The sequence below is a fragment of the Escherichia sp. E.sYA108 genome (genome assembly GCF_011754335.1).
GTDB lineage: Bacteria > Pseudomonadota > Gammaproteobacteria > Enterobacterales > Enterobacteriaceae > Escherichia > Escherichia coli.
Genome location: NZ_JAAQVZ010000001.1, coordinates 3,041,589 through 3,156,931 on the forward strand (window position 1 = coordinate 3,041,589; position 115,343 = coordinate 3,156,931).

The window sequence follows — 115,343 nt, forward strand, 5'->3', positions numbered from 1 at the left end:
GATCAAGAGTCAGGGGTAATTTTACCTTTTGCATAGGGCGCGCATATTAACTTCGTAACGTCGTATAGTCAAAGAAAAAGGCAGCCTGCGGTTGCCTTTTGCCAATAATTCGCACACATTGCGGGTTACAGCCTTATTTTCGTTCAGTGCTGGCAAAGTTGCCAGTCAGCAAAACGAAGCGCATAGTTTAAATTGGCTATCATCAATACGCTATATCTGATGGAAAAAAATATGCCTAAACTTATTTTAGCCTCCACCTCGCCCTGGCGTCGCGCTCTTCTGGAAAAACTGCAAATCTCTTTTGAATGTGCAGCACCCGAGGTCGACGAAACTCCACGCAGCGACGAATCACCGCGACAGTTGGTGCTTCGACTGGCACAAGAAAAAGCGCAATCTCTGGCGTCATGTTATCCGGATCATTTAATTATTGGTTCAGACCAGGTATGTGTTCTTGATGGCGAAATCACCGGTAAACCGTTAACGGAAGAAAATGCCCGTCTGCAATTACGCAAAGCCAGCGGCAATATCGTCACCTTCTATACTGGACTGGCGTTGTTTAATTCGGCGAATGGGCATCTACAAACAGAAGTGGAGCCTTTTGACGTCCATTTCCGTCACCTGAGCGAGGCGGAGATTGATAATTACGTGCGTAAAGAGCATCCCCTGCACTGCGCGGGTAGCTTTAAGAGTGAAGGATTTGGCATTACGCTGTTTGAGCGTTTAGAGGGGCGTGATCCTAACACGCTGGTTGGTTTACCGCTAATCGCGCTGTGTCAGATGTTACGTCGGGAAGGGAAAAACCCGCTGATGGGATAGTTTTTTGCGCCGGATGCGGTTACTTCGCATCCGGCAATCGGTGCTGGCGGCCTGATGCGGCGTAAACGCCTTATCAGGCCAACCGCCCATTATCAGGTTTATATGCTTGTATTAGCGCGCGTTACGCAGCTTTTGCAAACAACGCTTCAAACCTTCATCCATCGGCGCTTCAATACGCATCACCTCACCGGTCCCCGGATGAGTAAACTTCAACGCTGCGGCGTGCAGGAACAGGCGATTTAATCCCGTGCCTGCTTCAGTGAGCTGTCTGTCAAATTCACGGTCACCGTAGCGATCGTCAAAGGCAATCGGATGACCCGCATATTGTGTATGCACACGGATCTGATGAGTACGCCCTGTTACCGGGCTACAACGCACCAGGGTGGCAAATGCATAGCGTTCTTCCACTTTAAAGCGTGTTTCCGACGGTTTGCCTTCCTGACTCACACGCACGATACGTTCGCCGCTTTGCAGAATATTTTTCAGTAACGGCGCTTGAACGCTCTTCACATACGACTGCCACTGACCGCGCACCAGCGCCAGGTAATCTTTTTGCATCCCTTTTTCACGTAATTGCTCATGCAGAGAACGCAACGCCGAGCGTTTTTTCGCTACCAGCAACACACCTGAGGTGTCCCGGTCAAGACGATGAACCAGTTCAAGGAACCGCGCTTCCGGGCGCAACGCCCGCAAACCTTCAATAACGCCGAAGCTTAAACCACTGCCGCCATGTACCGCCGTACCGGAAGGTTTATTCAGCACCAGGATATGATCATCTTCATATAAGATGACGTCCGCCAGCGCCGCCACCTTTTGCAGATGTGGCGAAACCGCCTCTTCTTCCCGCTCAGCAACGCGAACCGGTGGGATACGCACCTCATCACCCGCTTCGAGTTTATATTCAGGCTTAATACGTTTTTTGTTCACCCGCACTTCGCCTTTACGCAAAATACGGTAAATCATACTTTTTGGTACGCCTTTCAATTGGGTACGCAAAAAGTTGTCGATACGTTGCCCCGCTTCGTCAGCGGTGATAGCAACAATTTTTACGGATGGAGTCTCTGTTTTCATGGTGGGCGATTCTAATTAGCCAACAGGATTCGCGCCACTCATTTTTCTATGCTTATATTTAGTTTTGCACCTTATTACTTCACTAGGTGATCACTTTATTGATGGTTATTAAACCAATCACCAGCAAGAAGTGAAAAAACTGTGAGTAAGCGGGTGATAAATGGTAAAAGTCATCTTGCTATAACAAGGCTTGCAGTGGAATAATGAGGCCGTTTCCGTGTCCATCCTTGTTAAAACAAGAAATTTTACGGAATAACCCATTTTGCCCGACCGATCATCCACGCAGCAATGGCGTAAGACGTATTGATCTTTCAGGCAGTTAGCGGGCTGCGGGTTGCAGTCCTTACCGGTAGATGGAAATATTTCTGGAGAGTAATACCCAGTCTGTTTCTCTGATAATTGCGCTGTTTTTCCGCATGAAAAACGGGCAACCGACACTCTGCGCCTCTTTGAGCTGACGATAACCGTGAGGTTGGCGACGCGACTAGACACGAGGCCATCGGTTCACACCCGGAAAGGCGTTACTTTGCCCGCAGCTTAGTCGTCAATGTAAGAATAATGAGTAAGTTACGATGAAAAGAATGTTAATCAACGCAACTCAGCAGGAAGAGTTGCGCGTTGCCCTTGTAGATGGGCAGCGTCTGTATGACCTGGATATCGAAAGTCCAGGGCACGAGCAGAAAAAGGCAAACATCTACAAAGGTAAAATCACCCGCATTGAACCGAGTCTGGAAGCTGCTTTTGTTGATTACGGCGCTGAACGTCACGGTTTCCTCCCACTAAAAGAAATTGCCCGCGAATATTTCCCTGCTAACTACAGTGCTCATGGTCGTCCCAACATTAAAGATGTGTTGCGTGAAGGTCAGGAAGTCATTGTTCAGATCGATAAAGAAGAGCGCGGCAACAAAGGCGCGGCATTAACCACCTTTATCAGTCTGGCGGGTAGCTATCTGGTTCTGATGCCGAACAACCCGCGCGCGGGCGGTATTTCTCGTCGTATCGAAGGCGACGACCGTACCGAATTAAAAGAAGCACTGGCAAGCCTTGAACTGCCGGAAGGCATGGGGCTTATCGTGCGCACCGCTGGCGTCGGCAAATCTGCTGAGGCGCTGCAATGGGATTTAAGCTTCCGTCTGAAACACTGGGAAGCCATCAAAAAAGCCGCTGAAAGCCGCCCGGCTCCGTTCCTGATTCATCAGGAGAGCAACGTAATCGTTCGCGCATTCCGCGATTACTTACGCCAGGACATCGGTGAAATCCTTATCGATAACCCGAAAGTGCTCGAACTGGCACGTCAGCATATCGCTGCATTAGGCCGCCCGGATTTCAGCAGCAAAATCAAACTGTACACCGGCGAGATCCCGCTGTTCAGCCACTACCAGATCGAGTCGCAGATCGAGTCCGCCTTCCAGCGTGAAGTTCGTCTGCCATCCGGTGGTTCGATTGTTATCGACAGCACCGAAGCGTTAACGGCCATCGACATCAACTCCGCACGCGCGACCCGCGGCGGCGATATCGAAGAAACCGCGTTTAACACTAACCTCGAAGCTGCCGATGAGATTGCTCGTCAGCTGCGCCTGCGTGACCTCGGCGGCCTGATTGTTATCGACTTCATCGACATGACGCCTGTACGCCACCAGCGTGCGGTAGAAAACCGTCTGCGTGAAGCGGTGCGTCAGGACCGTGCGCGTATTCAAATCAGCCATATTTCTCGCTTTGGCCTGTTGGAAATGTCCCGTCAGCGCCTGAGCCCATCACTGGGTGAATCCAGCCATCACGTCTGCCCGCGCTGCTCCGGTACCGGTACCGTTCGTGACAACGAATCGCTGTCGCTCTCTATTCTGCGTCTGATCGAAGAAGAAGCGCTGAAAGAGAACACCCAGGAAGTTCACGCCATTGTTCCTGTGCCAATTGCTTCTTACCTGCTGAATGAAAAACGTTCTGCGGTAAATGCGATTGAAACTCGTCAGGACGGCGTACGCTGTGTGATTGTGCCAAACGATCAGATGGAAACCCCGCACTACCATGTGCTGCGCGTGCGCAAAGGGGAAGAAACCCCAACCTTAAGCTACATGCTGCCGAAGCTGCATGAAGAAGCGATGGCGCTGCCGTCTGAAGAAGAGTTCGCTGAACGTAAGCGTCCGGAACAACCTGCGCTGGCAACCTTTGCCATGCCGGATGTGCCGCCAGCACCAACGCCAGCTGAACCTGCCGCGCCTGTCGTAGCCCCAGCACCTAAATCTGCACCGGCAACACCAGCCGCTCCTGCCCAACCTGGGCTGTTGAGCCGCTTCTTCGGCGCACTGAAAGCGCTGTTCAGCGGTGGTGAAGAAACCAAACCGTCCGAGCAACCAACACCGAAAGCAGAAGCGAAACCGGAACGTCAACAGGATCGTCGCAAGCCTCGTCAGAACAACCGCCGTGACCGTAATGAGCGCCGCGACCCTCGTAGTGAACGTACTGAAGGCAGCGATAATCGCGAAGAAAACCGTCGTAATCGTCGCCAGGCACAGCAGCAGACTGCCGAGACGCGTGAGAGCCGTCAGCAGGCAGAGGTAACGGAAAAAGCGCGTACCACCGACGAGCAGCAAACGCCGCGTCGTGAACGTAGCCGCCGCCGTAACGATGATAAACGTCAGGCGCAACAAGAAGTGAAGGCGCTGAATGTTGAAGAGCAATCTGTTCAGGAAACCGAACAGGAAGAACGTGTACGTCCGGTTCAGCCACGTCGTAAACAGCGTCAGCTCAATCAGAAAGTGCGTTACGAGCAAAGCGTAGCCGAAGAAGCGGTAGTCGCACCGGTGGTTGAAGAAACTGTCGCAGCCGAACCAATTGTTCAGGAAGCACCAGCCCCACGCACAGAACTGGTGAAAGTCCCGCTGCCAGTCGTAGCGCAAACTGCACCAGAACAGCCAGAAGAGAACAATGCTGATAACCGTGACAACGGTGGCATGCCGCGTCGTTCTCGCCGCTCGCCTCGTCACCTGCGCGTAAGTGGTCAGCGTCGTCGTCGCTATCGTGACGAGCGTTATCCAACCCAGTCGCCAATGCCGTTGACCGTAGCGTGCGCGTCTCCGGAACTGGCCTCTGGCAAAGTCTGGATCCGCTATCCAATTGTACGTCCGCAAGATGTACAGGTTGAAGAGCAGCGCGAACAGGAAGAAGTACAAGTGCAGCCGATGGTGACTGAGGTCCCTGTCGCCGCCGCTGCCGAACCTGTTGTTAGCGCGCCAGTTGTTGAAGAAGTGGCTGAAGTCGTAGAAGCCCCCGTTCAGGTTGCCGAACCGCAACCGGAAGTGGTTGAAACGACGCATCCTGAAGTGATTGCTGCCGCGGTAACTGAACAGCCGCAGGTGATTACCGAATCTGATGTTGCCGTAGCCCAGGAAGTTGCAGAACACGCAGAACCGGTGGTTGAACCGCAGGAAGAGACGGCAGATATTGAAGAAGTTGCCGAAACTGCTGAGGTTGTGGTTGCTGAACCTGAAGTTGTTGCTCAACCTGCCGCGCCAGTCGTCGCTGAAGTCACAGCAGAAGTTGAAACGGTAGCTGCGGTTGAACCTGAGGTCACCGTTGAGCATAACCACGCTACCGCGCCGATGACGCGCGCTCCGGCACCGGAATATGTTCCGGAAGCACCGCGTCACAGTGACTGGCAGCGCCCTACTTTTACCTTCGAAGGCAAAGGTGCCGCAGGTGGTCATACGGCAACGCATCATGCCTCCGCCGCTCCTGCGCGTCCGCAACCTGTTGAGTAATAATTAGCTCAAGCAATCAAGCCCTGGTAACTGCCAGGGCTTTTTTATTTCATCTTTGAGTCAACATATTAAAATTCATCAAATGGCATCCTTGCTAACCAACAATACAAAATAGGCAAAAAAATGCCCGCCCCGGCGATCCCAGAGCGGGCAGACAAAACATACCCAGTTTCATGATATGTTTTAAAGCGAGCTTATTTGTTGAGCTGGAAGAGCGACAATCCCTGCATATCGGTAAATGCTTTATACGATGCCTGCAATGCCGTTTGCTGCATGATGTAAGATGAAATAGTTGCATTCCAGTCCACATCAACCAGATCGCTCATCTGCTGCGTTTGCCCTAAAGCGCGATCGCTACCTAATGAATCCAGCGACTCCAGTTCGTTCAGTTGCGTGCCTAATTCCGCGCGAACAGTCAGCACATTGTTCAGCGAGTTTTTCAGTCCGCGGTTGGTTTTATCCAGTGCCGCAGCGGCGGTTTCTTTATCCGCTTCGCTATCCGCGACCGGCGTTTTCAGGGCTGCGATGGCGCTATCCAGCATGGCAAAAAGATTGGTTTCAGAAGCGCTACCGTCTGGTTCCGCTACCGCGTTGCTGGTAATACTGTCGAAAATTTTGTCGCCCGTATGTCCTATCACCATCGAACGCGAAGCATCGACCTGTTGTTTAATACTTTCTGTTCCGCCGACATAATCACCGTCAGCCTCACTAAACGGCGCAGTCTCTGTTTTATAACCGGCAAAAATGTAGCGCCCGTTACCGTCAGTGGTGTTCGCCAGATTCAGTAACTGGTCACGAAGCCCCTGAATATCCGTAGCCAGCGAGGCCCGGTCATCGTCACTCAAGGTGCCATTGCTGGCGTAGACAATTTTTTCCTGAGCATTCTGGATAGCAGTGGTGACCTGGCTAAGCACACTCTCTTCCAGTGACACTTTTTGAGTGGCGAAAGTACGCGCCAGCGTGTACTGGCTGTTTTGTGCCTGTGCCTGGGAGAGAACAACAGCTTGTGATGCAGCAATGGGATCATCTGAAGGGTTAACGACTCGCTTACCCGTCGACATCTGTTCGCCGTACTTCATCCATTCTGCCTGAGAATTGGTGATGCCACGCATGTTTTGCTGGTACATCATCTGGGTACTGAAACGCATTTTATCTCCCCTTAGCGAATGTTAATCAGCGCATCAAAAATCGCGTTTGCCGTCTGCAGAACCTGCGCATTCGCCAGGTAATACTGCTGAAAACGTTGCAGATTTCCGTACTCCTCATCGAGATTGACACCGGAAATCGACTGCTGCTGATTGGAAAGCTGCGTCACCACATTACCTTGCGTGGCGCTACTGGTTTTCAACGTCGCGGTTTTATTCCCGATATCACTCACTAATGAGGCATAAGCGTCGTTAAAGGATTTCGCACCGCCCACCGTTTTACTGTTGCTTTGCAGATCCAGCAGGGCCTGACCGTTGCGGTTGTCGCTATCACCCGCATCTTCTTCGCTCGCCATGGCGATTTTTGCTTCGTCGGTGATTAATACATCCATGTTGACGATGGCGTCACTTACCGGTTTCAGCGTGAAGCTGTCGTTAACGGCAGGCGTTCCTGTAAACGTCAACTCCAGACCATCAAATGCCACTTTACCGTTGGCATCCGGCGTCACCGTAAAAGTGGTATTGCTGGCAAGGCGGGTGACCTGCCACTGATTATTATCGAACGAGATTTTGTAATCTGTCGCCAGTACCGCGGAGGCATCAGTTACCGTGGCACCGATCGCAACGTCACCTTTGTTTTTCGTGTTTTGCAGTACCGCGGGCTTACCGATAGCAAAGAAATCTTCACCAGCATCGCCGTTAGCATCAAATCCGGCTTTGTGTTGGGTGTTGAAAGCCTCGGCAAATGCCAGCGCCAGTTGTCCAAGCGTATTACGCGTCTGGTCCAGATCCTGAGAACGGAATGTCAGAATGCCGCCCAGCGACCCGGTATTCAGTAATTTCTCCGGGATCTCAATATTGCCAGCCGTCCCATCAATATAAGCGACAGTCGTACGCGAAGGGTCGGCGGTGGAAGGAACTGCCGCCAGCTGCCGCGCCGTACTTCCCTGAACCAGTGAGTAGCCATTGGCCATCGTGATGTTATAAGTGCCACCATCCTGAACGCTAACTTCTACGCCAACAATCTGGTTTAATTCACTCACCAGTTGATCGCGTTGATCCAGCAGATTGTTAGGTGACGCCCCTGCCCCCACGCCTGTCAGACGCGAGATTTGATCGTTCAGGCTGGCGATTTGTTTAGCGTAATTGTTGATCTGATCAACGCTGGCACCTATCGCGATATTGACCTGTTTGTCCTGGTCGCGCAGATATTGATCGGTGGTTTTAAACTGATTCACCAACCCTTCTGATTTCCCAATCAGCGCCTGGCGCGCTGCCGGGTCTTCCGCGTTACTTACCAGCGTTTGCAGGCTGGTGAAGAAATCCTGCATCTGTGTTGCCAGCGAAGAGGTACTGGTGGAGAGCATATTGTCGATTTTCGACATCTGCTCATAGCGGGCAGTCAGGCCGCTACTTTGCGTCTGCGCCGCACGTAACTGGTTGGTAATAAACGCATCATACTCACGCTGCACACCAGAAACGTAGACGCCATTGCCAACCCAGCCGCCAGCGCCCAACGTGCTATTGGCCTGCGCCATAATAGTGGTTTGGCGGGTATATCCGGCAACGTTATAGCTGGAGATATTATTACTTGCCGTATTTAACGCCGCCTGGGCCGCGTTCAGTCCGCTCATGGCGTTATTGATCAAGCTGGACATGGAGGTTCCTTATAAGCCTTCAATTACAGAGTATTATCGGCAGCGACCCGCCGGACTTGAGTTATTCAGAACAGATTATCAATGTTCATACTGTAGGTTTTGCTCACTTTGTCGCTTATCGATTTCATCTGCTGAATCATGTTGGTGAGTTTGCGGGCATAGTGAGGATCGGTGGCATAGCCCGCGTCCTGTAGGGCCTGCGCCCCCTGCTCCGCACTCGCGGCGGTCGTCACGGCGGCGTAGCGCGGGTTACGCGTTAACAGCCCAACGTAATCCGACAATGCTTCCAGATACGAGCTGTAGACCCGAAATTTCGCTTTTACTTTCTTCGCTTCGCCGTTTTCATATTCAGTCGTGGTGATTTCAGTGACTGGCCCTTTCCAGTTGCCAGAGGCTTTGACGCCAAACAGGTTATAACTAGGCTCGCCGTTTTCGCGGCGGATTTGCCGTTGCCCCCAGCCAGATTCAAGCGCCGCCTGAGCGAGGATCAAATGATGTGGCACACCGCTTTGCTGGCTTGCCAGTTGGGCGGGCAGTGAGAGTTGCGCGAGGAATGCTTTACTGTTACCCGGCAACGAATCATCGTAGTTACGTGGTACGGCCTTTTGCACCAGCTGAGAAAGCGCCTGATTTTGATAACGCACCACAGTTTCGAGCGGGAATTTCATCGGTGCTGCTGGCGTGGGCTCCTCTGGCAATGGTTGTTCTGGCGTCATCTGTTTAACCATCATCTCTGCAAGCCCCAGACCTTTGCCCGCCGTCATCTGTTGGGCAATCTGCTGGTCATACATACTGGTATACAGGCGAGTGTGCTCGCTGCTGAACAGGCCATCTTTTGGTAAAGCGTCGCGCATGCTTTTCAACATCATCTGCACGAACATCCCTTCCACCTGGCGGGCCACCGGACGGATATTTGCCGCTGGATCTTCGCCCGCTTTCGCCTTTAGTTCGTTGAGTGATTGCGCATCCCAGGCCGCACTTGCCAGTAGTTTGCTGTCGCTGATCATCAGATGATTTCCAGTTTTGCCCGCAGACATCCCGCACTTTGCATTGATTGCAAAATAGACATCAGATCCATCGGCGTAGCGCCCAGCGCATTGAGCGCGCGCACCACGTTATTGAGGCTGGCGCTGGAACGTACGCTTTGCAGCGAACCGCCGCTCTGGCGTAAATCGATCTGCGTTTGTGGAGTAACCACAGTCTGTCCACCACCAAACGGTGTATCTGGCTGGCTGACATTGGCCTGACGATTGACCGTAACCGAGAGATTCCCCTGCGCTACTGCGCAGCTGTCGAGGGTCACTTCGCGATTCATCACCACCGAGCCAGTGCGCGAGTTAATCACTACTTTAGCGTCCTGCGGGGTGACATTAACCTGCATATTCTGGATATCGGCAAGGAAACGGACCTGGGAACTGTTGCCACTTGGTACGCGCACCTGAATAGTCCGCGCATCTAACGCGGTGGCGCTGCCATATCCACGCACGCGGTTGATGGTGTCAGCGATTTGCTGCGCCATGCTGAAATCTTCGTCGTTAAGTTGCAAATTAAGGGTATTCCCGACGCCAAACTGGCTGGGCAATTCACGTTCAATAACCGCACCATTGGTGATCCGTCCACCGTTCAGTTGGTTCACCTGAACACTGCTACCGCCAGCAGAGGCTCCTGCGCCGCCAACCAGAATATTGCCCTGCGCCAGAGCATACACCTGACTGTCAACGCCCTTAAGCGGTGTCATCAACAACGTACCGCCACGCAAGCTTTTGGCATTACCCATGGAAGAAACCACCACATCGATGGTTTGCCCCTGGCGTCCAAACGGCGGAAGTGACGCCGTCACCATTACCGCAGCGACGTTTTTTAGCTGCATATTGGTGCCCGTCGGAACGGTAATTCCCAGCTGTGAGAGCATGTTATTAAGCGTTTGTGTGGTAAACGGCGTCTGGGTTGTCTGGTCACCGGTTCCATCCAGCCCCACCACCAGGCCATAGCCAATCAGTGAGTTTTGCCTTACCCCCTGAACACTGGTGAGATCGCGAATACGCTCAGCCTGAACCGCCGTCGTAACCAGTAGAAGAATTAATGCAGAGAGAAATTTAATCACCACAGCCTCACTTACATTGGCGACAGATTAAGGAAGAAACGTTGCAACCAGCCCATATTTTGCGCTTCGTTAATGTAGCCATTGCCTACGTATTCAATGCGCGCATCCGCCACCTGAGTAGATGGTACGGTATTGCTGCCGCTGATAGTGCGTGGATTAACCACGCCAGAGAAGCGAATAAATTCGGTACCCTGATTAATGGCGATCTGTTTTTCACCCACCACATGCAGGTTGCCGTTGACCAGTACCTGGTCAACCGTCACCGTCAACGTACCGCTAAAGGTATTGCTGGCATTGGCCCCGCCTTTTCCGTTGAACGTGTTACCACCGGAGGCTTCGACATCGGCACGAGCGTTACCAAACACCCCCTGCAAATAGCGCGGCACAGTATCAAAGCCAAAATTAGTTTTACCGTCACGGCTGGCATTCGCAGAGGAGCTTTTGCTGGCGCTGACGTTCTCCTGCAACACGATGGTCAGCGTATCGCCAATATTGCGTGGTCGACGATCTTCAAACAGCGGTTGATAGCCATAGTTAATCGGCTGAGCAGACTGGAAAATAGACCCGTTGGCGACGGGCGTCGGACCGGGAACCGGTTGTGCACTGGTCGCCCCTTGTACCAGCGGCGTGGAGGGTATCCAGGCGCAGCCGGTTAGTGAAAGCACCAACAAGCTGGAAATGGCATAAGTATGCGCAGCGTTTTTTTGCATGGCTATCATCTTCAAAAATCAGTAAACCGGTGAACCTGCCACCGGTTAAGCCTTAGAGTTGCGTCAGTTTTTGCAGCATCTGATCGGTGGTGGACACCGCTTTACTGTTGATTTCGTAAGCGCGTTGCACCTGAATCATATTGACCAGTTCTTCCGCCACGTTGACGTTAGACGTTTCAACATACCCTTGATACAGCAGTCCCGCGCCGTTCAGGCCCGGCGTGCTTTCGTTCGGTGCACCGGAGGATTGCGTTTCGGTGTAGAGGTTTTCGCCAATGCTCTCCAGTCCGGTGTCATTCATAAAGGTGGTGAGATTGAGCTGCCCAACCTGAACCGGAGCTGCCTGGCCTTGTTGGGTTACGCTGACCACGCCATCACGACCGATGGTGATACTTAACGCATTCGCCGGAATGGTGATCGCTGGCTGCACCTGAAAACCACCGGCCGTCACCAGCTGCCCGTTCTGATCCACCTGGAAAGAGCCGTCACGGGTATAGGCTGATGAGCCATCTGGCAACATCACCTGGAAAAAGCCCTGCCCTTTAATCGCGACGTCTTTACTGTTATTGGTTTGCGACAGGTTGCCCTGGCTGTGTAAACGTTCCGTGGCGACCGGGCGTACCCCCGTACCGATTTGTAATCCGGAGGGTAAGGTGGTTTGTTCGGAAGACTGTGCCCCCGGCTGGCGAATGGTTTGATACAGCAGATCTTCAAACACCGCGCGCTGACGCTTAAAACCGTTGGTACTAACGTTTGCCAGGTTGTTGGCAATGACGTCCATATTGGTTTGCTGGGCGTCAAGGCCCGTTTTGGCGATCCATAATGAACTGATCATAAAATGTCCTGTAGTGGATTAGTGACAAAGTGCATATGTCTTCTTGCCGGATGCGGCGTAAACGCCTTATCCGGCCTACAAGAGCTCGCAAAATCGATAAATTGCGATTGCCCCCATAGACCCGATAAACTTGCGCATAGGGCAACTTATACTTGTCATGTATCCTTTCAATTAACTCATCGACAGCAGTTGGTTGGCACGGCCTGCGTTATCATCGACGCTGCTGATCACCTTCATCTGCATTTCAAAACGCCGTGCGCTGGCAATCATGTCGCTCATTGCCGCAACGGCATTGACGTTACTGCCTTCCAGAACCCCCGACATCACACGCAAGGTTGGATCTGCCTGCAGTACCGGCCCACGCGTAGCCTGGCTTTCTGCGCTTAAACGAAAAATGCCATCGTCACCGCGCTGGACTTCGCTGCCCGTGGCTTTCACCAGCTTCAGACGCCCCACTGGCGCAACCGTATTTGCCGGATCGCCCGGATTCAGCGCCGAGATTGTGCCATCGGCAGCAATAGTGATTTCCGCCCCTTCCGGCACAGCAATTGGCCCCGCCTCGCCTACCACCGGATGTCCCTGAATTGTCAGTTGCCCGGTGGGATCAACCTGAATGCTGCCATTACGCGTATACCCTTCACTGCCGTCAGCGGTCTGCACGGCCAGCCAACCATCCTGCTGCAACGCAACGTCCAGCGGGCGCGAGGTGTAATCCATCTTGCCGGGTGTCATGTCTGCACCCGGTGTTGACGCCGTTACCAGCGTGCGCGTGGGCAGTGAAAGCCCTTCCACCGGCACTGCGCGCAAGGCGTTTAACTGCGCGCGAAAACCGGGCGTAGAGGCATTGGCCAGATTACTGGCGGTTACCGCCTGTTGATTCAGCGTCTGGCTGGCTGCTCCCATCGCGGTATAAATTGCGTGATCCATTGAGCTATCCCGTCAGCGATTAGCGTAAGTTAACCAGCGTGTTGAGGATCTGGTCCTGGGTTTTGATGGTCTGGGCGTTAGACTGATAGTTACGCTGGGCAACGATCATATTGACCAGTTCTTTACTGAGATCGACGTTGGACGCTTCCAGCGCACCGTTGGTCAGTGTGCCAAAGTTGCCCGTCCCGGCTGTCCCCAACAGCGCCACGCCAGAAGATTGCGTAGCGGACCAGACGTTGTCGCCTTCGGATGCCAGACCTTCGTTGTTGGCAAAGTTCGCCAGTACAATCTGCCCCAGCAGTTGGGTTTGTTCGTTGGAATAGTTGCCGACAACCGTACCGTCATCATTGATTTGATAACTCACCAGATCGCCCGGTTTGTAGCCGTTCTGGGTGGTTGCCACAATGTTGTTAGCGCCGGTATTTTGCTGCATGGAGTTGAGGAAGCTCAGGCTAAACGTGGCGGGATCTGCGCCGTTAATTGCGCCGGTGGTAATATCCTTTGTTGGATCTGAGGTCAGAACGCCATTGGCATTAAACACCAGCGTCATTGCAGGCTCAGCTGTACCTGTTGGATCACTGCTATCCTGGGTGTAGACCTGCCACTTATTATCCCCGGTCTTCACAAAGTACACGCTCATATCATGAGCATTACCCTGACTATCGAAAACAGTCACCGAACCTTTTTTGTTATAGCTATCCGCATTGCTGGCATCAAATGCGTTAACAGAGGGAAGCGAATCACTGGAATTCAGGTTGATCTGCATCGACGCCGTGGTGGTAGTTTTCGCTGCCATCAGGGTATTCGGGATCGAAATATTGGTCGGATTCGCCCCTTGCTGAATAGTCGGCGGCGTACCGGTTGCCGGGTACCCCGTCAGCTGTAAACCTTGCATATTCACCAGGTTACGGTTTTCATCCAGCTTAAATTGTCCGTTACGGCTGTAGAATACCGAACCGTTGCTGTCTACCAGACGGAAAAAACCGTTCTGGCTGATAGCAACGTCCAGACCACGCCCGGTGTTGGTGGTCGTGCCATCGGTAAAGTCCTGAGTGATACCAGCAACTTTTACCCCCAGTCCCACTTTCGAACCGGCAAACATATCGGCAAAAGAGGCCGTGCCTGATTTAAAGCCGTAGGTGGCGGAGTTGGCGATATTGTTGCCAATAACATCGAGGTTGGTGGCGGCAGCGTTTAATCCGCTAACCGCTTGAGAAAAGGCCATGACTGACTCCTGAAATGTGAAGGCTTAAATTATCTGCCGTACTTCGTCGAGGATAGTGGTGCCGTAAGTGCCGAGATCCAGCGTATTACCGTTGTTGCCGCGGATCACCCCCTGCACCAGAGCAAACTGCAGCGGTTGGGCAACCAGTTGTGTACCACCGTTACTGGCGCTAATCGCTACATTGTAAGAACCGTTCGTCGCAGTGCTGCCGTCAGTCAACGTACCGTCCCAGGTGAAACTGTGGACTCCGGCAGTCAGTTCACCGATATCAATGGTACGGACGACCGCGCCGTTTTTATCGGTGATGGTGGCCGTCACTTTGTCTGCTGCCTGTTGCAACTCAACACCAAACGGCGTGGTCGTGGTCACAGCCCCTTCTTCACTGCCGGTTCCCGCAAGAACAGTGGTACCGGGGATCATCACGCCGTGACCAATCAGGTTACTGGCCTGTAACGACTGGCTGTTATCAATCTGTCCGGAAATAGATCCGAGCGTGGTATTGAGTTTTTCAATCCCACTGACCGTGCTGATTTGTGCCAATTGCGACGTCAGCTCGTTGTTTTCCATTGGATTGGTCGGGTCCTGGTTTTTCAGCTGCGCCACCAACAAAGTCAGAAAACTGCTTTGTAAATCTGCGGCGTTGCTGCCCGTGAGCGAACTACTGCTGGTGGTACTGACGCCGGTATTCGTCGGATCGGTGGTGGTTACCGCAATAGACATAGCTTTCTCCTTTATTGACCGAGCGTAAGGGTTTTCAGCATCATGCTTTTCACCGTGTTGAGCACTTCAACATTGGCCTGATAACTGCGTGACGCCGACATGGTGTTAACCATCTCCCCGACGACATCAACGTTTGGCATTTTCACGTAGCCCTTTGCATCCGCCAGCGGATTACCCGGTTCATAAACCAGTTTGTCCGGAGCCTGACTTTCTATAACATCGGCAACCTTTACGCCGCCTGTCGCAGCACCTGGCGCAGCGTTAACCTGGAATACCACCTGTTTTGCCCGATATGGCTGTCCATCGGGACCGGTCACGCTATCAGCATTCGCCAGATTACTGGCCGCCACGTTCAGGCGCTGGGACTGGGCAGTTAACGCCGACCCGGCGATATCAAAAATATTCAGCAGTGCCATCCGTTAATTTCCGCTCTGTAAAACGTTCATCATGCCTTTGATCTGCCCGCTCAACGCGCTAAGGCTCATCTGGTATTGCAGGCTGTTATCGGCAAACTGGGTGCGTTCGCGATCCATATCGACGGTATTACCGTCAAGCGAAGGCTGGTCCGGAATACGGTATTGCAGTTCTGCGGTAGGAGGCGTCAGCGCCTGCGCCGGAATGTGTTGCGTTGAGGTCATCGTCAGTGCAACCACACTTGTTGCATCCCGTCCACGTTGCATGACTTTTTTAAGTTCACTGGCAAAATCGATATCGCGAGCCTGATAACCAGGGGTATCGGCATTGGCGATGTTTGCTGCCAGCACTTCCTGACGCTGGGCGCGCAGATTGAGCGCCTCTTGTTGAAAACGTAAGGCGGCGTCGAGCTTATCGAGCATATCTCCTCCGCAGGTATCAAAATTCTGCCATCAGCTTAAATGCCTTTACGCGCGCGTTATCGGCGGAATAAACGCAAAATGGGTCGCTATTTATGCCGTTGATGGTCATTGCGGACAGGTACAATTCACGTTGTAGAAATGGCTGGGGGGCGAAAATGCTGGCAATAAAACGTCGCGTGGCGATCATCGCGATACTGTTCAGTCCGTTAAGTGCGGCGAGCAATCTCACATCGCAATTGCACACCTTTTTTAGCGCCCAGCTCGCGGGGGTAAGTGATGAGGTTCGTGTTTCTATTCGTACAGCGCCCAATCTACTGCCGCCGTGCGAGCAGCCATTGCTTTCGATGAGCAATAATTCCCGCCTGTGGGGCAATGTGAATGTGTTGGCACGCTGCGGTAACGACAAACGATATTTACAGGTTAATGTGCAGGCCACAGGAAATTATGTGGTTGCCGCAATGCCCATTGTGCGGGGAGAAAAGCTGGAAGCTGGCAATGTCAAACTGAAACGCGGACGGCTGGACACCCTGCCACCGCGTACGGTGCTGGATATCAATCAACTTGTTGATGCCGTTAGCCTGCGCGATCTATCACCCGATCAACCTATCCAGTTAACCCAGTTTCGCCAGGCATGGCGGGTAAAAGCGGGACAACGCGTCAACGTGATCGCCAGCGGTTATGGGGTTAGCGCCAACGCAGAAGGTCAGGCGCTGAACAATGCTGCCGTCGCACAGAATGCGCGGGTGCGCATGGTATCGGGACAGGTGGTCAGCGGCGTTGTTGATGCAGATGGGAATATTCTTATAAACCTGTAAGCTGTTAAAGATAACCCATCCCTTGCCGATAAATAAGCAACACATGATAAAAGCGCCCTCAATGAGGAATAAACCATGAGTATTGATCGCACTTCGCCTCTGAAGCCCGTAAGCACCGTTCAACCGCGCGAAACCACTGACGCGCCGGTAACAAACACCCGGGCGGCAAAAACAACCGCCTCCACCAGCACCAGTGTGACGTTAAGCGACGCGCAAGCAAAACTGATGCAACCCGGCAGCAGTGATATCAATCTTGAACGTGTCGAAGCGTTAAAGCTGGCGATTCGTAACGGTGAACTAAAAATGGACACCGGCAAAATTGCCGATGCGCTGATCAACGAAGCGCAGCAAGACTTGCAGAGTAACTGATCGTATGACGCGTCTTGCAGAGATCCTCGACCAGATGTCCGCTGTGCTTAACGATCTCAAAACGGTAATGGATCAAGAGCAGCAACATCTCTCTATGGGGCAGATCAACGGCAGCCAGTTGCAATGGATTACAGAACAAAAAAGCTCTCTGCTGGCGACGCTGGATTACCTCGAACAGTTACGCAGGAAAGAACCCAATTCAGCAAATAGCGTTGATATTAGTCAACGCTGGCAGGAAATTACTGTGAAAACGCAGCAACTACGCCAAATGAATCAACATAACGGCTGGTTACTGGAAGGACAGATTGAACGCAATCAACAGGCGCTGGAAATGTTGAAACCGCATCAGGAACCGACGCTGTATGGGGCGAACGGTCAGACCTCAACAACCCATCGCGGCAGTAAAAAGATTTCGATCTGAAGATTAACTCCGGCCTGCACTGCAGGCCGGAATGTATCGTTACACCGTCCGGCGGGCAAATTCTTTAACTTTGAAGCCCAGTACCGCCAGTGCAGCGAAGTACGCGGCAATCCCCGCCAGCACGACCGCCATTAAACGCAGTAAACGCCAGGGCATGGTACCCAATGACCACTCCGGCATGATATGTAACATACCTAAAAGCACGCCAGACATCACCAGTACCGCCACCACCAGACGCAACAGAAACGCCATCCAGCCGGGTTGCGGGGTAAAGATTTTCTGCTTACGCAACTGCCAGTAAAGCAGCGAAGCATTCAGACACGCCGCCAGACCAATAGAAAGTGACAGCCCGGCATGTTTCAACGGACCAATAAACGCCAGGTTCATCAATTGCGTTAAAATCAGCGTAACGATGGCAATTTTCACTGGCGTTTTAATGTCCTGGCGGGAATAAAAGCCAGGAGCCAACACTTTCACTACAATCAGGCCAATCAAACCCACCGAGTAGGCAATTAACGCCCGCTGGGTCATCAGCGCATCAAAGGCGGTAAATTTACCGTACTGGAACAGCGAAACGGTTAACGGACCGGAAAGAATGCCCAACGCAACCGCACTCGGCAGCGCCAACAGGAAACAAAGACGCAGCCCCCAGTCCATCAAACGGTTGTATTCATCATGATTGCCACTGGCAAAACTTTTCGACAGCGACGGTAGCAAAATGGTGCCAAGCGCCACGCCCAGCACACCGGACGGAAACTCCATTAAGCGGTCGGCGTAATACATCCACGACACCGAACCGGAAGCAAGAAACGAGGCAAAAATGGTGTTGATGATTAAGGAGATCTGGCTCACAGAGACGCCAAGGATTGCCGGTCCCATCTGTTTCACCACACGCATTGCTCCGGCATCGTGGAAGTTAATGCGTGGCAAAACCAGCATGCCGATCTTCTTCAGATGAGGTAGCTGATACACCAGCTGCAGGATGCCGCCGACCGTAACAGCCCACGCCAGCGCCAGCACCGGTGGGTTAAAGTACGGTGCGGCAAACAGCGCGAAACCAATCATGCTGATGTTAAGCAGTGTTGGAGCAAACGCCGGAATCGAGAAGCGGTTCCACGTATTCAGAATCGCTCCCACCAGCGACGCCAGGGAGATCAGCAAGATATAGGGAAAGGTAATCTTTAGTAGCTGGCTGGTCAGGGCAAATTTGTCAGCTGTGTCAGCGAAGCCTGGCGCGGTCACCATGATCACCCACGGTGCGGCGAGCATGCCAGCGACCGTCACAACCGCCAGCGCAAGTGTCAGCAGGCCAGAAACATAAGAGACAAAGACCCGCGTGGCGTCTTCACCCTGCTTACTTTTATATTCCGCCAGAATCGGTACAAATGCCTGGGAAAATGCCCCTTCGGCAAAGATACGGCGTAACAAGTTAGGAAGTTTAAAAGCGACGAAAAAGGCGTCGGTTGCCATCCCTGCGCCAAAGATTCTGGCGACAATTGCGTCACGTGCGAAGCCAAGCACACGCGAAAACATGGTCATCGAGCTGACGGCGGCCAGCGATTTTAATAAATTCATCGGTGTTCTAATCCAGACCCACGGGCAAAACGCCTGCAAGGCAGGCGCTGAAAGAGGCGAATAGTCTACCTGGATTATGGTGAATTGCTACCGCCAGATGTTACAGGGTTTATTCACTCATCGCATCGCGCCAGATCTTGTCAACGATACGTTGCGCCAGCACTGCCTGTTCGCCGGCGGTTTGCGGAACTGTCTGATTTTGCACGCATTCAATGAAGTGCCGCGCACAGCCGACAAATCCACGTTGCTCAAGCGTACTCTGCCAACCAGGAATCGGTTTATTCACTACACCCTGCCCACGCTCCTCACGCCATTCGCGCATATCCGTAATGTCGATGAGCGCACCGTCAGTCACGGCCTGCACGGTTTCACGCTGGCTTCCGGCACGGCGATGCATACAGGTGGTGATCTGCAAAGGACCGGCCGAAAAATGGTGCTCGGCAAACAGCATTTCGCCAGCGTCGTTAGTCAGTAGCGTACCGCCATCCAGAGAGGCTTTGCCGCCCGACAACCACAGCGCGGTATCCACCACATGCAGATAATCATCCAGCAACGTGAAATAAAGATCGTGTGGCCCGACGCTATTGCTACGATGTTTATCCATTCTTAGCGAGGCTGCGGTGGCGAGTTGCGTTTTTAACTCACCGTAGAGTGGTGCGAAACGACGGTTAAAACCGACCATCAACGTTAGTTTTTTCCGCGCCGCCAGTTCCACCAGCCGTTCAGCATCGCGCAGATTTTCTGCCAGCGGTTTATCGACACAGACATGTACCCCCGCATTGAGTAACGTACTGACCACGTCAAAGTGGCTGGCGGTGCTGGAATGCACAAAAACCGCATCGCAACTGGCGGCAAGGCTGGATAACGAATCAGCATAAGGAATGCGCCAGCTGTCACAAATTGGCAAGGCTTTGGCGCGCGTAGGCGACCACGCACCTTGTAACGTCCAGTCAGACGCTGCCGCCAGCACCGGTAACCACGCTTTTTGCGCGATGCCGCCTAACCCCACTACGCCGATACGTAATTTTTTCACTTTAATCTCCCAGATGGGCCAGCAACGAATCAAGACGCTGTTTCAGTTCTGCCACTTCGATTTCCAGGGCTTCGACGCGTGCCTGTAAATCACCGTCAACCGCGTTCGACATATCCATCACCGCCGGCTGATCTTCAACCTCACCACTGAAAAGATGCATGTAGCGGCTTTCACGTTTACCCGGTTCGCGGGCCAGACGCACCACAAAAGGACCATCTTCGCGATTTGCCAGTTGTTCCAGCGTCGACTCCACTTCCGCCATATCGCTGAATTCATACATTCGCGCGGCGCGGCTGCGCAGTTCACCCGGCGTCTGGGCACCACGCAATAACAACGTGGTGATTAACGCCACTTCTGCGGCGCTCAGTTTCAGATCGCCAAATTCTGAATTACAAAAACGTTGTTCATATTTGGTGACCCGATTACCAAAGCCACTCACCGTGCGCAGATAATGGCGTTTGACCAGATTATCCAGTTGCTCCTGCACCTCGGATTCACTCAGATTCATGACCGGTTCACGGTTCGTTTTCTGATTACAGGCCGTGACTACACCATTGACTGAGAGCGGGTATTGCTCCGGCGTGGTCACCTGTTTTTCCAGCAAGCAACCAATCACGCGAGCTTCCAGGGCAGTAAGTTGATATTTCATGAGATTCTCCTTAGCGGCCGGGCGTCCAGTCTGGGGTAGTTAATGCCGTCAGTACGTGATCGCGCCATTGTCCATCAATCAACAGATAGTCTTTCGCATAGCCTTCTTTTTCAAAACCCAGTCGCGCCAGTAAATCACCGCTGCGTTTATTGTGCGGCATATAATTAGCCATAATGCGATGAATATGTTGGGTGCGCTGCATATAACGAATGGCTGCGCTCAGAGCTTCAAACATGAGTCCTTTGCCCTGCCATTTTTGCCCAATCGAATAACCGAGATAGCAGGCATGAAAAGAGCCGCGAACAACATTGGAAAAATTGGCAACGCCAATAATCTCTTTTTCGTCCGGGTCGAATAAGCCAAAGTAGAAAGCTGAACCTTGTTTATGAAATTCGTTAATCATCCCTAGCCTGGCCTGCCAGCCTGATGGATAACAGTGGCTTTCGTCGCGCACTGGCTCCCAGGGCTTGAGGAAATGGCGATTCTCTGCGTAATAATCCGCCAGACGCCAGGCATCACGATCATGCACCAGACGCACGACCAGTCGGTCTGTGGTTAAGCGCACTTTTGGCACGTTACTGCGATAGCCAAACATTCTATACCTACTCCTTCCCGTAACGTCTTTAATACGCTGTAAGTATTACTATACCTGCGCAACCAGACCCTGTGAAAAGTCCAGAATGCCATTTTCTGCATTATTCACATATTTGATAAAAACTCTCTATCAAAGCGACGTTTTGATAAAAAAATATTGTCCCCGAAGTGATGGGAAAAGTCTTAGCGGCAATGCAGAATAGAAAGTGCTCATCTTTTATTTCCCGGGAGGGGAAATGTCCCGCGTGTCGCAGGCGAGGAACCTGGGTAAATATTTCCTGCTCATCGATAATATGCTGGTCGTGCTGGGGTTCTTTGTTGTCTTCCCGCTGATCTCTATCCGCTTCGTTGATCAAATGGGCTGGGCCGCCGTCATGGTCGGTATTGCCCTCGGTCTACGCCAGTTTATTCAGCAAGGTCTGGGTATTTTCGGCGGCGCAATTGCCGACCGCTTTGGTGCCAAACCGATGATTGTCACCGGTATGCTGATGCGTGCCGCCGGATTCGCCACAATGGGTATCGCCCACGAACCGTGGCTACTGTGGTTTTCATGCCTGCTTTCGGGACTCGGCGGCACGTTGTTTGATCCTCCGCGTTCGGCGCTGGTGGTGAAATTAATCCGTCCACAGCAGCGTGGTCGTTTTTTCTCGCTGTTGATGATGCAGGACAGTGCCGGTGCGGTCATTGGCGCATTGTTGGGGAGCTGGCTGTTGCAATACGACTTTCGCCTGGTCTGCGCCACAGGGGCAGTTTTGTTTGTGCTGTGTGCAGCGTTCAATGCGTGGTTGTTACCGGCATGGAAACTCTCCACCGTGCGCACGCCCGTTCGCGAAGGCATGACCCGCGTGATGCGCGACAAGCGTTTTGTCACCTATGTCCTGACGCTGGCGGGTTACTACATGCTGGCTGTACAAGTGATGCTGATGCTGCCAATTATGGTCAACGACGTGGCTGGCGCGCCCTCTGCCGTTAAATGGATGTATGCCATTGAAGCGTGTCTGTCGTTAACGTTGCTCTACCCTATCGCCCGCTGGAGTGAAAAGCATTTTCGTCTGGAACACCGGTTAATGGCTGGGCTGTTGATAATGTCATTAAGCATGATGCCAGTGGGCATGGTCAGCGGCCTGCAACAACTTTTCACCCTGATTTGTCTGTTTTATATCGGGTCGATCATTGCCGAGCCTGCGCGTGAAACCTTAAGTGCTTCGCTGGCAGACGCAAGAGCTCGCGGCAGCTATATGGGGTTTAGCCGTCTGGGTCTGGCGATTGGCGGCGCTATTGGTTATATCGGTGGCGGCTGGCTGTTTGATCTGGGCAAATCGGCGCACCAGCCAGAGCTTCCGTGGATGATGCTGGGCATTATTGGCATCTTCACTTTCCTTGCGCTGGGTTGGCAGTTTAGCCAGAAACGCGCCGCGCGTCGTTTGCTTGAACGCGACGCCTGATTTGATACTCCCCCCTGACTCCTCCATACTGAAAGTGAACTGATAGCCAAATGGAGGAGTCACGTGAAGCTATACATTTACGATCACTGCCCTTACTGCCTCAAAGCCCGCATGATTTTCGGCCTGAAAAATATCCCCGTCGAATTACATGTTCTGCTCAACGACGACGCAGAAACACCCACCCGGATGGTCGGTCAAAAACAGGTTCCCATTCTGCAAAAAGATGACAGCCGCTATATGCCAGAAAGCATGGACATCGTTCACTATGTCGATAAACTCGACGGCAAACCGTTACTGACCGGCAAACGTTCCCCTGCCATTGAAGAGTGGCTGCGCAAGGTCAATGGCTACGCCAACAAACTGCTGTTGCCGCGTTTTGCCAAATCGGCATTTGATGAGTTTTCTACTCCTGCCGCGCGCAAATATTTCGTCGACAAGAAAGAGGCCAGCGCGGGTAATTTTGCCGACCTGCTGGCCCACTCTGACGGTCTGATTAAGAATATCAGCGATGATTTACGTGCGCTGGACAAACTGATCGTCAAACCGAACGCCGTGAATGGCGAACTTTCGGAAGATGATATTCAGCTATTTCCGCTCCTGCGTAATCTGACGCTAGTAGCCGGAATCAACTGGCCAAGCCGCGTTGCTGATTACCGCGATAATATGGCGAAACAGACACAAATCAATTTGTTATCATCAATGGCGATTTAATCCTGACCCGCCGCGGCAGCCTGTATTCGCGGGTTGCCGCCGTTTTCAGTTTTTTCTGCTGGCGCGTTTATCGCTGGTGACACATGCTGCGTTGTGTCAGGATATTGACGCAGATTTCATGTCGAGGACTACCATGAACAAGTTTTTATTTGCCGCTGCATTGATCGTCAGTGGCCTGCTCGTTGGCTGTAATCAACTCACCCAATACACCATCACCGAACAAGAAATTAACCAGTCGCTTGCGAAACATAATAATTTCTCAAAAGATATCGGTTTACCCGGCGTGGCTGACGCCCATATTGTTCTGACAAACCTGACCAGCCAAATTGGTCGCGAAGAGCCGAATAAGGTTACCCTAACCGGAGACGCCAATCTGGACATGAACTCCCTGTTCGGTAGCCAGAAAGCGACCATGAAACTGAAGCTGAAAGCGCTGCCCGTGTTTGATAAAGAAAAAGGCGCGATCTTCCTGAAAGAGATGGAAGTGGTCGATGCGACGGTACAACCGGGAAAAATGCAAACGGTGATGCAAACGTTGCTTCCCTATTTAAACCAGGCATTACGCAATTACTTTAACCAGCAACCTGCTTACGTCCTGCGCGAAGATGGCAGCCAGGGCGAAGCAATGGCGAAGAAACTGGCGAAAGGCATTGAAGTGAAGCCAGGCGAAATTGTCATTCCGTTTACTGATTAATCACGAGGGCGCATTCGCGCCCTTTATTTTTCGTGCAAAGGAAAACGTTTCCGCTTATCCTTTGTGTCCGGCAAAAACATCCCTTCAGCCGGAGCATAGAGATTAATGACTGCACCATCCCAGGTATTAAAGATCCGCTGCCCAGACGACTGGCACCTTCACCTCCGCGATGGCGACATGTTAAAAACTGTCGTGCCGTATACCAGCGAAATTTATGGACGGGCTATCGTAATGCCCAATCTGGCTCCGCCCGTGACCACCGTTGAGGCTGCCGTGGCGTATCGCCAGCGCATTCTTGACGCCGTACCTGCCGGGCACGATTTCACCCCGCTGATGACCTGTTATTTAACAGATTCGCTGGATCCTAATGAGCTGGAGCGCGGATTTAACGAAGGCGTGTTCACCGCTGCAAAACTTTATCCGGCAAACGCAACCACTAACTCCAGCCACGGCGTTACGTCAGTTGACGCAATCATGCCGGTACTTGAGCGCATGGAAAAAATCGGTATGCCGCTACTGGTGCATGGTGAAGTAACACATGCAGATATCGACATTTTTGATCGTGAAGCGCGCTTTATAGAAAGCGTGATGGAACCGCTGCGCCAGCGCCTGACTGCACTGAAAGTCGTTTTTGAGCACATCACCACCAAAGACGCTGCCGACTATGTCCGTGACGGAAATGAACGGCTGGCTGCCACCATCACTCCGCAGCATCTGATGTTTAACCGCAACCATATGCTGGTTGGTGGCGTGCGTCCGCACCTGTATTGTCTACCCATCCTCAAACGCAATATCCACCAACAGGCATTGCGTGAACTGGTCGCCAGCGGTTTTAATCGTGTATTCCTCGGAACGGATTCTGCGCCACATGCACGTCATCGCAAAGAGAGCAGCTGCGGCTGCGCGGGCTGTTTCAACGCCCCAACCGCGCTGGGCAGTTACGCTACCGTCTTTGAAGAGATGAATGCTTTGCAGCACTTTGAAGCATTCTGTTCTGTAAACGGCCCGCAGTTCTATGGCTTGCCGGTCAACGACACATTCATCGAACTGGTACGTGAAGAGCAACAGGTTGCTGAAAGCATCGCACTGACTGATGACACGCTGGTGCCATTCCTCGCCGGAGAAACGGTACGCTGGTCCGTTAAACAATAAAAATCGTAGCTTCCTGTTGTCATTAGGTTATTTTACCTGTATAAATAACCAGTATATTCAACAGGGGGCTATTATGCGAATTGAAGTCACCATAGCGAAAACTTCTCCATTGCCAGCTGGGGCTATTGACGCCCTGGCTGGCGAACTTTCCCGCCGTATTCAGTATGCGTTTCCTGATAATGAAGGCCACGTATCGGTACGTTATGCCGCAGCAAATAATTTATCGGTTATTGGCGCGACAAAAGAAGATAAACAGCGCATTAGCGAAATTCTCCAGGAAACGTGGGAAAGCGCCGATGACTGGTTTGTCAGCGAATAATATGCAGTGATTTTTGTTTTTGCCGGGTCGCCCCGGCTTTTTTATTTTACTTGCGAATTGTGAGTACAAAATTTCTACACTTCCTCAAAATAATTGCACAATATGCTAAAAAAATATGAATGACATGCTGTTTTATTGTTCATATAAATCTTAAAAGCAGAAATTTATCTGCTCCCCCCTTTAAAAATTCGGTGAATACCCTTACTTATTGGTATACTGAAGTTGCTTCAGATAAAAACGCATTGAACCTCGAATAACGTTGTCTAGTAACACGAATTAGGGGGCCATGATGGAAAAAAATAATGAAGTCATTCAGACTCATCCGCTCGTAGGGTGGGACATCAGCACCGTTGATAGCTATGATGCGCTGATGTTGCGTTTGCACTACCAGACCCCAAATAAGTCCGAGCAGGAAGGGACTGAAGTTGGTCAGACGCTCTGGTTAACCACTGATGTTGCCAGACAATTTATTTCGATATTAGAAGCAGGAATCGCCAAAATTGAATCCGGTGATTTCCAGGTAAACGAGTATCGGCGTCATTAACATGACATGACCATCCACCCAAAAGGCACCTCACCGGTGCCTTTACCATTTCTGGGTTGTATATCTGCATTCAGTTAATTACTCTGCTTAAACCATGAGAGCAGAGAGAAAAAAAATGAAATACGATCTCATCATTATTGGCAGCGGTTCCGTAGGCGCTGCCGCCGGGTATTATGCAACCCGCGCCGGTTTAAACGTGCTAATGACCGACGCCCATATGCCACCGCATCAACACGGCAGCCACCACGGCGATACGCGATTAATTCGCCATGCTTATGGTGAAGGCGAAAAGTATGTCCCGCTGGTCCTCCGCGCGCAAATGCTGTGGGATGAACTTTCCCGCCACAACGAAGATGATCCCATTTTTGTACGCTCTGGTGTCATTAACCTCGGTCCGGCTGACTCCGCATTTCTCGCCAACGTCGCCCACAGCGCCGAACAGTGGCAACTCAACGTTGAAAAGCTCGACGCGCAAGGGATTATGGCCCGCTGGCCAGAAATACGCGTCCCGGACAACTACATCGGTTTATTTGAAACTGATTCCGGTTTTTTGCGCAGCGAACTGGCGATTAAAACCTGGATCCAACTGGCGAAGGAAGCGGGCTGTGCGCAGCTGTTCAACTGCCCGGTCACCGCAATTCGTCATGACGATGATGGCGTAACTATTGAAACGGCTGACGGTGAGTATCAGGCGAAAAAAGCGATTGTCTGCGCGGGAACATGGGTAAAAGACCTACTCCCGGAGCTGCCTGTCCAGCCCGTACGCAAAGTATTTGCCTGGTATCAGGCCGATGGTCGCTATAGCGTGAAGAATAAATTCCCGGCGTTTACCGGTGAACTGCCCAATGGCGATCAATATTATGGTTTTCCGGCAGAAAACGACGCGTTGAAGATTGGCAAACATAACGGAGGCCAGGTTATCCATTCAGCGGATGAACGTGTTCCGTTTGCGGAAGTGGTCAGCGATGGTTCGGAAGCCTTCCCGTTCTTGCGCAATGTGTTGCCGGGTATCGGCTGCTGCCTGTACGGCGCTGCCTGCACCTATGATAATTCGCCTGACGAGGATTTTATTATCGATACCTTACCCGCCCACGATAATACCCTGCTTATTACCGGCCTGAGTGGGCACGGTTTTAAATTTGCGTCAGTTTTAGGGGAAATAGCTGCCGATTTTGCGCAAGACAAAAAAAGCGATTTTGATTTGACGCCATTCAGGCTTTCCCGCTTCCAATAATCATCATTACGGCCTCCAGAATGAGGCCGTTTTTACAGGGGTATTTAATGCGTCGGTTGGTGAACTATCTCATTAATATTCGCGAGCATCTGATGCTTTATCTTTTTCTCTGGGGACTATTAGCAATTATGGACCTAATCTACGTGTTTTATTTTTAGTTTTTCCGCACTGACATAAACTGACAAATATTTAATCTCCCTTTCATTTAGCGTGAAAAATTGAATGAGATTCTTCCTGCCTCTACAGCACTCACTAGACCTTCCAGATGCTGAACCCACTAAACTTATGAAGATTCTTTCATTATTAATTCAAAATTATTGAAATAAAAATAAATATCATTCAATTTGTTATTTTTGTGTTGCAATTCATTCTCCGACACGCCATTTTCTTTCTCTCGCAAATTCGTTTTGGATGCACTTATGTCATTCACAAATACCCCTGAACGCTATGGTGTTATATCTGCGGCCTTACATTGGCTAAGCGCAATTATTGTCTATGGCATGTTTGCTTTAGGTCTGTGGATGGTCACGCTCAGTTATTACGATGGCTGGTATCACCAGGCACCGGAACTGCATAAAAGCATCGGCATTTTGTTAATGATGGGGCTGGTTATTCGCGTTCTGTGGCGTGTCATATCTCCACCGCCGGGTCCGCTGCCGAGTTATTCGCCCATGACTCGTCTTGCAGCAAAAGCTGGACATCTCGCATTGTACCTATTGCTGTTCGCCATCGGCATCAGCGGCTATCTGATCTCAACTGCCGATGGTAAACCGATCAGCGTTTTTGGCTGGTTTGACGTCCCCGCGATCCTCTCCGACGCTGGCGCACAGGCTGACTTTGCCGGTGCCCTGCATTTTTGGCTCGCGTGGAGCGTTGTAGTACTGTCCGTTATGCACGGATTTATGGCCCTGAAGCATCATTTCATCGATAAAGACGACACTCTGAAGCGCATGCTGGGAAAGTCGTCATCTGACTATGGAGTATAAAAAATGAAAAAAAGCCTGCTTGGTTTAACCTTCGCTTCCTTGATGTTCTCTGCCGGTTCAGCGGTTGCCGCCGATTACAAAATTGACAAAGAAGGTCAGCACGCCTTTGTTAACTTCCGCATCCAGCATCTTGGCTATAGCTGGTTATATGGCACCTTTAAAGATTTCGACGGTACTTTTACCTTTGATGAAAAAAATCCAGCTGCCGATAAAGTGAATGTGACAATTAACACCACCAGCGTCGATACTAATCACACCGAACGCGATAAACATCTTCGCAGTGCGGATTTCCTCAATACCGCAAAATATCCACAGGCAACATTCACCTCCACCAGCGTGAAGAAAGACGGTGACGAACTGGATATTACCGGCGATCTGACGCTGAATGGTGTAACCAAGCCCGTCACACTGGAAGCGAAATTAATTGGTCAGGGTGACGACCCGTGGGGCGGTAAACGTGCAGGCTTTGAGGCCGAAGGCAAAATTAAGCTCAAAGACTTCAATATCAAGACAGATTTAGGTCCAGCGTCTCAGGAAGTGGATCTGATTATTTCAGTGGAAGGCGTACAGCAGAAGTAAGAGTGAAATGTTGCCGGATGGCACGCATCCGGCAATGATATTTATTCTGTTGGATCAGGAATGCCCAGTGTTGTATTCAGACGTCCACGAGACTTATTAAAGATCTTATTGCCATTTTCACGTCCTGCCCGACGACGTCGCTGTTCATCTGGCGGTAACGCGCTTTCTTCGCAGCAAATCTCACTACAACAACCTTTGTATTTTTCCGCACATACTGGACACTGAATAAACAGCAGATGGCAGCCATCATTTTTACAGTTGGTATGGCTGTCGCACGGCGCACCGCACTGGTGGCAGTGCGCGATAATCTCATCAGATATACGTTCGCCCATCCGCTCGTCAAAAACAAAATTTTTGCCAATAAAACGCACCGGCAAGCCCTGATCGCGCGCCTTACGGGCGTATTCAATAATTCCGCCCTCGATATGCCAGACTTTGTTGAATCCGTTATGTTTCATCCAGGCACTGGCCTTTTCACAACGAATGCCGCCGGTGCAGTACATGACGATTTTTTTATCTTTATGTGCCTGCATCATCTCAACTGCTTTTGGCAGCTGCTCACGGAAGGTATCTGCCGGTATTTCCAGCGCGTTTTCAAAGTGCCCCACTTCATACTCATAGTGGTTACGCATGTCGATAAACAATGCATCGGGATCGTCAAGCATGGCGTTCACTTCCGCTGCTTGCAGATACTCACCAACATTGCTGGCATCAAAGTGAGGATCGTCAATACCGTCGGCAACAATGCGATCGCGTACCTTCATACGCAGTACCCAGAAGGATTTCCCGTCATCATCCAACGCGATATTCAGGCGTAAACCCTCTAAAGCCGGGTCGAAGGCATAGAGCTGCGCGCGAAATGTTTCAACATTGCTCGCAGGTACGCTGATTTGCGCGTTAATGCCCTCATGCGCCAGATACACTCGCCCAAAAACATTCAGCGCGGTAAACAGTTGATATAAAGCGTCACGGGTCACCTTAGGATCGGCAATGTGGAAATACTTATAAAACGAAATGGTGGTTCGCGGTTCGCTCTCAGCCAACATTTTGGCTTTTAACGCGTCGTTGGAAATGCGGTTGTGTAACACTGGCATGGTGTACGGTTCCTGCGAGATGGGAAAGTAAAAATCCGCGGCATGATATAGCAATTATCGATAATTAACATCCACACATTTTACGCTACATTTTAGCATTAAAAATTATTTGTTATTTACAAGCGCGGCAATTTCGCCCAGTCTTCAGTCACAAATTTTGGTTGCGGACGAAAAAATGCGACAATACATACAATTGCCCGTATAGGTTGAAAAACAGGATTGATATGACGAATCTACCCAAGTTCTCCACCGCACTGCTTCATCCGCGTTATTGGTTAACCTGGTTGGGTATTGGCGTACTTTGGTTGGTCGTGCAATTGCCCTACCCGGTTATCTACCGCCTCGGTTGTGGATTAGGAAAACTGGCGTTACGTTTTATGAAACGACGCGCAAAAATTGTGCATCGCAACCTGGAACTGTGCTTCCCGGAAATGAGCGAACAAGAACGCCGTAAAATGGTGGTGAAGAATTTCGAATCCGTTGGCATGGGCCTGATGGAAACCGGCATGGCGTGGTTCTGGCCGGACCGCCGAATCGCCCGCTGGACGGAAGTGATCGGCATGGAACACATTCGTGACGTGCAGGCGCAAAAACGCGGCATCCTGTTAGTTGGCATCCATTTTCTGACACTGGAGCTGGGTGCGCGGCAGTTTGGTATGCAGGAACCGGGGATTGGCGTTTACCGCCCGAACGATAATCCACTGATTGACTGGCTACAAACCTGGGGCCGTTTGCGCTCAAATAAATCGATGCTCGACCGCAAAGATTTAAAAGGCATGATTAAAGCCCTGAAAAAAGGCGAAGTGGTCTGGTACGCACCGGATCATGATTACGGCCCGCGCTCAAGCGTTTTCGTCCCGTTGTTTGCCGTTGAGCAGGCTGCGACCACGACCGGAACCTGGATGCTGGCACGGATGTCCGGCGCATGTCTGGTGCCCTTCGTTCCACGCCGTAAGCCAGATGGCAAAGGGTATCAGTTGATTATACTGCCGCCAGAGTGTTCTCCGCCGCTGGATGATGCCGAAACTACCGCCGCGTGGATGAACAAAGTGGTCGAAAAATGCATCATGATGGCACCAGAGCAGTATATGTGGTTACACCGTCGCTTTAAAACACGCCCGGAAGGCGTTCCTTCACGCTATTAAATCTTCCATGCTGGATGCTTCAGAATGGCATCCGGCATTACCACAGAAAATCCCCCTGATTTAGCGATAAAAGCTCTCTGGATTGCGCCCCCTGGAAGTCGGGCGCATAATTAGTGTGCTTATCTTTTCTTCTTATGTTCACCGCGCCTGGCGCACCAACAGCGGATTGCTATGTCACCCTGTGAAAATGACACCCCTATAAACTGGAAACGAAACCTGATCGTCGCCTGGCTAGGCTGTTTTCTTACCGGTGCCGCCTTCAGCCTGGTAATGCCCTTCTTACCCCTCTACGTTGAGCAGCTTGGCGTTACCGGCCACTCCGCCCTGAATATGTGGTCCGGTATTGTCTTCAGCATTACATTTTTATTTTCGGCCATCGCCTCACCGTTTTGGGGTGGACTCGCCGACCGTAAAGGCCGAAAAATCATGCTATTACGCTCTGCTCTCGGCATGGGCATCGTGATGGTGTTGATGGGACTGGCACAAAATATCTGGCAGTTTTTGATCCTGCGGGCGCTTCTTGGTTTACTTGGCGGATTTGTCCCCAACGCTAATGCTCTTATCGCCACACAAGTACCGCGTAATAAAAGCGGCTGGGCGCTGGGTACGCTCTCCACAGGCGGCGTTAGCGGCGCGTTGCTCGGCCCAATGGCTGGCGGTTTGCTCGCCGATAGCTACGGCTTACGTCCGGTATTCTTTATTACCGCCAGTGTGCTCATACTCTGCTTTTTCGTCACCCTGTTTTGCATCAGAGAAAAATTCCAGCCGGTCAGCAAAAAAGAGATGCTGCATATGCGGGAAGTGGTGACATCACTTAAAAACCCGAAACTGGTACTCAGCCTGTTTGTCACCACGTTAATCATCCAGGTGGCGACGGGCTCAATTGCCCCCATTCTGACGCTGTATGTCCGCGAACTGGCGGGTAACGTCAGTAACGTCGCCTTTATCAGTGGCATGATCGCCTCGGTGCCAGGCGTGGCGGCTCTGCTAAGTGCACCACGACTCGGCAAACTTGGCGATCGAATCGGCCCCGAAAAGATCCTGATTACGGCGCTGATCTTTTCTGTACTGCTGTTGATCCCAATGTCTTACGTTCAGACGCCATTACAACTTGGGATTTTACGTTTTTTGCTCGGTGCCGCCGATGGTGCACTACTCCCCGCCGTACAGACACTATTAGTTTATAACTCGAGCAACCAGATCGCCGGGCGTATCTTCAGCTATAACCAATCGTTTCGTGATATTGGCAACGTTACCGGACCATTGATGGGAGCAGCGATTTCAGCGAACTACGGTTTCAGGGCGGTATTTCTCGTCACCGCTGGCGTAGTGTTATTCAACGCAGTCTATTCATGGAACAGTCTACGTCGTCGTCGAATCCCCCAGATATCGAACTGATTTTTCGCCTTTCATACTTGCAAAAGCGGAGAATCAGCTATCCTTTTCCCTGAAACCTCATCAACTCAAAGGGAGAATCGTGATGACCATGTACGCAACGCTTGAAGAAGCCATTGACGCTGCACGCGAAGAATTTCTTGCAGACAACCCCGGCATCGACGCCGAAAACGCGAATGTGCAACAGTTCAATGCCCAAAAATACGTTTTGCAGGACGGCGACATCATGTGGCAAGTTGAGTTTTTTGCCGACGAAGGGGAAGAAGGTGAATGTTTACCCATGCTTAGCGGTGAAGCTGCGCAAAGTGTCTTTGACGGCGACTATGATGAGATTGAGATCCGCCAGGAGTGGCAAGATGAGAATACATTACATGAATGGGACGAGGGGGAATTTCAGCTTGAGCCACCGCTGGATACCGAGGAAGGACGCACTGCAGCTGATGAGTGGGATGAACGTTAATCACTCATACGGGCCATGATGTATGTCGATCGGCAGCAGTAAAGTATCGAAAACCAGGGAGAATGGCAGATCAAGGATCGTGACGTAACGCCAGGCGGAGTCACGCACGTCCCATTGCACACCGGGATAATATTGGTTGCCATGCCCCTGCCCCGGTAAAGTGCGACTAATGATGCTGCCACAGCCACTCAGCAAGGTCACCATTATGCTCATCACAATTAAACGCATTTGATACCTCTTCCGTAAAAAATACCGGCATAACGCCGGTATTTTTATTGGCTCGTTGTTTTTGCCGGATGCGGCGTGAACGCTTTACCCGACCTACAAAATCTTGCAAAATCAATAAATTGCAGGAACGATGTAGGCCTGATAAGCGTAGCGCATCAGGCAACTACGTTTTTATTGCGAAGCCGCATCCGGTTTACGTAATGCCAGTGGATTGAGCTTTATCCCTTCGTAATAACTCACCCATGAGGAATATCTCTCCGGGGAATTCCAGACGCGGAAATGCAGACGGGCCATCGTCACCGGATCGCTTAGCAGCACCAGGCGACGATCGCGATTCAGCTTCTCTGGCGTCTCGTTCAGCGCCTGTTCAACGTGGCGGTCACGGGCGATTTCCAGCACCTTGCTGGCGCGGTGACGCGCGGTCGCCATTGCGGTTGCCAGAGCGTTAAATGACGGGTTAAACACCGCGTGCATAAAACCATCATCAAGGGAGCGTTGACGATTCATCTCAAGGAACCGATCGGTATCAACCAGCACCTGCGGCGGTGAATACTCTTCCGGGATCAGGAACAGTTTCCAGCGTTTGGTTCGCAGACCAACGGTGGCACGGCTGGAAATCACCGAAACAAACGGTGACAGGATCAACGAGAAGACAATCGGTGCCAGCCAGAACAGAAAACGCAGATCCAACCACGCCATACCAACTGCCCACACTAACCCTAACAGCAGCTGTGAGCCGTGGCGTTTGAACGCTTCACCCCAGGAAGTGGAGTCATCATCACGCTGCGGTGAATTCCACACCACTTCCCAGCCAAGGAACGCGCTGACGACGAAGACCGTATGGAACAACATGCGTACGGGAGCCAGCAGCACGGAAAACAGCACTTCCAGCAGCAACGATAATGTAACGCGCCAGAAGCCGCCGTATTCTTTCGTTCCTTTGCACCAGATAAGCAAAATGCTCAATAGCTTCGGCAGGAACAACAGCACCATGGTCGAAGCAAAAAGTGCAATCGCCAGCTCAGGACGCCACTGCGGCCATACCGGGAACAACTGCCGTGGTTGCAGGAAGTATTGCGGTTCGGTCAACGCATGTACTACCTGCAATGCAGTAGAGAGCGCGAGGAACATAAACCACAGCGGAGCGGAGAGATAAGACATCACGCCCGTCAGGAACACCGCACGGTGAACCGGGTGCATACCCTTCACCAGGAACAGACGGAAGTTCATCAGGTTACCGTGGCACCAGCGGCGGTCACGTTTTAGCTCATCAAGCAAGTTAGGCGGCAATTCTTCATAAGAACCCGGGAGATCGTAAGCAATCCAGACCCCCCAACCTGCACGGCGCATCAACGCCGCTTCCACGAAGTCATGTGACAGGATTGAACCGGCAAAAGAACCTTCGCCCGGCAGCGGAGCCAGTGCACAGTGCTCGATAAACGGTTTCACGCGGATAATCGCGTTATGCCCCCAGTAGTGCGACTCGCCAAGTTGCCAGAAGTGCAAACCGGCTGTAAACAGTGGCCCATACACGCGGGTCGCGAACTGCTGGCAGCGCGCATACAGCGTATCCATGCCGGACGCTTTCGGTGACGACTGAATGATCCCGGCGTTCGGGTTGGCTTCCATCAGGCGCACCAGGCCGCACAAACAATCACCGGTCATTACCGAGTCAGCATCCAGCACCACCATGTAGCTGTACTGGCTGCCCCAACGACGGCAGAAGTCATCGATATTACCGCTTTTACGCTTCACGCGACGGCGGCGGCGGCGATAGAAAATCTGACCTTCGCCACCGACTTCAGCGATAAGCTCCATCCAGGCTTTTTGCTCTGCGACGCAGATATCCGGGTTATAACTGTCACTCAGAATGTAGACATCAAAGTGTTTGGCATTCCCGGTGGCTTTTACTGATTCCCACGTTGCACGCAAGCCAGCAAAAACACGGTTCACGTCTTCGTTACAGATAGGCATGATCAACGCCGTGCGATGCTCCGGGTTTAATGGTTCATCGCCAACTGTTGACGCAGATATACTGTATTTATCGCGACCAATAAGCAGTTGCAGGAAGCCCATCAACGCCGTCCAGAATCCGGCGGACACCCAACAGAACAGTACCGCAAAGAGGATCAGGATACCGGTTTGCAGCATATAAGGCAGAAGCTGCATAAAGGAAACCCACACATCCTGACCAACCATATCCATAGGATTAATCAGCGCCCACCCCTGATAAGGAAGAATGGTCTTCATATACCAGGTCGCGACAACAGTTTGCGCGAGCGTCAGGATCAACAGAATGTAACGGCGGATGGTACCGACAGTACGCCACTTTTGCTCGCTCTCCTGCTCTTCTTTGGTCAAACGAGCCAGATAGCGCGGCGTCACATCGCGTCCACGCAGGCGATCCCAGAAACGGCCTACCGGGTTGGTACGCCACGGGTCGGGAAACATCGAGGAGCGTTTTGCTTCTGGCATCGCCTTTAGCTGATCGCGCCCTTCGTCGTCTTTGATTAACTGTCCATCAGCAAGTGAATCTGGCCAGGCTTGTTCCAGACGCGCCTTTACCGAGCCTTGCGGGGAGTCATCCTCCCGCGCCCAGGTGCGGTGTTCGGCATCCAGCGCCTGATGAACGGCGCGGATATCAGTCTTCGGCAATGCCGCTTTCTCGCTTGCGGCGATGGGCATTGCGTCAATGTACTCAGTTGTCTTATTCATTGGCAGGTAACTGGTAGCTCCAGGTTTCACTCAACGTCTGATCGGCATTCACCAGCGCAGCACGCATTTCAGTGGTTTTCTTGGCATCTTTCACTTTCACACGCATCACCAGACGCCAACCTTTGGTAACCGGGTTATAGCGCACCGTGCTTTCAACTATCTCACCATTATCACCAATGCTGGTTTGCGCTGTGACCGGGGTATCCTCTGGCAGTTTTTTCATCTCAGCGCCGGTAAAATCGACCACAAAGGCGATAGTACCGTCAGGCTGGCGAATCAGGTTCGACTGCTTCACATCCCCCGTTGAACGACGCGTTTGTTGCACCCATGCGTTATCTGGCGCATGCAGTTTGTCTTCATCACGGCTGAAGGTGATGGTGTATTTAAAGTTCATCTCTTTACCCGGCTCCGGCAACTGATCCGGCGTCCAGTAAGCGACGATGTTATCGTTGGTTTCATCGTTGGTTGGAATTTCCACCAGCTCAACGCTGCCTTTGCCCCACTCCCCTTTCGGAGTCACCCATGCGCTTGGACGAAGATCGTAACGATCATCGAGATCTTCAAAGCGGGAGAAATCACGACCACGCTGCAATAGACCGAAGCCTTGCGGGTTTTCCATCGAGAAGCTGCTGACCGCTAAATGTTTCGGGTTATTCAACGGACGCCAGATCCATTCGCCATTACCAGCATGGATAGACAGACCGTTAGAGTCGTGCAACTCCGGACGATAGTTATTTGCAGGCGACGGTTGGTTCGGCCCAAACAGGAACATACTGGTTAACGGTGCAACCCCCAGTTTGCCGACTTTATCGCGCAGATAGATTTTCGACTGCACATCCACAACCGTGTCACGTCCTGGCATAACTACGAATTTGTAAGCACCTGTCGCGCGCGGCGAGTCAAGCAATGCATAAATGGTTAAACGTTTATCAGTCGGTTTTGGACGCTCGATCCAGAACTCTTTGAAGCGTGGAAATTCTTCACCCGATGGCAAGGCGGTATCAATTGCCAGGCCGCGTGCAGAAAGGCCATAAACCTGACCTGCACCAATCACGCGGAAATAGCTGGCCCCGAGCATGCTGACGATTTCATCGTTTTTATCTTTGCTGTTGATCGGGTAAAGCACTTTGAAACCGGCAAAACCAAGGTCTTTTACCGTGTCTTTGTCATGCTGAACATCGCCGAAAGTGAAATAATCCGGGCTGTATTTGATTCGTTTGACTGCGGTGGCAGTCACTTCATTTATTTTGACCGGGGTATCGAAGTACATACCCTGATGGTAGAACTCGAGTTTGAATGGGGTCTTCAGATTGTTCCAGTACGCTTTGTCATGATTAAACTGGATCTGCTGATAGTCCGCGTATTTCATATCGCGGAAAACGGAGGGCAAGTTGCTTTTGGGCGCCTCATAGCCTTTCCCGGCTAAGGATTGAGCTTGCTTTGCGACATCATCAATACTGAAAGCCCAGCTTGAAGATGTATACAGGGTTAACATTACTGCAGCACTCAACCAACGCATTTTCATCATTTGTAGTTTATGTTTCATAATTAGTAAGCACTTCCCCCTTTGTGTGCTTATATCGATCCGATCTATTTTAATGGATAACCAGCCATTCCGACAACAGAATCCCGGTATCGTTCAGCACACTGGCTCATGGATTAAGCACCTGATTGCAACCGTTTTCACTTTCCGTGCTTCTCCTAAAGACAGAAGCATCGACTTCGTGTAGGGTTTGCCAGCAAATTTATTTATCAACCGTCTTACAGACGCTTCCATTCTGGTTAGTGGTAGCGATGATGCTATGCATAAAAACCTTGAAGCCTGCGCCTGGCGCGGTCAGGTCGGTGTCGCTATGGCAACAAGCCTAAAGGCATAACCCGACAGGGATAAGACGAAAAATCCGAGATTAGTTAACCATATATGAATCCAGTACCCGCGCAACGTGAATATTTCCTCGACTCTATCCGCGCCTGGCTGATGTTGTTAGGGATCCCTTTTCATATTTCTTTAATCTATTCGAGCCATACATGGCATGTGAATAGCGCCGAACCGTCATTGTGGCTGACCCTTTTTAATGACTTCATCCACTCGTTCCGCATGCAGGTGTTTTTCGTTATATCCGGGTACTTTTCCTACATGCTTTTTTTACGCTATCCCTTGAAAAAATGGTGGAAAGTACGTGTCGAACGTGTAGGGATCCCGATGTTAACAGCCATCCCCTTACTGACATTGCCGCAATTTATTATGCTGCAATACGTCAAAGGGAAAGCGGAAAGTTGGCCTGGGCTGTCATTGTATGACAAATATAATACGTTGGCCTGGGAATTAATATCACACCTGTGGTTTTTACTGGTGTTAGTGGTCATGACGACGCTGTGCGTATGGATATTTAAACGCATCAGAAATAATTTAGAAAATTCTGATAAAACGAATAAAAAATTCTCGATGGTAAAATTATCGGTGATTTTTTTGTGCCTCGGCATCGGTTATGCGGTAATAAGAAGAACGATTTTTATTGTGTATCCACCCATTCTGAGTAACGGCATGTTCAATTTTATTGTCATGCAAACGTTATTTTATTTGCCGTTCTTTATCCTCGGCGCACTGGCTTTCATTTTCCCTCATCTTAAAGCCTTGTTTACCACGCCGTCTCGTGGCTGTACCCTTGCAGCAGCATTGGCGTTTGTCGCTTATTTACTCAACCAGCGCTATGGCAGTGGCGATGCCTGGATGTATGAAACCGAGTCGGTGATCACTATGGTCCTCGGTCTGTGGATGGTGAATGTGGTCTTCTCCTTTGGCCACCGTTTGCTTAACTTCCAGTCAGCGCGGGTGACTTATTTTGTTAACGCATCGCTGTTTATCTATCTGGTTCACCACCCGTTAACGCTGTTTTTCGGCGCATACATTACACCACACATCACCTCCAACTGGCTTGGTTTTCTCTGTGGCCTGATATTCGTAGTAGGGATTGCGATAATTCTGTATGAAATTCATTTACGCATCCCATTATTGAAGTTTTTGTTCTCTGGTAAACCGGTTGTTAAGCGTGAGAACGATAAAGCACCAGCCCGTTAAGCCGCGTTTACAATAACCATTCCACGGGCAATATCGACGCCAGTTTGACCATAACCCGCTTCCAGAAACTGGTGGCGGGTTCTTTTTTGAGAATAATCTCTTTCTTTGAATGACGATCAACCCAGTTGATCCGTCCCCACCTGTCCAGACGGAGCTGCCAGGCCGCATCATACTGGCTCTGAATAAAGCGTTTATCAATTAACTGTGCCAGCGTTTCGCTCTCTATCACGAAGCCCATTTCAGTATTGAGCAACGTTGAACGCGGATCGAAATTGAAAGAGCCGATAAACACCGTTTTACCATCGATACTAAAGGTTTTAGCATGCAGGCTGGCCCCTGAATTACCGGTTATGCCGCGATCGTGTAACGTACTACTTTGTTCACGCGTCGGCTTGAGTTCATATAATTCCACCCCATAGCGGAGCAATTTTTTGCGCCAGCGCGCGTATCCTGCATGGACGACAGCAACATCGTTAGCGGCAAGAGAATTGGTTAGGATCGCAATCTTTACCCCTTTTCTCACCATCCGTAAGAGTTGCGCCACACCTGCACGTGTCGGTACAAAATAGGAAGAGATAATATCGATGCGTTCACTGGGTGAGCCCATGATATCGAACAGGCGCTGCGGTAACAGTGAATGCCGTTTTGCCTTGCCCTCCCCTTTCGCCGGATCATCACTTAATAAACGTGTTTTCGCCCAGATAAGCGACAACGTTCCATCAACCAGATGATTTATAAACGGACTGGATTCCATTTTGCGTAAATAACGATGCGTCATGGCATCGTCATGCCAGGATGCCGGTAACTCGATGCGATCCGCCATTTCACCTTCCGGGACATCCAGCACCTGCTGTAAGGGGGAAACCGATTTGCAATACCAATAGCGGGCGAAATCATCGGCAACGTCCTCTACCACGGGTCCTATTGCCATGACATCTAAATCCGAAAAAAGTGGCTCTTCCCCTGCACCAAAATAGGCATCACCAATATTTCGTCCTCCCACCAGCGTCACCACGCCATCGACAGTGAAACTTTTATTGTGCATACGGCGATTGAGACGGGAAAAGTCGGTGATATAACCAAGCGGACGTAGCAAGCGAAACGAGAAAGGATTAAAAAGCCGGACTTCAATGCGTGGATGGCTGTCAAGCAAGCGTAAAATGTTATCAAGTCCGGGCGTATTGTTGTCGTCCAGCAACAAACGTACGCGAACGCCACGCTTTGCTGCGGCTAACAGGGCGGAAAACAGTAACCGACCCGACATATCGTCCTGCCAGATGTAATACTGAACATCCAGTGTATGCTCTGCCATTTCAGCCAGACGATACCGGGCGGCAAACGCATCCAGACTTTTCTCCAGAGGAAAAAGTCCACACTGACCGGGATGTTGCGAACACAGTGGCAGCACCGCGCTCGCCAGCTGAGGCAAATCATTCATCTCCTTGTTGGGTAAGGAGTCTTTCGTAGAGGTGGGCGTTTTCTTCATCATAACAGACAAAGTATACCTGTTCGGGTAAAGCGTGACGGGTAATAAATTCTGAAACGGTTTTTACTGCGATTTCAGCCGCTGCCGCACGGGGGTAACCATAAACCCCAGTACTGATTGCAGGAAAAGCCACTGACGTATAGCTGTTTGCCGCCACCAGTCGTAGGCTATTGAGATAGGCATCCTGCAAAAGCTGGTCTTCGTTTTGTTCACCACCACGCCAGACTGGCCCGACGGTGTGCACTACGGCTTTAGCGGGAAGATCGCCTGCAAGCGTAATAACGGCATGCCCCGTAGGGCAATCGCCCTGCTGCTGCCTGACTTTTAAACAGGCATCCAGCAGGGCCGGACCCGCTGCGCGATGAATGGCCCCATCGACGCCGCCGCCTCCCATTAATGACGGATTAGCCGCATTCACAATCACATCAACGGCCAGTTTAGTAATATCACCCTGCACAACATGAATACGCGTTTTCATAACGCCTCCTTACACCTTCTTGTTTCCTAAGTGTACAGCAGGCTTTTTGGTTAAATCGCATTTTTCTGCTCAGCAACGTGAGTTGTTCAGAAACTTAGTTATATTCGATGTTCATTACAGCCAGCTTTTTCTGTTTATCAAGATACTGCACTTTTACTGAGGCTATTTGCGCGTTTTTAACATTGCCGCTCATTAACGCTTTGCTGGAATAGGTTTTACGCGGAACAGAACCATTCTGTGGGCAGTTCATTTCTACGGGTGATGACTGGGTGCTGACGTCACATGCCGGTTCCACAATTTGGCCATAAAAATGGATCACGCCCCCTTGCGCGCTGCTTCCTGCAATGGCAATAAAAGGAAAAAACAAACTGCCGAGCATAAGAGAGTTTAAAAAAGGTCTGAACATTTATTCTATTTCCTCAATGATTAATCATCCTTGAGGGTTGTGTTATCCATACTTTCAGGTTGGCTGATTCGCAGCAGACCATTCTCTCCAGGTTCATCTTATGCTCGATATTTCAACAAATTAAGACTTTTCTGAAGAGGGCAGCCATTGTTGTGATAAATGAAGTGACTGTCCATCAGAAACAGTAACAACTATTTTCACCCGATCGTCCGGGGAAATATTTAAACTCAACTTCGTCAAAGCAATGGGTTGATTAGCAGGCAATGAGAGGGTCTTTTCTTGCTTCGTCTGACTTTGCCCTGAACTGCCTTCGCGCAGGGACAATATTTGTACTCTGCACAGACAAGATTGAGTAAGAGTGACTTCAGGAATAATGGTGTACATATCCCCTTGCTGGGTCGTATTAAAGGTTATCTGACTGGAAAGTGCCGCAAGGAGTAATAACGCATTCATATTCTTCTCCCGAAAAAAAACAGGGCTTGCGCCCTGTTTCTTTCATACTGATGATGTATTAGTACTGATGAGCGGTCGCGTTGTTACCAAAGCCAACCTGAGTGACGTTAACGCTGGAGTTAGATGCAGTCTGGTCAACAGCAGCACCGTTACCGCCACCGAACTGTTTAACAGTCATAGTAGAATCTTTACCATTCCACTGATCAAGAGTAGCGCTGTTGCCGAAACCACGCTGAGTCAGATCGATTGAGCTGTCATCAGAACCTTGGCCCACATCTGCGCCATTACCGCCGCCGTGCTGGGTAATGGTCAGATCAGAGTTACGGGCGTCAGCTTGCAGAGCAAGAGCAGAGTTACCGCCACCGTACTGGTAAATATTCAGCTCTGAATTCGGACCGCTGTTATTACCGCCACCACCGTGGTTGCCACCGCCGCCGCCGTACTGAGGAACAACACCTGCCAGAGCGCTACCGGAGAATACGATTGCTGCAATTGCTGCTACTTTTAAAAGTTTCATGTAAAACCCCCATCGGATTGATTTAAAAGTCGAATGGAAATTAACGTTGTGTCACGCGAATAGCCATTTGCGACTGTCTCTGCACTACAATTGCCGTTTTTTGAGTACCATACTGTGTAATATTTGCTTTATTACCAGAACCTTTCTGGATAATCATCGCAGTATTACCATAAGCACCTTGCGAAATACTGGCATCGTTGGCACTGCCCGCCTGATCAATATATGCAAGGTTATAATCTCCTGTCTGATCAATCTTTGCCCGGTTGCTACTACCTTCTTGCGCAACAACCGTCAAAAGTTTTGAGCCTCCCTGCCGTAACTGAGCACTATTATTAGTCCCAGCTTGACCAATTATGGCTGCCTGATTAAATGAAGACTTACTCAATTCATTTACCGCAAAGTTATATTCTGAATTAGCTAAATCATAACCTGCTGCGGCTGCAATCCCAGGCGCACCCAGTATTGTTAACATCATAAATAACAATTTGTTTTTCATGTTGTCACCCTGGACCTGGTCGTACATTTAAGAAATTAAATCATTTCAACTTGGTTGTTAACGCAACCTGTATTTTGTTAACGCTGCGTTACGATGGAAAGTATGTCTGCGGAAATATTTTTAATAACTCACCCGCACGTTGTATTTTTCTTTTTTTGTTCATACCAAAGTATTAAAACCCACGTAAATACGCTGTTATCTACGCAAAAATATTTTGTTTTCTTTTAAATCTCCGTTTTCCGCTATCAAAAATCACCAGACAGTCATTCTTCTTGCCCGTCGCTGATTGCTGCGATATGTCTTGCGCACAAGCCGTGACAAACCTCGTCTTTTTGCAGTAAAAAATTGTCCACGGTGGTATGGAGAAAAAACAAGAACGTTTTTCATGACGAAAGGACTACAGCGAAATATTTTTTATATGCATTATTAGTAAGTTAGCACCATTTGTATGATTTTTTAAAATTGTGCAATAAAAACCAAATGTACAACTTTTCTATCATTTATAAACTTAATAAAACCTTAAGGTTAACATTTTAATATAACGAGTTACATTTAGTTACATGTTTAACACTTGATTTAAGATTTGTAATGGCTAGATTGAAATCAGATGTAATCCATTAGTTTTATATTTTACCCATTTAGGGCTGATTTATTACTACACACAGCAGTGCAACATCTGTCAGTACTTCTGGTGCTTCTATTTTAGAGGCAGCTGTCAGGTGTGCGATCAATAAAAAAAGCGGGGTTTCATCATGTTTAATGAAGTCCATAGTATTCATGGTCATACATTATTGTTGATCACTAAACCTTCTTTGCAGGCGACAGCTCTCTTGCAGCACCTTAAACAATCGCTGGCAATTACAGGAAAATTACATAATATTCAACGTTCTCTGGACGATATATCTTCAGGCTCTATTATTCTTCTGGATATGATGGAAGCGGATAAAAAGCTTATCCATTATTGGCAGGATACTTTGAGCAGGAAAAACAACAATATCAAAATATTGTTGCTAAATACGCCTGAAGATTACCCGTACCGCGACATTGAAAACTGGCCTCATATCAACGGCGTTTTTTATGCCATGGAGGATCAAGAACGTGTTGTCAATGGGTTGCAAGGCGTCCTGCGCGGCGAATGCTACTTTACGCAAAAGCTTGCCAGTTACCTGATTACGCATTCAGGTAACTATCGTTATAACAGCACGGAATCAGCCCTCCTTACTCATCGGGAAAAAGAGATCCTGAATAAGCTGCGTATCGGCGCGTCTAATAACGAGATCGCTCGTTCGTTGTTCATCAGCGAAAATACGGTTAAAACGCATCTTTATAATCTTTTCAAGAAGATAGCCGTAAAAAACCGGACACAAGCGGTTTCCTGGGCAAACGATAACCTCAGGCGATAAAGCCATGAAACGTTATTTACGCTGGATTGTGGCGGCAGAATTTCTGTTCGCCGCAGGGAATCTTCACGCCGTTGAGGTAGAAGTCCCGGGATTGTTAACTGACCATACTGTTTCATCTATTGGCCATGATTTTTACCGAGCCTTTAGTGATAAATGGGAAAGTGACTATACGGGTAACTTAACGATTAATGAAAGGCCCAGTGCACGATGGGGAAGCTGGATCACAATAACGGTGAATCAGGACGTTATTTTCCAGACTTTTTTATTTCCGTTGAAAAGAGACTTCGAGAAAACTGTCGTCTTTGCACTGATTCAAACTGAAGAAGCACTAAATCGTCGCCAGATAAACCAGGCGTTATTAAGTACGGGCGATTTGGCGCATGATGAATTTTAAATAAAAAATTGTTCGGAGGCTGCAATGCGTGTCAAACATGCAGTAGTTCTACTCATGCTTATTTCGCCATTAAGTTGGGCTGGAACCATGACTTTCCAGTTCCGTAATCCAAACTTTGGTGGTAACCCAAATAATGGCGCTTTTTTGTTAAATAGCGCTCAGGCCCAAAACTCTTATAAAGATCCGAGCTATAACGATGACTTTGGTATTGAAACGCCCTCGGCGTTAGATAACTTTACTCAGGCCATCCAGTCACAAATTTTGGGTGGGCTACTGTCGAATATTAATACCGGTAAACCGGGCCGCATGGTGACCAACGATTATATTGTTGATATTGCTAACCGCGATGGTCAATTGCAGTTGAACGTGACAGATCGTAAAACCGGACAAACCTCGACCATCCAGGTTTCGGGTTTACAAAATAACTCAACCGATTTTTAAGCCCCAGCTTCATAAGGAAAATAATCATGCAGCGCTTATTTCTTTTGGTTGCCGTCATGTTACTGAGCGGATGCTTAACCGCCCCGCCTAAAGAAGCCGCCAGACCGACATTAATGCCTCGTGCTCAGAGCTACAAAGATTTGACCCATCTGCCAGCGCCGACGGGTAAGATCTTTGTTTCGGTATACAACATTCAGGACGAAACCGGGCAATTTAAACCCTACCCGGCAAGTAACTTCTCCACTGCTGTTCCGCAAAGCGCCACGGCAATGCTGGTCACGGCATTGAAAGATTCTCGCTGGTTTATACCGCTGGAGCGCCAGGGCTTACAAAATCTGCTTAACGAGCGCAAGATTATTCGTGCGGCACAAGAAAACGGCACGGTTGCCATTAATAACCGAATCCCGCTGCAATCTTTAACGGCGGCAAATATCATGGTTGAAGGTTCAATTATCGGTTATGAAAGCAACGTTAAATCGGGCGGTGTTGGGGCAAGATATTTTGGGATCGGTGCAGACACGCAATACCAGCTTGATCAGATTGCCGTGAACCTGCGTGTCGTCAATGTGAGTACCGGTGAGATCCTCTCCTCGGTGAACACCAGTAAGACGATACTTTCCTATGAAGTTCAGGCCGGGGTTTTCCGCTTTATTGACTACCAGCGCTTGCTGGAAGGGGAAGTGGGTTACACCTCGAACGAACCCGTTATGCTGTGCCTGATGTCGGCTATCGAAACAGGGGTCATTTTCCTGATTAATGATGGTATTGACCGTGGTCTGTGGGATTTGCAGAACAAAGCAGAACGGCAGAATGACATTCTGGTGAAATACCGCCATATGTCGGTTCCACCGGAATCCTGATAGATAAAAATGCCGGAATTAATAATCCGGCATTTTACTGTTTAAGCGAAAGCGTGAGTGCCCCTCACGCTTTATTTTTGATTTGCTGCTCACGGTGAGCGGTCTTCGTACTACGCGCCGCCAGCCACAGGCCGCTGTTTTTCATTGCGTAACCAAATATCAACCCGAGCGCCAGCGAAGGTAACACCAGTTTCCAGTCACCCTGCCCGGCAAACGTCGCGCATGCGCCTATAAACGTTCCCGGAACAAATGAAAGCAGCAGCTGTTTGGCCTGAATACACATCAGAAACGCGACAATACCGGTTATGACATAACCGAGAATTTCCAGATGTGGTGCCAGTGCACTACCGTAAATAATGACCATCGCCCACACCACGCCACTAAGCAGGGTTGCAGCGGAGATCGCCAGCCCTTTCAGCCCACCTTGCGGGCAGGCAAAGTAGGCCGTACAGCCCAGGAAGCCCGCCCAGCTTAGTAAGCCCAGGGAAACAGCCACCCATCCCCAGATACCGGAGAGAATGCCTGTTGTGATTGCAATAGAGAGAAGTATGTTCATGCCGCGCATGATAGCAGAAAACGCGGCCATGAATGAGATCGAGCACACATTTTATGCAACAACAAATTATCTGTTGCAGTTATGAGTGATGCAGATCACATTTACTCTTCAGAATCTTCTTCCAGCTCGTCCCACATTGCACTAATAGCATCGCGGGTTAGCGGTGCCATGGTGCGCCAGAAAGGCGTAGTTGCATGGGCCTCCACTTTGCCAAGGAACGCACCACACCAGGGTAACAGATACTCACTGAACAGTGTTTCCAGTGCTTCGCTCTCATCTTCCGTTGACTGATCTTCCAGCCAGGAAGCCGCGAGCAGCAATGTGCCGATGTGATCGGCTGGCGTATCCGCTAATGGCATCCCCCGTTCGGAAAGAAAAGCGCGCACTTCCGCTTCCGTCGCGCCCTCAACCCATGCGCTACGATATGGCGGCACAGCACATTCATCGCCGATAAACAACGCATTGTAATCGGCAGAGACTTGCGCCATATCACAGCTTTTCTGTAAACGCGTCAGTAACTCATCCTGCTCCAGTGGCCAGTTCGCAGCCAGTTTCCCCTCACGAATCAGGGTAAACAGCGGCACCAGTAAAGGATCTTGCGGTTGGCGGTAATAGAGCGAACCCAGCACACGACAGAGGATAGAAAACTCGTTCATTAATATATTTCCATTACTAGTAATTAAAGGTCTGCAAATTCCGCAATCGGTGCCATACCGCGAGATTCAAGGAAGTTCAGTAAGCGGCGCGGAGAAACATTCAAAATGCGCTCTGGCGGAAAATCTACCGCGTCGAGGATTTTAAGACACTCTTCAAATTCACCCATGGTAAACGCGGTGTGAGAATCCGAGCCTAATGCCACCCAACCTCCAGCGTCACGTACCGCTGCGGCTACCGCACGACAATTGTCTTCACTTCCCTTACGTGAGTGTAAAAAAGAGGAATTATTGATTTCCAGCGCCACCTGATGTTTCGCGGCTGCTTCAGCAACGGCTTTAACATCTATTTCATATTTCGGATTTCCGGGATGGCTTATTATATGCACATTGCCGCTGGCGATAGTGGCGATCATCGCTTGCGTATTGGTCGCTTTGTCATGCGGCGCAAACACCGGCTCATGAAAACCGGCAATAATCAGATCCAGCGAATCAAACATTTTGCCACTGCAGTCAATTTCACCGTCAACATTTTTAATGTTAGCTTCGATGCCGCGTAGGATCCCAACCCCATCAACCACTCGCGGCCAGATACGCATGTTAATGAAGTGCCAGTGATGCGGCGCATCTTCCATATCCGGGCCATGATCGGTGATCGCAAAAAGTTTAATGCCCTTTTGTTTGGCCTGGGCAATGTAATCACTCAATGTGCTATATGCATGCGTGCTGGCAACGGTATGCATATGAAGGTCGACGGGATACATAACTCTCTCCTGTATTCAATTCCCGCCAAGGATAGCAGGAAACCAGATGCTTTATTAGTAGCCGCGTGCGCGGTCGACTTGCCCGCAGAGCCTCTCCCCTTTTTCGAGCTGGGCAATGGTGCGAGAAATGTACTCCACAGCTTCAGCTGGACGGGTAATCGCGGCGACATGTGGTGTTATCGTCACGCGTGGATGTTGCCAGAGCAGACTTTCCGGCGGTAAGGGTTCACGATTAAAAACATCCAACATTGCGCCTTTAACTTTCCCGCTATCCAGCGCCGCGAGCAGGTCATCTTCCACGACATGAACACCACGCGCCAGGTTGAGGAGATACGCGCCATCCGGTAATTTTTCGATTAATTGTTGATTAATAATGCCGACGGTTTCAGGGGTATTCGGTAACAGATTAATCAATACCCGGCATTGGCTCAGAAATGCAGACAGTTCTTCTCGTCCGGCAAAGCTTTGCACGCCAGGCCACGATTTACGGGTTCGACTCCAGCAACGCAGCGGGAAGCGCCAGGTTTGCAGACTCTGTGCAACTTTACTGCCCAGTACGCCTGCGCCCAAAATGCCGATGGTAAAATCTTCCCGATGATATTCAGGAAGCGGTTGCCAATGCGAACTATTTTGCTGGATGCGGTAATCGTCAAAACGTCGAAACCAATGCAGCACCTGACTGACAGCATATTCCTGCATTTGCTCGCCCATACCGGTATCTTCCAGGCGAAAAAGTGGAACAGAAGGCTTCAGCATTTCAGGGTGTGCCTGTAGCTTGCTCAAAATAGAATCAACACCGGCCCCGAGTGCGAACACCGCTTTAAGATCGCGCCCTGCCAGCATTTCAACTGGAGGATGCCAGACTAAAGCATAATCAGCAGAGTCATTATCTCCGCTTTTCCATGCTCTGACTCTTGCCTGAGGAATAGCTTTGCGCAGTGCCTCAATCCACCATTGGGTATCGAACGTTGGGTGATAAAAGATGATGTCCATACTGACTCCCGAAAAGCGTTGCGCAAAATTTATTCGCACTTATCGTTATGATCTACAAAGGCCACCAGCATAACAAATCCGTGGTCGGTGGCAAAAAAAGCAGATTTCGCTTATTAAAACTGCATATTGATTGAAGTTTGAATAAACGCGCGATTTTTTAAAAAAGTTTGTTGACCTCAGGTCATGATTTCCCTAAATTAGCGCCCGTTCCAGCAAGACAGGAACAACAATTTGGTGAGGTGTCCGAGTGGCTGAAGGAGCACGCCTGGAAAGTGTGTATACGGCAACGTATCGGGGGTTCGAATCCCCCCCTCACCGCCAGATTACAAGCGCATGTTATTGTTTAACATGCGCTTTTTTATTTATCCTTCCAGACAGTATGCCACCGGGTATGCCATCTGAAACCGGTTTATATGCCCCACGATCATATCTTATCGGACAATTTCCGAGCTTTGAGCATACTGGCAAAGCTATACTGCCAGCATGTCAGGATAGTGTTCTTGCGATAATATCATTCAGTCTGTCAACCAGTTCTGGCTTCCTGAACGTGATGTGCGCAGAGCCCTTCTTAAAGTATTTAATAATGAACATCTCATCTTCATAGCATTCTTTTCCCTGAAGAGACCGGATGTGATCGTCCAGATGAATAGTTATGTTTTCCCTGTTGTCGGGGATCGGTTTGCCGCTGAACAGATGCAGCATTCTTTCCAGGTCGGCAAGTCTATCTGCCTGTTGCCCGGTGATAAGATGCAATCCCCACCGGTCCCACCTCACCAGATTGTTGACGATAATTTTATTGCCAAATTTACAGGGGCAATTGGTTTTGTAATTCCAGCTCAACCCTCTGAAGAGGTTGATCACTCCTCGCTCAAACACTTCATCCTTATTCTGGTGTAGCTGCTCAAACGTACTCAGAATATTCTCTTCACTGATTTCCGGAAAATTATCGTACTCCAGTGATCGGTACCATGTATCACGGGTCTGCGCATCCATTAATGACAGCATCCCGGAGCGTTGCATCAGGTCACGCCAGATTTCACGGTCAAGGTTGCGGGTAATGGCTTTCATTGCGGTTTCCGGTTTCTCAGTCAGCCAGCAACCACAGCGAAAATCCTGTTTCATGGCCCAGTCCAGTGCGGTTTTACCGCCAATACTTTCTGTCATTGATGAGATTTCAGCCAGTTGCCGGATAAGTGTGTCGATTTGCAGCAGTGTACTCTTTCGTACAGCCAGAATGTGGCGGATACTGGTTGAGCAGATAACGTCCGTATGCCCGTTGACCACTTCCGGACGGGAGACTGTGATTGCAGACATAATCGATATTCCTTTTCGCAGATAAATGAAAACGCCAGCCCTGTTCAGGCTGGCGTCAGTGGAATGAAGTATGGTGAGTGAGACTCACCGGTTTTGTTGCAGAAACTGCAGTTGGCGCAGGATACGGATATCCTCCCTAGCCTGTTCAATACAGGGCAACAGTGCTGCCGAATCCGTTTTATCCTCATCGTTGTCGAAGATAATCCCTGATTCGCAGTCAATATTGTCCTGCAGCCACGCAATCAGAATATCCAGCGCCGTTTCTGTGGTTAATAATTTCATCCAGTGTCTTTTGTCCTGATTACCAGTCGAAAGTGGGTAAACCCGGCAGACATTCTGCGCCGGCGTCCAGATGAATGAGACTGACGCCATAACGCCGGGTGAGAGTGACGACCAGACGACGGAACGTTCTTGACAGGCCCAGGCGTTTAAGCCGCAGAACCGGGTATGACCACGCATCGGTACGTAACAGATATCCGCTGCCTGTAAAATGAATCCATTCTGATTCGCCGGTGTCATTCGTCTGATGCGACAGCGAGTACAGCCAGGCGTTGTCTGTTTCCGTGATATGCGCGGTACTACAGCGTATACCGCTCAGGGCAGCAGAGGGGGGGGTGCTGTCTGTTGAGGTCCGGTCAGATTCATCAACAACACGAAGGGAGTAGCCATTATCGCAGACCACGTTAATCAGTTCGGCAAGCTCAACACCATCGACGTCAACGACAATTCGCCCCATGTTCAGTGCCTGTACGTTAACGCTGTCAGCTTCCAGCGTCAGGGCCAGTTTCATCGTTTTGCCTCCGGATGCTTGCCCTGGGTAATGTTATTTACCATTCTGTAATTGTTCCGGGTCATCAGGCCGGTCGCCCTGCGAGCCCGGAGAATATCAATGCTGTTGATTAACTGCGACGGGGCTCCTGCGCTGAATCCCGGCTGGTCGGTACGTACCAGCGCGTATTTTTCAACGAGAAAGTTCACCGCGTCACACAGTGAAATCCCTGCCTCAATATGCTGCTCAATCACACGTTCATCAGCGAACGGTGTGTCATTCAGCGTGAGGCCATAGTGCTGGTCCAGCAGTCGGGTGAGCAGTGTCTGCCAGATGGTGACGGGAGACGGGCAGCGCGATGCCGCCCGTACGTGTGTGTCGGGTAATGTTTTCATACTGAAGATTTTCCTGATATGCAGATATAAAAATGGAAAAGTGGCGTGGTGAAAACACCAGGCCGTAGCAGAAGGCTATTCTGGAGAGTTAATTTTTCATTTCGGGCGTCGGATAAACAGCCAGATAAACGTAATCACAGGAGCCCAGGGTATCGGCTTCGCAGGTCAGTCCTTTCGCATACAGTGTGACGGTATGCTGATGGCGGGGATTCAGTTCACCGCTGGTGAGCATGAGTTCCGGTTGTTTCATCAGCAGCGGAAAAGCCTGGTCCAGATGGTATGCATCCGCGTCGCTGAACTGCCCTCTGATACCGGCGCGGTCGGCAAGGTAATGCAACTGATTGCCCTCCTGCACCAGACGTGCCCCGAAACAGGGCGTCACGGTGCAGGGTAGCCCCCACCAGGGGCGGTCGTTGTTGTCGTCGGGATAATTTGTTTCATGGAGCGTGTCTGACACGATAAAGTCCTCACAGAAAATCGGTGAATGATAGTTTAACGATGACGGGTCAGCCGGTGCACAGACCGGCTTCGGTGAAGGTGTATTCGTTGATGAGCAGGGCCTCATCCACAGCGGCGTCTGAGGTCAGCCAGTCGTACTCGTTTTCCAGTTGACGGTACAGCCAGAAGGCCAGGTCGCGCAGGGCTTCGCTGACAGCGGCTTCCGCATCGGTTGTCATTGCCTGACCAGTCGGACTGTTCCGGGTGACGGTGATATCCATGCTGTACGGATGGCAGTAACGTCCCCGGTGACTGATTTCAGCCTGAAGCTGCCAGAAGTTACGTTTCTGCACCGCCTGCAGGGTATCCGCGATACGATGAAGCTCACGGTCCTGAGGGGCATATTCCCTGATTTTCCGGGGTGTCGCTGGCTGCCAGTGCCAGCGCCCTTCAAAACAGGCTCCGTCCCCCTGGCTGCAGAATCCGCTGAACCAGATGCACGGCTCTTCCATAAACCTGCCATTGCTGAGCCGGAAAACGCGCTGGCGGAGGTCAATCCCGAAAATGCCACAGACCTCCCTGAAGTCTTCATACACGTTTTCATACCAGTTGCTGTCAGCATGATGCTGACGGTACCAGTCGCGGGCTTTTCCCCGTGCCGGGCAGGAAAGTTCATCCAGCGTATACACTGTGATGGTGATAATGCTGCTCATCAGAATGCCTTTACTGACTCAGTTCAGAGTGACGCTCATCAGCCGGACATACGGGCCAAAACTGTCCTTACGACGTTCAGCAAACACGGCCAGCACACCGGGAATATCCTGCACTTCACGACCGGTATACGCTTCAGTGCTGCCGTGCCAGCGGTATTTGCCGGTACAGAACGGGAAAAGACGGGATGTCGGATGTTGTTGGTGAATACGCATGGCTTCACCACGAGTGATAATTTTCATAATGGGATACCTCTGAAGACAGAAGATAAAAGTGAAAACAGGTGTGATGTGGTTGTGACGGGTTAAAGCAGACCATGTTCGGCAAAGGAGAAAACCTGGTTGCCACCGACTATCAGATGGTCCGGCACCCGGATATCCACCAGGCCCAGTGCCTGTACCAGACGTTCGGTGATAAGCCGGTCTGCCTTACTGGGTGTGACTTCACCGGACGGGTGATTGTGCGCCAGTACCACGGCAGCGGCATTGTGATACAGGGCGCGTTTAATCACTTCCCGGGGATGGACTTCCGTGCGGTTGATGGTGCCGGTGAAGAGGGTTTCACCGGCAATCAGCTGATTCTGGTTATTCAGATACAGCACCCGGAACTCTTCACGCTCCAGTCCCGCCATGTTCAGAATCAGCCATTCCCGTGCCGCACGGGTGGAGGTGAAGGCCACGCCGGGTTCATGAAGATGGCGGTCCAGGGTTTTCAGGGCCCGCAGAATGAGGCTGCGCTCTCTGGTTGTCATTTCTCCGGGCAGAAAGGAAAGCTGCTGCATTGTCCCTGCCTCCATTCAGTCGATGATGCGCATAATGGCGCTGCATTCCGGATGCTGCAGGGCGTAATCCCGCAGACGGTAATAATGAACCGTCATGGCATAACACTCCGTACGGCAGGCGTGATGACTGTACGTCATCAGACAGGCGGCAATGCCGGCGGCTTCCGGGCTCATTTCAGCGCGGTTACCGTTCATGGCATTGAACAGTACCCATGTTTCGTCATCATCGTCATCCGGTTCAGGGGCCATAAATGCCCCGCCGTTGTTCAGGGTGTACAGATTCCAGATACCACCGCAGTAGTTTTCGCACAGACGGTCCATCCAGCCGAAGACACGGGGCTCCAGGGTCACCCACTGTGGAATGAGGCCAAAATGCTGCGGCCAGAAGCTGATGCGCTGTTCATCAGGGACTATGGTGGCAACCAGTTGTTGCAGGCCAGTCTCCGGTGCACAGGCCGAAGAGGTGGTGTTCTGAGACAATGTTTTCATGTATGAAATCCTTGTAATGTGAATAAATGAGAGGGAGTAAAGGCCGGGGGCTGACAACATCACGTTCATCACTGACCGTGAGACCCGGTAATGTCAGGGATGAATGATATTCGGCTGAAATTCCGGACAGCCGTACGCGTAACCGTTCCGGTCACAGACGGATGGCCAGATGCCATTGCCTGTACTCAGTCTGCACAGACTGAGCTCTCCGGGGCGTCGGGTGATTCTGGTGCCTGAATCACGCCTTCAGGGACAGATTGCATCAGCGCAGGCTCTCCAGCATCGTTTCTGCCATCACCCACAATGCACGGTTGAGCTTAATGTCGGTATCAATGCTGTGAATGGCCCGGGTATGGATACGTTTTCCTTTTGCACTGCGACCGGAAATCCCGCCTTTCAGCATATTCTCCTGGATGGTCTGATAAGCACTCCACAGGTCCTTACCGTAATCCTCCCGGCGTCGTGGCGTCAGAATGTCGGCGGTGGTGACGGGCTGATGTTCGTCACCATAACGGTAAGTCAGTGCCGCCTGTGCCAGCGCCTGGCGTGCCGGTGGCGGCAGGACCAGCGACTGCATGGCATCACGCTTCTCCTCTATCCGGTCAAACACGCCCACCACCTCGTAAGCCCCTTCAATAACTTTCTCCACTACGTCTCCCCGGTGTGGAACACGCACTTCCCCCAGAGACTGACCACAGACGCAGCCGTTCTGGCAGACGAACCTGAAGTAACCCGGCAGCATCTGGTAGCTGGAGGTACCGTCATGAGAGTTGAGCAGAATAATTTCAGGGACATGCTCTCCGTTTATCTCTCCGGCCCGCCGCAGACGCAGCATGTGTTTGGTGTATCCCCGGCGGCCCGGGTCGCGCACACGGGTCTGGCAGGCGAAGAATGGCTGAAAGCCTTCCCGCTGCAGGCTTTCCAGTACGGTGATGGTGGGGATGTACGTATAGTTCTGGCTTCGGGACGTGTGTTTCTCTTCCCCGAAAATCCCCGGCACATGGTGCATCAGCTCTTCATGTGTCAGTGGACGGTCACGACGTATCTGGTTTGCAGTATAACCAAAACGACTGGCTAATCGCATACTTTGCTCCTTATCGGTGGTTAAGATTTACTGGTGCAATAAATGAAAAAAGCCGCGTCTCCCGGAGAAGACGCGGCCTGATGGATGAAATCAATGAGGTTTATTGTCTGAGAAGCCCTCCACTGGCGAGCCACGCATTAAGCTGTTTTCCGGCATCAGCTTCAGAGTTCCGGCAGCGCCAGCGTCGCTGACCTTCCGCGTTGCGGATAACCCGACGGAAATGCATTCCCGGGTCATCCTGGATAAACACATTGCGGTAAGCGGTTATGACAGCAACCGCCTGCCCGTATGAGAAAGATCCTTCAGCCAGGACATACTCTGTGTAACCCGGCATATCTGTTTTCTCCTGATAAATAAAAAGCCTCTGCCACGCGTTGTGACAGAGGCTGAAGCATGAAACTGACTTCAGGGATCAGTTAACGTTTTTTCCGGAAACGGTAATCAGCAGTGGATGGTAGTCCTGGGGATCGAAAACCGATAACGGCAGACTGACACGATGGCCGTTACTTTCTTCAGTTGCTTTAATGATTTCGGTTGTGGCGACATTTTCCACGCACTCCGTTTCCAGAAATGCGTCTGTGGTTCGCGTGGCATTACTGTCACCAAAGGCTTCCGTTTCCATTTTTCTGGTCACCAGCGTCTGACCATATTTGTCTTTGAGTTGCAGAGTGATGGTGAGGGGGCCAAATCCTTCATCGTTTCCGCCATTATCCAGCCGGAACTGGTAAGCACAAATATTTCCCGGGAGCCATATCGTATCTGTATTGCGTATACTGATGTAACGTTGATCCTGTGCCCGGAGTGGGGCAGACCACGTTAACCCCAGAATGAAGGCGGTAATCATGCAGGTTTTGAACAGGTGAATCATGGTATTTACCTCTCTGAGTCATGACGATGACACTGACAAATCAGGTGATAAAACGTAAAAGGCGCAGAATAGCCGTTATGCCGGTAACTCCGGGGGTAATGTTTCTTCCAGTCGGTTAACCATATTGCCGAGATGGGATGCATCATATTCCATGACGGGGCGTTGCCTGATGATACTGACCACCAGTGGTTTGATTAACATGTTGGTCGCGGCCCGTTGTTGTATACCGGCGGCGAAAATGATCTCCAGAGCATTCTGATCGATAACACGGGCCAGATTCGCGTTCAGATTTTCAATCTCATGTCCGGTCAGCAGGAAACTGCCGGCAAGCCATGTCACCTGCTCCTGAATCATTGCCAGAATTTTGACGCGATCTTCTTCAACCAGCGCTCCGGCAATTTTTCCTGATACAGCGGAGGCAATCATTCCCCCCAGAACACCACCAACCACACGCCCTGTCAGTGCACCAAATGGTCCCAGTGGACTGAACAATATCCCGCCCGCCACTGACCCGACAGCTCCACCTGCCACACCGGAAGATGCCACGGCAAGATTCCTGATGAACTGCGCACCGGAGATCCGTCCCCGCAACATTTTGATCATGTCAGGGCCGGTTGTGACAGCTACCAGTGCCAGAGATGTCACCAGCGTACCCTTCATCACTTTGTTCAGGGCACTGATATTTCCTGCACCGGTCCCCTTCTGAAGCGCCTGCCGGACAGTCGGGCTGGCCGTCGAAAAATCAATATGCTTCAGCATACCCTGAACAACACTGAGCCGGTGAAGTTGCTGGGTTGTGACGTAGACAGCCAGTGTGCGGGTGAAGGTTTTTCCTGCCTGGACAGCAGCTGTCTGCAGGGCAGCATCGCGATCGCCGGTGCTGAGCCAGAAGACCGATGCCGTCAGGGCAAAACTGATCCCTCCGGCCGCCAGACTGACAACCGACCCCTCGGCAATATCATAAGTGACCGATTCGATGGTCCCGAACCGGGTGATATTACGGGCCTGGGTATAAGTCAGATGTCCCCGACGAATCAGCCGGGACGCTTCTTCGGGATCGGTTACACCGGGTACTTTACCTTCGCGGATCTTATTCTTCATGGTTTCCACAGCGCCGGCATACTGATCACGGGGGACTTCCAGTTGCATGGGACCATGATTTCCCATGTAACGATACTGTCCGTTCTGTCCGTCGAATGCCGCACCGACGCTACGGGCTGCAGTTGAACAATATTTCGTCTGGATTTCTGTTCCGCTGACCAGTCTGTCTGCTCCATTTCTGGCATTATTATCACCGAGGATCCGTGCGTTTTTCAGACGGACTCTGTCGACAATATGGTTTCCCCGTTCAGCGGCAAACCCATGTCCCTGCCCTCCGGAAGCAAACATTTTCTCATTTGTACTCCAGGTTTCCGGCAGTTTCATGAGAATCAGACCATTCGCCGTTGCATCGGAAATAAAACCGGTGTGAGAACGTTCATAAATGTCCTGACACAGTGTTTCTGTTTCGCGACAAAGAGAGGAGCAGTACCATTCCGGATCCGGCTTATGATTTTCCGGGGCATGATGTACTTCTGTCAGCCCGCAGGAGGCACAGATACGAAGCTCATCCACGTGGTGGAATGATACAAAACGGCGGCCTTCTGAAAAGGGGTACCAGTCACCGCCGTCCAGGCAACGATCGAGAAAATCGTCATTCGCTTCCGGTGATAAATTCAGGCGGTTCCGGAAGAGGGTTTTCAGTTCATCAGGGGTAAATGACAGGCTCTCTCTCAGCTTTTCGTTGAAACCCGCCATGTTTCTTTCATACCAGGCATTGTCCAGTAGCCAGTTTCCGTCTGCCAGTTCAAATTCCCTCAGTTCTCCCCGGGAAATCCGTTGTGAAATGAGTGTCAGCCAGATGCGCTCCGTCAGCGTTTCAGGAAGGCTGTAATCGTTTTGCAAACTGCTCAGCCACGATTTACTGTTGAGCACCGGTTGTTCTTCCAGTGTCTGGCTGATGGCACTGGTCAGTCTTTTCAGCGCCTGGATCTGGCTGGCCGCCCATAGCAGCGTCACTAATGCAGCCAGCCAGTACAACAACCCGCCCCACCACATCAGTGAGGGTGAAATATCGAACTGCAATGCGATCAATGGTGCGTATGCAGAACACGCCATAAGGAAAAAAGCAGTATAAAAACAGCAGTAATACCCGTTAATTTCCTTGCTGATATCTTCAGGTGTGAGCCCGTTCTGCTGAATGGTTCTTATCTGCACGGGAAGAGCCAGCAGACCAGCGGCGAGAGCGGTGGTCAGAATAAATTTTACAGAGTCAAAAGTATGAGCCTCCAGTGCGATATGTTTACCATCAAGTCCCCACATGAAGCTGATGATCATTCCGGCAATCGTCAGAAATACGCCTGCCAGCCAGCGAATATGGAATAACCGGGTTATGCGTTCAGTGATATAGCCAGCCAGTAAAGCCGGACCGAACAGACACAGCAATATGAACCCTGCCAGCGCAGACGCTGTGCTGGTTAATGCTCTGAACAAAAGGCGAAGAATGGCAAATCCTGCGATCAGCAGAATCAGCGCGCCGACTATCTGTAACATAGTCACTCCGTGATGAATATCATGTTATTGTGAATGTCAGTGAATGTGGCACTGAAACGTTTTCCCCCGTCCGGGTCCCGGTCATGATGACCGGGACCACAGAGAGGCAATGCAGAATTATCAGAAGGTCACATTCAGTGTGGCCTGACTGTTATAACCTTCAGCGCTGCTGCCGTTGATGCTGTGGGCATAACCGGCCTGAACGCCCAGGGTGATATTTTCCCGGACACGGGCTTCCAGTCCGGCCTGCAGATCCAGTGAAGTGCCATTCTGTGAGGGAGAGAACGTCATCCCGCTGCCTGCGGTGGAGGTCCCCACACGCATATCACCCCGGGAGCTGAAGGTGCGGATAACGGAAGGCTGTACCCACCAGTTCACCGGCAGTTCACGCACACTGTGTTTTGCACTGTCACGCAGGGGGGCACGGGATGAGGTGCCTTCACCAAAGGTCATATCGTTGTGGCTGCCCAGACGGAAACCGGCACGCACATGTTGTGCACTGCCATGCCCGAACTTCACATAACCGGCGTTGTCCTTACCGTCATCCAGCGAAAGCCCCTGCCAGGTGTACTGCAGCCGTGGCTCCAGCATCAGGTTGTCAGTGATACTGAAGGGCAGACCGGTTTCCAGTGAGCCCAGCCAGCCCCGGCCCCGTGCGCGGAAGTCGTTATTGCCCGATGACGCTTTCATACTGTGGCGGGTTCCCTGTGCCACTATGTCAGCCCACAGGCCGGAGGAGGTGTGTGTCAGGTTCATATATCCGCCCAGGCTGCCGGCATCATCCCGGACCGTGCCGGCACGGGAGCCGTCATCATCCTTAACATCAACGGAAGAATGGCCTGCAGCACCATATATCCCTGCGGTCACAGACATACCGGCAACATCTGTTCTCAGCAGGTCACCCTCCAGGCGGACGAAGCCATAGCTGCCGCTGCTTTCCGGCGTGGCCCCACGGGCAATACCGCCGTTGTTATCGTGACCGAGATGGCCGCCCTGAATGCTGAGACGGACGCTGTTATTTTCACCGTTTACACCGGTCTGATGGCTGCGGGAGCCTGCCAGAATCCGGTCATAGTCCATTGCCTGTGTCAGCATGGAGGCGTACAGGGGGACTTCAGCACGATAACGTTCTTCACTGCGCAGATACCAGCTCTCATCACTGTCCCGGTTGAGGGTGTAGTTAAAGGCCCCGGCCTGCAGCATATTCCCCTGGACAAAAGCCCCTTCCTCCGTGGTGGCACCGTTAATGGCCTCAACCACCTGAATACCCTTACCGGTGGTCGCCAGACCCGTACCACTGTTGCCGGCGTTCACCAGATTCAGGATGGTTTTTCCGGTTGCTCTGCCACCGTCAATGACCAGTCTGTCAGCATTGTTCTGCGCCATATCCGGGCGTACACGCAGGCTGATGGTGCCATTCTGCCCGTTCAGGTTTTTCACCTGCAGAGTTGTCGGAACGAACTTCCCTGTGCGGGCGGAGGTGAAATGAATCTGTCCGGCATGGCTGAGGTCATCCACCACCGACTGAACCGTGGCGTTATCGGGGATATTCCAGGTGGCACCGGATGTCAGGGTGACATTCGTGGGGTCAATGGCACCGTTCAGCACTGTGCTGCCGGTCAGCTTCAGGGCCGTGCCGCGATGAGCGATGATATCCGTGGTGACGGTACTGTCGTTCAGCGTCAGCGTGCCTTCATTCAGGTTGACGGCTTTCTGGGTGAGTGTGGTGTTGCTGACAGTGAGTGTGCCACTTCCTGATTTTTCCACCCTGCCGTTACCGGTGAGAGCGCCTCCCTGCAGGAGTGCATCACCTTCACGGATGGTCAGGGTATCGTTGTTCACCGTCTTCCCGGCAAGGGTAAACGTGGCACCGTTATTCAGCGTGGTGGTGCCCGCCAGCGAGCCCCCTCTGGCAGTGAACAGTCCGCCATTTACCGTGGTATCCGTGGCCGTATCACCGGCGTTCAGCGTGAATGAACTGCCTTTTTCCAGCATCAGGGCATCCGCCTGACCGCCCCCGATACGGAATGCCGTTCCGTCGCTCCGGGTACCACTGACAGCGGCCCCGGAATCGGCCAGCAGTACCCCGCCATTTCCCATGGATACGGCAGTGGCGGTACCACCGTTGCGGACATCCAGCGTTCCGCCATCATCCACAAGGGTTCTGGTGGCTGTGTGTCCGCTCAGCACATCCAGACGTCCGCCATTTTCCAGTACGACATTATCAGCTTTACCCTCCACAACAGAGAATGCTCCCAGGCGGTTTGTACCGGTGACAGTTGCAGCAGTGCTGGTAACCAGTGCACCTCCCGTGTTCTGGGTGACATCAGACGCTTCACCGCCGGCATGAACCCTCAGCTCGCCGTTCTGATTTATGGTGGTGTTACCGGCAGTACCACCGGCCTTAACAACCTGCCAGCCCCCCTCGTTAATTACCGTGTTCAGTGCAAGTCCATACTTGTGCACATACTGGTTCCCTCCCTCCAGTCGGGTGTTATGTGCCTCTCCGTGTACCGTCTGGTCACCTCCTGTGTAAATGAGAGTGTCCCGGGCTATCCCCGAAGACCAGATAACCTGCCGGCCATTTTTGTTTATGGTGGTGGATTCAGCAATCCCCCCGACCATCTGACCGGTGGACACATTTTCAGAATCCGGACCACCTTCTGCACCGGTGTTGACGATGGTTCCGGTTACCAGTCCGCCATGTTTAATGGTCTGGTAACCATCCTGGTTAATCACCGTTCCGGATGCCCTGCCGCCTGCATGTATCCATTGATCACCGCCGTTAAGGACAGTACCGGAAGCCTTCCCACGCAAATTCTGCCCTCCCCCGGTACTGATAACCGTATCCGAGGTACTGCCACCTGCCATGACATCCTGTAGACCGTTTGCGGTGACTCTGGTGTTTCTGGCTGTTCCACCCCGGGCTATCTGCTGACCGCCGGTGTTGTTATCAGAGTCCGCCCCCAGCTCCAGTCCGGTGCTGACAGTCATTCCATCAGCCGTACCTGAGACAAACTGGCGGTCGTGATTTATCAGCGTTCCACCGTTCACGGTTTCTCCTGCCGGTACAACAGAGTCAGCAGCCAGCGCCGGGAGTGACGTGGCAGCGGCAAGAGACAGTGCAACCGCCACACCGGCGCGTTTCCCCCGTGCACGGGCCAGTTCGGAGGCAACCACGAAAGCGCCTGTAATGTGATTCCATACCAGCCTGTAGCTGGTATTCAGATGTCGTTTCATCAGCATTTCCTTATCAGAGTGAGGGTGAATAAAAAGCCGGTATCCACAAATGTGGATACCTGCAGGTGAAGGGTTACAGTGCCGCAGATCCGGCTGATGGAAGTTTCTGACGTGTGGCTCTGTTGTTCCCTGAATCTCATGTCTGTGTGTCTGCATACATTGCTAACGGGTGTTATTATTAGCATAACGATCGATATAAACGATCGATTAAATAGTTATCGATCGTTTTATTCTATTACCTGATTGTTGCACGGACAAGAAAGGTGGCAATGAAAACCGCGCTTTTTGTGAGATGGCTCAGAGGCAGGGAGGGCATCATCTACAACAGGTTCAGAAGAAAATCCAGTTCCATACCGCGCGGGCAACAGAGACCACGGTGTCACGAACAGCGCGCAGGGCCGTACGGACAACAGAGGCAACACAGACGCTCTCCGCTGTGTCAAATATCCGGTCCACCGCACCGGTAAACTGTTCACGGGCCTGAGAGCGGACAGACTCCGTGCGCAGCCCGTCCTGCAGGCGGGTCATCAGGGGACTGGCGGCATGGTCGGGAAGCGCTGTCATGAGCGCACTGACCAGCGTATCCAGCTCCCAGCCGGTGCGGGCCGATACGGCAACAACCGGATGTACGGGCCGGAACAGACGGAATAGCGCCTCCGTTTTTTCGCGAATATTCTGTGCCTGTGCGGGAGAAGGCTTAATACCGGCCATATCCCATTCATGGCAGGGCTCCGTTTTATCGGCCTGCGTCACCACAAACAGTACCCGCTGATGTCCCCGGTGCAGGATGTGTCGCCAGAAATACTCATCCACAGACAGGGCACGGTCATCGGCTTTAATCAGCCACAGTACCAGGTCCAGTTCTGGCAGAATGTCACGGTACAGGGCTTCATACTCTGCATCCCTGTCCCGGCTCTCGCCCACCCCGGGCAGGTCAGTGATAACCATGCTGTGACCGTGGCCACTCAGACGGAAGCGCCGCACTTCCCGGGTGCCAGCGTGAACATCACTGACCGGGGTGACCTCCCCCTGAAACAGTGCATTACAGAGTGAGGATTTACCGGCCCCGCTTTTCCCCATAATGCCAATCACGGGTTCGTGGCTGGTGAGTTTGCGCAGATGTTCCAGGATGTGACGGGAAAGTGAATAAGGCAGGGAGGAGAGCGGTTTTTCAATTGCCTCAATGGCATCAGACGGATTCATACATGTATTCCCGGTAAAAAAAGACAAAACCCCGCGCACCGGAAAGGTGGCGGGGGATTCACGGAGATAATATCTGTCTGAAATTATTTAGGATGTGCCAGACATACAGCAAAGGAGAGAAGTATTCGGCCACGCCTCCCTGCCATGAATAACCCGGAGTCCACCGACTTACTTACGGGCTACCTGAGCCACGCGTTTGCTGTAGAATAGCCCCTGATGATTCATACCTGAACCAGGAAAACGAATTAAAAATGACAGGCATTCAATAACGAGCAGGGCTGCAACACCTGATAGGGCAAATGGTCAATGATGTCAGAGGGTCTGTCGACGGATGGGATTTTAAACAGTACATTTTGGGCGCACTTTTCAACCGTTTTATCAGCGAAAATTTTTCCAGCTATATGGAATATTGTCGATCAAGATGTTGTAAAAAGATCCAGAAAAAATATTTCAAAGGCATGAAAGAACTTGCTGACAAGAAGTTTATTGCAGAGACCATGATACAGAACTATTACTTTATTAACCCAGGCTATATGTTTAATGGTCATCGCTTGACCTATATGAAGACCTATTACCTGAAGGATAAAAACGAATAAATAATAATAGAGAGATTCCTGTGAAGTAATTTCATATTAATTATCAAATGGTAACTAACTATTTAATAATACATGGCGAATGGACTGTTTTAATTAATATATTAGCTCAGACTTAACCTGAGACAGCTATGACACAAAAGCCAGAGCTATTTTGATGGTTTGGGTTTGCTCTGCCCTAAGAGCAGGTATGATGGGTAACAGTCTGGTCCTCTACTACTGTGCTTACACCACAACATTTACGTTGTGTGTTAACATGTAGCGATTTACTGACTCTTTTGAGTGGTACCGTTATGTCTCAAATGCCCCTCTATTTTCTTAATACCCAAAAGAAACTCACTGCTCACTATGAATGGCTTCAAATCAACCTGACTGATACCTACGAACTAGTTAAAAGGTTAATGCCGATTCCTTCACTGGACGTGGTGGTTAAAGTAGGGAAACTTGTCCTCCCGGAGAAAGGGCATCATGGTTTTTACCCTGAAGCTGGAGTTGTCTATAGAACAGTAGCTCCAGAAAATCCATAATTTTGCAAAAATTATGCGCACTCCATTGCTCGAATGTTTGCACATGAACTGCATCGTGCTGTTAGATGGGCCGAGATACGGCTCAACTTTAGGAGAAGTCATAGTCTCTGAAGGGCTTGCAGGGCACTTTTCGCTTGAGCTTTTTGCTGGTGAACCTGACCCCAGAGAAAAACTCACATCAGATATTGTTCAACCGTACAGGCTGCATTTGCTTGAAAACTGGTATAGTACTGATTACGATTGTAACGCTTGGTTGTTCGGAACCGGGGACTTGCCAAGATGGCTGGAATATACCAAAGGTTTTAAACTGATTTCCAGATACCTCGTACATTCCCACATTTAAAGGCTTCAATGCTGGCGAATATAAACACTGAGGAGTTAAAGACATTTATTTAAAGAGCACAGCCATTTTCCAGAACTATGACTGTGATCATGGGCAAAACCCAAATGGCCCACTCATAGCGGCCTATCAGAGTTAATGGCTTTCAGTTTGCGGAAACTGCCTACTTGAATCCATATGTACCCTATTTCATATCATTAAGGTATATAATATGACATTTAGATACTATCTCAGACATTGTTTATGGGGCTTAGTCGGTTGTGGCTCTTTGGTTTACAACATTTTGACTGATTTAAAGGATGGAAAGATATTTCCTTCTTATATTCCTTATATACCTTATGTTGCAGCATACCTTGCTATTGGTGCTGTAGCATACCCGTTTGCATATTATGCTTTAGAAATATCAGCGCAAAAGATAATACCAAAGAAATCCTGGGATAGATTTTTTAGTGATACTGGATCATCAAGGAATTTATTCTTATTCGTATTAATGTTTTGTATATTATTTATCGTACCTCTACTCGCATTATATTTTTGCATATCAAAAAAACATAATAAATTACAAACCTAAAATTACATTTAATTATGCTCCCTAAAAACAGTTTAAGTTATTATCAATAAAGTTAGCAATCTTCTTAATACCTATTTTTAAATACCCGAAGCTAAAAATCTAGGTTCAGCTAAGTATAACTCTATTGGACGGTAAACCTGAACGGGCTGGCAACAGGGACAATGAAGGTTAACTGTGACCATGGAAGAACCTTAAAAGCGACTATTATACCCCTAATTCAACTAATTGGAGGTATTACCATCTATTGATACTGATAATTCTAAAAAGGCATGGACAGCTCAGGGCCAAACTCCGAAAACAACAATAGCTACTATCGGATCTGTTAAAACATTGGTAAATTTTGCATAATTATAAATACAATGTGTTTAACGCCCTGAAATAAAACAATTGATGCGTCTATTCTTTAAGTTAATAAGGTCAGAAAAATTTCAACTTATTCATTTAATAATTTCCCGTTTAGAGTGTAAGTACAGCACTTACATAATATTGGTATGCCTGATGCCTTTAAATCTGGAGAAAACATTTCAAGTAACCATTCTCATCAACATACAGCCCATTGTAATAACTGGATTTGCCGCACCGAACAAAATTTCTTTGGTCTGTTTCGTGTAGAGCAACTAGAAAGAAGGTTGGATCAGGCAGATCGAGTCGTAGAATCGCTTCACTATAAACTTGATCCGATTTTTCACCTGTTTTTCTTAGTAGAAACATGAATAATGGTGAATAATCAAGCCCATAGTTTATTTTACCTGACATAGGTAAAATGTATGGATGCTCAGAATTAACTCTTTTATTCTTACTCCGCCCCCAATGATATTCTCCACCATGTAAGTGTGGGACATTATAATTAATTAAATTTACAGGGCAATATCAGTTTTTTTCACACTTGTTTTTCCTGTAATTGCTCATAACTATTTATCTACACTTATATTAATTTTTTATTCGTCAGACTGGGGTATTTGATATTTCAGGTCGATTTCAGGTGCATCAACTAGTTGCCTACCGGATCGAACCATCAAATAGCATGCAATCTCTTCAACACTCAGTTCAACATCTAACATATCTGGATCCTGAAACCATTCATCGGGCCAGAATATAAGATCGGATGGATTTCCATGAAAATTCTTTTCAAGCAACAAAAGAGCAAAAATTTTTTCCGATTCGTTTGACTTTTGATCACATACACAGCTTATCGTTTGAACCAGTTCCTCCCAAGTAAAATCCTCGTAGAACTTTTCCAAATTAAAAGCTATTCGTGTAAATTCATTTGCATTTGTCCAAGAGGAATAATCTCTAAAATCTGAAAACTCACATGGACATACTACCTGACTGTTCCAGTCATCGATCATGTCCTTTAAAAAAGCATCTTCTTCACTTGCTCCACTATCAATAGCTGCAAGTATCTCTTTAGCTTTCTGTGCTAATTCTCTTATTTTTTTGCTGCTGACTTTTACGGGGATCATACGTTCAGGGATTGCCATTAATTCACAACCTCATATAATAAATATTATAATATCTATTTGTATAATAACTCTTTTAACCGTTCACAACCTTTCTTAAGCCCATTATTACATGACCGCTCATAGTAATGTCTTGCTTGTTTCAGGTCTATGCTTTCACCCTGACCCAGTTCATTCATAACGCCAAGTTCGAACTGCGCCTGCGCATCATTTTGTGAGGCTGCCTTTTCATACCAAGCCTTTGCCTGTTGATAGTTCTGACTCACACCTTCACCATTTTCGTATATTACACCGAGATTATATTGAGCATCGACATGACCTTTCTCTGCCGCTTTTTCAAACCAGTCTTTCGCCTGTCGATAGCTCTGAGTCACACCCTGACCGTAGTAATAAATCTGACCTAAATTATATTGGGCATTCGGCTGATTTTGAGATGCGGCTTTTTCAAACCATTCTCTGGCTTGCCGAAAGTTTTGTTTAACACCCTCACCTTTGTAATAGAGCATACCAAGATTAAACTGAGCATTGGCGAAATTTTGTTCTGCTGCTTTCTCATACCAGTCTTTTGCCTGCTGATAGTCCTGCTCTACACCATTAGCATTGGCATACAGAATTCCAAGAGCGAACTGCGCATCAGGACTATTTTGAGCTGCAGCCTTTTCATACCAGCTTTTGGCCTGTCGATAATCCTGTTCAACACCATTACCCTTTGCGTATAGAACAGCGAGATTGACCTGAGCACGCTCATCATTTTGAGCAGCCGCTTTTTCATACCACATCTTTGCATGCTGGTAGTCTTGGCTTACCCCGAGACCATCGTCATACATCTCCCCAAGCAAAAATTGCGCATCAACATCATTTTGCGCAGCCGCCTTTTCATACCATAATTTTGATTGCTGATAATCCTGATTTACCCCGAGACCATTTGCATACATCACACCGAGTTTGGCCTGCGCACGCGGATCATTTTGGTCAGCGGCTTTTTCATACCAAATCTTTGCCTGCTGATAATCAACATCCAGAATTTCTCCATACAAATACATGAGCCCCAAAGCATACTGAGCTTCTACATCTCCGTTTTCACCTGCTGATTTCAACCTAGAAAGCGTAGAATCCCTGTCACTAATAGCAATGTAAAAAATCGCAAAAAGTATAATAAATCCTACTATTAGCCAATATTTTATTTTTCCCATCTCACCCCCAGTCCATTTAAAAAGTATATAGCCTCTACAACGATCTTTACTCCAGACTGTCCCAGTCTGGAAGATTGTTAACTACCTTTCGACACTAATGGTACACAGCCATGAGAACACCAAAGCAAATGCCTGCGACTATGCTTGAGACAAATGCAACGCCCGGTTGCATACCACTGTCTTTCCATGAAGAAAACCACATACAAATCCCCACAACGTACCAAACCATACCCCCATCAGCAAGGTTATTTCCAGAACGAGGCAAACGGTAGCGGTTGCATCCCGATGATCATTTTTGATCCTGTCTATCGGTGATTTTACTATCTGGGAAGAGGCAATAACCTAGCATTTTATATTCATCGCTGTGAGTTGATGATATAGCCCAAAACCACAGGGGCCAGCTTCATAGCAGGAAAGAATGTTTCCGTAAAGTCCCTGCAATTTCTGAAATAATCGACGTACAGACTGGGCTTCGTTGTTAATCGTACCATACCATAATAACGAACCTTGCCAAGTCGTTCAGATGCAACAATAGCAACTGCTAGGGGGCTTTATGCACATCCAGCCCGACGTAAGCCGCAATATTTTCCGAATACATGATGACCTCCTCTGGAATATCCCACCAATGCTATAGTGAGTATATAAAGGTCATATCATCTACATGTTCTTCGGCAACGATCACGGTGGAGAGCGTAGTGCGCTGCTGTACGGGCTGATCGGCGCCTGCCGACTGAACGGTATCGATCCGGAATCGTATCTGCGCCATATCCTCAACGTCCTGCCGGAATGGCCTTCTAACCGTGTTGATGAACTCCTGCCATGGAACGTCGTACTCACCCAATAAATAAACGTCAATACGGCGCTCCGTGAACGTTTACCCAAATCATGATCGATTCGAATGCCAAACTACGATCGATTCATATGCCATATTTGCAATATCGCGTTAATCATCAGTTCAGCCGGGATATATTAACGGGCCAGGGATCCGCGAAAACGCCACCTGATTGCCACCAGACAATTTCTTCTTCAGAAAGAAAACAGTTAATTAAGGCGGAGGTAAAATCATGGACTTCATCAGAACGCCCTATAATCGTTAAATGGCATCTCCTGTCTCCAAACCGCCCCATAGTTTTATTGACTTTTTTCTGCAAAACAGAGCGCTCTTCGTGGGTCAGGTGATTATCAGGGTCTGCCAATACACCGGAATTCCAGTAGCTGATAAACTCCAGATTGATACTTCCTGCGGCCTGGTTCCAGAGCAGAGCCATGTCAGGTCTTCCTGGTAGCCAGAAAAAGCCTTTACTACGATAAATACCCATTCCCATAAAATAATGATAGGTTTCCCATAATCTTTGTGGGTGGAATGGCCTGTCATCTTTAATCACTCGCGAAATTATTTCGCCATTTTGGGCTGAAATTTTTGCTTCTTCTACTGTGATTGTGTCTTCCAGTTCTCTGATAAGTAATCCGACCCGGTTAAAATCGTAATCCGGAAGGGTTAGTAACTCTGCTAGTTTAAGGTTCCCCCATGACACAGCTATCACATTTACGTAAGGATTCAGAGGATGGATTGCTTTCGCCACATCGGTGACAATGTCGAATGACAGTCGATCCTTTTTGGTTAACAGCAAAGTGCTACAAAACATGATTTGCTCAGCCAGTAAATTCTCTATTCTGCGCTTGCCATGGAAAAGATTCTCCTGAAATGCAGGTATCAGTGCTTTCCCTCCGTTATAGTCATCATTGAGCATAACGGTATCGACAAGTGATAAAAGTGATTTTAGCTGTAATCGCTCATGAGTCTGCAGATACTTAATTAATGGCAGTGGGTGGCTACCTCCGGATGTTTCGACAAATATAACGTCAGGCAAATAATGCCTGAGCATATTTTTAATTGCCTTGTCGACCGTCTTAATCCCACTCTGGCTGCTGATACTATCAGATGTGATACTCACGAAATTATTGTTCGCAATATTAACGATTTCTGTATTTGCAATAAGTACACCATCAACATCCAGATCGCTCATATCATTGACAATGACAGATACAGCTAAGTGATTCCTGTTTGCCTGTGTGAGCAGGTTTTTCATAAGAGTGGTTTTTCCTGCGCCAAGGAAACCATTGATAATGATTACTGGGATCCTGTTCATATTTACTGGACACCTGTGAGTTAAAGTGATACCTAAGATGACGGGGAACTGACTCCATGCCAAGAATATTATTCCTGCATATCAGTGATATTGCAGACAAGTACATAGGGACAACGAGAATGCTCTGGTATAAAAACTGGAGCTATCAATGTATTAGGTAAGATACATCAACAAAATAATTATGAGTTTTTTTACATGGATGTCAGTAGGCTATTTCCGGTTGATATACCCTGCCCGTAAAATACAGGGCAGGAATAGTATCATTAATTTCGGGAGAAGCTTAAGGTTGCCACATCGACAGTTTCATCACACAGGCTTTTGTCCTGAAAACTTTTCTTATTTTGGACTTTCGCCAGCCACTGTCCGATATGAAGAGAAGGTACTGTGACGATACCATCCTCATTAGTTACAAAGGTGAGTTCTGCTTTATGAACAGGATGTTTGTGCTCAACTGCATGAGTATGACGGGATGATGTCAGATAACTGACCGAGTCAAGCTCCATGATAGCTCCGGCGAGCGGGGACGTTTTATACAGAACTTTCAGCTTCACATTTTCACTGAAACGACTTATATCGGATAACGGAATGATTTCAAGCTCATGCCCTGTTGGAGACTGATAGAGTTGTGCTGGCATCTGCTGTTCACCAGGAATAAAAGATTTTGCATATTTAGTGACAAATTCACAGTAAGCCACATCATTTCTGCCCTCCCGGCTGACCGGTTTCCATCCTGACGAGGTTCTCGACCAGTATCCCGGTTTCATATACGTTGACAGAACGTAACCATTATCTTTGCTTGCAGACTCAGTTTTATAGACATAATCCGTGGACGCTGGCTTCAGTGTTATTGTCTCTTTCCCGTTATAAAGCCGGGGATTTTCAAAGAAATCCCTTCTGTCAGGAATTGTCCCCTTTGAGGGGAAATTATGACCATAACCAATCTCTGCGGTAACGTTGTTCTCTGCCTGTTTACCTGTAATCCAGACATCATGGGCTAGGACATGCCCCGATGCTGTCAGACAAAGAGCTAAGATATAGCCTGTATTTTTCATCATGATTTATTTCCTGCGAGGTTACCACTGATAACGGGTATAAAGACTGACAGTTCTGCCTGAAAGCGGCACACCTTTGCCATTCATGGCAAGCTTGTTGAAGGCATTATCCAGAGTTACTGACGCCTCAAAGCCTTTAACACTTACAGGCTTATAAGACAGTGAAAAGGAATGTATGGTATAACCAGCCTGATGGGGATCGCCTTTTTTCACATGCGTGGCTGATGCTGAAAGTTCAGCACGCCATCCGGCATAAACGCCTCTATGACCAACAGGTATGCTGATGTCACTGATAAGTGTGTCAGGATTGCCGGAGCCCAGCCATTCCCTGCTGCTGGCATCCATACTTTCCGTCCGGTTATAAGAAAGCATCCAGTCAACATAATCAGACTGGTAATTACCCTGCATATCCCATCCCCAGATACGGGCCCGGGATACATTATAAGAATAAGAACGCATCCGTTTCATATCCACGCGTGTGGCAATATAGTTTCTGGCATCCGTTCCGAAATATCCGCCTTTTAACTGCAGCCGGTCATTGTCTGTAAGCAGGCCATCCAGTTGAATACCTGCGCCAATCTCACGGGTGATGTTATTTTCTGGTTTCAGATTAAGGTTAGGAACCCAGTAATTGGGTTTACCCTTGCGGTAAAAATGTACATCATCCCTGTACATTTCTGCCATTGTGGGCGCTCGGAATGCAGAGGATATGGAGCCGTACATCATCAGCCAGTCTGTCGGTGAGACTGAAATCGCCGCCCTTGGGGACAGGCGTTCGGCTTTCAGTTCTCCGGCACGGGGATTGAAGCTCTTGTACCGGTCATAGCGGGAACCGACGATAATGTTAACCGGGTAGCTTTTCATTGTCATTTCATCCTGGAAATACAACGATGTAAAGTCAATGTTTCCTTCCGGATATAGTGTGGCAGAGCCTTCTGGCTTCTGCTGCTGACGGTAATATTCAGCGCCATAACTTAACTGATGGGCTCCCGGAAAAATCAGAGTATGACTCCTGTTGACAACATTAACACCGGAGGTTCTGTTGTTTCTCCATTCTGCCGTTTTGTTGTGACCGTTTGTCTTGATAGTGATATCACTGAGATATAACGTTGACTTTACATTGATGAGGCTGTTATCCACAGGAGCGTACTGGTACCAGAACTGTACGTCATTTTGTACTGTTTTTCTGTCACGCAGGCCGCTGTCACCATGTGTCTGAGTGGAATTGCCCGGTTCAGTGGTGTTATTCCGGTAGAGACGCAAGCTGGCACCTGCTTTGTTACTGTCTGTTATACCGACAGAGCCTTTCGCAAACAGGGCTGCAGGTTTTTCCTTGTTAGGTGCGTGCTCACCATCACTTTGATAGATATTACCTCTTTTACGCATAATGACAGAAAGGAGCGCATCTGTTTTTCCAGTTTTACCAAACCAGGTGAGCCCCGAGCCTGTGCTGTGGTCACCACTGGCGATATTTCCCCACAGACTTAAACCGTTTGTCTCTCCGGGGGGAAGAAAATCTGCTGCATCGGCAGTTCTGAAGTCCACTACACCTCCCAGCCCGCCACTGCCGTACAGACTGGAGTTTGGCCCGCGGACAACTTCGATACGTTTGACGAGTGCCGGATCCAGATAAGTGCCACTGCTTTTTGCCATGTCACTGAGTTGGCGAACGCCGTCAACAAGAACAAGTACCCCGCTTTTGTCATAGCCGCGTAAATTAAAGGTCTGCCCATTGGTCCGTCCTGCACCAGTCTGGCTGAGACCGGCAACACCTTTCAGCATGCCGGCCGATGTAACCGCATTCTGACTCCACGGTGTGTCATTCGTGACGACACTGACCATCGACGGCGTTTCAAATACCGTGTTCTGATTTCCTGTCGCGACAATGGTGATTGTATCTTTAACCATAGAAGAATGACTGGTCGCTGCCTGTAATCCCACCGGAAGTATAATTAATGTACAAATGACAGTTCTGATTACATTCATATACATTCGAAAACAAATGTTGTGATTGTGATGTTATATCATAACATTTTATTTATGCAACTCTGATTATGTAGCGTTCAGTGATGCTCTGTTAATAATGTTCTGTCGATCCGCTAAGTGTCAGTGTATGCGGTAAGCCCACCCTGTGTAAGTTCACAGAGATATTGCAATTACCTCCAGATAAGTACTGTCTCTTATACACAAATCCCCCCGGGGATTTGTTATGTCTGTCAGTCTGCTTTAGGGGGGACTCTTTCCATCCGGTACTTTCCTTCCTCCCCGGCAGCCATTTTTTGAACTTTTTCTTCACTCGTTGATCTTTTCTTATATTTCATTTTCTTCGGGTCTGTTATGGTACTTTCTGATTGTTATTCATGGGATAACGAGCAGTCTGGACATGCCCGTCTCGGTGATCCGCGTCGTACACGACGCCTTGTGTCACTGACCTCTTCTCTCGCTCAGCATGCAGGTCTTTCTATTGTGAAATCATCCCAGTCCACTGCTCAGGTTGAAGGTGCGTACCGCCTGATACGTAACCCGTCTGTGTCCCCGCAAGCCATTGCCGAAGCCGGATTTACCGCCACTGTAAGGGCATGTGAGGCTCATCCGCTGCTCCTCGCACTGGAAGACACCACCACCATTAACTTCAGCCACAGTACGGCATCTGATGACCAGGGGAATACCACCACTAACCCGAAGACGCGCGGGCTGCTGGCTCACTCTGTCCTGATGTACGCCCCTGACAGCGCCCTGCCAGTCGGTTTTATCGAACAGCAGCGCTGGAGTCGGGTCACGGACACCTACGGTGTTAAGCACCAGCGAAAAGAACGTCCCTGTGAAGAAAAAGAAAGTTACCGCTGGCAGCAGGCTTCGGAGCGTATGGCCGAACGGCTGGGGGAGATACAGAAACGGGTAATCACTGTCTGTGACCGGGAAGCGGATATCTGGCATTACCTGCATTATAAAGTCAGCCACGGACAGCGCTTCGTGGTGCGTACTGCACAGAATAGCCGGCTGGAAGAAGCACCCGGCAAGCTCTTCGAACTGCCGGAAGTCCTGGCAACCGCGGGAAGCCACACGCTGAATGTGATGCAAAAAGGAGGGCGGGCAGCCCGCCAGGCCCGGATGTTCATCAGGTACAGCGAAGTCAGCATAAAAATCGCGACAACAGCGGCCAGGCGCTCCCGCTCACGTATGTCTGTTGCCGGGAGCAGTCAGAGGACGGTGCCTGCTGGCATCTGCTGACATCAGAAAAAGTGGCGAGTGCCGCCGATGCGCGACGTATCGTCAGCCATTACGAGCGACGCTGGCTGATAGAGGAATACCACAAGGCGTGGAAAAGTGGTGGTACATGTGTGGAATCACTGCGAATGCAGACCCGGGATAACCTTGAGCGCATGGTGGTTATCAAGGCGTTTATCGCGGTACGGATGCTGGGCCTGCGGCAGGAAGGTATCAGTGAAGAAACACAAAATGACAGCTGTAAGAAAATACTGACGCCGACAGAGTGGAAACTGCTGTGGGTTAAGCTGGAAGGAAAACAGCTTCCGTCACAGACGCCGACACTGAAATGGGCCTGTCTGAAACTGGGGCGATGGCATGACAGCAAACGCACAGGCCGCCCTGGTTGGGTAGTTATGTGGGATGGCTGGTTCAGACTTCAGGATATGGTTGAGGGTTATCCGGTGATGAAGTCTCTTGATCAGGAGATCTGATCAAGAGACAGCCGCACAGGGAGATTCACCATGCTGGATTCTTTTAACAAATTCCCCACTAACAGGACAACACTCCGCTCTCTGAGTTGTGGGTAATTTAACATTTCACTCCTGTGTGTATTTTCTACAGACTGATAACGGTACTGTAACATATCGCAAGCGACATACAAAAGCCCCGTCAAAGCGAGCCTATTGGAATATGGGGCGAGACAGCAAGAGTCGAACTGGTGACCTACTGATTACAAGGCAATTCCCTACCTACTGAGCTAAATCAGTACTGGACCGCCACCGAGGACTCGAACCTCGCACAGTCAACTTAGAAGGCTGATGCTCTTTCCCGATGAGCCAGTGGCGGATAGCGGCCCTTACTAAATTTAAAACAGTGAATTGGCGATTATGAGTTACTATCTCTCACCATTGTTCTTAAGGGCTGGGTACAAAATAATCCATGCCAGTTTAACTCTGCAATTCCATCTCAATACGACTGATTAAATCCTGCGTATCTAGTACTACCTATTCCCGATTTCTAAGGGAATTTTAACGCACTCTGACTACATTAATCTCAAAGTCTATGTCCGCCATTGATTATAACAAACTTCCTACTCCCGCTCCTGTACGATTGTGATAAAACCAAACGACCGTCATAGCGTGCAAGAACGTAATACCTAGCATTCTCATAGTGGAGTGTCTGATATTCCTTCTTAAACTGGGGCTTGTACCAACCAGCAATAAGAGAGAATGTCCAGAAATAAATCATAAATCCCGCCATCATGCACTCAATCCGGTGACGACGAATAAACGAAATCTCCGAAATACATTTAACTGAGACAAGCCTGCCGCCCAAGCTGGCAAGCAGCGTAATTATTAAGGCTGTAATGACGCATAAAGTCAGTGCACCTGGCGTAATGTGCCGATGAATTACTGGAAACTCCAGAGCAGGAGGAACAAGAAGCAACAATATTGCCAGAAAAAATCTGATAAAACTCAAATCCTTCATATTGTTTTTTGTTTAATTCCCAGAAAGAAAACAATACCTGCTCCCCATCCAATAAGGAATATAACGATGACTGTAACAGCATAAAACAGGCTTCTGGCCACATCATCAACACCAGCTCCGCCCCCCACCATGGAAAGCCATAGTAAAAGGAAGTGCCCCAGCTATAGAAACAAGCACCTAGCAACTTAAAAACATTGATTTATTTTACATTACAAATGTGATATCATTCAGTCAAGTCACATCAGGCTTGGAGAAACTCACTGCACAATCACCAGCATATTTAACGTACTGTGCAGCTTTTCGGGCATAAAAAACGCCCTGCAGCGAGTTCAAGTTGTCTGGTGAAGTAATCTCTCTTAACAAAAAATAAACTTTTTATATCCGTAAAACGTTAAGAGATAATTTTTAAAGTTCCATCAATCTCGCGGCATTACCCACTATCCGCGTAACTTCAGTAAGATCAGGACTTCTTCAATCGTCACCTCTTAACCATGCGCATAACTGCGGATGAAAGAAATCTTTTCGTCTCGAATCGCCAGATGAATATCTATATTCATTTTTCAGTAAGACACTCTTTTGCGCACTGATTGAAATAACAATCTACGAGTTTTCGAACACTTCCCACACCAGAGCAGTTTCAAACATTTTGACATGGTGAGCTACGCTAAGTTCAGTCTAAAGAATGAGAGAGCGGGTTTTGGTTTTGGAGTGTATTTGTGACTCTCTTAAAGATAATCGCAAATTTTCAGGCCTTTCACCCATAACCCTGAAAAAGAGTTATCCTCTCAACAAAACGATCAGTGTTGCGTTTGTTATTTTGTTGAATGCGAATATTGTCTCGCGCCTGTTCGACGATTAACCGCTGAAACCACTAGTGCCCCGTCAACCTGACCAGGGATACAGAGAGATAAAACAGACGATGCAACTGAGCAGGCTGACGCTGAGAAGTAAAAAGCCGGAGCTTGTGGAGCAAGAGCTGTGGGGTGTCTTACTGGCTTATAATCTGGTGAGATATCAGATGATTAAAATGGCGGAACATCTGAAAGGTTACTGGCCGAATCAACTGAGTTTCTCAGAATCATGCGGAATGGTGATGAGAATGCTGATGACATTGCAGGGCGCTTCACCGGGACGTATACCGGAGCTGATGCGCGATCTTGCAAGTATGGGACAACTTGTGAAATTACCGACAAGAAGGGAAACGGCCTTCCCGAGAGTGGTAAAGGAGAGGCCCTAGAAATACCCCACAGCCCCGAATAAATATCCTCCGGCATAGCCGGAGGTTTTTCAAATGCGCCTATAAGGCTCTCTTACCAGCCGCGCCCTAACAGGCGCACACGATCTGACATTTGCATCCAACTTCGTTACTTACGGCCCGTAAACGGGCTGCCCGGATAGGGAATCGATAACTGCTCTCCCATTTTATCCTCTTCAAGCTGGTGCTTTATGTAATCCTGTATCTTCGCCGTGTTCTTACCCACCGTATCGACGTAATACCCTCTGCACCAGAACTCCCTGTTCCTGTATTTGAATTTCAAATCACCAAACTGCTCGTAAGGCATCAGACTGCTTTTCCCTTTCAGATATCCCATAAAGCCTGATACGCTCATTTTGGGCGGGATCTCCACAAGCATATGGATATGATCTGCACAGCATTCAGCTTCCAGAATCCGTACACTTTTCCACTCACACAGCTTTCTCAAAATACAGCCTATTGCTCTACGCTTCTCTCTGTAGAACACCTGTCTTCGGTATTTTGGCGCAAATACTATGTGATATTTACAGTTCCATCGGGTGTGCGCTAAGCTCTTTTCGTTCCCCATTGGGACCCCCTTTTGATTTCTTGTTTGACACTTGCAGTTGCCAGACCGCAAGGTGTTTTAACAAATCAAAAGGGGTTTTAATAACTGGCTCAAAGCTGAAAGCTTTCCGGAACCCCCAGCCTAGCTGGGGGTTTTCTGTGCACAAAAAGAGCCAGTCAGTTGCTTAATTGACTGGCATTACTCCAGAATGGTGACGTGAATACCTGACGCTGCCAACGAACAGCCGAAAAAACTCACCTGACCCGGAGCAAAAAGCGGATTATTCGACAACAGCATAATATCAGCAGCAGTTCTCGACACGCTTGCGCTATAGACAGAGGATGAAACGCTGCTGGCCGGAGTTCTCTGTACATTTTTGGCAACGGAAGAACAGCTCACCAATGCCTCAACGTCTATCAGCGTTCCGGTGAACAGGAACAGCACGAACAGAATTTGCAGGCAAATATTCTCCACGGTCTGGAGCAGCGTAGGTTTCAATTTAAATACCCCCGGATAGTCCTCTGAGTGCTTCCCTTTTCATTAAGTTTTTAATTATCGTTGCAATACCTTAATGATATTGGTAATTATTATCATTAGCATTTGCGCTAACGTTGTCTCTGGTAAGGCTGAAAGGGAACACGCATCGCCAGTACAAGGTCATTTTACTTACAGGCCAGCGAAGGCGAGACTATCAGGATGATGCAAGCCGTGTGTCTAAAAAGTCACGGATCTTTCCAGATTCATTGTCGGTCTAACACTGCACAAATGCGTAAGAACATCCCGGCGTAGCTGTCTGACGCCGGGATGTTCAACAGGACAATGGCGCGTAAGCGTTAATGGAAGTGGGGATACGGAGTTCCCTGTTCACCTGTGTATGTCACGGAAAAGTCTCTGACTGATCTGTCCATAACGCTGGTGAAGCACAAATGGCGCAGCATCTGGTAAAGCAGGTTTAACGAAAAGTCGTGTCCTGCTGCTGGCATATGAGTGCGTCGACTGCCTGATTTAGATCGTCAAGCGGAGAGGGATTTTCTCATGCGTATTTTGTTTGTAGGCCCGCCTCTCTATGGGCTGTTGTATCCTGTGCTGTCCCTGGCGCAGGCATTTCGCGTTAACGGTCATGAAGTACTGATCGCCAGCGGAGGACAATTCGCACAAAAAGCGGCAGAGGCCGGGTTGGTGGTGTTTGACGCTGCCCCCGGTCTGGATTCCGAAGCTGGTTACCGCCACCATGAGGCACAGCGGAAAAAAAGTAACATCGGAACCCAAATGGGCAACTTCTCATTCTTCAGCGAAGAAATGGCAGACCATCTGGTGGAGTTTGCCGGACACTGGCGGCCTGACCTCATCATCTACCCTCCACTCGGAGTCATCGGGCCGCTGATTGCCGCCAAATATGATATACCGGTCGTGATGCAAACCGTAGGCTTCGGCCATACCCCCTGGCATATCAGGGGTGTAACGCGTTCGCTCACGGACGCCTATCGTCGCCACAATGTCGGGGCCACACCACGCGATATGGCCTGGATCGACGTAACACCGCCGAGTATGAGCATTCTGGAAAACGACGGTGAACCCATTATTCCGATGCAGTACGTCCCATATAACGGTGGTGCGGTGTGGGAACCATGGTGGGAGAGAAGGCCCGATCGTAAACGTCTTCTGGTGAGTCTCGGCACTGTCAAACCGATGGTTGACGGCCTTGATCTAATCGCCTGGGTTATGGATTCTGCCAGTGAGGTCGATGCCGAGATCATCCTGCATATTTCAGCCAATGCGCGGTCCGATTTGCGCTCGCTGCCATCAAATGTTCGCCTGGTTGACTGGATACCCATGGGTGTCTTCCTCAACGGCGCAGATGGTTTCATTCATCATGGCGGAGCAGGCAATACCCTGACAGCGCTACACGCTGGTATTCCACAAATAGTCTTCGGCCAGGGAGCCGATCGCCCGGTAAATGCCCGCGTTGTTGCCGAACGCGGCTGCGGGATTATCCCCGGCGACGTCGGCCTGTCGAGTAACATGATCAATGCTTTCCTCAACAATCGCTCACTTCGCAAAGCCTCTGAAGAGGTAGCAGCGGAAATGGCGGCGCAACCCTGCCCTGGTGAAGTGGCGAAAAGCCTGATCACAATGGTACAGAAAGGGTAGCCACTACACCTTCATGATAATCATTTGCCAGCCCCCATCCAGGAGTCATGCATCCATAACAATGCGGGACCGGAGTGTGCTGGCTTTTTTGCGGAACGATCCGGCCAGTGGATCGTATTTTACAGACGGAGGAGGCTTAATGCCTGCGAATCACACTCCCACACCGGCTCAGTCATGGATAGTTCGCCTGGCGCGCGTGTGCTGGGAACGTAAGAAACTTAGTGTCATCGTGGTGGTAGCGTCAGTATCGACTATTTTGCTGGCTGCGCTGACGCCACTGCTGACAAGACAGGCTGTGAATGACGCACTGGCGGGCAATCCGGCCCGCCTGCCGTGGCTGGCCTGCGGGTTACTGTTGATCGCTTTTTTTGATTTCATCGGTAACTATGTGCGCCGTGGTTATGCCGGGATGCTCTCACTCTGGGTGCAGCATACCCTCAGAGGACGGGTATTCGACAGTATTCAAAAACTTGACGGCGCAGGCCAGGATGCGCTGCGCACCGGGCAGGTGATTTCACGGACCAACAGCGATCTGCAGCAGGTGCATACCCTGCTGCAGATGTGCCCGGTGCCGCTGGCAGTGTTCACTTATTACATTGCCGGCATTGCCGTGATGCTGTGGATGTCCCCTGCCATGACGCTTATCGTCGTGTGCGTACTGGTATGCTTGGCGATCACCGCGCTTCGTGCGCGTCGTAGGGTCTTCGCGCAAACCGGAATGGCCTCGGACCAACTGGCGAATCTCACCGAACATATACGCGAGGTGCTGGCACAGATCTCAGTGGTAAAATCCTGTGTGGCAGAGATGCGTGAAACGCACTGGCTCGATAGGCAGTCGCGGCAGATTGTGCGTGTACGCATCGGTGCGGTTATCTCGCAGGCGATGCCTGGGGCCACTATGCTGGCGCTACCGGTGCTCGGGCAAATCGTCCTGCTGTGCTACGGCGGGTGGTCGGTCATGCACGGGCGGATCGATCTCGGTACCTTCGTTGCATTCGCCAGCTTCCTCGCGATGCTGACCGGGCCAACCCGCGTACTGGCATCGTTTCTGGTTATCGCACAGCGCACTCAGGCGTCCGTGGAGCGGGTGTTTGCACTGATCGACACCCGTTCACAGATGGAGGACGGGACGGAGTCGATTAACAGTCAGGTTGTCGGACTGGAACTGGAGAATATGAGCTTTGACTACCACCATGGCGACAGACATATCCTCAGCGATATCTCCTTTTCCCTGCGCGCTGGGGAAACCGTGGCGGTGGTGGGCGCATCGGGTTCAGGAAAATCGACCCTGTTGATGCTGCTGGCGCGTTTTTATGATCCCTGCTCCGGAAAGATATGGCTCAACACCAGCGAAGGCCGACAAAATCTTCGCGATATCAGACTGGAGGCGCTTCGTCGCCGGGTAGGCATCGTATTTGAAGATGCTTTTCTGTTTGCCGGTACGGTGGCGGAAAATATCGCCTATGGCCACCCTCAGGCAACGGCGGACGACATTCGCCGTGCGGCAGCTGCTGCAGGAGCCAGCGATTTTATCAACGCCCTGCCGAAAGGCTTCGATAGCCTGTTAACCGAACGGGGTACGAATCTTTCCGGCGGGCAGAGGCAGCGAATAGCGCTGGCGCGGGCGCTCATTACTGCACCGGACGTGTTAATCCTGGATGATACCACCTCAGCGGTTGATGCTGTTACGGAAGCGGAGATTAATACCGCGCTGGGTCGCTATGCTGACGAAGGGCATATGCTGCTGGTGATTGCCCGACGGCGTTCAACGCTTCAGCTAGCCAGCCGGGTTGTGGTGCTGGATAAGGGCCGTATGGTGGATACCGGAACCCCGGCAGAACTTGAAGCGCGCTGTCCGGCGTTCCGCGCACTGATGACCGGCGACAGCGATTTTCTGGCCACGTCCCACAATAGCCACAACGAATTGTGGCCGGCTGAACCAGCGACACAAGACGATGTAACGGATACGGGGGATAAAGGTTTTGTCGCCCGTATGACCCGCGTACCGGAAAATGCAGTACAGCAGGCGCTGGCCGGTAAAGGTCGCAAAGTCACGTCACTACTGAAGCCTGTGGCATGGATGTTCGTCATCGCCGCTCTGCTGATCGCACTCGATTCTGCAGCAGGCGTAGGGGTGCTGATACTGTTGCAGCACGGCATTGACTCCGGTGTCGCCGCAGGCGATATGTCGACCATCGGCCTCTGTGCCCTGCTCGCCCTGTGCCTAGTCATTGTGGGCTGGTGCAGTTATTCTCTGCAGACGGTCTTCGCCGCCAGAGCGGCGGAATCAGTTCAGCATTCGGTGCGCTTGCGTAGCTTCGGCCATATGCTGCGTCTTGGACTCCCCTGGCACGAAAAGCATGCCGATTCGCGTCTGACCCGCATGACCGTTGATGTGGACTCTCTCGCCCGCTTTCTGCAAAACGGCCTTGCCGGTGCGGCCACCAGTCTGGTGACGATGTTCGCAATCGCCGCCACCATGTTCTGGCTCGACCCGATCCTGGCGCTGACGGCATTAAGCGCAGTGCCAGTGGCCGCACTGGCAACCATGATTTATCGCCGCCTCAGTACCCCTGCTTATGCACAAGCACGGCTGGAAATAGGCAAAGTCAACAGCACCCTGCAGGAAAAAGTCTCCGGCCTGCGTGTCGTGCAATCGCATGGTCAGCAGGAACTGGAGGGCGCCCGGCTGCGCGCGTTATCGGAGCGTTTCCGCGCAACCCGTGTGCGAGCACAAAAATACCTTGCAGTCTATTTTCCGTTCCTGACATTCTGCACCGAGGCCTCCTATGCCGCCGTTCTGTTAGTGGGAGCTTCGCAGGTCGCCGCTGGAGAAATGACTGCCGGGGTACTGGCGGCTTTCTTCCTGTTGCTGGGGCAATTCTATGGGCCAGTGCAGCAGTTATCAGGGATTGTCGACGCCTGGCAGCAGGCGACAGCCAGCGGCAAACATATTGATGAACTACTGGCGACAGAAGGCACTGAGAACCTCGGGTCCTCTTCGGTCCTCCCTGTCACCGGTGCACTGCATCTTGATGAGGTCACGTTCAGTTATCCCGACAGTCACGAGCCAGCTCTGAACAAACTTACCCTGACGATCCCTGAGGGAATGGTTGTCGCGGTCGTCGGTCGCAGCGGTGCGGGTAAGTCGACGCTGATTAAGCTGATTGCCGGGTTGTATTTCCCCACGCACGGCAACATCAGAATCGGTGTGCAAATGCTCGATGATGCCTCGCTCACTGAGTATCGTCGCCAGATTGGGCTTGTCGATCAGGATGTAGCACTGTTTAGTAGTGATATTGCAGAAAACATTCGTTATTCACGGCCATCCGCCACCAATGAAGACGTTGAAATTGCCTCACAGCGGGCAGGGCTGTATGAGATGGTGTGCAATCTGCCGCAGGGATTCCGGACACCGGTGAATAACGGCGGAGCCGATCTGTCCGCAGGTCAGCGCCAGTTGATTGCGCTGGCCCGCGCGCAACTGGCGAATGCTCACATCCTGCTGCTCGACGAAGCCACGTCATGTCTGGATCGCACATCCGAAGAACGACTGATGTCATCGTTAACAGATGTCGTGCATGCCGGGAAGCACTCGGCGCTGATTGTTGCACATCGTCTGACCACCGCGCAACGCTGCGATCTGATTGCCGTTATTGATAAGGGGTTACTTGCGGAATACGGAACCCACGAACAGCTGTTATCTGCAGGCGGCCTCTATACCCGCTTATGGCATGACAGCGTCAGCAGTACTGCGCTCCATCGCCAGCACAACATGAAGGAGGAAACCCCGGGATAGTTACTGGACACGTAATGTATTAAAAACACAGTCAGAAGCGGCGGTACCGTGAATAGCCGCTTTAATTATTTATACTGACATCCTTAATTTTTAAAGAGTATGAATGCTGAACATGCAACAACATCCCTCTGCTATCGCCAGCCTGCGCAACCAACTGGCAGCGGGCCACATTGCTAACCTTACTGACTTCTGGCGCGAAGCTGAGTCGCTGAATGTTCCTCTTGTGACGCCAGTCGAAGGAGCGGAAGATGAGCGAGAAGTGACCTTTCTGTGGCGCGCCCGACATCCCCTGCAGGGCGTTTATCTGCGTCTGAACCGGGTGACGGATAAAGAGCACGTAGAAAAAGGAATGATGAGCGCCCTTCCCGAAACGGATATCTGGACACTGACACTGCGTTTACCCGCAAGTTACTGCGGCTCCTATTCGCTGCTGGAAATCCCCCCCGGCACTACGGCTGAGACGATTGCACTGTCCGGAGGCCGTTTTGCCACCCTCGCCGGAAAGGCCGATCCGCTAAACAAAATGCCGGAGATCAACGTTCGGGGAAACGCAAAGGAATCAGTGCTGACACTTGATAAAGCTCCCGCCCTGTCGGAATGGAACGGCGGCTTCCACACCGGACAACTGCTTACCTCCATGCGCATTATCGCCGGGAAATCTCGCCAGGTTCGGCTCTATATTCCGGACATTGATATTTCTCAGCCCCTCGGGCTGGTCGTGCTGCCCGATGGTGAAACCTGGTTTGATCACCTTGGCGTATGCGCGGCAATTGACGCCGCCATAAATAACAGGCGCATCGTGCCCGTGGCTGTACTGGGCATTGACAACATTAATGAACATGAACGCACTGAGATACTCGGCGGGCGCAGCAAGCTGATAAAGGATATCGCAGGGCATCTGCTGCCGATGATCCGCGCTGAACAACCGCAGCGTCAGTGGGCAGACCGTTCGCGCACAGTGCTGGCCGGGCAGAGCCTCGGCGGGATCAGTGCGCTAATGGGGGCTCGTTACGCACCGGAAACGTTCGGTCTGGTGCTCAGCCACTCTCCTTCAATGTGGTGGACGCCAGAAAGAACCAGTCGACCAGGCTTGTTCAGCGAAACCGATACCTCATGGGTGAGTGAGCATCTGCTTTCTGCCCCACCGCAGGGCGTGCGTATCAGCCTGTGCGTGGGATCGCTGGAAGGTTCGACAGTTCCTCACGTTCAGCAACTTCACCAGCGGCTGATTACCGCTGGCGTCGAAAGCCATTGCGCAATCTACACCGGTGGTCACGATTACGCATGGTGGCGCGGTGCACTGATTGACGGGATTGGTTTACTACAGGGTTGAGTTGACCCACAAACACTTTCAGGAAACGGTACAGACTTCCTGAATAAATCAAATTGTCACCTGCGGAAAAGGAATAATCATCAGATGTATGCCCGCGAGTATCGCTCAACACGCCCGCATAAAGCGATTTTCTTTCATCTTTCTTGCCTCACCCTTATCTGTAGTGCGCAAGTTTATGCGAAGCCGGATATGCGGCCACTGGGGCCGAATATAGCCGATAAAGGCTCCGTGTTTTACCATTTCAGCGCCACCTCTTTCGACTCTGTCGATGGCACACGCCATTATCGGGTATGGACGGCCGTGCCGAATACAACCGCACCGGCATCGGGTTACCCGATTTTATATATGCTTGACGGTAACGCAGTTATGGACCGCCTGGATGACGAACTGCTCAAACAATTGTCAGAAAAAACACCGCCAGTGATCGTGGCTGTCGGGTATCAGACCAACCTCCCTTTCGATCTCAACAGCAGGGCTTACGACTATACGCCAGCAGCAGAAAGCAGAAAAACAGATCTCCACTCAGGGCGTTTTAGCCGTAAGAGTGGTGGCAGCAACAACTTCCGCCAGTTACTGGAAACGCGTATTGCCCCAAAAGTGGAACAGGGACTGAATATCGATCGGCAACGCCGCGGCTTATGGGGGCACTCCTACGGCGGCCTCTTCGTGCTGGATTCCTGGCTGTCCTCCTCTTACTTCCGGTCGTACTACAGCGCCAGCCCGTCGTTGGGCAGAGGTTATGATGCTTTGCTAAGCCGCGTTACGGCGGTTGAGCCTCTGCAATTCTGCACCAAACACCTGGCGATAATGGAAGGCTCGGCGACACAGGGTGATAACCGGGAAACGCATGCTGTCGGGGTGCTGTCGAAAATTCATACCACCCTCACTATACTGAAAGATAAAGGCGTCAATGCCGTATTTTGGGATTTCCCCAACCTGGGACACGGGCCGATGTTCAATGCCTCCTTTCGCCAGGCACTGTTAGATATCAGTGGTGAAAACGCAAATTACACAGCAGGTTGTCATGAGTTAAGCCACTAAACACTGCCCGCTTTTACGCGGGCAGTGCGCCTGAAACACTACGATCAGAATGATGCGGTAACTCCGGCATAATAAGCCCGGCCTGGCTCGTTATAGGTATTCGCCCCTTCAGAAGATCGGAAGATCTGTTTATTGAGGATATTACTGACGCCGACATTAAGACGCAGATTTTTATTAATATCGTAATTGAAGTTCGTCCCCACCAGTGAATAAGCGCCCAGCTCTTTACCTGACAGACCGCCAGTATCTTCACTGCGGGTTTCCGCATGAGTACGCGGTTTTTGTCTGCCATATAACGTCCAGTTGAAGCTGGCAGAAAACGCCTGGGTGATGGTCCAGTTAAGCGAGTTATTGATAGTATATTTCGGGATGACCGACAGAGGATTACCGGTGTCTTTTTGCTCCGAAGTGATCATCCATGTGGCATTGGTATTCCAGTTCAGACGCTCTTTCACCAGTGGGAAAGACATACTGGCTTCGATACCGTCCACCAGAGCTTTCCCGCCATTCTGCCACTTGAGGATATATGCGCCTGAAGCGGTTTGCCCGATAACGTTATCCCCGGCCACGATCTTATTCTGGTAATCATTGCGGAAGTAGGTCACACTTGCGTGGTAATCTTCCCAGGTGAACTCCAGTCCAATTTCTTTATTGACGCTGATTTCCGGATCGAGATCTTTATTACCGATCAGGTAGCACCCGCCTGATGTAATATCTTTTGGACAGCCATTGCCTTTCGAGTAGAGCAGATAGCCTTCACTGGATTGATACAGGTTTGGGGCTTTAAAGGTTCGGGCAACCCCTGCTTTGACTTTGAAATAATCGCCCAATTCCTGCGAAAGATTCAGACTGGGGCTGAAGTTCCCGCCGGAGTCGCTGAGATAATCAAAGCGCAGGCCGGGAATGATATTCGTGCCAGGAACCGGCTCAATGTTATCTTCAATATACAGCGCACTGATTTGAGAATGATTTTTACTGCTGCGATCCGCAGCAGAGCCAGAAATACCGCTGATATCTCTGTCATTCACCGTCAGGCTGGTAGAGGAAGGATCATCGAGCTTATCGCGGTTCCACTCTGCACCAACGGTCAGCGTTTGATCAACCATCACATTCAAAGGAATATTAAGCTCACCGCTGGTTCGCCAGGAACTCAGGCGATTGGTCGTAAACTTTTCACCCGCTAAAATACGTCCTTCACCACCGCCGGATAATCCTTCATTCATGCGGGTATTATTGGTTTTCTCGTAATAAACACCAAAGCGACTTTGTCCCCAGTCCCAGATACCATTATGCGTAATGCCATAATTCTGTCGGTACAGGCGGTTCGTCTCTTTGCCGGATTTTGCCAGGCTTTCGGTAACTGCACTGGAAGAACTGTTCTGCGTATCGCCCGCATAGATATTCCCCTGGCGGCTATATCCGACTTCGAAATCGAGAATCTGCTGCGGATTTAATTTCCACGAGACAACGCCGTTAATATCTTTGTTACGTACCCCTTCATGCCCGGCTGCGTTTTTCGTACCGACCGGAGAATTAATATCCCAACTGTCAGCATCCGTTTTATTCAGGTTACCATACAAACGCGTGGTAAGAGCATCACCAGCCAGAGGCCCACTAAGGCTGAAATTGGCGCGACGCGTAGCGCCCTCTTCGCTACTTTCCGGCTGGTTGGTGTATAACGACAGCGAACCGTGCCAGTCGTTGGTGGGACGTTTGGTAATGATGTTCACCACCCCCCCGGCGGCCCCCGAACCGTAGCGCGCCGCCGCAGGGCCGCGGATCACTTCAATACGCTCAACCTGTTCCGGTGGCACCCAGTTGGTGTCACCGCGGGTATCACGCTCCCCACGCCAGCTATAACGCACGGAGTTACGTGACGTCACCGGTACACCATCAATTAAAATTAAGGTGTTTTCCGGCCCCATACCACGAATATCGATCTGGCGGTTATTACCGCGTGTGCCCGAGGCGCTATTGCCGGTAAGATTAACACCAGGCATTTTACGAATAATATCTGAAAGGTCGTTTACCGGAGGGGTCTTTTTAATATCCTCGCTGGTAATAACCGACACGCCCGGCTGCTGTTTTAATACCTGCTCAGCGGTGGCTTCCACCACCAGAGTCTCGTCATTATCATCGTCGGAGTATTTGGCTACTGATACCTGGCTATTCAACCCAACTAGGAGCACAGTTAGCGACCAGAGGATTTTGTTAATTCTCATTCCTATTCCCTAATAAATGCCTAACTTAAAATGTTTGATCGTTAAGCTCACATCCTTGCCAGATATTTCTTACTGCCATTATTGTTTTTATATAAGAATGATAATTAATATCATTTAGCAAAAGAAAAAGCAATCCCTCACAAGATAAATCTATTGATTTTTCATAAATATCAAATTGATATATACCCGTGATCATTGAAGATGCTTGATTTTTCAGCAACAGAAGATCATGCTGTCCAACATGAAAATATTCATTACTGAGCAACAAAAAGCTGAACTTGAACGCCTTCATGATTCCAGTCGTGACGGGCGAGTCAGAGATCGTATTAAAGCCATTCTTCTGGCTTCCGAAGGCTGGAGTTCTGCCATGATTGCTCAGGCTTTACGCCTGCATCAGACAACGATTGATCACCATATCAGCGAATTCCTGAATAAAGGAAAACTGAAGCCCGAAAACGGCGGCTCAGACAGCAAACTCAGTGCTGAACAAACGGCCTTTTTAATCAGCCAGTTATCCGATAATTTATTTCACCATACCCGCGATGTTATTGCGTTTGTCACCCGGACATGGAACATCATTTTCAGCATTCCGGGGATGAATAAGTGGCTGCATCGTAATGGTGTCACCTACAAAAAACCGTCAGGCGTCCCCCATAAATTCAGTGAAGAGAAACAAAGGCAATTCATTGAATACTATAAGGAACTGAAAACAACTGTGGGTGATGAGCCGATTCTTTTTATTGATGGAGTCCATCCGACTCAGGCCACTAAAATCAGCTATGGCTGGATACGCAAAGGCCAGAAAAAAGCAGTAAAAACAACAGGCAGCCGCACACGCCTGAATATCATGGGGGCGCTGAATCTGAAAGCACTGACGTCACCGCTAATCTGCGAATATAAAACCATTAATGAATATAATGTATCCCGTTTTTTCAATGAGATACGAAAGGTTTATCCTGATTATAACCAAAAAATCCACGTTATTCTGGATGGAGCAGGTTACCACCGTTCACAGTTAGTGAAAGACTGGGCGGAAGTGGTAAATATCAGGCTGCATTACCTTCCCCCTTACAGTCCAAACCTGAATCCGATAGAAAGAATGTGGAAATTAATGAACGAACATGCCCGGAATAATCGCTACTTCAGCAGTACGCGAGAGTTCAGGGAAGCAATATCTGTCTTTTTTAACCAGACACTGCCGGATATAGCGGACTCACTGACATCCCGAATTAACGATCACTTTCAGGTGCTCACACCCGCATCTTGAGGTTTATTGAGTATATAACATATGTTTTTTATTTCATTGTACTTCAGTCAAATAAATTTCTGAAGCACTGCCAGTAGTGCCAGTTCAGCTTTCTTTTTGACTCATTCCGGCAAAGTCAGTACCGTTCATCTTTTGTACTGATGTTGCCACTGGAAAATCGGTGCTCTTGTCGATCATCGGGAATTTTGTCACAATTTCTAACGGATAGTGTTCACATTGTTTCTAACCTGCATTTCAGACACGGGCGCTGCTTATGTATATAAGATCAGCATCACCAGGTCTTTCTGCAACACTACTGCTTTCAACAAGTCAGGCATTTCACACTTTATGAGCTGACATCATCAAGATGCGCCAGTAATTTTTTATTAATGACTTCAAACAGTTCCTGTTCATCATGGGTCAGATAACCCCAGATTTCTTTCAGATACATGCTTTGTGCAAGAGTGAGCCTCTGAATAAAAAACATACCTTCAGATGTCAGACTGATTTTTTTAGCACGGCGATCCTCCCTGCTATCCATCCTTTTTACATATCCGGCTTTTTCTAAAAAATCTGTAATGCGGGTAATATTAGTTCTGGTAAACTGAAGTTTCTGGCTTATCTCTGAAGGTGACAGACAATGACTCTCCGCTGCGAATAATGTGGTGAGAACCATATATACTGAGTGATTTATTCCATACACCCCCAGAAATTCAGATATATTATCCTGCATTCTTTTATTTGTGCGAATACAGAGTTGCATCAACAAATGCTCCCGAAAGGGATATGCGGGGTCTTTGTTTTTTTGGTGTCTGATTATTTTTTCTAATGTGTCTGTGTTATTCATTTCATTATTCTCCATATTACTGAAACACACTGTCTGTGTACAAGCGCGCATCAGTCATCCGGTAAACATCGACTTTCCACTACAATTTATTCCTGCCTGATTTCTGTATAACTGAGATATCCCGGCACAGCGGACAGATAAATTCCCTCAGATAAAAGAACATAAATGCTGGCTGCTGACAAGTCTGTGAAAAAGGATTATCCATGCAGCTCAGTAATCGCGGATAATTCATCAGCTTCCACACGCCTGTAGAGCCATCCCTGACAGCCCTGGACATTCATGTCTCTGGCAATACGGAACAACGCTTCATTTTCAACACCTTCAAGTATCACGCCCCGGTTATGACAGGCAACAGAGTCTGCCACAGCATGGAGAAGCGACATTGCACACCTGTTTTTCAGGGCATAATGAAAAAACTCATGACTTATTTTTACCCGTTCAAACATCCCGGACAGTCCCCACATTAAGCCTGCATTTCCTGAGCCGAAATCATCCAGCCAGAGGGTGAAACGTTCTGACAAAAAACGTAACAGGGGGTCATCACCGGGTTTTAACGCCACTGCCGGAAAGTCCTCACTGACCTCAAGCCTGATATGTGTTCCCGGCCGCCCCGGGATGCCATGTTTTCTCAGATACAGGGCTACCACCCGGGAAATATTGACACTCAGCATTATTTTCTTCTGCAGACACCATTTATGAAGCGTTTCCGCAGTCTTCAACTGACTGATGAGTATTTTGTACTGAATATCCGGAGGTGCACTTCTGAAAAAAACAGATGCGCAGATTTTCCTCCCGTCTTTTGCTGAACGGATATCCGAGAGCATTTCAAAAGCAAATATTTTCCCGGTCTGATTCCATACAGGCTCAAAAACCGGTGAGAGGATATATTCTGTTCTGCCTGATTTCACCTCCAGTATACTGTTAACTGCCCCTGACATTACTCCTCCGGAAATATGAGCCCCTCCCGACCAGAAGGTCTGGCTGGATAAGCGCAGTTCTTCTGATTTGATTTTTAAACCCTCAGATTTACCATTATCTTTATGATTACTGACAACGCTCAGAACCAGATATACGGCTCATACTGGTTCTGTTTATCTTTGACAAAGACCATATGACAGACTCGTTCCGTCACAACACCGGAAACAATACTATTATCAGCTATTTTTCTCCACAAACAGTGATACATTAAATGAAAAACTGGATATAAAGAGCAGTAATATCATTACCGCCACAACTGCATTCTAGTTGTAGCTAAAAGTCACATTTATCACTGACTGGACAGCACCGGGCGTCGGACTTGCCTGACCGGTCAGAGCATAAGAGGCCTTCAGCCCCAGACTCACAGGAGAGCTGCCTACCTGTCCCAGAGACCTCGGTTGTCCGGCCGGAACCAGCCCCGCGTTGTCCGACAACTGTACACCCACACCGCCGGCCCCTGATGTTGCCGTATTTGCGAATACAGTATTACCACTTCCTGTTACAGAACCTGACAGGGTATAGCTGACCGACTGTGTCTGGTCGCAACGTACAGTAAGAGGGACTGTTACCGGCCCTCCGGGATAGGACGGAAGGTCAACTTTGACATTGTTCGATGAGACCCTGCATGTACCTGTCTGGATATAGACATCATTCGTTGCATAGAAACGCCAGGTGAAATTTCTCTCCCCTGCCTCCTGCCCCATGGTGGAAAACTTATTAACATAAACTGTGGCCACTAATTCTCCGGCATGTATCAGTTTCCCGAAAACGCCCGGCTCAGGATAAAGGTACATTTTTGCCGGGAAAGGTTTCCATACACCATATTGCCAGTAAGCTTCTGTTGGCTTTGTGTCTTGCTGCAGCGGTAACGTCTGACTATACCCAGAAAGCCTGTTTGTAAAGTCCAGCCTTCCGTATGTTTTAGCATCTAATGAAGGAGAAAAACCGGTTCCCTGTCTGACCCTGAGATAGTCATAGTTCTGACCAGAGGCATCTTCATTCTGACATAACACCAGTTGATTTAAATCCAGAACTGTAATGGCTTTATCATACTGAACTGTTGGGGAAAGAGTGATATTGAAGCGACTGTCTCCAGACTGAAAAGTCTGCCCTGTCTGGTTATTTCTGCACAACAGTGCAAACGATGGCTGGGAATATGCCATTATAAATGTGAATAAAACACAGCCCTCGAGGACGGTGCTTTTCTTAAAGAGGGGATAATATTTACGCATAGGTATAGGTGACAGTAATTTGTGAATTAATACTTCCCGCACCAGCATTACCTTTGCTTACGGCACGGACTTTAAGATTGAATGTCGCCTGCCCATTGCTCACTGTAACAACTTTTGTTGAACCAACTTTCAAGGGGGTATTACCATTACCTTGTTCCTGTAGCTCAACCATGATATTAGTAGCATCCCCTGTATTTCTGTAATAATTTGTATTTTCTGCGGTTCCACCAAAGGTGGCAGTAACATTGTTTACATTCTGACAATTCGTCAATGTCAACGAAAAATTTTTCCACTGAGAGGTGCTGTTGGCTGCTATCAGGTCAGAAGTGTAAGCGTTATCCAAAACAACGGTGGCGTTTGGGTTTCCTCCATTACCAATGGTACAGGTACGTGGCAATACCCTCCCTGTAACAGTAATCGTCGTATCCACTGCCTGTGCTGAAAATGCAATACAGTTAATAAGACCGGTGGCCAATATAATAGCTTTCAGTTTCATCTGTTTTCCTCTGTGTTATATTTACTGATAGTCAAGTACAAAATTAATCACCGCATCAACATTACCGGCCTTTACCGGAAGATAAGTGGCTTTCAGACGGGCATAAAACGCTATGGTCTGTGTTCCCGGCATTAACGCAATTGTTGTCGGCACATTAATTTTCAGCTCATGTTTATCCTTATCAAGAAGCTGAATCCCCACACCCCGCGCTCCATTTATGCTGTTAATCTGAATAAGCCCCGCCTCCTGATTATCTGGTGTGCCCGTAAATGTCAGCTTCACTGCACTGACAGCACTGCCGCAGGAGGTTAACCCGACATGAAATACCGACGCAGGTGTGGTATCACCAGCTGCGGTAAACTGTCGGCTGTCATAACTTCCCAGACTGACATCAAGGTTTCGGGAGTTAATGTCAACATCGCAGGTGTTATCCTGAACATTGCCTGTAATATTCACCACAGAACCCGCTGCACAGACATGACAGGTAACGAACATACTGCCGGCCAGCATGCAGGAGAATGTCACTGTTTTAATAATATCCTTCACCATTTCCCTGCCTCTTTACCTGCAACTAGCCGTGACATGACTTAATATCTGTCCGGCGCTTTCCTTCGGTAATTTATAATCTGCAGTACACTGGTCCGTGGTCTGACTCCCCCATTTCACACTAACCTGTCCTGACAGAGGCATTCCGCTCAGATAAACCTGACCATTCTCTCCGGCGATACTGCTCCCCCCGTTTCTGGCCGTAACGACAGAGCCAAAAGGAACTGCTTTCCCGTTTCTCATCAGCGTCATCAGCACTTTCACACCCACACGGGTTTTATAGTCAGCCCGCACAACGGCACCATGCGTGGGCACGACGCTGACCACGGTATTCTCTATATCAACATTATCTGCAAGGGTGTTGGTATCCAGTGCCACCCGGTTTTCACGATAGTCTGTTGCATAAGGCAGTACAGCATACCCCCTCCAGTCTGTAGACACCCCCGTCTGGTTTTCAATGCGCGTATCAGATGCACCTGGTGCACGGACAAGAATCAGCGTATCTCCCAGAGGCTGGCTCAGTGTCAGACCATTGGCATGTGCCAGAATACCGCCACTCAGCCCATAATACAGTTGCCGGTAGCCCCCACTGTGACTGTATCCTGCACTGGCATTACCGTATCCCCCTCTGTAATTCAGAGAGGCATATCCTGTTTTACTGCTCCCCTCATACCCTCCCCGGGTATAACCACTCTGGATGCTGTATCCCAGATTATTGTCCCCCAGCAATGTGCCATACAGCCCTGCTGTACTGGCAGCCTGTCCGTGAGCCTCCAGGGTCTGACTGTAACGGGCACTGGCGTTTCTCCATGCAGATGTGCTGTCCGAACGCATCCAGTGGCTGAACGGAATGCTGACATCAAATGACAGTATCCGGTCAGTTTCATGTTGCCATGCATTCCGGGACAGGCTGTAGTTCAGGGACCAGCTGATGTCATTCACAGATGAGTTAAAGCCAGCATTAAGCTGACGGTCCGTCCTGTCCGTTCCCCAGTAACTCTGGTGGCTGCCACTCAGATACAACGTTGACGATTCCCCCGTCTGCTGGCTGATACTCACCTGCACCCTTCCCCGCTTGTTGTAAGCCAGATTGTAGTAATCCGTATACTTCGGCTGTATCTGTATCACTCCGTCCTGGGTAAGAACACTGTAACCACTCATTTTCTTCCAGGCGGTATCAGCAAAGCTGAAATAGCCCCGTGTGGAGTAGCGGTATCCGATTAACTGGATATTTGTCCCTGTTTCCGTCAGTGACTTGTTATACAGAAAACGATATGACTGACCGTCATGCCGGCTTTCATCCGGTAACCGGGCATTCGCACGGGTGGCATCCAGTGAAACAGCGCCCAGCCAGCCCATGTTTTTACCCACCCCCAGATTGAAGGCACGGTAGCGTTCAGCTATCCAGGCTCCTCCATACACCGTCCAGCCTGCCGGCAGACCATACTTCAGCGTTCCTTCAGCAAAACGGGGATTATCCTGCTGATGTCCGCCACTGCGAAACTCTCCGGCACTGAGAGCATATTTCAGATGCCCTTCACGTTGCAGTACAGGCACCGAAGACCATGGCACATTAAATCGCTGTACACTGCCATCAGCTTCCTGCAGGGTTACCTGTAAGTCACCTCCACTCCCGGCCGGATAAATATCGTTTATCTCGAACGGGCCTGGAGGTAGCGTACTCTGGTAAATTTCATACCCGTTCTGGCGGATACTAATCCGGGATGTTCCCCGGGAAATACCGTGAATTGTCGGTGCATACCCTCTCTGGCTGTCCGGAACCATATTGTCATCAGAGGCCAGTTGAATCCCCCTGAAATTTACACCGTCAAAAATATCCCCCCGGGTATAACTGTCCCCCATCGTCAGACGGGAGCGCAGGGAAACTATATCCCGCTCCAGCCAGGTGTTAATGTGCTGCCAGTTATTCTGGCTGTACCCCTTTCCGGCACTGTAACTCCAGCTGGTGTTGTCCCGAAGACGCCAGCTCCCGATATTCAGTCCTGTTTTCAGATTCAGATAGGCATAATCGCTGGTGCCACCATAGCTGTCGCGCACCCGATTACCACTGAAGTCATAATTCAGCAATGCCGCTGTAATTCCGTTATCCCAGTATTCCGGCGCAATATAACCACGGGCCTGATTACTCATATATAACTGAGGAACGGTCAGGTACAATCGCTGCTGCCCGACATCAAACCGGAATGTGGCACCCTGAATCATGGAATTCAGTGATGTGCAGGTGTCAGCCGGCAGTCTCTCCATACCCGGCACGGCATAACGGTTTACCCCCATCGCACTCATATGCTCCGGACTCAGGCAGGGGGCAAGTTGCTTCCCGTCCTGACTCATCTGAAACTGCACGTCACGGGTTGAGATATACGTATCATTCAGATAAATATCCACCCGGTACACGCCTGGCGGAAGCTCCTGCCCCTGTGTAAATGCAGACAGGTCCGCAACCGCATCCGGGTCATCAGACAGAAAACGCGGATTAAAATAGAGCTCAGCCCGGGCCGGAGAAACAATTATCCCGATAAAAAATGCCAGCGGCAGTATATTAAATTTCATTCTGTTATTACCCCCGCCAGCAGAGCCGGTCAGTGATTTATCAGACAGGAGCTGTCCGCCATCTCCGAAAAACATGTCAGCCCCCACACTGAGCGAAAAAATAAAATCAGCAGCCAAACACAACCAGTACCAGAAATAACTGAGTTACTTCACAACACCCTTCACCTGTTCAGTCAGAGCACCATAATCGTTAATTGTTTTATAAGTAATATCTCCTCCGGTGTATCCTCCAGGGATATTCACAGTGACCTTTCCCTGTGGGGGTACCATGGTGTTTTCAAGACTTTTATTTCCGGCCTTTAAGTCAGTCACTGTCAGATAATACGGCGTCGGATTAAACAGAGTCAGCCCTCCGTTTTCACGGGTGAACTCTAATTTACCCGGTGCCTGTTCTGGCGGAATAACCAGTCCCTGTGGACGGTAGAGCAGTTTAATTCTGCTGACAATTGCAAACTGCAGATAATTCTCGCCGGTTTTCGCCTTATCCATGGCCGGGATGGCCTTGACATTCACCCAGAACAAACTTTCCCTGTCTTCCGGCATCTGTCCGTTTGTGGCATCAATAATTCTCAGGGTATTCTCTTTCTTTCCCTGCATGGAAAATAACGGAGGAGTAATTACAAACCGGGCATCCTTTTTTCCCTCAGCATTTTCAATCCATGACTGAATAAGGTAACTACTTTTATCATCATTATTTGTTACCGCCAGTTGTACCTGTTTTTGCCCTTCAGGGTAAATCACACGGGTGGCCCCCAGAGCAACCCCGGCATAGCTCTGCGGAATATAAAAAAAGACTAAAAATGATGCCAGAACGGCCCATATACGCATGTGCTTCATCATGTTATTAACAGCCTTAATTAAATGGCGTTATATCTGCCAGTTACAGATAGGTCAGAGAAAACCATACCTGTCCATTTGCCTTTCCCCCGGTGACGGGATAATGTGTGGCCTTATACCTCGCCTGCATATGCAGTTTCATATCTCCGCGGGTAAGATGCACCCAGTTCTCCGGAGGCTGATTAAGTTTTACCAGCTCTCCGCTTTCATTAAATAAAGCGATAGCGATTCCGTCTGAGGCATCATTCTCCTCATCCACCGACAGCAACTCCGGCTCGTGAATATCTGACACGCCATAAAAGGAAATCCCCACCCGCTGACTGACGACAGTGCTGCAGCCCTGAAGGTGAATATCAAAGCCCACAGAGTCCCCATACTCACCGGCGGCGTGAAATCGATTGCTGCTAAGTTGCCCCATATCCACAGTCATCTGCCTGTCTGACAGGGCAAGACTGCATGCTTCAGCAATTATTTTTCCCTGGAAGCGCATGTTTCCTCCCGGAAGCATGACATGCCAGTGGTTTCCGGCCAGTGCAGCGGGAGACAGCAAAAATAACATTATTGCCATTTTCGATATTTTCATTAATCTCACACCCGCATGGATAAAAACAGCCCTCCCTGGCCGGGTATATATCCGTTACACTGTTCTGATATTACTGGTACTGAACTTTAAAGGTGGCGTCGGCGTTGGCAATACCAGCAGTGGCCTGTCCAGTTGCGTAGTAAACCGCCTGAAATGGAATTTTGTTGGTTCCGTCAGTTAATGTAAACGTTGAGCTTGCAGTTCCATCTAAAGGTACAACCTTGCCGGTATGGTCAGTAATCTGAACGCCGACGTTTGTTGCAGAACCCGCTGCAGAACTTTGTAAAGCAAGAACATCTGTTTTACCAGTAACTGCTGGGCCTGAAAAGACAATTCCTGCACCAGCAGACACCTGCGAGTCACAATCATTTAATTCAATTGTAAATCCAACTGGATTGCTTTTAGCTCCATCTACTTTCAATCTTTCGGAACGAACCTGTCCAAGATTAACCGTCTGATCGAATGAGTTAGTGTTTACAGCACATGCAGCATTAACCACTTCACCCTTAAAATGAACTGTACCACCATTAACCGTGGTGACAGCAGACGCATTTGTCGCAACACCCAGGGTCAGAGCTGAAAATACAGCCATGGAGATGAATTTTAACTTCATATTTAATTCCTGTTTTTAATTGAACTACGCACACCGTATCTGTCATCACAACAGACACAATCAATATCCCGAACGACGGGAATCTTTTTTCAGGAGAACTTCATAAATGCAATGTGAGAAATACACTCAGGCAGCATTTATGACATTATCTCCCGATAATATTTTCCGGTTAACCGACAGGAATCTTCTCTATAGATAAGATTCCCTGGATGATAAGCTATGAGTTAGCACTCCTGTCTCCACACTGAATGCTTTAGCAAAAGCAGAGAATGAAAGCATGCCTCGTTGATAATACCCGCACTCTCATTTGACTGCAGGCTTATATTTCTCGCGTATTATGTATTGCCCCGGCGTTTTTTATTGTCCGTATTTTACAGGGAAGCAGCTTCAGCTATAGCTGATACACTATCAGTATAATAAGGAGCAAGTCTGGCAACGAGGACATTCAACCTGGTAAGGCGCCCAAGCGTTGTACTGAAATATCCATTATTCATCTGGTATTTCTCGCAGACATCTTTACGGGAATGACCACTGACCAGATAATCCTTCATAGCGAGAATAACTCTGTCACTGTGAATAGAGGAAATACCTATCAGTAAAAAAAATTGTTCTTCAGACATGGAGCCGGATGACAGCGCGCTCTCACGTAATTTTAGTAAAAAAGCATCCCCTCCCCGGGTAATAACTTCATGCTGTGCCATTCGATACTCCCCACCCCGCCACCTACAGGGCTGCCTTAATATTCATCCCCCATACAGGAGGGCCTGGCTCCTTAAGATATATTTAGTTTTTTATGTTGTAAACATGTATTTTGACGATCTTTTGATCTGTAAAGCTGTTTATTTTTAGGGTTATATCTTGCAGTGGATTGGTGCCTTAGTGATTAATGCTGTATAAGAATGAATATTCAGTATAAAAGATCGTTAAAATCGTTTTTTGCAACGTTCCTTACCATTGAAAAAACTATAAAAATAATGTGATAGAAATCCAATCGTGAATATGTTTCGCATATTAAGTAAATACACCAAATACAATATAAAAACATGATGATCACATTTGAATTGTCAAAAACAAGTCAGCCACTTATTATCCTTTTGCTTATATAGAGAGGATGATGATATGCAGAATGAAATAATGGGTTTTCTGAGCAGACATAATGGAGGGAAAACCGCAGAAATTGCGGAGGCGCTGGCGGTAACGGATTACCAGGCACGCTATTACCTGTTATTACTGGAAAAAGAAGGTATGGTTCAGCGCTCTCCGTTAAGACGAGGCATGGCAACATACTGGTTTCTGAAAGGAGAGATGCAGGCGGGACAGAGCTGTTCTTCCACAACTTAATAACTCAGTTTGTGGGCATGCTTCACTGAAACAGATAAAAGTTACATCAGAGTGCAGATTCAATTTTGCAGCATTCGTCACAAAATAAAAATCCAGCATTTTATGTCAGAATACCTCACATGATAATAAAACCTGTCCGGTTTTACTGCATGGCCAGACATTATACAAAAGCAAATCCTGTAAACTCCATTCAGCCTCCTTGCTATCCGGTAACGGAGGCTGTTTTTTCGTTACGCCTTTCCCCGGCAGCATCAGTAGCAGTAATTTATAGATTCTACGAACTGAGACTGTCTGTCCGGGGAGAACATACGTAACCCGGCGCAAGGCTCCTGTCAATTACCTCCGGCCTCTGCTCCCTTGGTTGCCAGACAGAGTCTCTGACGACCATGCTTTCAGTGTCAGCGCCAGTGATATAAGACGGTAAATGGGGATGCGGACGATTTCCTGTATCACGTCTGTTGGCGCTTAGCCTCAGAATATCCACCACCAGACGCTGACTGTCTGACCAAAACAGGCCGTTCAGTGCGATCACCTGCAATCCCGTTTCCAGCGCATACTTCAGTCGTTCACGGGGCGCTTTCACTTCCCGGGCAATTTGCTGCCATGGCGATGATGTATTTTCACTCCCAACCATCCGGCGAATACGATGAGACAGATGATACCGGAATATATCCGGCACACCAGAAAGACTGGCTTTCAGGCTGTACACGCAGCCAAACCGTTTATCGTTGAACACCACATTTTTCTGGCTGATATCCCATGCTTCCCGAAGTGTAACAATCAGCTGTGGCGTCCGGGTTAAAAGCAGACGAAAAGGCAGTTCAAAACTGGTGACGTAATCCACATTCAGCAATGTAATATGCAGCCGTTCTTCTGCCCCGCCTCAGTCTGCCGACACTCCTCCAGGACATCCTGCCACTGCTGGCGAAGACGTGAGGATTAATTCCGCCAAGGTAAAACAGTATTTATCCGCCATAGAGTCAATTCGTGTACACATACTGAAAAGAATTCCGTATAAAGATTCAGCAGACAAAACTTTATCAGTCTGTAAAAATTAACGGAAGAGTTGATATTTCTCCCGATCATCACCGGATAATTGTTGCAATAACCAGTGGCATCAGAGACTGAACAGCTGTTTTTAACGCAACGTATTGCTCTGATGTATCAGGCCGGGTAACCCGAAAACACCTTTCCACCCGACATTGTCCGCCAGCGTTTATCCCCCGCCAGGCCTGCTGCAGTAAATCCACCACTTGCGAACATTCTTCATCAACTGTGGCACTGACCCGCAGATGGCAAATGCTCGCCTGGCTGAGCAGCAACAGGCATCGTATTGTTGCTCCTCCATGTTGTTCCCGCAACCAGCGTAATACCACCGGCGGTGCTGGACTGGCAGTGTGATTACGCTCAGTAATATGTTCTTGCACCTGTCGGTAAAAGGCAGTACAGAATGCATGAATCTGTTGCCCGTTGATGTTTCCTTCTGCCGAATGGAGTGTGAAGTAAAATGCCAGCAAATGCGGCCAGTGGTCCACCGCCTGCTGAACAAAACGCCGGATGTCTCCCGGCTCTGAAATTAAGGCTTCGGTTATTTGCACGAAATCTTCCTTTTCAAACCCTGTTGGATTTTGTCAAGCCGGTGCAGACACAGTAAAGCGCGCATCAACACCTGAAAGGTACGATACAAACACAAGTTACAAACAATAAGAACGGAAGGACAATTAATCAGTGAGGAATAATAACTAAATTAACCAAAAGAATGTTACTGACAATACCACCAATACTTAAATAGCAATATATTAATTAATGTAAGAACAGATGCCCGGTAAGACATATACACAATACATCCACAAACACACTCTTTTCATTAAATAAATCACCTGATTAAACCATGAAAGTGTGATGTAAGTCAAAATTACTGACACAATCAATTGATAATGATTATCTCTATCATTATCGTGATATTCGAGAATGAAAGGAGAAGTAGTCATTATAAGCCTTTTATAAATCGTCATCATCATAGTAAAGTAGAACACTTTTTATATGAGTTGCTATATGAAAATATACTGGACAAGAAAAAGCATTCCTGAACATTCAGCACTTCCACCTTCATTAAGAAAGAAAAATTTTACTGACGCATATAATGCTGCATCTTCCCATATCGAATACTGGATAGGTGCTGGCGTCTCATTTATCTCGATGATGATTTTATTCAGAGTATATGATTTTCTTTTACCCGCCCAAGATACTTTCCCGGGTGATATCATCAGAAGTTTATGTGTTGTGTGTCCATCCATATTAATCTGGTTTCAGTTTTCGGTATATGTCATGAGGAAATATTACAGACATATTCTGGAACGAGGTAAGGAAACCGAAACCATTTCAGAAAGGTTGATACGTGAGGCTGATACACGAGAATATGAACTATGGCGTCCGGTCCATCGTTTTTTCTCCATTGTTTTTCTCATTATTCTATTAGTTTGCATTCATTCACTGATAACAACTATAAAATAAAAGTTATGGCTGTTCTGATACAGGAAAATAAACGTTCATTCTATGGTTACCTCTTCCTGTTATATAAAAGAATTTTAAACAACAAGTAAGGGAATATAAATGGAAATGACAAAAAATAAAAATGCAACTATAAAAAAACAGTCATCAGCCGGCTGCTTTTCAATGTTTACTTTATCATTTTCTATTACCTTTATTCCTGCATTTCTTACAAACAGGCAGGAACTTATATCCAGGGGACTTCTTGTTCCAGCATTATTTCTTGCTGAATTTCTAATTCTTGTTCCACTGTATTTTATTTTCTTCCGAAAAAGAGAAGGATTAGGAAGAGGTTCTTTTCGACTGGATGTTTTTTTTACTCTTTTCTCTTTAATAATGATTATTCAGTTATTTGTCCCTTATCTGCTGGCAGTGAGGAAAACGGAAGAATGGATGATCTCGCAAATGTCTTTTTCCGGAGCCATTTTATGGATTAATATATTTTCTTCTGTACTTCTTGTTCCTGTATATGAAGAGATTGTATTTCGAGGGTGTCTTTTTAACTCTTTTAAATTCTGGTTTAATGACAATATTTACACCTCTGCTATTGTAACATCAGTCATATTTTCTGCATTACATCTACAATATACTGACTTTCATACATTTTTGATGCTCTTTCTGGTATCGTTAGTTCTTATTAGTGCAAAAATAAAGTCGAATGGCCTGTTAATGCCCATATTACTTCACATGTCGATGAATGCAGTCATAGCAGGAATACAATATCTGGCTTCTATCAGTTATACTCATTAACAGAGCATTTTCTGTTACAATCTCATATGATAAAAATTAAACGGACTGGCATTGTTACTATGCGGTATGCATAAAATAATAAACGTTCGGAGGAGCCTAACTTAAAGCGTTACATAGGCACCATTATCATATAATGAAGCACCTGTAACAGGTGCTTCATTAACAATATAAGGTTTAACTTCCACTCCCCGCAGACGAAGAGGCACTTGATGTACCTCTGCCGGATCCAAACTGGGATGATAATCCTATACCTGAGGGAGACATGGAGGGACTAACCGTCGCAGTCGTTGCCCATGAATGTACTTTATCACCTATATAAGCCCCTGCAATAGAACCAAATCCCGGGCTAATAAACGTACCAGCAAGTGAACCAATAGCAATTAATTCTGCCTGCCCGTCATTCCCGTCACCTCCAGATATTTGTTTTATTTCATTTTCAGATAGTTTTCTCATTTCAACACCTTCGCTATAAGATTTGTGAAGAAGTAAAAATTCACGTTTAACCACAACGATAAAAATGTAACTACAAGTGATAAAAAAAACATATATAGATTAAAAAAATTATATCCATAGTAATAACTAAGATATAATGACACCGGAATATAAAAGAACAGATAATTGATAACAAAAGCAATCACTGTTATTTTTATATCCTTCTTGACCTCCCCCATCGACAAAACTCCTTACAAAGTTACACCAGTGGATTTTAAATAGAAATAATCCTGTCAACAGTTCTCAACGTAGTTTCTCTGTGTGCAATAATCACCCGGGTGATATTCATTTTTTTTATGGCAGCATTAACGAAACGTTCACTTTCTGTATCAAGAGAACTTGTAGCCTCATCCATAAATAATATTCCAGGTTTCCGGTATAAAGCTCGGGCAATGAATATACGCTGTTTTTGACCGCCGGAAAGACCTTCCCCCAGTTCACCTATTAACGTTTCATACCCCATTGGCATTTTCATTATCACATCATGAATATGACTTGCTCTGGCACATTCTGTCATCCATTCGTCGTCTGTTTCTTCTGCAAACCCACAGATATTTTCACGAATTGATCCTGAAAATAGCCGGTCGTCCTGCATAACACAGGCTATCATACGGTGATAATTATTTATTCCAAGTTGACGTATATCCGTGCCATTAACCAGTACTTTTCCACTATCTGGTTCAAACAGTCCACATAATACTTTCATTAATGTGGTTTTTCCGGCACCGGAGGCACCAGTTATAGCCACACTTTCTCCCGGAGCCACAGACAAATTCAGACCACTGAATACCTGTGCTGACTGGCTGTCATACCGGTAGCTTAAATCAGTGGTTTCCAGTGAAACCGGGCTCATGTCAGCAACGATTTCAATTTCCGGTTTCTTTTCTTCCTTTTCATGTAGTGCAATATCTGCAATGCGCTCATTATGCAGACTCATTATTCTCAGTTGAAGAAGAAAACTGGTCAGCGAAGCAACCCGATCCGAAAACTGCCCACGAAAAGAACCAAATGCCACAAACATCCCTATTGTCATCTGATTATCGATCACAAGGCTTGCACCCAGCCATAAAATCGCCACCTGATCACAGGCGGCAACAAAAGTATTTATTCCCCCGAAGAGCAAATCCATCCTGGTTAACTTAATACCTGAATTGATCGCATCTATTTTCAGGTTAAGCCAGTGTGTTCCCCGGATCCCGACCATACCCTGGATTTTTACCGTGGCAATACCATACAGGCTTTCCATAAAATAGGAGCTGGCCCGGGCCCCCCTGACAAGAGTTTCTTCCGATATTTGCCGGTAATAGCCGTATGTCACCAGACGAATAAGAACGTAAACCATGGTAAAACCGAGAACTATCCAGGTAAGATATCCTCCATATAACAGCATCATCACAAAAACACCCACAACCATAATACTGTCCATGATTGCCCCAACCACACAGGTGGTAAAGGTGGCCCTCAAAGTGTCAAGGGAGCCAAAACGCGACTGGATATCACCTAATTTACGGCGTTCAAAAAATGCCAGCGGCAGTCTGAGAAGGTGGTTAAACAGACCCGACTGCCACTGTATATTGATGAGCGTGCTCATAACCAGTGAGGACCATGCACGCAGCATACTCACCGCGGCCCTGAGCAATATAAAGAACATCAGGCCAGCAGAAATAAGCGTCAGCAGCCCTCGGTCCCCCGCCGGAATCGCATGATCCATAACCAGCTGAGTTCCCACCGGCATTACCAGATTGATTGCTTCAATTACAGCTGACAGACAGAAAATTTTCGCCAGTGTTCTTTTAATACCGTAAATACTGTTAATCAGTGAACGGAGACTTATGCGGGTTTGCTGGGTTTCCGTCCGGAATTCACCTCCGGGCCAGACCTCAAGTGCAATGCCCGTAAAATACCGGCTCATTTCCTCCCGACCGAGATATCTTCTTCCTCTGGCCGGATCATGCAGTACATAACGGTTACGCTTTACGCTGACCAGCACGACGAAGTGACTGAAATCCCAGTGGAGAATACACGGCATTTTGAGGGCACCAAGTTCATCCAGCTCCAGTGAAAGAGCCCGGGTGATCATCCCCAGCTGCTCCGCTATTCCATTGATTCCTGCAAGGTTTGCTCCACGGGCCGAGAGATTAAACTTACGACGAAGAGATATCAGGTCAATATTCTTACCAAAATGACCGCATATCATTGCCAGGCAGGCCAGTCCACATTCAGCGGTCTCCGTCTGATGAATAACCGGAACACGACGTCGCCAGCGCATATCAAGCTGATTTATAATTTGTCTGAAATTCCCGTTAGTCATTGAGCGGTCCTGTTGCACTGTGTTTCATGTCATAGAAAGGAGAAAGCATCCACTGGTAAATACGCCTTTTTTCCAGAAATAGTGTACTTTCGGCTTTCATTCCATTTTCCAGAGGGAGGTTTTTTTCGTCATATCTGATAATCTGCTTTTCAGGCATCGCAATGACTTTATACCAGGGAACAGAGGCGCCCGGCGTATTCTGTGGTGCTCCCTTATAGGTCAACATTTCCTGTGTTGATGCAGGAGTCCTGGATATAGTTTTAACCGTAGCAGAAAACTGCCCAAATTTTTCTGCCGGAAAGGCTTCATAACGAATATTCACTTTGTCACCAGCCGAAATATAAGGAACAGCATCATTCGGGACCCAGAGAATAAGATAATAATTTTCAATGTTCTCAGGAATAACCTGCAGAAGGTTGTCTCCGGGATTGACCATTTGCCCGACAGTGACACTCAGGGAGTCAACTTTCCCGTCAGTCAACGCCCGGATAATGATTTCGCCCTCCACATCAGTGTTAACCAGTTCTTTCTGTAACTCGTACCGTTGCAGTTCCATCTGGTAGATACGGTTATCAAAATCTGCTGCCTGAGTCTGAATCTGACTCTCCAGAGTGGTTATCTGCAGGGCATTCTGTTCGTTCTGTCCGCTCAGGCTAAGAAGATTGTTTTGTTGCTGATAATATAATGCCACCTGGTTAGTTAACTGATCTTTATTAATCAGCCCTTTTGTCTGATAGTTTCTGTAATTCTCCATGTTGTTTTTCATTATTTTTATCCCTTCCTCTGCACGCTGTATAATATCTGATGAGCGACGAAACGCATCTGTGTATTGCAGGCGTTGTTTTTCCAGGGTATCCAGCGTTATTTTTTTACTTTCTTCCAGACGGGAAATAATCTTGTCCACACGAACCAGCTGGTTTTCTATATCCCGACGATGATTATCAGTGACAATACCACTACGTGTACTTTTACTGATGTCAATCAGATAAACAGGATCCCCTTTTTTTATCAACTGTCCTTCATGAACAAACTGCCTGACAACAAATCCCTGTACACCTGAATATATATTGACAGCTCTTGGCCAGGTTGTGACCTCACCACTGACATTAACACGGCGGCTATAGGTACCAACAATAATGAACATCAGAAATGCCGTAATAAACACTATGCTTCCCAGCATGATTAACCATAGTGGTATTCCGGGAAGTAATATTGCCCGTCCCTGCCACTTCATTTTTCTGTTTTCTAAAGCATCCTGACGAAACAAAATAGCTCCTCTTACTCACACTTTTCCTGTAATACCTTCACTGGTTAACCGAAATGCTATAATCAAAGCCAGAAAATACAGAGTCCTGTCAAAATAGTATCAGCGATGCATTTACCCCGTAATTTACAATTATCTCTGTATCTTCAGAGGTACTACGTTTTATGCAGCCGCTCAGGGATGTATGTCACAATTTTCTTTCGCCTGCTTAACCATCGTACTTCTCCTTCTCCCCATGGCTGAAGCTGTATGAGATAGTCAATAACTTTTCGACCAAAGCCTGGTTTACAACAGAAATCCAGAATCCAGATCCTTCCATCTTCATTCCATTCAGACGGATGCAACCTGAATTCTGGATCCCTGAGCAGGCGTGCTTCTGTATCAGCCTCAAGATATGCCCAGGTAATATACGCCAGTGGAAAACCTCGTGAATCAAACAGGAATTTAATCTGATTATGCTGTATCGCATATTCAGTCCAGTATTGAATGGTTAACACCGGATACAGACTGTAATTACGATTGTAGAGCATACAACTGACCGCAAAACCGATCTGTTCATAAACAGTCCATTCATCTTTTCCTCTGATGGTTTCCCTTATATAAGACATGATTACTATTTCCCTTATATATTTATTACACTGTGTTTCTTATCGGTTCAAGATATCCAAATGCATCTCTGGAAAACTTAAGCATAAAATTTTTCATATCAGAAATTGCTTCTTGTAAAAAAAGGGGATCATCGCCATGATTATCCAGCAGGATGGCAATTTTTTCGCACATATTCTCTTTCCTCAGCTCTTCCCTGGGTTGCAGCCTTTTCATGGTATGATGTTCAATTTCTTTCAGGAGTAATGAGGCATTTATCTGACGTCTGGTACTGCCTTGCGTCAGCCAGTGGATGGCCTGGGAAAAACACTGTTGTGCAACGGTGAAATAAACATCATTCTTGATGCTACTATTCAGTGCCTGCTTTTGATTATGCCTATGATGGATTAGCGTCACAACCAACTTTTGCAATGGTGAACCATCCTGATTGACAATATCTTGGGCATGTGATTTCTCGTAGTATTTATTGAGTAATGCAACAAAACTGTTAACCAGTTCTTTCAATATATCAGGTATCTCTTTTTGTGTTATAAATTCTCCAGGAATACCCAACAGTTCTAGATAACAGTAATAACATGCTTCATGAAAAGTTTTCTGAAATATCTCCTCAACCTTCAAACGGGCTGCAAGAGTGAAGTCAGGGTCAAACATATATTTTCCGATATACAAGCAGAGATCAGACAGCCCTTGCATAAGTACCATCGGTTCTTTTGCCAGTTCAGCTAATCTTAGTTTATACCCAAAATCAGCTGGGGAATCTCCCGGAAACAGACAACTGAGTCCGTTAAAATCCATTAATCTGCCATCCATTGCAATATTAGAAGGAGAAGTTGTCAATCTCAGGAAACGTGTTCGACAAAATGCCATTTGCCAGGCCTCACGACGTGCCAGTTCACATAACCCCTCAATGCAATAAATCCGGGGATCAGTTCGTGCTTCAGCATCAATTTCTTCCGGTGGTACAGGTAGATATCCTGGCAGCTTGTGGATCACAGATCTAACCCGACAGGCATCGTGAATTAACAGACTGGAATACTCCGGTTTTACTTGGAAGTAAGGTGCCCGTTCAAAATGCGCCGGGCGAACAACAGGCTCACGTACCAACAGGGCTCTTCGTGATTTCCTACCGGAGCGCTCAAATGCCTTTTCAGTATAGAGATCTGTAAGTAAAACCGCCCGAACCCGCACAGCACTATAAGGTAATATTTGAGCCAGTACTTCTCCCCACAAAGCCTCATATATTGCATGAACAGCGCCGAGTGCACCATTAGAATGACGTTCGTCAGTACCTTCGCCAACCAACGGATTACTTCCTATTCCTTTAACCTGGTAGTTACCATCAAACCCACAACGTGCACCACCTCCATTACGCTGAATACCACTGCCACCATAGCGCTCTGCATGGAACACTTTGGCAGAAGCTGTACTGCCAGGATCGATAATATAACTGCAGGCATTTTGCAGCTCGTCTGGATTTCTGACATCCTCTGCACACCAGATTAATGAGGACTTGATCTGCCTGGCAGTGAAAGGCACCAGGTTTTCATTCAGTTCAGAAAGTGAACACTGATGACTCATCTGGCAGTATTCTCCGTTTCAATTTTCATAAAAGAGTGTTCATAAAAGAGCAAGTAAGTGTCCTGACAGCTTCTTCCTTATTACAATAAAACTCTATTAATTACACATAAATTAAAAAATTATTTATCAACGACTGTAAATCATATCTTCATCAGTAAAGTGTTGAACATAAAAACACACTTATAAATGGATCTTCTATCTGTTTTAAACAAAAAGGATATATTTTACAGGTACTACCGAAAAAGTACCTGTAAAATAAATAAAAATATAATTAGCTACCGCCACCAGCAGAAGAACTGGCACTACCACTTCCCACGGTCGAGCCAATTGCTGTTGTCAAACCGGCAGATACGGCTCCAACTACAACCCCAAGTGGACCACCAGGTATTCCGGCGAGAGCTCCAACAATAGCTGCAGCACCTGCAGCATTAGCTGAAGTCGCTGGCGCACCTCCCGCCCCGGAAATATATCTTAACTGTGATTCTGTTATTTCTCGCATATAAACTCCATCATATTTAACTTCCGTTTTTCCAGCCTGACCAGACCAGAATCCTTCGAATCCCATGAATCAGCTCAATAAAACCAAGAAATATTATAAAGCTTAGAAAAACGTCAACATAAGAATTCCCTTCGCCAACAATCCGAAGGGATGAAAGTGAAACCAATAAGATAGTAATAGGTAAACTGAATATAGCCGTCAATTGGGACAGTTTTTTATAACTCATTAATACCTACCTGTTGCTTTATTTTCATTATGAAAAGTTACCAAATCTTAGCACCTCAGTCAGGAGAGTCAGGTCATCGATAAAGAATATTCCAGTAGAGTGGCGCTCATGATCAAAGATAACAGCAAAGTTGATGACAGTGCTGACCGACTGTCATTTACAGAAACTCTGTTTGTAGCAAATTCCATCTTACCTGACCTCACCCAGACAAAGACAAAAGAGAATGATTGTTATTTACTTTTCAAAAAAAGTGTCATATTGTCCATATAAAGTCAAGAGGTATTTTACGTTATGTCACTGATGCAATTGTTAGTCAGGATCTCATGGTTGTCGCTCATGTATAACCTGAGACTTGAACGCACACTAATAGCACTGACGGTCATACATCGGGAAATGTGAGGAGGCATAAGAATGAATTGTGATAATAATCACAGAAATGAAGAATTCATTGTTACCTTTGATAAAGGCAACAAGCAAGACAATTCAAGACGAAAACACGATAATTTTCCTATAGAGGTAGAATCCTCCGTAGAGCAGGAGACACACTGTATCACAAATAATAAGTCGGCTTCCGGTATAGTAACACATGACTATGATGCCGATTATATTTGTGGTTGTGGTGAAATTATGTGTCCTGGTTGCGGTCATGACCTATAACAAACATTTTTGCAAACTGATACCTGATCAGGTACAAGCCTGTTGATTATTATGCTGAATATTTCATGTTATAAAACCATCGATATAAACATTAACAAGAAAAAACATATATTGTTTATCTGAACATTTATCGATGGAAAACCAAAGGGGAAAGTATGTATCTTACGAAAAAGATTATAATAAGTATGATGTTAATATTAACATCCGCTGCATTTTCATCAGATCCACCTCCCCTTCAACAATCGTTAGAAAAAACAACCTATTTTTCTATAGGTATGAATGGGTTTTGATCTTACCCACCAATAGTAGACACAGGACTAAGTGAGTAAACTCTCAACCAGAGGTGACTCATGACAAAACCAGTATCAATCAGCAAGAAGCCCCGTAAACAACATACGCCTGAATTTCGTAACGAAGCCCTGAAACTCGCTGAACGCATCGGTGTGGCCGCCGCAGCCCGTGAACTCAGCCTGTATGAATCTCAGCTTTATGCCTGGCGCAGTAAACAGCAGCAACAAATGAGTTCGTCAGAGCGCGAAAGCGAACTGGCCGCTGAAAATGTCCGCCTTAAATGACAACTGGCGGAGCAGGCTGAGGAACTGGCCATCCTCCAAAAGGCCGCGACAACTTCGCGAAGCGCCTGAAATGAAGTATGTCTTCATCGAAAATCATCGGGCAGAGTTCAGCATCAAAGCGATGTGTCGTGTACTTCGGGTTGCCCGCAGCGGCTGGTATGTCTGGCTCTGGCGTCGTCACCAGATGAGCCTGCGCCAACAGTTTCGGCTCACCTGCGATGCCGCTGTCCATAAGGCATTCTTTGAGGCAAAGCAGCGATACGGTGCTCCCCGCCTTGCTGACGAAATGCCGGAGTTCAATATTAAAACCATTGCCGCCAGCCTGCGTCGTCAGGGGCTGCGGGCGAAAGCCAGCCGGAAGTTCAGCCCGGTCAGCTACCGTGCACATGGCCTGCCCGTATTGGAGAATCTGCTGGAGCAGGACTTCAGCGCCAGCGGCCCGAACCAGAAGTGGGCGGGTGACATCACGTACTTGCGTACCGATGAGGGCTGGTTGTATCTCGCAGTAGTCATCGACCTGTGGTCACGCGCCGTCATTGGCTGGTCGATGTCACTGCGAATGACAGCACAACTGGCCTGTGATGCACTGCAAATGGCGTTGTGGCGGAGAAGACGCCCGGAAAGCGTCATTGTTCATACGGACCGTGGTGGTCAATACTGTTCAGGGGATTATCAGGCGCTGCTGAAGCGACACAACCTGCGTGGCAGTATGAGTGCGAAAGGCTACTGTTATGACAATGCCTGTGTGGAAAGCTTCTTTCATTCGCTGAAGGTGGAATATATCCACGGGGAACGCTTTAGCAGCCGGGAAATAATGCGGGCAACGGTGTTTAATTATATCGAGTGTGATTACAATCGCTGGCGTCGTCACAGTGCCTGTGGCGGTCTCAGCCCGGAACAATTTGAAAACCATAATCTCGCTTAGGACCGTGTCCACATTACGTGGGTAGGATCATATTACCTGTATGAAACTCACATCCCACGGTACGGATCACGGTCACGCCTATCAACTCATGCTGGGCAGCGATGTTAAATTGCACACCATTCCGATGAGATACCCTGACTGACCTTGAACAAAAGGTTTACGCTACTTTGTATTATGTTGTTCACTGGTGAATACTCCCTTAGCAAGGTACCCATAACTCAGGGAGGTAAAAGTACAATCAGGGCTGGCAGCACTGCATGTGCTCTCCGGGGGTTTACCAGAACATTTTCTCATTTAACGCAACATTGTGAACAGCGAAGACGTTTCTGGCAAGAACGATACCAATGATAGTCATAATGAATTCCTCAAGAACTATTGATGACTTTAGCATCATCTCCACAGACATATTATAAAATATGATTTAGCATGCATCCGATTATTGATTAGCGCCCTATCGTGTTCTTTGGAAATTAACTTTTTATCATAGTCTTAATTACTCTTTTTAAGCCAACAGAGACAAAATAGCACCGCAACCATGTCACAGATGACACCTACGCAAGTACAGTATCATTTGCCAAGAAGGGCTAGGAAATGAAGCATAAGAGCTAACTGGTTTGACAATATACATACACATAGGCCCCACAGATAATACCCTGGAAGATACATCCATTGGAGATGGTATATTAGAAATACTGCAACTCCTAATAAAAATATTAATGTCAGAGTGATAACACTTCTGCCATTCATGTCATATTTTATTTCCCTTCCAACAATGAACTGTACAGATAAAACATCTGTTTCTTTGATGCCCAGATTGGGTGTATTAAGATAAATAATTTCATTTTTCCCTTAAAAAATGATACTGAATAGTTGAAATTAAAGTTGTGCTGCCAGAGTTGATAATAATTGTTCTGTCTGTTGCCATGAAAGACACTCATCAGTAACAGACTGACCATACTCTCGCGGAAGGCTGTCTGATTGTTTTCCACCTTGTAAAAAGCTTTCCAGCATAATTCCAGCTACATATCCCGGCATCTTTTTCCGATTATCAATGACTTCACGAGCAACAGAGATTTGCCGTTCAGCCACTTTACCACTATTACCATGGCTACAGTCAATTATCAGACGATGATTGATACCTTCATCATGCATTAATTTCACTGCCTTCGTTATATCCGACAAACCATAGTTCGGCTCTCTACCACCACGTAATATGAGATGTCCATGTGGATTGCCATCGGTTAATAGGGTAGATATACATTTTGTTAAAGATGTCATATATACAACATGTTGTTCACGGGCTGCAAGAATAGCATCAATAGCTAAGTTAATATTTCCATCAGTGCTGTTTTTAAATCCAACAGGACAATGTAAACCAGACGCAAGTTGACGATGCGTTTGTGATTCAGTAGTTCTGGCACCAACAGCCCCCCAACATATTAAATCAGCAATATAGGGAGTAAGGAAAGGATCGAGGAATTCTGTAGCGGTTGCGACACGCATTGTTGTGATTGAGGACAAACACTGGCGAGCATATCGTATCCCTTTCTCAACATTATAGCTTCCATTTAGATCAGGATCGTGCATTATTCCTTTCCAGCCTTTACGAGTTCGAGGTTTCTCAAAATAAGTGCGCATTACAATGTACATTTGCGATAAGTACTTATTCTGTAATACGGACAATCGTTTCGCATATTCAACGGCAGCCTGAACGTCATGGATTGAGCATGGACCAACAATCACAAGCAAGCGAGGATCTTTTCCCAGCAAAATATTCGCTATAATCTCTCGTTGCAGAGAGATCCATGTTACGGTTTCTTCTGATACTGCGATTTCTTTATGAATCTCGCCCACAGCAGGTAAACTGCTAAGCAACTTCCCTCGGTAGATTGATTTACTGACTGACTGCATTGTATCTCCTGAAAGTTCTATTCTTAACCATCTATTGCACACACTAATTGATAATGATAATCATTTAATGCATGTTTGACAATACAGGATGTTCCGTAACCATTTCTGCGATAACTCACGTTAAGCCTTTTCACCTTGAAATCACTTGTTTTCCGTAAGGTCCTACAGTTGAAGAAAATTGAATCTATAAATCTGTGATTTCTTGCGTGACAAACTCGCACGATACGCTTTTTGGATTACCTGAACTTTAATTCCCCGATGAGCACTCTCCTGCGAAAATATTGCATTTGCCAGAGCTCAGCGGCGGTCTCATAACCGTCTTGGTTTTGCCATTCAGCTTGCACTTGTCCGTGCTCTCGGTCGCACACTGCGTACAGAAAAGCTCCCCCCGAAGGCTGTTATCACAATAGTGGCGGAACAACTGGGTATTGACCTTGCCGTTTTAAAGATTAATGTCACGAACGGTGCAAAAGTGGTTCTTCTGCAACCTGAGTGGAAGAAAATGGATGAAACTTTCTGGTGAACAAAGATCTAAGCTGTTTTAAGTTTTGGGCAACTCAATGCACTCTCTTAAGACACTTCTACAGTTACCTTGCGGATGGCGATGCAGTCGACAAATTATTAGCTCTGACGGTATAACCCTCCATCTCCACGGAAAACGAAAAACTGCACAATGTCCTGAATGCTTTAAGCGTAGCGACTCTGTTCATAGTTGTCGTCGGCGCCGGATACAGCATCTACCCTGCTAAGGGCATACGCTATGGCTTGTATTTTCCGTCCGCCACTGGTACTGCCGTAACCCGGCTTGTTCACGTAAAATTTTTGCCGGGTCGCTTGCTCCCTTCGCCGGTTCACACCAGCAGTCTTCACAGGCGTTACAAAATTTACAACGTCAACTGGGATTAATAGCCGGAGGTGAGGCCGGGAAACGGGTTGCAACGGCAGTGGGTCTCCGTTGCAGTGCTGATACTCTTCTTCGCAGGGTTATCAATACCCCGGAGACGAAACAGTCAGGCGCGCCTCATGTCGGTATTGATGAGTGGGCGTGGCATCGGGGCCACCGTTACAGTACGTTAATCGTCAATCTTGATACTCACCGTCCCCTCGTCCTGCTTCCCGGCCGTGATCAGCGTACGCTGGCGACCTGGTTCAGAAAATATCCGGAAATACAGGTTGTCTCGCGTGATCGCAGTGGAGTCTATGCAACAGCAGCACGTGAAGGTGCACCTCAGGCCAGACAGGTGGCCGATCGATGGCACCTGCTAAAAAATATTGGCGATGCGCCTGAACGAATGATGTACCGACATATGCCTCTGATACGTCTTGTTGCCAGTGAGTTGTCACCAAAGAAATCACCTGATCCAGAACCATCTGTGCCTGCAGCATCGCTCCGTCGTCCGGAACACCTAAAACAGCAACCCCGCAAAAAACGGCATCAGCGTTGGACAGAGGTTATGGCCCTGCATAACAAGGGATGTAGTTTCAGGGAAATATCCCGTATTACAGGCCTGTCGCGTGTGACAGTCAGTCGCTGGGTACGTTCAGGAACATTCCCTGAAATGTCAACCCGACCTCCAAAGCGAGGGCTTCTGGACCCATGGAGGGAGTGGTTAAAAGAGCAACGAGAAAGTGGGAATTATAACGCCAGCCGGATAATGGCGGGAAATGGTGGTCCGGGGGTTTACAGGCAGTGAAACCATTGTCAGGGATGCTATTGCCAAATGGCGTAAAGGCTGGAACCCACCGGTTACTACTGCCGTCAGACTTCCTTCAATGTCCCGGGTAAGGCGCTGGTTGATGCCCTGGAGAATAATCAGGGATGAAGAAAATTATGCTTCCCGATTTATTAGTCTGATGTGTGAAAAAGAACCGGAGCTGAAAATAGCGCAGCAACTGGCACTCGAGTTCTACCGTATTCTGAAAACCCAAAATAAATCACAGCTAAGTAGCTG

At 48.8% G+C, this 115,343-nt stretch carries 107 protein-coding genes, 2 tRNA genes and 12 pseudogenes (2 of these 121 cut by a window edge); 43 read left to right on the top strand and 78 right to left on the bottom strand.

Annotated elements, in window-relative coordinates:
• Nucleotides 1-34, bottom strand: partial view of a 23S rRNA accumulation protein YceD gene (gene yceD / locus HBM92_RS14680; RefSeq protein WP_001174481.1) — the start only. 488 nt of this gene lie to the left of the window's left edge; 34 of the gene's 522 nt are visible here — the first part of the coding sequence; the start codon lies at nt 32-34; the stop codon falls past the left edge of the window.
• A gap of 197 nt (nt 35-231) precedes the next feature.
• On the opposite strand from yceD, the gene yceF reads away from it, so the two are divergent.
• Nucleotides 232-816, top strand: coding sequence for a 7-methyl-GTP pyrophosphatase (gene yceF / locus HBM92_RS14685; RefSeq protein WP_001443231.1), 585 nt, complete (start codon nt 232-234; stop codon nt 814-816).
• Nucleotides 817-927: 111 nt separating this feature from the next.
• On the opposite strand, the gene rluC is transcribed toward yceF, so the two are convergent.
• Nucleotides 928-1,887, bottom strand: coding sequence for a 23S rRNA pseudouridine(955/2504/2580) synthase RluC (rluC, locus tag HBM92_RS14690; protein WP_000846350.1), 960 nt, complete (start codon nt 1,885-1,887; stop codon nt 928-930).
• A gap of 572 nt (nt 1,888-2,459) precedes the next feature.
• Between rluC and rne the strand changes: the two genes are divergently transcribed.
• Nucleotides 2,460-5,645, top strand: coding sequence for a ribonuclease E (gene rne / locus HBM92_RS14695; RefSeq protein WP_000827407.1), 3,186 nt, complete (start codon nt 2,460-2,462; stop codon nt 5,643-5,645).
• A gap of 194 nt (nt 5,646-5,839) precedes the next feature.
• Here rne and flgL read toward each other — a convergent pair whose 3' ends face one another.
• The 11 genes from flgL to flgB all read right to left on the bottom strand — a co-directional run bounded on the left by flgL (nt 5,840) and on the right by flgB (nt 15,805).
• Nucleotides 5,840-6,793 carry a flagellar hook-associated protein FlgL gene (gene flgL, locus HBM92_RS14700; RefSeq protein WP_001212764.1) on the bottom strand — a complete coding sequence of 318 codons (954 nt, stop codon included), beginning with the start codon at nt 6,791-6,793 and terminating at the stop codon, nt 5,840-5,842.
• Between the two features lie 11 nt (nt 6,794-6,804).
• The gene (gene flgK / locus HBM92_RS14705; RefSeq protein ID WP_000096497.1) at nt 6,805-8,448 is read right to left on the bottom strand and encodes a flagellar hook-associated protein FlgK; all 1,644 of its coding nucleotides are present in this window, start codon (nt 8,446-8,448) and stop codon (nt 6,805-6,807) included.
• Between the two features lie 65 nt (nt 8,449-8,513).
• The gene (gene flgJ, locus HBM92_RS14710) at nt 8,514-9,455 is read right to left on the bottom strand and encodes a flagellar assembly peptidoglycan hydrolase FlgJ (RefSeq protein ID WP_001304468.1); all 942 of its coding nucleotides are present in this window, start codon (nt 9,453-9,455) and stop codon (nt 8,514-8,516) included.
• Nucleotides 9,455-10,552 (bottom strand): flagellar basal body P-ring protein FlgI, encoded by a 1,098-nt coding sequence (gene flgI, locus HBM92_RS14715; RefSeq protein ID WP_001441925.1) that lies wholly within the window; start codon nt 10,550-10,552, stop codon nt 9,455-9,457. Before flgI ends, flgJ begins: the two co-directional genes overlap by 1 nt.
• An 11-nt stretch (nt 10,553-10,563) precedes the next feature.
• On the bottom strand, nt 10,564-11,262 hold the full coding sequence (gene flgH, locus HBM92_RS14720; protein WP_001443230.1) for a flagellar basal body L-ring protein FlgH: 699 nt from the start codon (nt 11,260-11,262) through the stop codon (nt 10,564-10,566).
• A gap of 52 nt (nt 11,263-11,314) precedes the next feature.
• A complete protein-coding gene (flgG, locus tag HBM92_RS14725; RefSeq protein WP_000625837.1) occupies nt 11,315-12,097 on the bottom strand; it encodes a flagellar basal-body rod protein FlgG in 783 nt (260 codons plus the stop codon).
• A gap of 171 nt (nt 12,098-12,268) precedes the next feature.
• Nucleotides 12,269-13,024 (bottom strand): flagellar basal-body rod protein FlgF, encoded by a 756-nt coding sequence (flgF, locus tag HBM92_RS14730; RefSeq protein WP_000349327.1) that lies wholly within the window; start codon nt 13,022-13,024, stop codon nt 12,269-12,271.
• Nucleotides 13,025-13,043: 19 nt separating this feature from the next.
• A complete protein-coding gene (gene flgE, locus HBM92_RS14735) occupies nt 13,044-14,249 on the bottom strand; it encodes a flagellar hook protein FlgE (protein ID WP_000885884.1) in 1,206 nt (401 codons plus the stop codon).
• Nucleotides 14,250-14,273: 24 nt separating this feature from the next.
• Nucleotides 14,274-14,969: a flagellar hook assembly protein FlgD gene (gene flgD, locus HBM92_RS14740; protein ID WP_000020492.1), complete on the bottom strand. Its 696-nt coding sequence runs from the start codon at nt 14,967-14,969 to the stop codon at nt 14,274-14,276.
• A gap of 11 nt (nt 14,970-14,980) precedes the next feature.
• Complete coding sequence (flgC, locus tag HBM92_RS14745; protein ID WP_001196460.1) at nt 14,981-15,385, bottom strand: flagellar basal body rod protein FlgC; 405 nt, start codon at nt 15,383-15,385, stop codon at nt 14,981-14,983.
• Nucleotides 15,386-15,388: 3 nt separating this feature from the next.
• Nucleotides 15,389-15,805, bottom strand: coding sequence for a flagellar basal body rod protein FlgB (gene flgB / locus HBM92_RS14750; RefSeq protein ID WP_000884702.1), 417 nt, complete (start codon nt 15,803-15,805; stop codon nt 15,389-15,391).
• A gap of 155 nt (nt 15,806-15,960) precedes the next feature.
• On the opposite strand from flgB, the gene flgA reads away from it, so the two are divergent.
• The 3 genes from flgA to flgN all read left to right on the top strand — a co-directional run bounded on the left by flgA (nt 15,961) and on the right by flgN (nt 17,410).
• Nucleotides 15,961-16,620, top strand: a complete 660-nt coding sequence (flgA, locus tag HBM92_RS14755; protein ID WP_000879683.1) for a flagellar basal body P-ring formation chaperone FlgA — start codon at nt 15,961-15,963, stop codon at nt 16,618-16,620.
• Nucleotides 16,621-16,695: 75 nt separating this feature from the next.
• Nucleotides 16,696-16,989 carry a flagellar biosynthesis anti-sigma factor FlgM gene (gene flgM / locus HBM92_RS14760; protein ID WP_000020884.1) on the top strand — a complete coding sequence of 98 codons (294 nt, stop codon included), beginning with the start codon at nt 16,696-16,698 and terminating at the stop codon, nt 16,987-16,989.
• A 4-nt stretch (nt 16,990-16,993) separates the two neighbouring features.
• A complete protein-coding gene (gene flgN, locus HBM92_RS14765) occupies nt 16,994-17,410 on the top strand; it encodes a flagella biosynthesis chaperone FlgN (protein WP_000197351.1) in 417 nt (138 codons plus the stop codon).
• A gap of 39 nt (nt 17,411-17,449) precedes the next feature.
• Here flgN and murJ read toward each other — a convergent pair whose 3' ends face one another.
• From murJ to rimJ, 4 genes are all read right to left on the bottom strand, one after another.
• Complete coding sequence (gene murJ, locus HBM92_RS14770) at nt 17,450-18,985, bottom strand: murein biosynthesis integral membrane protein MurJ (protein WP_001050672.1); 1,536 nt, start codon at nt 18,983-18,985, stop codon at nt 17,450-17,452.
• Nucleotides 18,986-19,094: 109 nt separating this feature from the next.
• The gene (locus tag HBM92_RS14775) at nt 19,095-20,018 is read right to left on the bottom strand and encodes a Gfo/Idh/MocA family protein (RefSeq protein ID WP_000736139.1); all 924 of its coding nucleotides are present in this window, start codon (nt 20,016-20,018) and stop codon (nt 19,095-19,097) included.
• 1 nt (nt 20,019) lies between these two features.
• Nucleotides 20,020-20,667, bottom strand: coding sequence for a YceH family protein (locus tag HBM92_RS14780; protein WP_000877109.1), 648 nt, complete (start codon nt 20,665-20,667; stop codon nt 20,020-20,022).
• 10 nt (nt 20,668-20,677) lie between these two features.
• Complete coding sequence (gene rimJ, locus HBM92_RS14785; RefSeq protein WP_000468182.1) at nt 20,678-21,262, bottom strand: ribosomal protein S5-alanine N-acetyltransferase; 585 nt, start codon at nt 21,260-21,262, stop codon at nt 20,678-20,680.
• Between the two features lie 235 nt (nt 21,263-21,497).
• On the opposite strand from rimJ, the gene mdtH reads away from it, so the two are divergent.
• The 10 genes from mdtH to HBM92_RS14835 all read left to right on the top strand — a co-directional run bounded on the left by mdtH (nt 21,498) and on the right by HBM92_RS14835 (nt 28,925).
• The gene (gene mdtH / locus HBM92_RS14790; RefSeq protein WP_000092206.1) at nt 21,498-22,706 is read left to right on the top strand and encodes a multidrug efflux MFS transporter MdtH; all 1,209 of its coding nucleotides are present in this window, start codon (nt 21,498-21,500) and stop codon (nt 22,704-22,706) included.
• Between the two features lie 63 nt (nt 22,707-22,769).
• A complete protein-coding gene (gene grxB, locus HBM92_RS14795) occupies nt 22,770-23,417 on the top strand; it encodes a glutaredoxin 2 (RefSeq protein ID WP_000780912.1) in 648 nt (215 codons plus the stop codon).
• 133 nt (nt 23,418-23,550) lie between these two features.
• Nucleotides 23,551-24,111: a lipoprotein gene (locus HBM92_RS14800; protein ID WP_001443229.1), complete on the top strand. Its 561-nt coding sequence runs from the start codon at nt 23,551-23,553 to the stop codon at nt 24,109-24,111.
• A 105-nt stretch (nt 24,112-24,216) separates the two neighbouring features.
• A complete protein-coding gene (gene pyrC, locus HBM92_RS14805; protein ID WP_000126520.1) occupies nt 24,217-25,263 on the top strand; it encodes a dihydroorotase in 1,047 nt (348 codons plus the stop codon).
• A gap of 73 nt (nt 25,264-25,336) precedes the next feature.
• The gene (gene dinI / locus HBM92_RS14810) at nt 25,337-25,582 is read left to right on the top strand and encodes a DNA damage-inducible protein I (protein ID WP_001217754.1); all 246 of its coding nucleotides are present in this window, start codon (nt 25,337-25,339) and stop codon (nt 25,580-25,582) included.
• Nucleotides 25,583-25,871: 289 nt separating this feature from the next.
• Nucleotides 25,872-26,126 (top strand): biofilm formation regulator BssS, encoded by a 255-nt coding sequence (gene bssS, locus HBM92_RS14815; protein ID WP_000414438.1) that lies wholly within the window; start codon nt 25,872-25,874, stop codon nt 26,124-26,126.
• Between the two features lie 115 nt (nt 26,127-26,241).
• Nucleotides 26,242-27,360: an N-methyl-L-tryptophan oxidase gene (solA, locus tag HBM92_RS14820; protein ID WP_000872792.1), complete on the top strand. Its 1,119-nt coding sequence runs from the start codon at nt 26,242-26,244 to the stop codon at nt 27,358-27,360.
• A gap of 47 nt (nt 27,361-27,407) precedes the next feature.
• The gene (locus HBM92_RS14825) at nt 27,408-27,518 is read left to right on the top strand and encodes a DUF2770 family protein (RefSeq protein WP_001253737.1); all 111 of its coding nucleotides are present in this window, start codon (nt 27,408-27,410) and stop codon (nt 27,516-27,518) included.
• 261 nt (nt 27,519-27,779) lie between these two features.
• Entirely contained in the window at nt 27,780-28,346 is a 567-nt protein-coding gene (locus tag HBM92_RS14830; protein WP_000011131.1) for a cytochrome b, read from the top strand.
• A gap of 3 nt (nt 28,347-28,349) precedes the next feature.
• Nucleotides 28,350-28,925: a YceI family protein gene (locus HBM92_RS14835; protein ID WP_000749270.1), complete on the top strand. Its 576-nt coding sequence runs from the start codon at nt 28,350-28,352 to the stop codon at nt 28,923-28,925.
• Between the two features lie 41 nt (nt 28,926-28,966).
• Here HBM92_RS14835 and HBM92_RS14840 read toward each other — a convergent pair whose 3' ends face one another.
• Complete coding sequence (locus HBM92_RS14840; RefSeq protein ID WP_001298360.1) at nt 28,967-30,019, bottom strand: rhodanese-related sulfurtransferase; 1,053 nt, start codon at nt 30,017-30,019, stop codon at nt 28,967-28,969.
• Nucleotides 30,020-30,243: 224 nt separating this feature from the next.
• Between HBM92_RS14840 and lpxL the strand changes: the two genes are divergently transcribed.
• The 3 genes from lpxL to HBM92_RS14855 all read left to right on the top strand — a co-directional run bounded on the left by lpxL (nt 30,244) and on the right by HBM92_RS14855 (nt 33,019).
• Nucleotides 30,244-31,164 (top strand): kdo(2)-lipid IV(A) lauroyltransferase, encoded by a 921-nt coding sequence (gene lpxL, locus HBM92_RS14845; protein WP_001295958.1) that lies wholly within the window; start codon nt 30,244-30,246, stop codon nt 31,162-31,164.
• A 171-nt stretch (nt 31,165-31,335) separates the two neighbouring features.
• Nucleotides 31,336-32,562, top strand: coding sequence for a multidrug efflux MFS transporter MdtG (gene mdtG / locus HBM92_RS14850; RefSeq protein WP_000074159.1), 1,227 nt, complete (start codon nt 31,336-31,338; stop codon nt 32,560-32,562).
• Nucleotides 32,563-32,644: 82 nt separating this feature from the next.
• Complete coding sequence (locus HBM92_RS14855) at nt 32,645-33,019, top strand: MysB family protein (protein WP_001295957.1); 375 nt, start codon at nt 32,645-32,647, stop codon at nt 33,017-33,019.
• Here the strand turns inward: HBM92_RS14855 and HBM92_RS14860 are convergent, their stop codons facing one another.
• The 3 genes from HBM92_RS14860 to mdoG form a co-directional block, all read right to left on the bottom strand.
• Complete coding sequence (locus HBM92_RS14860) at nt 33,020-33,247, bottom strand: YceK/YidQ family lipoprotein (RefSeq protein ID WP_001237187.1); 228 nt, start codon at nt 33,245-33,247, stop codon at nt 33,020-33,022.
• Between the two features lie 171 nt (nt 33,248-33,418).
• Nucleotides 33,419-35,962: a glucans biosynthesis glucosyltransferase MdoH gene (mdoH, locus tag HBM92_RS14865; protein WP_001304473.1), complete on the bottom strand. Its 2,544-nt coding sequence runs from the start codon at nt 35,960-35,962 to the stop codon at nt 33,419-33,421.
• Complete coding sequence (mdoG, locus tag HBM92_RS14870; protein WP_001300662.1) at nt 35,955-37,490, bottom strand: glucans biosynthesis protein MdoG; 1,536 nt, start codon at nt 37,488-37,490, stop codon at nt 35,955-35,957. Before mdoG ends, mdoH begins: the two co-directional genes overlap by 8 nt.
• A 393-nt stretch (nt 37,491-37,883) precedes the next feature.
• Between mdoG and mdoC the strand changes: the two genes are divergently transcribed.
• Nucleotides 37,884-39,041: a glucans biosynthesis protein MdoC gene (gene mdoC, locus HBM92_RS14875; RefSeq protein ID WP_001070350.1), complete on the top strand. Its 1,158-nt coding sequence runs from the start codon at nt 37,884-37,886 to the stop codon at nt 39,039-39,041.
• A gap of 7 nt (nt 39,042-39,048) precedes the next feature.
• On the opposite strand, the gene clsC is transcribed toward mdoC, so the two are convergent.
• The 6 genes from clsC to csgB form a co-directional block, all read right to left on the bottom strand.
• Nucleotides 39,049-40,530: a cardiolipin synthase ClsC gene (clsC, locus tag HBM92_RS14880; RefSeq protein WP_001518539.1), complete on the bottom strand. Its 1,482-nt coding sequence runs from the start codon at nt 40,528-40,530 to the stop codon at nt 39,049-39,051.
• Nucleotides 40,472-41,005 carry an O-acetyl-ADP-ribose deacetylase gene (gene ymdB, locus HBM92_RS14885; RefSeq protein ID WP_000857405.1) on the bottom strand — a complete coding sequence of 178 codons (534 nt, stop codon included), beginning with the start codon at nt 41,003-41,005 and terminating at the stop codon, nt 40,472-40,474. The genes clsC and ymdB overlap by 59 nt, the downstream gene beginning before the upstream one ends.
• Nucleotides 41,006-41,099: 94 nt before the next feature.
• Nucleotides 41,100-41,411 (bottom strand): protein YmdA, encoded by a 312-nt coding sequence (gene ymdA, locus HBM92_RS14890; protein ID WP_000489574.1) that lies wholly within the window; start codon nt 41,409-41,411, stop codon nt 41,100-41,102.
• A gap of 120 nt (nt 41,412-41,531) precedes the next feature.
• Nucleotides 41,532-41,864 carry a curli assembly chaperone CsgC gene (gene csgC, locus HBM92_RS14895; RefSeq protein WP_000992817.1) on the bottom strand — a complete coding sequence of 111 codons (333 nt, stop codon included), beginning with the start codon at nt 41,862-41,864 and terminating at the stop codon, nt 41,532-41,534.
• 58 nt (nt 41,865-41,922) lie between these two features.
• On the bottom strand, nt 41,923-42,381 hold the full coding sequence (gene csgA / locus HBM92_RS14900; protein ID WP_000771429.1) for a curli major subunit CsgA: 459 nt from the start codon (nt 42,379-42,381) through the stop codon (nt 41,923-41,925).
• 40 nt (nt 42,382-42,421) lie between these two features.
• Nucleotides 42,422-42,877 (bottom strand): curli minor subunit CsgB, encoded by a 456-nt coding sequence (gene csgB, locus HBM92_RS14905; RefSeq protein WP_001443228.1) that lies wholly within the window; start codon nt 42,875-42,877, stop codon nt 42,422-42,424.
• Nucleotides 42,878-43,629: 752 nt separating this feature from the next.
• On the opposite strand from csgB, the gene csgD reads away from it, so the two are divergent.
• From csgD to csgG, 4 genes are read left to right on the top strand one after another with little or no spacing between them, the layout of a single operon-like run.
• Nucleotides 43,630-44,280 (top strand): biofilm master transcriptional regulator CsgD, encoded by a 651-nt coding sequence (gene csgD / locus HBM92_RS14910; protein ID WP_000481500.1) that lies wholly within the window; start codon nt 43,630-43,632, stop codon nt 44,278-44,280.
• A gap of 4 nt (nt 44,281-44,284) precedes the next feature.
• Nucleotides 44,285-44,674: a curli production assembly/transport protein CsgE gene (gene csgE / locus HBM92_RS14915; RefSeq protein ID WP_000833288.1), complete on the top strand. Its 390-nt coding sequence runs from the start codon at nt 44,285-44,287 to the stop codon at nt 44,672-44,674.
• 24 nt (nt 44,675-44,698) lie between these two features.
• Complete coding sequence (gene csgF / locus HBM92_RS14920) at nt 44,699-45,115, top strand: curli production assembly/transport protein CsgF (protein ID WP_001264088.1); 417 nt, start codon at nt 44,699-44,701, stop codon at nt 45,113-45,115.
• A 26-nt stretch (nt 45,116-45,141) separates the two neighbouring features.
• A complete protein-coding gene (gene csgG, locus HBM92_RS14925) occupies nt 45,142-45,975 on the top strand; it encodes a curli production assembly/transport protein CsgG (RefSeq protein WP_001189321.1) in 834 nt (277 codons plus the stop codon).
• Between the two features lie 64 nt (nt 45,976-46,039).
• Here the strand turns inward: csgG and HBM92_RS14930 are convergent, their stop codons facing one another.
• The 4 genes from HBM92_RS14930 to ghrA all read right to left on the bottom strand — a co-directional run bounded on the left by HBM92_RS14930 (nt 46,040) and on the right by ghrA (nt 48,941).
• Entirely contained in the window at nt 46,040-46,531 is a 492-nt protein-coding gene (locus HBM92_RS14930) for a DUF1097 domain-containing protein (protein ID WP_001308552.1), read from the bottom strand.
• 101 nt (nt 46,532-46,632) lie between these two features.
• Nucleotides 46,633-47,187: a molecular chaperone YcdY gene (gene ycdY, locus HBM92_RS14935; RefSeq protein WP_001001909.1), complete on the bottom strand. Its 555-nt coding sequence runs from the start codon at nt 47,185-47,187 to the stop codon at nt 46,633-46,635.
• Nucleotides 47,188-47,210: 23 nt separating this feature from the next.
• Nucleotides 47,211-47,948, bottom strand: coding sequence for a zinc-binding phosphatase (ycdX, locus tag HBM92_RS14940; protein WP_000283664.1), 738 nt, complete (start codon nt 47,946-47,948; stop codon nt 47,211-47,213).
• A gap of 54 nt (nt 47,949-48,002) precedes the next feature.
• Nucleotides 48,003-48,941, bottom strand: a complete 939-nt coding sequence (gene ghrA / locus HBM92_RS14945) for a glyoxylate/hydroxypyruvate reductase GhrA (protein WP_000351287.1) — start codon at nt 48,939-48,941, stop codon at nt 48,003-48,005.
• A gap of 233 nt (nt 48,942-49,174) precedes the next feature.
• Here ghrA and HBM92_RS14950 point away from each other — a divergent pair.
• A tRNA-Ser gene (locus HBM92_RS14950) sits at nt 49,175-49,262 on the top strand.
• A gap of 149 nt (nt 49,263-49,411) precedes the next feature.
• Here the strand turns inward: HBM92_RS14950 and HBM92_RS14955 are convergent.
• The 15 genes and pseudogenes from HBM92_RS14955 to HBM92_RS15025 form a co-directional block, all read right to left on the bottom strand.
• Nucleotides 49,412-50,255: pseudogene (locus HBM92_RS14955) on the bottom strand (DUF4942 domain-containing protein).
• An 84-nt stretch (nt 50,256-50,339) separates the two neighbouring features.
• A complete protein-coding gene (locus HBM92_RS14960; protein ID WP_000772027.1) occupies nt 50,340-50,537 on the bottom strand; it encodes a DUF957 domain-containing protein in 198 nt (65 codons plus the stop codon).
• Between the two features lie 19 nt (nt 50,538-50,556).
• Nucleotides 50,557-51,045 carry a DUF5983 family protein gene (locus tag HBM92_RS14965; protein ID WP_021515268.1) on the bottom strand — a complete coding sequence of 163 codons (489 nt, stop codon included), beginning with the start codon at nt 51,043-51,045 and terminating at the stop codon, nt 50,557-50,559.
• Complete coding sequence (locus HBM92_RS14970) at nt 51,042-51,419, bottom strand: TA system toxin CbtA family protein (protein WP_000854689.1); 378 nt, start codon at nt 51,417-51,419, stop codon at nt 51,042-51,044. Before HBM92_RS14970 ends, HBM92_RS14965 begins: the two co-directional genes overlap by 4 nt.
• 88 nt (nt 51,420-51,507) lie before the next feature.
• The gene (locus HBM92_RS14975) at nt 51,508-51,876 is read right to left on the bottom strand and encodes a type IV toxin-antitoxin system YeeU family antitoxin (RefSeq protein WP_001546171.1); all 369 of its coding nucleotides are present in this window, start codon (nt 51,874-51,876) and stop codon (nt 51,508-51,510) included.
• A 49-nt stretch (nt 51,877-51,925) separates the two neighbouring features.
• Nucleotides 51,926-52,570, bottom strand: coding sequence for a hypothetical protein (locus HBM92_RS14980; RefSeq protein ID WP_000094915.1), 645 nt, complete (start codon nt 52,568-52,570; stop codon nt 51,926-51,928).
• A gap of 18 nt (nt 52,571-52,588) precedes the next feature.
• Nucleotides 52,589-52,810, bottom strand: coding sequence for a DUF987 domain-containing protein (locus tag HBM92_RS14985; RefSeq protein ID WP_000692329.1), 222 nt, complete (start codon nt 52,808-52,810; stop codon nt 52,589-52,591).
• A 62-nt stretch (nt 52,811-52,872) separates the two neighbouring features.
• Nucleotides 52,873-53,349 carry a RadC family protein gene (locus tag HBM92_RS14990; RefSeq protein ID WP_001186786.1) on the bottom strand — a complete coding sequence of 159 codons (477 nt, stop codon included), beginning with the start codon at nt 53,347-53,349 and terminating at the stop codon, nt 52,873-52,875.
• A 15-nt stretch (nt 53,350-53,364) separates the two neighbouring features.
• Nucleotides 53,365-53,838 carry an antirestriction protein gene (locus HBM92_RS14995; RefSeq protein WP_001313575.1) on the bottom strand — a complete coding sequence of 158 codons (474 nt, stop codon included), beginning with the start codon at nt 53,836-53,838 and terminating at the stop codon, nt 53,365-53,367.
• Nucleotides 53,839-54,100: 262 nt separating this feature from the next.
• Nucleotides 54,101-54,922: a DUF932 domain-containing protein gene (locus HBM92_RS15000; protein ID WP_001234710.1), complete on the bottom strand. Its 822-nt coding sequence runs from the start codon at nt 54,920-54,922 to the stop codon at nt 54,101-54,103.
• Between the two features lie 100 nt (nt 54,923-55,022).
• On the bottom strand, nt 55,023-55,256 hold the full coding sequence (locus tag HBM92_RS15005) for a DUF905 family protein (protein WP_001119727.1): 234 nt from the start codon (nt 55,254-55,256) through the stop codon (nt 55,023-55,025).
• A gap of 78 nt (nt 55,257-55,334) precedes the next feature.
• Nucleotides 55,335-55,790, bottom strand: coding sequence for an IrmA family protein (locus tag HBM92_RS15010; protein WP_000581502.1), 456 nt, complete (start codon nt 55,788-55,790; stop codon nt 55,335-55,337).
• A 75-nt stretch (nt 55,791-55,865) separates the two neighbouring features.
• Nucleotides 55,866-58,382, bottom strand: coding sequence for a hypothetical protein (locus tag HBM92_RS15015; RefSeq protein WP_038429260.1), 2,517 nt, complete (start codon nt 58,380-58,382; stop codon nt 55,866-55,868).
• 120 nt (nt 58,383-58,502) lie between these two features.
• On the bottom strand, nt 58,503-61,622 hold the full coding sequence (gene agn43, locus HBM92_RS15020; protein WP_166726891.1) for an autotransporter adhesin Ag43: 3,120 nt from the start codon (nt 61,620-61,622) through the stop codon (nt 58,503-58,505).
• A gap of 330 nt (nt 61,623-61,952) precedes the next feature.
• On the bottom strand, nt 61,953-62,825 hold the full coding sequence (locus tag HBM92_RS15025; protein WP_001069772.1) for a GTPase family protein: 873 nt from the start codon (nt 62,823-62,825) through the stop codon (nt 61,953-61,955).
• Between the two features lie 299 nt (nt 62,826-63,124).
• On the opposite strand from HBM92_RS15025, the pseudogene HBM92_RS25865 reads away from it, so the two are divergent.
• From HBM92_RS25865 to HBM92_RS15035, 5 genes and pseudogenes are all read left to right on the top strand, one after another.
• A pseudogene (locus HBM92_RS25865) lies at nt 63,125-63,233 on the top strand (restriction endonuclease subunit S); the annotation flags it as partial.
• Nucleotides 63,231-63,421: pseudogene (locus HBM92_RS25870) on the top strand (hypothetical protein); the annotation flags it as partial. The pseudogenes HBM92_RS25865 and HBM92_RS25870, both read left to right, overlap by 3 nt.
• Nucleotides 63,422-63,711: 290 nt before the next feature.
• Complete coding sequence (locus HBM92_RS25395) at nt 63,712-63,945, top strand: hypothetical protein (protein ID WP_001304573.1); 234 nt, start codon at nt 63,712-63,714, stop codon at nt 63,943-63,945.
• Between the two features lie 43 nt (nt 63,946-63,988).
• Entirely contained in the window at nt 63,989-64,288 is a 300-nt protein-coding gene (locus HBM92_RS25400; protein WP_001304574.1) for a DUF2268 domain-containing putative Zn-dependent protease, read from the top strand.
• Between the two features lie 208 nt (nt 64,289-64,496).
• Nucleotides 64,497-64,856 carry a hypothetical protein gene (locus HBM92_RS15035; protein ID WP_001304575.1) on the top strand — a complete coding sequence of 120 codons (360 nt, stop codon included), beginning with the start codon at nt 64,497-64,499 and terminating at the stop codon, nt 64,854-64,856.
• 938 nt (nt 64,857-65,794) lie between these two features.
• On the opposite strand, the gene HBM92_RS15040 is transcribed toward HBM92_RS15035, so the two are convergent.
• The 4 genes and pseudogenes from HBM92_RS15040 to HBM92_RS15050 form a co-directional block, all read right to left on the bottom strand.
• Nucleotides 65,795-66,337, bottom strand: coding sequence for a hypothetical protein (locus HBM92_RS15040; RefSeq protein WP_000997076.1), 543 nt, complete (start codon nt 66,335-66,337; stop codon nt 65,795-65,797).
• A 35-nt stretch (nt 66,338-66,372) separates the two neighbouring features.
• Entirely contained in the window at nt 66,373-67,509 is a 1,137-nt protein-coding gene (locus tag HBM92_RS15045) for an SEL1-like repeat protein (protein WP_000516335.1), read from the bottom strand.
• Between the two features lie 94 nt (nt 67,510-67,603).
• Nucleotides 67,604-67,738: a DUF6404 family protein gene (locus tag HBM92_RS25690; RefSeq protein WP_001304576.1), complete on the bottom strand. Its 135-nt coding sequence runs from the start codon at nt 67,736-67,738 to the stop codon at nt 67,604-67,606.
• Nucleotides 67,723-68,107 (bottom strand): annotated as a pseudogene (locus HBM92_RS15050) (IS110 family transposase); the annotation flags it as partial. The gene HBM92_RS25690 and the pseudogene HBM92_RS15050, both read right to left, overlap by 16 nt.
• A gap of 60 nt (nt 68,108-68,167) precedes the next feature.
• On the opposite strand from HBM92_RS15050, the pseudogene HBM92_RS15055 reads away from it, so the two are divergent.
• Nucleotides 68,168-68,353: pseudogene (locus HBM92_RS15055) on the top strand (transposase domain-containing protein); the annotation flags it as partial.
• A 106-nt stretch (nt 68,354-68,459) separates the two neighbouring features.
• Here the strand turns inward: HBM92_RS15055 and HBM92_RS15060 are convergent.
• From HBM92_RS15060 to HBM92_RS15070, 3 genes are all read right to left on the bottom strand, one after another.
• On the bottom strand, nt 68,460-69,659 hold the full coding sequence (locus HBM92_RS15060) for a CobW family GTP-binding protein (RefSeq protein ID WP_001327488.1): 1,200 nt from the start codon (nt 69,657-69,659) through the stop codon (nt 68,460-68,462).
• Between the two features lie 263 nt (nt 69,660-69,922).
• Nucleotides 69,923-70,714, bottom strand: a complete 792-nt coding sequence (locus tag HBM92_RS15065) for a DUF4198 domain-containing protein (RefSeq protein WP_000977398.1) — start codon at nt 70,712-70,714, stop codon at nt 69,923-69,925.
• 18 nt (nt 70,715-70,732) lie between these two features.
• Nucleotides 70,733-72,703 (bottom strand): TonB-dependent receptor domain-containing protein, encoded by a 1,971-nt coding sequence (locus tag HBM92_RS15070; RefSeq protein WP_001445605.1) that lies wholly within the window; start codon nt 72,701-72,703, stop codon nt 70,733-70,735.
• 345 nt (nt 72,704-73,048) lie between these two features.
• Here HBM92_RS15070 and HBM92_RS15075 point away from each other — a divergent pair.
• A pseudogene (locus HBM92_RS15075) lies at nt 73,049-74,412 on the top strand (IS4 family transposase).
• Between the two features lie 278 nt (nt 74,413-74,690).
• On the opposite strand, the gene HBM92_RS15080 reads toward HBM92_RS15075, so the two are convergent.
• Together HBM92_RS15080 and HBM92_RS25410 are read right to left on the bottom strand one after the other, a co-directional pair.
• Nucleotides 74,691-74,767, bottom strand: a tRNA-Arg gene (locus HBM92_RS15080).
• 182 nt (nt 74,768-74,949) lie between these two features.
• Nucleotides 74,950-75,584, bottom strand: a pseudogene (locus HBM92_RS25410) (hypothetical protein); the annotation flags it as partial.
• Between the two features lie 720 nt (nt 75,585-76,304).
• Between HBM92_RS25410 and HBM92_RS15090 the strand changes: the two are divergent.
• Nucleotides 76,305-76,646: pseudogene (locus HBM92_RS15090) on the top strand (IS4 family transposase); the annotation flags it as partial.
• A 127-nt stretch (nt 76,647-76,773) separates the two neighbouring features.
• Here HBM92_RS15090 and tnpA read toward each other — a convergent pair.
• Together tnpA and HBM92_RS15100 are read right to left on the bottom strand one after the other, a co-directional pair.
• The gene (gene tnpA / locus HBM92_RS15095) at nt 76,774-77,232 is read right to left on the bottom strand and encodes an IS200/IS605-like element IS200C family transposase (RefSeq protein ID WP_000526115.1); all 459 of its coding nucleotides are present in this window, start codon (nt 77,230-77,232) and stop codon (nt 76,774-76,776) included.
• A 177-nt stretch (nt 77,233-77,409) separates the two neighbouring features.
• Nucleotides 77,410-77,709, bottom strand: a complete 300-nt coding sequence (locus HBM92_RS15100) for a hypothetical protein (RefSeq protein ID WP_000805228.1) — start codon at nt 77,707-77,709, stop codon at nt 77,410-77,412.
• A 537-nt stretch (nt 77,710-78,246) separates the two neighbouring features.
• Here HBM92_RS15100 and iroB point away from each other — a divergent pair.
• The 4 genes from iroB (at nt 78,247) to iroE (ending at nt 85,535) form a co-directional block, all read left to right on the top strand.
• Nucleotides 78,247-79,362 carry a salmochelin biosynthesis C-glycosyltransferase IroB gene (iroB, locus tag HBM92_RS15105; protein ID WP_001221122.1) on the top strand — a complete coding sequence of 372 codons (1,116 nt, stop codon included), beginning with the start codon at nt 78,247-78,249 and terminating at the stop codon, nt 79,360-79,362.
• Nucleotides 79,363-79,501: 139 nt separating this feature from the next.
• On the top strand, nt 79,502-83,161 hold the full coding sequence (gene iroC / locus HBM92_RS15110; protein ID WP_001111200.1) for a salmochelin/enterobactin export ABC transporter IroC: 3,660 nt from the start codon (nt 79,502-79,504) through the stop codon (nt 83,159-83,161).
• A gap of 103 nt (nt 83,162-83,264) precedes the next feature.
• On the top strand, nt 83,265-84,494 hold the full coding sequence (gene iroD / locus HBM92_RS15115; RefSeq protein ID WP_000933673.1) for a catecholate siderophore esterase IroD: 1,230 nt from the start codon (nt 83,265-83,267) through the stop codon (nt 84,492-84,494).
• Nucleotides 84,495-84,578: 84 nt separating this feature from the next.
• Nucleotides 84,579-85,535 (top strand): catecholate siderophore esterase IroE, encoded by a 957-nt coding sequence (iroE, locus tag HBM92_RS15120; RefSeq protein ID WP_000271272.1) that lies wholly within the window; start codon nt 84,579-84,581, stop codon nt 85,533-85,535.
• Between the two features lie 44 nt (nt 85,536-85,579).
• Here the strand turns inward: iroE and iroN are convergent, their stop codons facing one another.
• Nucleotides 85,580-87,757 carry a siderophore salmochelin receptor IroN gene (iroN, locus tag HBM92_RS15125; RefSeq protein WP_001222189.1) on the bottom strand — a complete coding sequence of 726 codons (2,178 nt, stop codon included), beginning with the start codon at nt 87,755-87,757 and terminating at the stop codon, nt 85,580-85,582.
• A 229-nt stretch (nt 87,758-87,986) separates the two neighbouring features.
• Here iroN and HBM92_RS15130 point away from each other — a divergent pair, with 229 nt between their 5' ends.
• A complete protein-coding gene (locus HBM92_RS15130; protein WP_000950586.1) occupies nt 87,987-89,024 on the top strand; it encodes an IS630-like element ISEc40 family transposase in 1,038 nt (345 codons plus the stop codon).
• A 325-nt stretch (nt 89,025-89,349) separates the two neighbouring features.
• Here the strand turns inward: HBM92_RS15130 and papX are convergent, their stop codons facing one another.
• From papX to HBM92_RS15180, 10 genes are all read right to left on the bottom strand, one after another.
• Nucleotides 89,350-89,901: an HTH-type transcriptional regulator PapX gene (gene papX, locus HBM92_RS15135; protein ID WP_001298062.1), complete on the bottom strand. Its 552-nt coding sequence runs from the start codon at nt 89,899-89,901 to the stop codon at nt 89,350-89,352.
• Between the two features lie 146 nt (nt 89,902-90,047).
• A complete protein-coding gene (sfaY, locus tag HBM92_RS15140) occupies nt 90,048-90,788 on the bottom strand; it encodes a transcriptional regulator SfaY (protein WP_000012016.1) in 741 nt (246 codons plus the stop codon).
• 303 nt (nt 90,789-91,091) lie between these two features.
• Entirely contained in the window at nt 91,092-92,102 is a 1,011-nt protein-coding gene (focH, locus tag HBM92_RS15145; RefSeq protein ID WP_001304588.1) for a F1C fimbrial protein subunit FocH, read from the bottom strand.
• Nucleotides 92,053-92,556, bottom strand: a complete 504-nt coding sequence (gene focG / locus HBM92_RS15150; RefSeq protein WP_000767894.1) for a F1C fimbria minor subunit FocG — start codon at nt 92,554-92,556, stop codon at nt 92,053-92,055. The genes focH and focG overlap by 50 nt, the downstream gene beginning before the upstream one ends.
• Before the next feature lie 21 nt (nt 92,557-92,577).
• Entirely contained in the window at nt 92,578-93,105 is a 528-nt protein-coding gene (gene sfaG / locus HBM92_RS15155; protein WP_000237770.1) for an S/F1C fimbrial adhesin minor pilin SfaG/FocF, read from the bottom strand.
• 12 nt (nt 93,106-93,117) lie between these two features.
• On the bottom strand, nt 93,118-95,748 hold the full coding sequence (sfaF, locus tag HBM92_RS15160) for an S/F1C fimbrial usher SfaF/FocD (RefSeq protein ID WP_001443207.1): 2,631 nt from the start codon (nt 95,746-95,748) through the stop codon (nt 93,118-93,120).
• Between the two features lie 69 nt (nt 95,749-95,817).
• Nucleotides 95,818-96,513: an S/F1C fimbrial biogenesis chaperone SfaE/FocC gene (locus tag HBM92_RS15165; RefSeq protein ID WP_000975445.1), complete on the bottom strand. Its 696-nt coding sequence runs from the start codon at nt 96,511-96,513 to the stop codon at nt 95,818-95,820.
• Nucleotides 96,514-96,553: 40 nt separating this feature from the next.
• Nucleotides 96,554-97,093, bottom strand: a complete 540-nt coding sequence (sfaD, locus tag HBM92_RS15170; protein ID WP_000703304.1) for an S/F1C fimbrial minor subunit SfaD — start codon at nt 97,091-97,093, stop codon at nt 96,554-96,556.
• 70 nt (nt 97,094-97,163) lie between these two features.
• Nucleotides 97,164-97,706 carry a F1C fimbrial major subunit FocA gene (gene focA / locus HBM92_RS15175; RefSeq protein ID WP_000768217.1) on the bottom strand — a complete coding sequence of 181 codons (543 nt, stop codon included), beginning with the start codon at nt 97,704-97,706 and terminating at the stop codon, nt 97,164-97,166.
• Between the two features lie 371 nt (nt 97,707-98,077).
• Nucleotides 98,078-98,407: an S/F1C fimbrial major subunit operon transcriptional regulator gene (locus HBM92_RS15180; protein WP_000046975.1), complete on the bottom strand. Its 330-nt coding sequence runs from the start codon at nt 98,405-98,407 to the stop codon at nt 98,078-98,080.
• 355 nt (nt 98,408-98,762) lie between these two features.
• Between HBM92_RS15180 and sfaC the strand changes: the two genes are divergently transcribed.
• Nucleotides 98,763-99,047, top strand: coding sequence for an S/F1C fimbrial major subunit operon transcriptional regulator (sfaC, locus tag HBM92_RS15185; RefSeq protein ID WP_011076307.1), 285 nt, complete (start codon nt 98,763-98,765; stop codon nt 99,045-99,047).
• Between the two features lie 466 nt (nt 99,048-99,513).
• Here the strand turns inward: sfaC and HBM92_RS15190 are convergent.
• Nucleotides 99,514-100,044 (bottom strand): annotated as a pseudogene (locus HBM92_RS15190) (DNA-binding protein); the annotation flags it as partial.
• 88 nt (nt 100,045-100,132) lie between these two features.
• Entirely contained in the window at nt 100,133-100,645 is a 513-nt protein-coding gene (locus HBM92_RS15195; RefSeq protein ID WP_001167423.1) for a hypothetical protein, read from the bottom strand.
• Nucleotides 100,646-101,102: 457 nt separating this feature from the next.
• Between HBM92_RS15195 and HBM92_RS15200 the strand changes: the two genes are divergently transcribed.
• Both HBM92_RS15200 and HBM92_RS15205 read left to right on the top strand, forming a co-directional pair.
• A complete protein-coding gene (locus tag HBM92_RS15200) occupies nt 101,103-101,561 on the top strand; it encodes a hypothetical protein (protein ID WP_001528902.1) in 459 nt (152 codons plus the stop codon).
• A gap of 99 nt (nt 101,562-101,660) precedes the next feature.
• Complete coding sequence (locus tag HBM92_RS15205; protein ID WP_000426105.1) at nt 101,661-102,347, top strand: CPBP family intramembrane glutamic endopeptidase; 687 nt, start codon at nt 101,661-101,663, stop codon at nt 102,345-102,347.
• 174 nt (nt 102,348-102,521) lie between these two features.
• Here the strand turns inward: HBM92_RS15205 and mcmA are convergent, their stop codons facing one another.
• The 7 genes from mcmA to mchI all read right to left on the bottom strand — a co-directional run bounded on the left by mcmA (nt 102,522) and on the right by mchI (nt 109,323).
• Nucleotides 102,522-102,800 (bottom strand): microcin McmA, encoded by a 279-nt coding sequence (gene mcmA, locus HBM92_RS15210; protein WP_001318125.1) that lies wholly within the window; start codon nt 102,798-102,800, stop codon nt 102,522-102,524.
• Nucleotides 102,801-103,053: 253 nt separating this feature from the next.
• Complete coding sequence (gene mchF, locus HBM92_RS15215; RefSeq protein WP_001304614.1) at nt 103,054-105,150, bottom strand: microcin export peptidase/ABC transporter MchF; 2,097 nt, start codon at nt 105,148-105,150, stop codon at nt 103,054-103,056.
• A complete protein-coding gene (locus HBM92_RS15220) occupies nt 105,143-106,417 on the bottom strand; it encodes an HlyD family secretion protein (protein ID WP_000489610.1) in 1,275 nt (424 codons plus the stop codon). Before HBM92_RS15220 ends, mchF begins: the two co-directional genes overlap by 8 nt.
• A 152-nt stretch (nt 106,418-106,569) precedes the next feature.
• Entirely contained in the window at nt 106,570-107,022 is a 453-nt protein-coding gene (locus tag HBM92_RS15225; RefSeq protein WP_000120459.1) for a toxin-activating lysine-acyltransferase, read from the bottom strand.
• 25 nt (nt 107,023-107,047) lie between these two features.
• Nucleotides 107,048-108,598 (bottom strand): hypothetical protein, encoded by a 1,551-nt coding sequence (locus tag HBM92_RS15230; RefSeq protein ID WP_000019322.1) that lies wholly within the window; start codon nt 108,596-108,598, stop codon nt 107,048-107,050.
• A gap of 271 nt (nt 108,599-108,869) precedes the next feature.
• Nucleotides 108,870-109,097, bottom strand: coding sequence for a microcin H47 (mchB, locus tag HBM92_RS15235; protein WP_001375214.1), 228 nt, complete (start codon nt 109,095-109,097; stop codon nt 108,870-108,872).
• A gap of 16 nt (nt 109,098-109,113) precedes the next feature.
• The gene (gene mchI / locus HBM92_RS15240) at nt 109,114-109,323 is read right to left on the bottom strand and encodes a microcin H47 immunity protein MchI (RefSeq protein ID WP_000120662.1); all 210 of its coding nucleotides are present in this window, start codon (nt 109,321-109,323) and stop codon (nt 109,114-109,116) included.
• Between the two features lie 1,007 nt (nt 109,324-110,330).
• Here mchI and HBM92_RS15245 point away from each other — a divergent pair.
• A pseudogene (locus HBM92_RS15245) lies at nt 110,331-111,480 on the top strand (IS3 family transposase).
• A gap of 876 nt (nt 111,481-112,356) precedes the next feature.
• Here HBM92_RS15245 and HBM92_RS15250 read toward each other — a convergent pair.
• The gene (locus HBM92_RS15250; protein WP_001192278.1) at nt 112,357-113,391 is read right to left on the bottom strand and encodes a 3-deoxy-7-phosphoheptulonate synthase; all 1,035 of its coding nucleotides are present in this window, start codon (nt 113,389-113,391) and stop codon (nt 112,357-112,359) included.
• Nucleotides 113,392-113,597: 206 nt separating this feature from the next.
• Between HBM92_RS15250 and HBM92_RS15255 the strand changes: the two are divergent.
• Both HBM92_RS15255 and HBM92_RS15260 read left to right on the top strand, forming a co-directional pair.
• Nucleotides 113,598-113,842 (top strand): annotated as a pseudogene (locus HBM92_RS15255) (DUF4158 domain-containing protein); the annotation flags it as partial.
• Between the two features lie 97 nt (nt 113,843-113,939).
• Nucleotides 113,940-115,343, top strand: a pseudogene (locus tag HBM92_RS15260) (ISL3 family transposase) (it continues 217 nt past the right edge of the window).

Bases quoted from the DNA above. Each gene is read 5' to 3' on its own strand.
- HBM92_RS15230 (WP_000019322.1), bottom strand. From the start codon at position 108,598: ATGAGTCATCAGTGTTCACTTTCTGAACTGAATGAAAACCTGGTGCCT.
- HBM92_RS15010 (WP_000581502.1), bottom strand. From the start codon at position 55,790: ATGATTCACCTGTTCAAAACCTGCATGATTACCGCCTTCATTCTGGGG.
- iroD (WP_000933673.1), top strand. From the start codon at position 83,265: ATGCTGAACATGCAACAACATCCCTCTGCTATCGCCAGCCTGCGCAAC.
- yceF (WP_001443231.1), top strand. From the start codon at position 232: ATGCCTAAACTTATTTTAGCCTCCACCTCGCCCTGGCGTCGCGCTCTT.
- HBM92_RS14855 (WP_001295957.1), top strand. From the start codon at position 32,645: ATGACCATGTACGCAACGCTTGAAGAAGCCATTGACGCTGCACGCGAA.
- HBM92_RS15060 (WP_001327488.1), bottom strand. From the start codon at position 69,659: ATGAACAGGATCCCAGTAATCATTATCAATGGTTTCCTTGGCGCAGGA.
- HBM92_RS15065 (WP_000977398.1), bottom strand. From the start codon at position 70,714: ATGATGAAAAATACAGGCTATATCTTAGCTCTTTGTCTGACAGCATCG.
- csgC (WP_000992817.1), bottom strand. From the start codon at position 41,864: ATGAATGCGTTATTACTCCTTGCGGCACTTTCCAGTCAGATAACCTTT.
- mdtH (WP_000092206.1), top strand. From the start codon at position 21,498: ATGTCCCGCGTGTCGCAGGCGAGGAACCTGGGTAAATATTTCCTGCTC.
- rimJ (WP_000468182.1), bottom strand. From the start codon at position 21,262: ATGTTTGGCTATCGCAGTAACGTGCCAAAAGTGCGCTTAACCACAGAC.
- sfaY (WP_000012016.1), bottom strand. From the start codon at position 90,788: ATGTCAGGGGCAGTTAACAGTATACTGGAGGTGAAATCAGGCAGAACA.
- HBM92_RS15165 (WP_000975445.1), bottom strand. From the start codon at position 96,513: ATGATGAAGCACATGCGTATATGGGCCGTTCTGGCATCATTTTTAGTC.
- HBM92_RS14985 (WP_000692329.1), bottom strand. From the start codon at position 52,810: ATGAAAATTATCACTCGTGGTGAAGCCATGCGTATTCACCAACAACAT.
- mdoC (WP_001070350.1), top strand. From the start codon at position 37,884: ATGAATCCAGTACCCGCGCAACGTGAATATTTCCTCGACTCTATCCGC.
- HBM92_RS14830 (WP_000011131.1), top strand. From the start codon at position 27,780: ATGTCATTCACAAATACCCCTGAACGCTATGGTGTTATATCTGCGGCC.
- csgA (WP_000771429.1), bottom strand. From the start codon at position 42,381: ATGAAACTTTTAAAAGTAGCAGCAATTGCAGCAATCGTATTCTCCGGT.
- iroN (WP_001222189.1), bottom strand. From the start codon at position 87,757: ATGAGAATTAACAAAATCCTCTGGTCGCTAACTGTGCTCCTAGTTGGG.
- flgG (WP_000625837.1), bottom strand. From the start codon at position 12,097: ATGATCAGTTCATTATGGATCGCCAAAACGGGCCTTGACGCCCAGCAA.
- murJ (WP_001050672.1), bottom strand. From the start codon at position 18,985: ATGAATTTATTAAAATCGCTGGCCGCCGTCAGCTCGATGACCATGTTT.
- flgM (WP_000020884.1), top strand. From the start codon at position 16,696: ATGAGTATTGATCGCACTTCGCCTCTGAAGCCCGTAAGCACCGTTCAA.
- flgB (WP_000884702.1), bottom strand. From the start codon at position 15,805: ATGCTCGATAAGCTCGACGCCGCCTTACGTTTTCAACAAGAGGCGCTC.
- iroE (WP_000271272.1), top strand. From the start codon at position 84,579: ATGTATGCCCGCGAGTATCGCTCAACACGCCCGCATAAAGCGATTTTC.
- HBM92_RS14860 (WP_001237187.1), bottom strand. From the start codon at position 33,247: ATGCGTTTAATTGTGATGAGCATAATGGTGACCTTGCTGAGTGGCTGT.
- flgD (WP_000020492.1), bottom strand. From the start codon at position 14,969: ATGTCTATTGCGGTAACCACCACCGATCCGACGAATACCGGCGTCAGT.
- HBM92_RS14825 (WP_001253737.1), top strand. From the start codon at position 27,408: ATGCGTCGGTTGGTGAACTATCTCATTAATATTCGCGAGCATCTGATG.
- mdoG (WP_001300662.1), bottom strand. From the start codon at position 37,490: ATGATGAAAATGCGTTGGTTGAGTGCTGCAGTAATGTTAACCCTGTAT.
- HBM92_RS15200 (WP_001528902.1), top strand. From the start codon at position 101,103: ATGAAAATATACTGGACAAGAAAAAGCATTCCTGAACATTCAGCACTT.
- dinI (WP_001217754.1), top strand. From the start codon at position 25,337: ATGCGAATTGAAGTCACCATAGCGAAAACTTCTCCATTGCCAGCTGGG.
- ycdX (WP_000283664.1), bottom strand. From the start codon at position 47,948: ATGTATCCCGTCGACCTTCATATGCATACCGTTGCCAGCACGCATGCA.
- ghrA (WP_000351287.1), bottom strand. From the start codon at position 48,941: ATGGACATCATCTTTTATCACCCAACGTTCGATACCCAATGGTGGATT.
- HBM92_RS14995 (WP_001313575.1), bottom strand. From the start codon at position 53,838: ATGAAAACATTGTCTCAGAACACCACCTCTTCGGCCTGTGCACCGGAG.
- flgJ (WP_001304468.1), bottom strand. From the start codon at position 9,455: ATGATCAGCGACAGCAAACTACTGGCAAGTGCGGCCTGGGATGCGCAA.
- HBM92_RS15035 (WP_001304575.1), top strand. From the start codon at position 64,497: ATGACATTTAGATACTATCTCAGACATTGTTTATGGGGCTTAGTCGGT.
- flgE (WP_000885884.1), bottom strand. From the start codon at position 14,249: ATGGCCTTTTCTCAAGCGGTTAGCGGATTAAACGCTGCCGCCACCAAC.
- flgN (WP_000197351.1), top strand. From the start codon at position 16,994: ATGACGCGTCTTGCAGAGATCCTCGACCAGATGTCCGCTGTGCTTAAC.
- rluC (WP_000846350.1), bottom strand. From the start codon at position 1,887: ATGAAAACAGAGACTCCATCCGTAAAAATTGTTGCTATCACCGCTGAC.
- HBM92_RS25690 (WP_001304576.1), bottom strand. From the start codon at position 67,738: ATGGTTTGGTACGTTGTGGGGATTTGTATGTGGTTTTCTTCATGGAAA.
- mchI (WP_000120662.1), bottom strand. From the start codon at position 109,323: ATGAGTTATAAAAAACTGTCCCAATTGACGGCTATATTCAGTTTACCT.
- HBM92_RS15250 (WP_001192278.1), bottom strand. From the start codon at position 113,391: ATGCAGTCAGTCAGTAAATCAATCTACCGAGGGAAGTTGCTTAGCAGT.
- HBM92_RS14930 (WP_001308552.1), bottom strand. From the start codon at position 46,531: ATGAACATACTTCTCTCTATTGCAATCACAACAGGCATTCTCTCCGGT.
- HBM92_RS14835 (WP_000749270.1), top strand. From the start codon at position 28,350: ATGAAAAAAAGCCTGCTTGGTTTAACCTTCGCTTCCTTGATGTTCTCT.
- flgA (WP_000879683.1), top strand. From the start codon at position 15,961: ATGCTGGCAATAAAACGTCGCGTGGCGATCATCGCGATACTGTTCAGT.
- HBM92_RS15180 (WP_000046975.1), bottom strand. From the start codon at position 98,407: ATGGCACAGCATGAAGTTATTACCCGGGGAGGGGATGCTTTTTTACTA.
- HBM92_RS25395 (WP_001304573.1), top strand. From the start codon at position 63,712: ATGTCTCAAATGCCCCTCTATTTTCTTAATACCCAAAAGAAACTCACT.
- flgH (WP_001443230.1), bottom strand. From the start codon at position 11,262: ATGCAAAAAAACGCTGCGCATACTTATGCCATTTCCAGCTTGTTGGTG.
- papX (WP_001298062.1), bottom strand. From the start codon at position 89,901: ATGCGCGCTTGTACACAGACAGTGTGTTTCAGTAATATGGAGAATAAT.
- agn43 (WP_166726891.1), bottom strand. From the start codon at position 61,622: ATGAAACGACATCTGAATACCAGCTACAGGCTGGTATGGAATCACATT.
- HBM92_RS14840 (WP_001298360.1), bottom strand. From the start codon at position 30,019: ATGCCAGTGTTACACAACCGCATTTCCAACGACGCGTTAAAAGCCAAA.
- flgL (WP_001212764.1), bottom strand. From the start codon at position 6,793: ATGCGTTTCAGTACCCAGATGATGTACCAGCAAAACATGCGTGGCATC.
- HBM92_RS14980 (WP_000094915.1), bottom strand. From the start codon at position 52,570: ATGAGCAGCATTATCACCATCACAGTGTATACGCTGGATGAACTTTCC.
- flgK (WP_000096497.1), bottom strand. From the start codon at position 8,448: ATGTCCAGCTTGATCAATAACGCCATGAGCGGACTGAACGCGGCCCAG.
- mchF (WP_001304614.1), bottom strand. From the start codon at position 105,150: ATGACTAACGGGAATTTCAGACAAATTATAAATCAGCTTGATATGCGC.
- sfaG (WP_000237770.1), bottom strand. From the start codon at position 93,105: ATGGTGAAGGATATTATTAAAACAGTGACATTCTCCTGCATGCTGGCC.
- HBM92_RS14800 (WP_001443229.1), top strand. From the start codon at position 23,551: ATGAACAAGTTTTTATTTGCCGCTGCATTGATCGTCAGTGGCCTGCTC.
- csgB (WP_001443228.1), bottom strand. From the start codon at position 42,877: ATGAAAAACAAATTGTTATTTATGATGTTAACAATACTGGGTGCGCCT.
- HBM92_RS15130 (WP_000950586.1), top strand. From the start codon at position 87,987: ATGCTGTCCAACATGAAAATATTCATTACTGAGCAACAAAAAGCTGAA.
- mchB (WP_001375214.1), bottom strand. From the start codon at position 109,097: ATGCGAGAAATAACAGAATCACAGTTAAGATATATTTCCGGGGCGGGA.
- ymdB (WP_000857405.1), bottom strand. From the start codon at position 41,005: ATGAAAACGCGTATTCATGTTGTGCAGGGTGATATTACTAAACTGGCC.
- csgG (WP_001189321.1), top strand. From the start codon at position 45,142: ATGCAGCGCTTATTTCTTTTGGTTGCCGTCATGTTACTGAGCGGATGC.
- flgF (WP_000349327.1), bottom strand. From the start codon at position 13,024: ATGGATCACGCAATTTATACCGCGATGGGAGCAGCCAGCCAGACGCTG.
- HBM92_RS14965 (WP_021515268.1), bottom strand. From the start codon at position 51,045: ATGAAACTGGCCCTGACGCTGGAAGCTGACAGCGTTAACGTACAGGCA.
- HBM92_RS15225 (WP_000120459.1), bottom strand. From the start codon at position 107,022: ATGTCTTATATAAGGGAAACCATCAGAGGAAAAGATGAATGGACTGTT.
- clsC (WP_001518539.1), bottom strand. From the start codon at position 40,530: ATGATGAAGAAAACGCCCACCTCTACGAAAGACTCCTTACCCAACAAG.
- solA (WP_000872792.1), top strand. From the start codon at position 26,242: ATGAAATACGATCTCATCATTATTGGCAGCGGTTCCGTAGGCGCTGCC.
- rne (WP_000827407.1), top strand. From the start codon at position 2,460: ATGAAAAGAATGTTAATCAACGCAACTCAGCAGGAAGAGTTGCGCGTT.
- csgE (WP_000833288.1), top strand. From the start codon at position 44,285: ATGAAACGTTATTTACGCTGGATTGTGGCGGCAGAATTTCTGTTCGCC.
- HBM92_RS15070 (WP_001445605.1), bottom strand. From the start codon at position 72,703: ATGTATATGAATGTAATCAGAACTGTCATTTGTACATTAATTATACTT.
- HBM92_RS15045 (WP_000516335.1), bottom strand. From the start codon at position 67,509: ATGGGAAAAATAAAATATTGGCTAATAGTAGGATTTATTATACTTTTT.
- HBM92_RS15005 (WP_001119727.1), bottom strand. From the start codon at position 55,256: ATGCCGGGTTACACAGAGTATGTCCTGGCTGAAGGATCTTTCTCATAC.
- HBM92_RS25400 (WP_001304574.1), top strand. From the start codon at position 63,989: ATGAACTGCATCGTGCTGTTAGATGGGCCGAGATACGGCTCAACTTTA.
- HBM92_RS15025 (WP_001069772.1), bottom strand. From the start codon at position 62,825: ATGAATCCGTCTGATGCCATTGAGGCAATTGAAAAACCGCTCTCCTCC.
- sfaD (WP_000703304.1), bottom strand. From the start codon at position 97,093: ATGAAAATATCGAAAATGGCAATAATGTTATTTTTGCTGTCTCCCGCT.
- focA (WP_000768217.1), bottom strand. From the start codon at position 97,706: ATGAAGTTAAAATTCATCTCCATGGCTGTATTTTCAGCTCTGACCCTG.
- HBM92_RS14780 (WP_000877109.1), bottom strand. From the start codon at position 20,667: ATGAAATATCAACTTACTGCCCTGGAAGCTCGCGTGATTGGTTGCTTG.
- ycdY (WP_001001909.1), bottom strand. From the start codon at position 47,187: ATGAACGAGTTTTCTATCCTCTGTCGTGTGCTGGGTTCGCTCTATTAC.
- csgF (WP_001264088.1), top strand. From the start codon at position 44,699: ATGCGTGTCAAACATGCAGTAGTTCTACTCATGCTTATTTCGCCATTA.
- iroC (WP_001111200.1), top strand. From the start codon at position 79,502: ATGCCTGCGAATCACACTCCCACACCGGCTCAGTCATGGATAGTTCGC.
- lpxL (WP_001295958.1), top strand. From the start codon at position 30,244: ATGACGAATCTACCCAAGTTCTCCACCGCACTGCTTCATCCGCGTTAT.
- tnpA (WP_000526115.1), bottom strand. From the start codon at position 77,232: ATGGGGAACGAAAAGAGCTTAGCGCACACCCGATGGAACTGTAAATAT.
- HBM92_RS14990 (WP_001186786.1), bottom strand. From the start codon at position 53,349: ATGCAGCAGCTTTCCTTTCTGCCCGGAGAAATGACAACCAGAGAGCGC.
- focG (WP_000767894.1), bottom strand. From the start codon at position 92,556: ATGAAACTGAAAGCTATTATATTGGCCACCGGTCTTATTAACTGTATT.
- HBM92_RS14970 (WP_000854689.1), bottom strand. From the start codon at position 51,419: ATGAAAACATTACCCGACACACACGTACGGGCGGCATCGCGCTGCCCG.
- ymdA (WP_000489574.1), bottom strand. From the start codon at position 41,411: ATGTTCAGACCTTTTTTAAACTCTCTTATGCTCGGCAGTTTGTTTTTT.
- sfaF (WP_001443207.1), bottom strand. From the start codon at position 95,748: ATGTTTTTCGGAGATGGCGGACAGCTCCTGTCTGATAAATCACTGACC.
- mdoH (WP_001304473.1), bottom strand. From the start codon at position 35,962: ATGAATAAGACAACTGAGTACATTGACGCAATGCCCATCGCCGCAAGC.
- pyrC (WP_000126520.1), top strand. From the start codon at position 24,217: ATGACTGCACCATCCCAGGTATTAAAGATCCGCTGCCCAGACGACTGG.
- HBM92_RS15015 (WP_038429260.1), bottom strand. From the start codon at position 58,382: ATGTTACAGATAGTCGGCGCGCTGATTCTGCTGATCGCAGGATTTGCC.
- flgC (WP_001196460.1), bottom strand. From the start codon at position 15,385: ATGGCACTGCTGAATATTTTTGATATCGCCGGGTCGGCGTTAACTGCC.
- bssS (WP_000414438.1), top strand. From the start codon at position 25,872: ATGGAAAAAAATAATGAAGTCATTCAGACTCATCCGCTCGTAGGGTGG.
- mdtG (WP_000074159.1), top strand. From the start codon at position 31,336: ATGTCACCCTGTGAAAATGACACCCCTATAAACTGGAAACGAAACCTG.
- HBM92_RS15040 (WP_000997076.1), bottom strand. From the start codon at position 66,337: ATGGCAATCCCTGAACGTATGATCCCCGTAAAAGTCAGCAGCAAAAAA.
- csgD (WP_000481500.1), top strand. From the start codon at position 43,630: ATGTTTAATGAAGTCCATAGTATTCATGGTCATACATTATTGTTGATC.
- mcmA (WP_001318125.1), bottom strand. From the start codon at position 102,800: ATGAGAAAACTATCTGAAAATGAAATAAAACAAATATCTGGAGGTGAC.
- HBM92_RS15205 (WP_000426105.1), top strand. From the start codon at position 101,661: ATGGAAATGACAAAAAATAAAAATGCAACTATAAAAAAACAGTCATCA.
- HBM92_RS15000 (WP_001234710.1), bottom strand. From the start codon at position 54,922: ATGCGATTAGCCAGTCGTTTTGGTTATACTGCAAACCAGATACGTCGT.
- iroB (WP_001221122.1), top strand. From the start codon at position 78,247: ATGCGTATTTTGTTTGTAGGCCCGCCTCTCTATGGGCTGTTGTATCCT.
- HBM92_RS14960 (WP_000772027.1), bottom strand. From the start codon at position 50,537: ATGAAATTATTAACCACAGAAACGGCGCTGGATATTCTGATTGCGTGG.